The organism is Pseudonocardia adelaidensis, assembly GCF_039543345.1.
Classification (GTDB): domain Bacteria; phylum Actinomycetota; class Actinomycetes; order Mycobacteriales; family Pseudonocardiaceae; genus Pseudonocardia; species Pseudonocardia adelaidensis.
Window position 1 is genome coordinate 1 of the sequence record NZ_BAABJO010000024.1, and the last position, 111,170, is coordinate 111,170.

Annotated in this window: 115 protein-coding genes, 1 tRNA gene and 1 pseudogene (1 of these 117 running past the window's edge); 62 read left to right on the forward strand and 55 right to left on the reverse strand. The window is 73.1% G+C overall.

The features are described 5' to 3' along the window. Nucleotides 1-224: 224 nt before the first annotated feature. Nucleotides 225-989 (forward strand): maleylpyruvate isomerase N-terminal domain-containing protein, encoded by a 765-nt coding sequence (locus tag ABEA81_RS27370; RefSeq protein ID WP_345608554.1) that lies wholly within the window; start codon nt 225-227, stop codon nt 987-989. A gap of 19 nt (nt 990-1,008) precedes the next feature. On the opposite strand, the gene ABEA81_RS27375 is transcribed toward ABEA81_RS27370, so the two are convergent. After that, nucleotides 1,009-1,401 (reverse strand): hypothetical protein, encoded by a 393-nt coding sequence (locus ABEA81_RS27375; protein WP_345608840.1) that lies wholly within the window; start codon nt 1,399-1,401, stop codon nt 1,009-1,011. A gap of 35 nt (nt 1,402-1,436) precedes the next feature. Continuing rightward, nucleotides 1,437-2,258 (reverse strand): alpha/beta fold hydrolase, encoded by an 822-nt coding sequence (locus ABEA81_RS27380; RefSeq protein WP_345608556.1) that lies wholly within the window; start codon nt 2,256-2,258, stop codon nt 1,437-1,439. A gap of 58 nt (nt 2,259-2,316) precedes the next feature. On the opposite strand from ABEA81_RS27380, the gene ABEA81_RS27385 reads away from it, so the two are divergent. The 4 genes from ABEA81_RS27385 to ABEA81_RS27400 are packed head-to-tail and all read left to right on the forward strand — an operon-like array spanning nt 2,317 to nt 5,087. After that, nucleotides 2,317-2,916, forward strand: a complete 600-nt coding sequence (locus tag ABEA81_RS27385; RefSeq protein ID WP_345608558.1) for a TetR/AcrR family transcriptional regulator — start codon at nt 2,317-2,319, stop codon at nt 2,914-2,916. 58 nt (nt 2,917-2,974) lie between these two features. Further along, entirely contained in the window at nt 2,975-3,577 is a 603-nt protein-coding gene (locus ABEA81_RS27390; protein WP_345608560.1) for a dihydrofolate reductase family protein, read from the forward strand. Between the two features lie 38 nt (nt 3,578-3,615). Beyond that, on the forward strand, nt 3,616-4,842 hold the full coding sequence (locus ABEA81_RS27395; protein ID WP_345608562.1) for a PP2C family protein-serine/threonine phosphatase: 1,227 nt from the start codon (nt 3,616-3,618) through the stop codon (nt 4,840-4,842). An 8-nt stretch (nt 4,843-4,850) separates the two neighbouring features. Further along, complete coding sequence (locus ABEA81_RS27400; RefSeq protein WP_345608564.1) at nt 4,851-5,087, forward strand: hypothetical protein; 237 nt, start codon at nt 4,851-4,853, stop codon at nt 5,085-5,087. A gap of 91 nt (nt 5,088-5,178) precedes the next feature. Here the strand turns inward: ABEA81_RS27400 and proS are convergent, their stop codons facing one another. Together proS and ABEA81_RS27410 are read right to left on the reverse strand one after the other, a co-directional pair. After that, nucleotides 5,179-6,591 (reverse strand): proline--tRNA ligase, encoded by a 1,413-nt coding sequence (proS, locus tag ABEA81_RS27405; RefSeq protein ID WP_345608566.1) that lies wholly within the window; start codon nt 6,589-6,591, stop codon nt 5,179-5,181. Nucleotides 6,592-6,626: 35 nt separating this feature from the next. Beyond that, the gene (locus ABEA81_RS27410) at nt 6,627-7,610 is read right to left on the reverse strand and encodes a hypothetical protein (protein ID WP_345608568.1); all 984 of its coding nucleotides are present in this window, start codon (nt 7,608-7,610) and stop codon (nt 6,627-6,629) included. Nucleotides 7,611-7,796: 186 nt separating this feature from the next. Between ABEA81_RS27410 and ABEA81_RS27415 the strand changes: the two genes are divergently transcribed. The 5 genes from ABEA81_RS27415 to ABEA81_RS27435 all read left to right on the forward strand — a co-directional run bounded on the left by ABEA81_RS27415 (nt 7,797) and on the right by ABEA81_RS27435 (nt 12,588). Next, a complete protein-coding gene (locus tag ABEA81_RS27415; RefSeq protein WP_345608570.1) occupies nt 7,797-8,969 on the forward strand; it encodes a sensor histidine kinase in 1,173 nt (390 codons plus the stop codon). Then, a complete protein-coding gene (locus ABEA81_RS27420; protein WP_345608572.1) occupies nt 8,966-9,703 on the forward strand; it encodes a response regulator transcription factor in 738 nt (245 codons plus the stop codon). The genes ABEA81_RS27415 and ABEA81_RS27420 overlap by 4 nt, the downstream gene beginning before the upstream one ends. Nucleotides 9,704-9,959: 256 nt before the next feature. Beyond that, nucleotides 9,960-10,751: an ABC transporter ATP-binding protein gene (locus tag ABEA81_RS27425; RefSeq protein ID WP_345608574.1), complete on the forward strand. Its 792-nt coding sequence runs from the start codon at nt 9,960-9,962 to the stop codon at nt 10,749-10,751. After that, entirely contained in the window at nt 10,748-11,584 is an 837-nt protein-coding gene (locus ABEA81_RS27430) for an ABC transporter permease (RefSeq protein ID WP_345608576.1), read from the forward strand. Before ABEA81_RS27425 ends, ABEA81_RS27430 begins: the two co-directional genes overlap by 4 nt. Continuing rightward, nucleotides 11,581-12,588 (forward strand): ABC transporter substrate-binding protein, encoded by a 1,008-nt coding sequence (locus tag ABEA81_RS27435; RefSeq protein ID WP_345608578.1) that lies wholly within the window; start codon nt 11,581-11,583, stop codon nt 12,586-12,588. The genes ABEA81_RS27430 and ABEA81_RS27435 overlap by 4 nt, the downstream gene beginning before the upstream one ends. Here the strand turns inward: ABEA81_RS27435 and ABEA81_RS27440 are convergent, their stop codons facing one another. Genes ABEA81_RS27440 through ABEA81_RS27450 form a run of 3 tightly spaced genes read right to left on the reverse strand, consistent with a single transcriptional unit; the run spans nt 12,589 to nt 16,688 of the window. Beyond that, nucleotides 12,589-13,833 carry a kynureninase gene (locus ABEA81_RS27440; RefSeq protein WP_345608580.1) on the reverse strand — a complete coding sequence of 415 codons (1,245 nt, stop codon included), beginning with the start codon at nt 13,831-13,833 and terminating at the stop codon, nt 12,589-12,591. Beyond that, nucleotides 13,830-14,702: a tryptophan 2,3-dioxygenase gene (locus ABEA81_RS27445; protein WP_345608582.1), complete on the reverse strand. Its 873-nt coding sequence runs from the start codon at nt 14,700-14,702 to the stop codon at nt 13,830-13,832. The genes ABEA81_RS27440 and ABEA81_RS27445 overlap by 4 nt, the downstream gene beginning before the upstream one ends. Before the next feature lie 18 nt (nt 14,703-14,720). Continuing rightward, on the reverse strand, nt 14,721-16,688 hold the full coding sequence (locus ABEA81_RS27450) for an MFS transporter (RefSeq protein ID WP_345608585.1): 1,968 nt from the start codon (nt 16,686-16,688) through the stop codon (nt 14,721-14,723). Nucleotides 16,689-16,902: 214 nt separating this feature from the next. On the opposite strand from ABEA81_RS27450, the gene ABEA81_RS27455 reads away from it, so the two are divergent. Further along, nucleotides 16,903-17,073: a hypothetical protein gene (locus ABEA81_RS27455; protein ID WP_345608587.1), complete on the forward strand. Its 171-nt coding sequence runs from the start codon at nt 16,903-16,905 to the stop codon at nt 17,071-17,073. A gap of 45 nt (nt 17,074-17,118) precedes the next feature. Further along, a complete protein-coding gene (locus tag ABEA81_RS27460) occupies nt 17,119-18,093 on the forward strand; it encodes a prenyltransferase/squalene oxidase repeat-containing protein (RefSeq protein ID WP_345608589.1) in 975 nt (324 codons plus the stop codon). On the opposite strand, the gene ABEA81_RS27465 is transcribed toward ABEA81_RS27460, so the two are convergent. Both ABEA81_RS27465 and ABEA81_RS27470 read right to left on the reverse strand, forming a co-directional pair. Further along, complete coding sequence (locus ABEA81_RS27465; protein WP_345608591.1) at nt 18,075-18,320, reverse strand: hypothetical protein; 246 nt, start codon at nt 18,318-18,320, stop codon at nt 18,075-18,077. The two genes, ABEA81_RS27460 and ABEA81_RS27465, sit on opposite strands and share 19 nt — an antisense overlap. 14 nt (nt 18,321-18,334) lie before the next feature. Beyond that, nucleotides 18,335-19,465 (reverse strand): inorganic phosphate transporter, encoded by a 1,131-nt coding sequence (locus ABEA81_RS27470; RefSeq protein ID WP_345608593.1) that lies wholly within the window; start codon nt 19,463-19,465, stop codon nt 18,335-18,337. Between the two features lie 290 nt (nt 19,466-19,755). Here ABEA81_RS27470 and ABEA81_RS27475 point away from each other — a divergent pair, with 290 nt between their 5' ends. After that, nucleotides 19,756-20,427, forward strand: a complete 672-nt coding sequence (locus ABEA81_RS27475) for a TetR/AcrR family transcriptional regulator (protein WP_345608595.1) — start codon at nt 19,756-19,758, stop codon at nt 20,425-20,427. 18 nt (nt 20,428-20,445) lie between these two features. Here the strand turns inward: ABEA81_RS27475 and ABEA81_RS27480 are convergent, their stop codons facing one another. From ABEA81_RS27480 to ABEA81_RS27490, 3 genes are all read right to left on the reverse strand, one after another. Beyond that, the gene (locus ABEA81_RS27480; RefSeq protein WP_345608597.1) at nt 20,446-21,984 is read right to left on the reverse strand and encodes a hypothetical protein; all 1,539 of its coding nucleotides are present in this window, start codon (nt 21,982-21,984) and stop codon (nt 20,446-20,448) included. Nucleotides 21,985-22,077: 93 nt separating this feature from the next. Further along, the gene (locus ABEA81_RS27485; RefSeq protein ID WP_345608599.1) at nt 22,078-22,962 is read right to left on the reverse strand and encodes a GlxA family transcriptional regulator; all 885 of its coding nucleotides are present in this window, start codon (nt 22,960-22,962) and stop codon (nt 22,078-22,080) included. Nucleotides 22,963-23,010: 48 nt separating this feature from the next. After that, entirely contained in the window at nt 23,011-25,503 is a 2,493-nt protein-coding gene (locus ABEA81_RS27490) for an ATP-binding protein (protein WP_345608601.1), read from the reverse strand. 352 nt (nt 25,504-25,855) lie between these two features. Here ABEA81_RS27490 and ABEA81_RS27495 point away from each other — a divergent pair, with 352 nt between their 5' ends. Beyond that, entirely contained in the window at nt 25,856-26,353 is a 498-nt protein-coding gene (locus ABEA81_RS27495; RefSeq protein ID WP_345608603.1) for a hypothetical protein, read from the forward strand. Between the two features lie 18 nt (nt 26,354-26,371). Here the strand turns inward: ABEA81_RS27495 and ABEA81_RS27500 are convergent, their stop codons facing one another. Then, nucleotides 26,372-28,051 carry a choline dehydrogenase gene (locus ABEA81_RS27500; protein WP_345608606.1) on the reverse strand — a complete coding sequence of 560 codons (1,680 nt, stop codon included), beginning with the start codon at nt 28,049-28,051 and terminating at the stop codon, nt 26,372-26,374. A gap of 229 nt (nt 28,052-28,280) precedes the next feature. Here ABEA81_RS27500 and ABEA81_RS27505 point away from each other — a divergent pair, with 229 nt between their 5' ends. The 3 genes from ABEA81_RS27505 to lexA all read left to right on the forward strand — a co-directional run bounded on the left by ABEA81_RS27505 (nt 28,281) and on the right by lexA (nt 31,031). Further along, a complete protein-coding gene (locus ABEA81_RS27505; RefSeq protein ID WP_345608608.1) occupies nt 28,281-29,609 on the forward strand; it encodes a lipopolysaccharide biosynthesis protein in 1,329 nt (442 codons plus the stop codon). Between the two features lie 113 nt (nt 29,610-29,722). Continuing rightward, entirely contained in the window at nt 29,723-30,322 is a 600-nt protein-coding gene (locus tag ABEA81_RS27510; protein ID WP_345608610.1) for a nitroreductase family protein, read from the forward strand. Between the two features lie 64 nt (nt 30,323-30,386). Continuing rightward, nucleotides 30,387-31,031, forward strand: coding sequence for a transcriptional repressor LexA (gene lexA, locus ABEA81_RS27515; RefSeq protein WP_425570687.1), 645 nt, complete (start codon nt 30,387-30,389; stop codon nt 31,029-31,031). A gap of 18 nt (nt 31,032-31,049) precedes the next feature. Here lexA and ABEA81_RS27520 read toward each other — a convergent pair whose 3' ends face one another. The 6 genes from ABEA81_RS27520 to ABEA81_RS27545 form a co-directional block, all read right to left on the reverse strand. Then, entirely contained in the window at nt 31,050-31,850 is an 801-nt protein-coding gene (locus ABEA81_RS27520) for a transporter substrate-binding domain-containing protein (protein ID WP_345608614.1), read from the reverse strand. Then, nucleotides 31,847-32,689 carry a class I SAM-dependent methyltransferase gene (locus ABEA81_RS27525; RefSeq protein ID WP_345608616.1) on the reverse strand — a complete coding sequence of 281 codons (843 nt, stop codon included), beginning with the start codon at nt 32,687-32,689 and terminating at the stop codon, nt 31,847-31,849. The genes ABEA81_RS27520 and ABEA81_RS27525 overlap by 4 nt, the downstream gene beginning before the upstream one ends. Beyond that, complete coding sequence (locus tag ABEA81_RS27530) at nt 32,686-34,095, reverse strand: APC family permease (protein ID WP_345608618.1); 1,410 nt, start codon at nt 34,093-34,095, stop codon at nt 32,686-32,688. The genes ABEA81_RS27525 and ABEA81_RS27530 overlap by 4 nt, the downstream gene beginning before the upstream one ends. 73 nt (nt 34,096-34,168) lie before the next feature. Further along, the gene (locus ABEA81_RS27535) at nt 34,169-35,314 is read right to left on the reverse strand and encodes an RNA polymerase sigma factor (RefSeq protein WP_345608620.1); all 1,146 of its coding nucleotides are present in this window, start codon (nt 35,312-35,314) and stop codon (nt 34,169-34,171) included. Further along, nucleotides 35,311-35,655, reverse strand: a complete 345-nt coding sequence (locus ABEA81_RS27540; RefSeq protein ID WP_345608622.1) for a YciI family protein — start codon at nt 35,653-35,655, stop codon at nt 35,311-35,313. Before ABEA81_RS27540 ends, ABEA81_RS27535 begins: the two co-directional genes overlap by 4 nt. After that, a complete protein-coding gene (locus ABEA81_RS27545; RefSeq protein ID WP_345608624.1) occupies nt 35,655-36,230 on the reverse strand; it encodes a dihydrofolate reductase family protein in 576 nt (191 codons plus the stop codon). Before ABEA81_RS27545 ends, ABEA81_RS27540 begins: the two co-directional genes overlap by 1 nt. A gap of 212 nt (nt 36,231-36,442) precedes the next feature. On the opposite strand from ABEA81_RS27545, the gene ABEA81_RS27550 reads away from it, so the two are divergent. Together ABEA81_RS27550 and ABEA81_RS27555 are read left to right on the forward strand one after the other, a co-directional pair. After that, nucleotides 36,443-38,125: a choline dehydrogenase gene (locus ABEA81_RS27550; protein WP_345608626.1), complete on the forward strand. Its 1,683-nt coding sequence runs from the start codon at nt 36,443-36,445 to the stop codon at nt 38,123-38,125. Further along, on the forward strand, nt 38,118-39,425 hold the full coding sequence (locus ABEA81_RS27555; RefSeq protein ID WP_345608628.1) for a lipopolysaccharide biosynthesis protein: 1,308 nt from the start codon (nt 38,118-38,120) through the stop codon (nt 39,423-39,425). The genes ABEA81_RS27550 and ABEA81_RS27555 overlap by 8 nt, the downstream gene beginning before the upstream one ends. On the opposite strand, the gene ABEA81_RS27560 is transcribed toward ABEA81_RS27555, so the two are convergent. Beyond that, nucleotides 39,409-40,089 carry a class I SAM-dependent methyltransferase gene (locus tag ABEA81_RS27560; protein ID WP_345608630.1) on the reverse strand — a complete coding sequence of 227 codons (681 nt, stop codon included), beginning with the start codon at nt 40,087-40,089 and terminating at the stop codon, nt 39,409-39,411. The genes ABEA81_RS27555 and ABEA81_RS27560 overlap by 17 nt on opposite strands. A 126-nt stretch (nt 40,090-40,215) precedes the next feature. Between ABEA81_RS27560 and ABEA81_RS27565 the strand changes: the two genes are divergently transcribed. Both ABEA81_RS27565 and ABEA81_RS27570 read left to right on the forward strand, forming a co-directional pair. Next, nucleotides 40,216-41,427 carry a glycoside hydrolase family 10 protein gene (locus ABEA81_RS27565; protein WP_345608632.1) on the forward strand — a complete coding sequence of 404 codons (1,212 nt, stop codon included), beginning with the start codon at nt 40,216-40,218 and terminating at the stop codon, nt 41,425-41,427. Nucleotides 41,428-41,505: 78 nt separating this feature from the next. Then, nucleotides 41,506-41,940, forward strand: coding sequence for a hypothetical protein (locus ABEA81_RS27570; RefSeq protein ID WP_345608634.1), 435 nt, complete (start codon nt 41,506-41,508; stop codon nt 41,938-41,940). Nucleotides 41,941-42,129: 189 nt separating this feature from the next. On the opposite strand, the gene ABEA81_RS27575 is transcribed toward ABEA81_RS27570, so the two are convergent. Further along, nucleotides 42,130-43,329 carry a sensor histidine kinase gene (locus ABEA81_RS27575; RefSeq protein ID WP_345608636.1) on the reverse strand — a complete coding sequence of 400 codons (1,200 nt, stop codon included), beginning with the start codon at nt 43,327-43,329 and terminating at the stop codon, nt 42,130-42,132. Between the two features lie 125 nt (nt 43,330-43,454). On the opposite strand from ABEA81_RS27575, the gene ABEA81_RS27580 reads away from it, so the two are divergent. Beyond that, nucleotides 43,455-43,976: a hypothetical protein gene (locus ABEA81_RS27580; protein WP_345608638.1), complete on the forward strand. Its 522-nt coding sequence runs from the start codon at nt 43,455-43,457 to the stop codon at nt 43,974-43,976. Here the strand turns inward: ABEA81_RS27580 and ABEA81_RS27585 are convergent. The 4 genes from ABEA81_RS27585 to ABEA81_RS27600 form a co-directional block, all read right to left on the reverse strand. Next, nucleotides 43,966-44,802: an MOSC domain-containing protein gene (locus ABEA81_RS27585; protein ID WP_345608640.1), complete on the reverse strand. Its 837-nt coding sequence runs from the start codon at nt 44,800-44,802 to the stop codon at nt 43,966-43,968. The two genes, ABEA81_RS27580 and ABEA81_RS27585, sit on opposite strands and share 11 nt — an antisense overlap. Next, the gene (locus ABEA81_RS27590; RefSeq protein ID WP_345608642.1) at nt 44,799-45,395 is read right to left on the reverse strand and encodes a class I SAM-dependent methyltransferase; all 597 of its coding nucleotides are present in this window, start codon (nt 45,393-45,395) and stop codon (nt 44,799-44,801) included. Before ABEA81_RS27590 ends, ABEA81_RS27585 begins: the two co-directional genes overlap by 4 nt. A gap of 145 nt (nt 45,396-45,540) precedes the next feature. Then, nucleotides 45,541-47,340 (reverse strand): HNH endonuclease signature motif containing protein, encoded by a 1,800-nt coding sequence (locus ABEA81_RS27595; protein WP_345608644.1) that lies wholly within the window; start codon nt 47,338-47,340, stop codon nt 45,541-45,543. 10 nt (nt 47,341-47,350) lie between these two features. Further along, entirely contained in the window at nt 47,351-47,551 is a 201-nt protein-coding gene (locus ABEA81_RS27600; protein ID WP_345608646.1) for a hypothetical protein, read from the reverse strand. A gap of 162 nt (nt 47,552-47,713) precedes the next feature. On the opposite strand from ABEA81_RS27600, the gene ABEA81_RS27605 reads away from it, so the two are divergent. From ABEA81_RS27605 to ABEA81_RS27615, 3 genes are all read left to right on the forward strand, one after another. Next, nucleotides 47,714-47,932 carry a hypothetical protein gene (locus tag ABEA81_RS27605; protein ID WP_345608648.1) on the forward strand — a complete coding sequence of 73 codons (219 nt, stop codon included), beginning with the start codon at nt 47,714-47,716 and terminating at the stop codon, nt 47,930-47,932. Nucleotides 47,933-48,210: 278 nt separating this feature from the next. Continuing rightward, complete coding sequence (locus ABEA81_RS27610) at nt 48,211-48,507, forward strand: hypothetical protein (protein WP_345608650.1); 297 nt, start codon at nt 48,211-48,213, stop codon at nt 48,505-48,507. Nucleotides 48,508-48,522: 15 nt separating this feature from the next. Continuing rightward, nucleotides 48,523-49,146: a DUF1707 SHOCT-like domain-containing protein gene (locus ABEA81_RS27615; protein ID WP_345608652.1), complete on the forward strand. Its 624-nt coding sequence runs from the start codon at nt 48,523-48,525 to the stop codon at nt 49,144-49,146. A 6-nt stretch (nt 49,147-49,152) separates the two neighbouring features. Here the strand turns inward: ABEA81_RS27615 and ABEA81_RS27620 are convergent, their stop codons facing one another. Beyond that, nucleotides 49,153-50,001: a helix-turn-helix transcriptional regulator gene (locus tag ABEA81_RS27620; RefSeq protein ID WP_345608653.1), complete on the reverse strand. Its 849-nt coding sequence runs from the start codon at nt 49,999-50,001 to the stop codon at nt 49,153-49,155. A gap of 91 nt (nt 50,002-50,092) precedes the next feature. Between ABEA81_RS27620 and ABEA81_RS27625 the strand changes: the two genes are divergently transcribed. Beyond that, complete coding sequence (locus tag ABEA81_RS27625) at nt 50,093-51,142, forward strand: D-2-hydroxyacid dehydrogenase (protein WP_345608654.1); 1,050 nt, start codon at nt 50,093-50,095, stop codon at nt 51,140-51,142. A 404-nt stretch (nt 51,143-51,546) separates the two neighbouring features. Here the strand turns inward: ABEA81_RS27625 and ABEA81_RS27630 are convergent, their stop codons facing one another. Beyond that, nucleotides 51,547-52,590, reverse strand: a complete 1,044-nt coding sequence (locus tag ABEA81_RS27630) for an SDR family NAD(P)-dependent oxidoreductase (RefSeq protein ID WP_345608655.1) — start codon at nt 52,588-52,590, stop codon at nt 51,547-51,549. A gap of 73 nt (nt 52,591-52,663) precedes the next feature. Between ABEA81_RS27630 and ABEA81_RS27635 the strand changes: the two genes are divergently transcribed. Next, the gene (locus ABEA81_RS27635) at nt 52,664-53,596 is read left to right on the forward strand and encodes an AraC family transcriptional regulator (protein ID WP_345608657.1); all 933 of its coding nucleotides are present in this window, start codon (nt 52,664-52,666) and stop codon (nt 53,594-53,596) included. On the opposite strand, the gene boxB is transcribed toward ABEA81_RS27635, so the two are convergent. From boxB to ABEA81_RS27650, 3 genes are all read right to left on the reverse strand, one after another. Further along, the gene (gene boxB / locus ABEA81_RS27640; RefSeq protein ID WP_425570680.1) at nt 53,572-54,984 is read right to left on the reverse strand and encodes a benzoyl-CoA 2,3-epoxidase subunit BoxB; all 1,413 of its coding nucleotides are present in this window, start codon (nt 54,982-54,984) and stop codon (nt 53,572-53,574) included. The two genes, ABEA81_RS27635 and boxB, sit on opposite strands and share 25 nt — an antisense overlap. A 2-nt stretch (nt 54,985-54,986) precedes the next feature. Beyond that, nucleotides 54,987-56,678 (reverse strand): 2,3-epoxybenzoyl-CoA dihydrolase, encoded by a 1,692-nt coding sequence (gene boxC, locus ABEA81_RS27645; protein ID WP_345608661.1) that lies wholly within the window; start codon nt 56,676-56,678, stop codon nt 54,987-54,989. Nucleotides 56,679-56,776: 98 nt separating this feature from the next. Further along, nucleotides 56,777-58,372: a benzoate-CoA ligase family protein gene (locus ABEA81_RS27650; protein ID WP_345608663.1), complete on the reverse strand. Its 1,596-nt coding sequence runs from the start codon at nt 58,370-58,372 to the stop codon at nt 56,777-56,779. 153 nt (nt 58,373-58,525) lie between these two features. Here ABEA81_RS27650 and ABEA81_RS27655 point away from each other — a divergent pair, with 153 nt between their 5' ends. Beyond that, nucleotides 58,526-59,647 (forward strand): NDMA-dependent alcohol dehydrogenase, encoded by a 1,122-nt coding sequence (locus ABEA81_RS27655; protein ID WP_345608667.1) that lies wholly within the window; start codon nt 58,526-58,528, stop codon nt 59,645-59,647. Then, nucleotides 59,628-61,517: an AAA family ATPase gene (locus tag ABEA81_RS27660; protein WP_345608669.1), complete on the forward strand. Its 1,890-nt coding sequence runs from the start codon at nt 59,628-59,630 to the stop codon at nt 61,515-61,517. The genes ABEA81_RS27655 and ABEA81_RS27660 overlap by 20 nt, the downstream gene beginning before the upstream one ends. 8 nt (nt 61,518-61,525) lie before the next feature. On the opposite strand, the gene ABEA81_RS27665 is transcribed toward ABEA81_RS27660, so the two are convergent. Continuing rightward, nucleotides 61,526-62,407 carry an LLM class flavin-dependent oxidoreductase gene (locus ABEA81_RS27665; protein WP_345608671.1) on the reverse strand — a complete coding sequence of 294 codons (882 nt, stop codon included), beginning with the start codon at nt 62,405-62,407 and terminating at the stop codon, nt 61,526-61,528. A gap of 106 nt (nt 62,408-62,513) precedes the next feature. On the opposite strand from ABEA81_RS27665, the gene ABEA81_RS27670 reads away from it, so the two are divergent. Beyond that, entirely contained in the window at nt 62,514-63,086 is a 573-nt protein-coding gene (locus tag ABEA81_RS27670) for a TetR/AcrR family transcriptional regulator (RefSeq protein ID WP_345608673.1), read from the forward strand. On the opposite strand, the gene ehuB is transcribed toward ABEA81_RS27670, so the two are convergent. Both ehuB and ABEA81_RS27680 read right to left on the reverse strand, forming a co-directional pair. Then, entirely contained in the window at nt 63,083-63,952 is an 870-nt protein-coding gene (ehuB, locus tag ABEA81_RS27675) for an ectoine/hydroxyectoine ABC transporter substrate-binding protein EhuB (RefSeq protein WP_345608675.1), read from the reverse strand. The genes ABEA81_RS27670 and ehuB overlap by 4 nt on opposite strands. Beyond that, nucleotides 63,949-65,163: a hypothetical protein gene (locus ABEA81_RS27680; RefSeq protein ID WP_345608678.1), complete on the reverse strand. Its 1,215-nt coding sequence runs from the start codon at nt 65,161-65,163 to the stop codon at nt 63,949-63,951. The genes ehuB and ABEA81_RS27680 overlap by 4 nt, the downstream gene beginning before the upstream one ends. A 97-nt stretch (nt 65,164-65,260) precedes the next feature. Here ABEA81_RS27680 and ABEA81_RS27685 point away from each other — a divergent pair, with 97 nt between their 5' ends. Beyond that, a complete protein-coding gene (locus tag ABEA81_RS27685; RefSeq protein WP_345608680.1) occupies nt 65,261-67,117 on the forward strand; it encodes a serine/threonine-protein kinase in 1,857 nt (618 codons plus the stop codon). A gap of 76 nt (nt 67,118-67,193) precedes the next feature. Here the strand turns inward: ABEA81_RS27685 and ABEA81_RS27690 are convergent, their stop codons facing one another. Then, nucleotides 67,194-67,541 (reverse strand): MerR family transcriptional regulator, encoded by a 348-nt coding sequence (locus tag ABEA81_RS27690; protein ID WP_345608682.1) that lies wholly within the window; start codon nt 67,539-67,541, stop codon nt 67,194-67,196. A 59-nt stretch (nt 67,542-67,600) separates the two neighbouring features. Here ABEA81_RS27690 and ABEA81_RS27695 point away from each other — a divergent pair, with 59 nt between their 5' ends. The 3 genes from ABEA81_RS27695 to ABEA81_RS27705 are packed head-to-tail and all read left to right on the forward strand — an operon-like array spanning nt 67,601 to nt 70,055. Further along, complete coding sequence (locus ABEA81_RS27695) at nt 67,601-68,374, forward strand: alpha/beta fold hydrolase (RefSeq protein ID WP_345608684.1); 774 nt, start codon at nt 67,601-67,603, stop codon at nt 68,372-68,374. 4 nt (nt 68,375-68,378) lie between these two features. Further along, on the forward strand, nt 68,379-69,191 hold the full coding sequence (locus ABEA81_RS27700; protein ID WP_345608686.1) for a TIGR03619 family F420-dependent LLM class oxidoreductase: 813 nt from the start codon (nt 68,379-68,381) through the stop codon (nt 69,189-69,191). 54 nt (nt 69,192-69,245) lie between these two features. Further along, nucleotides 69,246-70,055, forward strand: a complete 810-nt coding sequence (locus ABEA81_RS27705; RefSeq protein WP_345608688.1) for a PIG-L family deacetylase — start codon at nt 69,246-69,248, stop codon at nt 70,053-70,055. On the opposite strand, the gene ABEA81_RS27710 is transcribed toward ABEA81_RS27705, so the two are convergent. Next, nucleotides 70,039-70,797 carry an ABC transporter permease gene (locus tag ABEA81_RS27710; RefSeq protein ID WP_345608690.1) on the reverse strand — a complete coding sequence of 253 codons (759 nt, stop codon included), beginning with the start codon at nt 70,795-70,797 and terminating at the stop codon, nt 70,039-70,041. The genes ABEA81_RS27705 and ABEA81_RS27710 overlap by 17 nt on opposite strands. A 162-nt stretch (nt 70,798-70,959) precedes the next feature. On the opposite strand from ABEA81_RS27710, the gene ctaD reads away from it, so the two are divergent. From ctaD to ABEA81_RS27730, 4 genes are read left to right on the forward strand one after another with little or no spacing between them, the layout of a single operon-like run. Continuing rightward, nucleotides 70,960-72,708 (forward strand): aa3-type cytochrome oxidase subunit I, encoded by a 1,749-nt coding sequence (gene ctaD / locus ABEA81_RS27715; protein WP_345608692.1) that lies wholly within the window; start codon nt 70,960-70,962, stop codon nt 72,706-72,708. Between the two features lie 40 nt (nt 72,709-72,748). Next, nucleotides 72,749-73,987 carry a phosphoserine phosphatase SerB gene (gene serB / locus ABEA81_RS27720; RefSeq protein WP_345608694.1) on the forward strand — a complete coding sequence of 413 codons (1,239 nt, stop codon included), beginning with the start codon at nt 72,749-72,751 and terminating at the stop codon, nt 73,985-73,987. Nucleotides 73,988-74,023: 36 nt separating this feature from the next. After that, nucleotides 74,024-74,737, forward strand: coding sequence for an aminoacyl-tRNA hydrolase (locus ABEA81_RS27725; protein WP_425570681.1), 714 nt, complete (start codon nt 74,024-74,026; stop codon nt 74,735-74,737). A gap of 38 nt (nt 74,738-74,775) precedes the next feature. Continuing rightward, a complete protein-coding gene (locus ABEA81_RS27730; protein WP_345608696.1) occupies nt 74,776-75,735 on the forward strand; it encodes an ABC transporter substrate-binding protein in 960 nt (319 codons plus the stop codon). Between the two features lie 146 nt (nt 75,736-75,881). Here the strand turns inward: ABEA81_RS27730 and ABEA81_RS27735 are convergent, their stop codons facing one another. Then, nucleotides 75,882-77,900, reverse strand: coding sequence for an ATP-dependent DNA helicase (locus ABEA81_RS27735; RefSeq protein WP_345608698.1), 2,019 nt, complete (start codon nt 77,898-77,900; stop codon nt 75,882-75,884). Nucleotides 77,901-78,027: 127 nt separating this feature from the next. Between ABEA81_RS27735 and ABEA81_RS27740 the strand changes: the two genes are divergently transcribed. Next, nucleotides 78,028-78,900, forward strand: a complete 873-nt coding sequence (locus ABEA81_RS27740; protein WP_345608700.1) for a thioesterase family protein — start codon at nt 78,028-78,030, stop codon at nt 78,898-78,900. A 144-nt stretch (nt 78,901-79,044) separates the two neighbouring features. On the opposite strand, the pseudogene ABEA81_RS42765 reads toward ABEA81_RS27740, so the two are convergent. From ABEA81_RS42765 to ABEA81_RS27755, 4 genes and pseudogenes are all read right to left on the reverse strand, one after another. Next, nucleotides 79,045-79,344, reverse strand: a pseudogene (locus tag ABEA81_RS42765) (PIN domain-containing protein); the annotation flags it as partial. Further along, complete coding sequence (locus tag ABEA81_RS27745; protein WP_345608702.1) at nt 79,245-79,586, reverse strand: type II toxin-antitoxin system Phd/YefM family antitoxin; 342 nt, start codon at nt 79,584-79,586, stop codon at nt 79,245-79,247. The gene ABEA81_RS27745 and the pseudogene ABEA81_RS42765, both read right to left, overlap by 100 nt. Before the next feature lie 21 nt (nt 79,587-79,607). Continuing rightward, entirely contained in the window at nt 79,608-80,156 is a 549-nt protein-coding gene (locus ABEA81_RS27750) for an isochorismatase family protein (RefSeq protein WP_345608704.1), read from the reverse strand. Between the two features lies 1 nt (nt 80,157). Continuing rightward, entirely contained in the window at nt 80,158-81,459 is a 1,302-nt protein-coding gene (locus ABEA81_RS27755; RefSeq protein ID WP_345608706.1) for a nicotinate phosphoribosyltransferase, read from the reverse strand. Nucleotides 81,460-81,516: 57 nt separating this feature from the next. On the opposite strand from ABEA81_RS27755, the gene clpS reads away from it, so the two are divergent. Together clpS and ABEA81_RS27765 are read left to right on the forward strand one after the other, a co-directional pair. After that, entirely contained in the window at nt 81,517-81,813 is a 297-nt protein-coding gene (gene clpS / locus ABEA81_RS27760) for an ATP-dependent Clp protease adapter ClpS (RefSeq protein ID WP_345608844.1), read from the forward strand. Continuing rightward, nucleotides 81,810-82,361, forward strand: coding sequence for a DUF2017 domain-containing protein (locus tag ABEA81_RS27765; protein WP_345608708.1), 552 nt, complete (start codon nt 81,810-81,812; stop codon nt 82,359-82,361). The genes clpS and ABEA81_RS27765 overlap by 4 nt, the downstream gene beginning before the upstream one ends. On the opposite strand, the gene ABEA81_RS27770 is transcribed toward ABEA81_RS27765, so the two are convergent. Further along, the gene (locus ABEA81_RS27770) at nt 82,358-82,645 is read right to left on the reverse strand and encodes an Rdx family protein (protein ID WP_345608710.1); all 288 of its coding nucleotides are present in this window, start codon (nt 82,643-82,645) and stop codon (nt 82,358-82,360) included. The genes ABEA81_RS27765 and ABEA81_RS27770 overlap by 4 nt on opposite strands. A 77-nt stretch (nt 82,646-82,722) precedes the next feature. Here ABEA81_RS27770 and ABEA81_RS27775 point away from each other — a divergent pair, with 77 nt between their 5' ends. Genes ABEA81_RS27775 through ABEA81_RS27785 form a run of 3 tightly spaced genes read left to right on the forward strand, consistent with a single transcriptional unit; the run spans nt 82,723 to nt 84,645 of the window. Next, entirely contained in the window at nt 82,723-83,301 is a 579-nt protein-coding gene (locus ABEA81_RS27775; RefSeq protein ID WP_345608712.1) for a M67 family metallopeptidase, read from the forward strand. Nucleotides 83,302-83,346: 45 nt separating this feature from the next. Next, nucleotides 83,347-83,640, forward strand: a complete 294-nt coding sequence (locus tag ABEA81_RS27780; RefSeq protein ID WP_345608714.1) for a MoaD/ThiS family protein — start codon at nt 83,347-83,349, stop codon at nt 83,638-83,640. A gap of 54 nt (nt 83,641-83,694) precedes the next feature. Next, nucleotides 83,695-84,645 (forward strand): PLP-dependent cysteine synthase family protein, encoded by a 951-nt coding sequence (locus ABEA81_RS27785; protein ID WP_345608716.1) that lies wholly within the window; start codon nt 83,695-83,697, stop codon nt 84,643-84,645. 10 nt (nt 84,646-84,655) lie between these two features. On the opposite strand, the gene ABEA81_RS27790 is transcribed toward ABEA81_RS27785, so the two are convergent. After that, nucleotides 84,656-85,324, reverse strand: a complete 669-nt coding sequence (locus ABEA81_RS27790; protein ID WP_345608718.1) for a hypothetical protein — start codon at nt 85,322-85,324, stop codon at nt 84,656-84,658. Nucleotides 85,325-85,462: 138 nt separating this feature from the next. Between ABEA81_RS27790 and ABEA81_RS27795 the strand changes: the two genes are divergently transcribed. Genes ABEA81_RS27795 through ABEA81_RS27815 form a run of 5 tightly spaced genes read left to right on the forward strand, consistent with a single transcriptional unit; the run spans nt 85,463 to nt 88,507 of the window. Then, nucleotides 85,463-86,083: a rhomboid family intramembrane serine protease gene (locus ABEA81_RS27795; RefSeq protein WP_345608720.1), complete on the forward strand. Its 621-nt coding sequence runs from the start codon at nt 85,463-85,465 to the stop codon at nt 86,081-86,083. 9 nt (nt 86,084-86,092) lie between these two features. After that, entirely contained in the window at nt 86,093-86,914 is an 822-nt protein-coding gene (murI, locus tag ABEA81_RS27800) for a glutamate racemase (protein WP_345608722.1), read from the forward strand. A gap of 41 nt (nt 86,915-86,955) precedes the next feature. After that, nucleotides 86,956-87,318, forward strand: coding sequence for a hypothetical protein (locus ABEA81_RS27805; RefSeq protein ID WP_345608724.1), 363 nt, complete (start codon nt 86,956-86,958; stop codon nt 87,316-87,318). Next, a complete protein-coding gene (locus ABEA81_RS27810; RefSeq protein WP_345608726.1) occupies nt 87,311-87,712 on the forward strand; it encodes a hypothetical protein in 402 nt (133 codons plus the stop codon). The genes ABEA81_RS27805 and ABEA81_RS27810 overlap by 8 nt, the downstream gene beginning before the upstream one ends. Before the next feature lie 9 nt (nt 87,713-87,721). After that, nucleotides 87,722-88,507, forward strand: a complete 786-nt coding sequence (locus ABEA81_RS27815) for an MBL fold metallo-hydrolase (RefSeq protein WP_345608728.1) — start codon at nt 87,722-87,724, stop codon at nt 88,505-88,507. Here the strand turns inward: ABEA81_RS27815 and ABEA81_RS27820 are convergent, their stop codons facing one another. Further along, complete coding sequence (locus ABEA81_RS27820; RefSeq protein WP_345608730.1) at nt 88,508-89,038, reverse strand: DUF2231 domain-containing protein; 531 nt, start codon at nt 89,036-89,038, stop codon at nt 88,508-88,510. Nucleotides 89,039-89,059: 21 nt separating this feature from the next. Here ABEA81_RS27820 and rph point away from each other — a divergent pair, with 21 nt between their 5' ends. Both rph and rdgB read left to right on the forward strand, forming a co-directional pair. Then, nucleotides 89,060-89,812, forward strand: coding sequence for a ribonuclease PH (rph, locus tag ABEA81_RS27825; RefSeq protein ID WP_345608732.1), 753 nt, complete (start codon nt 89,060-89,062; stop codon nt 89,810-89,812). Beyond that, nucleotides 89,809-90,399, forward strand: coding sequence for an RdgB/HAM1 family non-canonical purine NTP pyrophosphatase (gene rdgB / locus ABEA81_RS27830; RefSeq protein WP_345608734.1), 591 nt, complete (start codon nt 89,809-89,811; stop codon nt 90,397-90,399). Before rph ends, rdgB begins: the two co-directional genes overlap by 4 nt. Nucleotides 90,400-90,562: 163 nt before the next feature. On the opposite strand, the gene pcaC is transcribed toward rdgB, so the two are convergent. Continuing rightward, nucleotides 90,563-90,961: a 4-carboxymuconolactone decarboxylase gene (gene pcaC / locus ABEA81_RS27835; protein ID WP_345608736.1), complete on the reverse strand. Its 399-nt coding sequence runs from the start codon at nt 90,959-90,961 to the stop codon at nt 90,563-90,565. Between the two features lie 36 nt (nt 90,962-90,997). Between pcaC and ABEA81_RS27840 the strand changes: the two genes are divergently transcribed. Next, on the forward strand, nt 90,998-91,711 hold the full coding sequence (locus ABEA81_RS27840) for a TVP38/TMEM64 family protein (RefSeq protein WP_345608738.1): 714 nt from the start codon (nt 90,998-91,000) through the stop codon (nt 91,709-91,711). Between the two features lie 7 nt (nt 91,712-91,718). Here the strand turns inward: ABEA81_RS27840 and ABEA81_RS27845 are convergent. The 6 genes from ABEA81_RS27845 to ABEA81_RS27870 form a co-directional block, all read right to left on the reverse strand. Further along, nucleotides 91,719-91,792, reverse strand: a tRNA-Leu gene (locus tag ABEA81_RS27845). A gap of 712 nt (nt 91,793-92,504) precedes the next feature. Next, on the reverse strand, nt 92,505-92,876 hold the full coding sequence (locus tag ABEA81_RS27850) for an MmcQ/YjbR family DNA-binding protein (protein ID WP_345608740.1): 372 nt from the start codon (nt 92,874-92,876) through the stop codon (nt 92,505-92,507). Nucleotides 92,877-92,890: 14 nt separating this feature from the next. Then, complete coding sequence (locus tag ABEA81_RS27855; protein ID WP_345608742.1) at nt 92,891-93,691, reverse strand: carbohydrate ABC transporter permease; 801 nt, start codon at nt 93,689-93,691, stop codon at nt 92,891-92,893. Continuing rightward, nucleotides 93,688-94,575 (reverse strand): carbohydrate ABC transporter permease, encoded by an 888-nt coding sequence (locus ABEA81_RS27860; protein WP_345608744.1) that lies wholly within the window; start codon nt 94,573-94,575, stop codon nt 93,688-93,690. Before ABEA81_RS27860 ends, ABEA81_RS27855 begins: the two co-directional genes overlap by 4 nt. Further along, complete coding sequence (locus tag ABEA81_RS27865; RefSeq protein WP_345608747.1) at nt 94,568-95,932, reverse strand: extracellular solute-binding protein; 1,365 nt, start codon at nt 95,930-95,932, stop codon at nt 94,568-94,570. Before ABEA81_RS27865 ends, ABEA81_RS27860 begins: the two co-directional genes overlap by 8 nt. Nucleotides 95,933-95,941: 9 nt before the next feature. Further along, nucleotides 95,942-96,988: a carbohydrate kinase family protein gene (locus ABEA81_RS27870; RefSeq protein ID WP_345608846.1), complete on the reverse strand. Its 1,047-nt coding sequence runs from the start codon at nt 96,986-96,988 to the stop codon at nt 95,942-95,944. A 249-nt stretch (nt 96,989-97,237) separates the two neighbouring features. On the opposite strand from ABEA81_RS27870, the gene ABEA81_RS27875 reads away from it, so the two are divergent. Together ABEA81_RS27875 and ABEA81_RS27880 are read left to right on the forward strand one after the other, a co-directional pair. Then, entirely contained in the window at nt 97,238-98,002 is a 765-nt protein-coding gene (locus ABEA81_RS27875) for a DeoR/GlpR family DNA-binding transcription regulator (protein WP_345608749.1), read from the forward strand. After that, nucleotides 97,999-99,336, forward strand: coding sequence for a 6-phospho-beta-glucosidase (locus ABEA81_RS27880; RefSeq protein ID WP_345608751.1), 1,338 nt, complete (start codon nt 97,999-98,001; stop codon nt 99,334-99,336). The genes ABEA81_RS27875 and ABEA81_RS27880 overlap by 4 nt, the downstream gene beginning before the upstream one ends. Nucleotides 99,337-99,377: 41 nt before the next feature. Here ABEA81_RS27880 and bcp read toward each other — a convergent pair whose 3' ends face one another. Then, entirely contained in the window at nt 99,378-99,845 is a 468-nt protein-coding gene (gene bcp / locus ABEA81_RS27885; protein WP_345608753.1) for a thioredoxin-dependent thiol peroxidase, read from the reverse strand. A gap of 81 nt (nt 99,846-99,926) precedes the next feature. Between bcp and ABEA81_RS27890 the strand changes: the two genes are divergently transcribed. Continuing rightward, complete coding sequence (locus ABEA81_RS27890; RefSeq protein ID WP_345608755.1) at nt 99,927-100,148, forward strand: DUF3618 domain-containing protein; 222 nt, start codon at nt 99,927-99,929, stop codon at nt 100,146-100,148. A 72-nt stretch (nt 100,149-100,220) separates the two neighbouring features. On the opposite strand, the gene ABEA81_RS27895 is transcribed toward ABEA81_RS27890, so the two are convergent. The 4 genes from ABEA81_RS27895 to ABEA81_RS27910 form a co-directional block, all read right to left on the reverse strand. Beyond that, nucleotides 100,221-101,456 carry an NAD(P)/FAD-dependent oxidoreductase gene (locus ABEA81_RS27895; protein ID WP_345608757.1) on the reverse strand — a complete coding sequence of 412 codons (1,236 nt, stop codon included), beginning with the start codon at nt 101,454-101,456 and terminating at the stop codon, nt 100,221-100,223. 36 nt (nt 101,457-101,492) lie between these two features. Continuing rightward, on the reverse strand, nt 101,493-102,272 hold the full coding sequence (locus tag ABEA81_RS27900) for a SigB/SigF/SigG family RNA polymerase sigma factor (RefSeq protein ID WP_345608761.1): 780 nt from the start codon (nt 102,270-102,272) through the stop codon (nt 101,493-101,495). After that, complete coding sequence (locus ABEA81_RS27905; RefSeq protein WP_345608763.1) at nt 102,269-102,709, reverse strand: ATP-binding protein; 441 nt, start codon at nt 102,707-102,709, stop codon at nt 102,269-102,271. Before ABEA81_RS27905 ends, ABEA81_RS27900 begins: the two co-directional genes overlap by 4 nt. Before the next feature lie 81 nt (nt 102,710-102,790). Continuing rightward, on the reverse strand, nt 102,791-103,162 hold the full coding sequence (locus ABEA81_RS27910; RefSeq protein ID WP_345608765.1) for an STAS domain-containing protein: 372 nt from the start codon (nt 103,160-103,162) through the stop codon (nt 102,791-102,793). A gap of 80 nt (nt 103,163-103,242) precedes the next feature. Between ABEA81_RS27910 and larE the strand changes: the two genes are divergently transcribed. The 7 genes from larE to ABEA81_RS27945 form a co-directional block, all read left to right on the forward strand. Next, on the forward strand, nt 103,243-104,070 hold the full coding sequence (gene larE, locus ABEA81_RS27915) for an ATP-dependent sacrificial sulfur transferase LarE (protein WP_345608768.1): 828 nt from the start codon (nt 103,243-103,245) through the stop codon (nt 104,068-104,070). Further along, nucleotides 104,067-104,861, forward strand: coding sequence for a nickel pincer cofactor biosynthesis protein LarB (larB, locus tag ABEA81_RS27920; protein WP_345608770.1), 795 nt, complete (start codon nt 104,067-104,069; stop codon nt 104,859-104,861). Before larE ends, larB begins: the two co-directional genes overlap by 4 nt. Next, nucleotides 104,858-105,976 carry a nickel pincer cofactor biosynthesis protein LarC gene (gene larC, locus ABEA81_RS27925; protein WP_345608772.1) on the forward strand — a complete coding sequence of 373 codons (1,119 nt, stop codon included), beginning with the start codon at nt 104,858-104,860 and terminating at the stop codon, nt 105,974-105,976. Before larB ends, larC begins: the two co-directional genes overlap by 4 nt. Before the next feature lie 101 nt (nt 105,977-106,077). Next, nucleotides 106,078-107,385 (forward strand): nickel pincer cofactor-dependent isomerase, group 22, encoded by a 1,308-nt coding sequence (locus ABEA81_RS27930; protein WP_345608774.1) that lies wholly within the window; start codon nt 106,078-106,080, stop codon nt 107,383-107,385. Beyond that, a complete protein-coding gene (locus tag ABEA81_RS27935; RefSeq protein WP_345608776.1) occupies nt 107,376-108,923 on the forward strand; it encodes a UxaA family hydrolase in 1,548 nt (515 codons plus the stop codon). The genes ABEA81_RS27930 and ABEA81_RS27935 overlap by 10 nt, the downstream gene beginning before the upstream one ends. Continuing rightward, nucleotides 108,923-109,696: an SDR family NAD(P)-dependent oxidoreductase gene (locus ABEA81_RS27940; protein WP_345608779.1), complete on the forward strand. Its 774-nt coding sequence runs from the start codon at nt 108,923-108,925 to the stop codon at nt 109,694-109,696. Before ABEA81_RS27935 ends, ABEA81_RS27940 begins: the two co-directional genes overlap by 1 nt. Further along, nucleotides 109,693-111,170: the 5' portion of an IlvD/Edd family dehydratase gene (locus ABEA81_RS27945; protein WP_345608781.1), read on the forward strand. 316 nt of this gene lie beyond the right edge of the window; 1,478 of the gene's 1,794 nt are visible here — the first part of the coding sequence; its start codon is at nt 109,693-109,695; its stop codon lies off the right edge, out of view. Before ABEA81_RS27940 ends, ABEA81_RS27945 begins: the two co-directional genes overlap by 4 nt.

The following is a 111,170-nucleotide window of genomic DNA, read 5'->3' on the forward strand; positions in this document are numbered from 1 at the left end:
CAGCCGACAGACCGACCGGGAACACCTTCGGGCGAGGCATCGAGCACCCATCCTCTCAGCAGCAGAACTGAGCTGCCGAGCACCGATACACCGCATAGCACCCGATTTAGCGGCGACACGCTACTAGGACAATGTCCGATGAACGCCAGCGCGGGAAACGTCGTGGTCGGCAGCATCGGAATCCTCATCCCGCGAGTTCGGCGGTCACGATGGAGGACAGGGGCATGCGGCAGGTACCGGACCGGAACGGGGGTATCACCGACCCGGCCATGGCGGCACTGATCGGGTCGCTGTCCCGGCTCGAACCGACTGCTCCCACGTGGTGCGCGGGATGGAGCGCCCACAGCATCGCCGCGCACATCACCGGCGCGGCGCAGGAACGAGCCGACCTGATCGAGGAGCACCTGGCCGGCCTGCCGGGCCGTGCCACCCGCTCCTGGGAGGAACGCGAGGCGCCGCTCAGGGAGCTCGACGGTCAGGTGCTGCGCGATCGACTGCTGATCGAGGCGACGCGGTTCGAGAGGAACGTGGCCGCGATGGATCCCGAGGACGCGCTCGAGTACACCGGCTGGACCATGACGGCAGGCCGCATGCGGGCTCACAGCCACAGCGAAGCGGCCCTGCACCGCTGGGACCTCGTCGGCGACGACGCCCTCAGCCGCATGTTCATGAGCGAGCCCCGCCTCACCGATCACGCGTTGGCCGCCTTCGCCGCCATCCCCGCGCTGAACGAGGCGCAGCGCTGGAGCACGGCGGCGTTCTCCGTCGGTTCCTTCCGACTGCGCAGCGCGGGTCTCGACGACGTCCTGATCCGGCGTGGATCGGCTCCCCTGCTGGTTCCGCAGGCGACGGCCGCTCCGGCCGATCCCGTCGTCGAGCTCGACGTCGCCGACCGGCTCCTGGTCCTCTGGGGGCGCGTGCCGCCGGAGCTGAGGCCTGCCGGGGGACCCGTCGACGTGGATCAGCTGGTGGAGCACCTGCTGCCGTGACCAGCCTCGATCAGCCGTCTCAAGCGATGGTGGCGAGCGCGGTGGCGCCGAGGGCGCCGAGCAGGACGACCTTCACGATCTCCAGCGCGATGTAGACCAGGTGGTGGCGGGAGCGGGGCGCCTCCACGTCGGCGTCGCTGCCGGCGAGCACGCGGTCCGACCGACGGTTCAGCGCCGGGCGCACCAGCCCGAGCTGCACCCCCAGCACCACGGCCACGGCCACGGCCATCCCGATCAGCACGGGCGTACGCGGACCGACGGCGAGCGCGATGGCGACCACGACGAGCAGGGCGACCTCGACCCGGTTGAGCGCGGCGAACACGACCCGTCCGATGCCCAGCCCCAGGCGCAGCGTGACGCCGGGGGCGCGGAACTTGAGCGGCGCCTCGAGGAACGAGATGGCCAGCACCATGCCGAGCCAGGTGAAGACCGCAGCGGGCAGCACGATCACAGTGTGGCGTCCGGGTCCCGGATCAGCTCGGCCAGCCGGGCGGGCGCGTCGAGCGGCACGAACGTCTTGGCCCCCTCGATCCACACCAACCGCGCGCCGGGAATGTCCGTCGCGAGTCGTTCGGGGTGGCTGGCGGCGAAGAACGGGTCGTCCCGGCCCCAGGCCAGCAGCGTCGGGCGGTCGAACCCGCGCAGTACCGCGATCGCGCGCATGGTGTCGCGGGCGGTGATGCGGCGCAGCACCTTGCCGACGTCGTGCCGCACGCCGGGGTCCCGGCGCGCAGGCCCCACCCAGCCGTCGACGAGGGCGGGCGGGATCGGGGTGGCCGCCAGGAGCCCGAACACCCACCTGCTCACGGGCAGTGCCATGGCCCGCGCCGCCAGCCACATGCCCCCGGGGATGCGCGGGAGCAGCTGCAGCGGGCGGAACGCGGGCGGGAGGAAGTTCTCGTAGGCATCGCAGTTGGTGAGCGCGAGCCGGGCGAGGCGCTCGGGGTGGTCGGCGGCGACGAGCTGGCAGATCGCCCCGCCGGTGTCGTTGCCGACGAGGGTGACGTCGGCCAGGTCGAGCGCGTCCATGAAGTCGGCGATGAGGCGGGCGACCCCGGCGGGCGACAGGTCGGCGTCGGGGTGCATCGCCTCGGGATGCGAGCCCAGCGGCAGGTCGGGGACCACGACCCGGAAGTCCTCGGCCAGCAGCGGCACCACCCGCTCCCACAGCGAGCCGTTCACGAGCAGCCCGTGCACGAGGAGGACGACGGGGCCCGAGCCGCTGTCGCCGTAGTGGATCGTGCCCTGGGGCAGCTGCACCTGCGGCATGGCGGGCTCCATTCACATACAACCTGTATCTGAGTCTCGACGTTAACATGCAGCCGGTATGTCAACAAGGGACGAGCGTGCCGACGAGACGCGGCGCGAGCTGCTGCGCGTGGCCCGCGAGCTGTTCGCCGACCGCGGATACGCGGCCGTGGGCACCGAGGAGATCGTGGCGCGCGCCGGGCTCACCCGCGGCGCGCTCTACCACCACTTCCAGGGCAAACGCGACCTGTTCCGGGCCGTGCACGAGCAGCTGGAGGAGGAGCTCGTCGCCGAGATCGCCTCCGGGCTCGCCGGCGTCGCGGACCCCGAGGTGCTGCTCGACGCCGGTGTGCGCGCGTTCCTCGACTCGTGCACCGACCCGAGACTGGCCCGGGTCACGCTCGTCGACGCGCCCACCGTGCTGGGCTGGTCGCAGTGGCGCGAGATCGACGAGCGCCACGGGCTCGGGTTGGTGACCGCAGCGTTGAGCGGCGCCATGGACGCGGGCGTGATCGCCCGCCAGGACGTGCGGCCGCTGGCGCACCTCGTCATCGGGGCGCTCGGCGAGGCCGCGCTGCTGATCGCCAACGCCGAGGACCCCGCCGCCATGCGTCGCCAGGTGGAGCCCGCCGTGCTCGCGCTCGTCGGCGGGTTGCGCGTCCACCCGCCGGACCGATGAGCTTCCGGTAGCGCGTCGGTCTACCCACCGACAGCACCCGATGCGAAGGGACACCACGATGGCGAAGGTCATCTCCACCCAGTTCACCACGGCCGACGGCGTCGCCGAGATCGACCCGGACTGGCACTTCCCGTACTTCGACGAGAACATGGGCCGCGCCGTCACCGAGGACTACGCGACCTCCGACGTGCTGCTCATCGGCCGCGAGACCTACGACAGCTTCGCGGGGGCGTGGCCCGGCCGCGAGGAGGCGGGCGAGGAGGACGCACCCCTCGCCAAGCAGCTCGGCGACATGCGCAAGGTCGTCGTCTCGCGCCAGCCGCTCGAGTTCTCGTGGCGCAACTCCGAGCTGATCGCGGGCGACCTCGTCGAATCCGTCGCCGCGCTCAAGGCCGAGGCGGGCATCAAGGGCATCCTCGTCCCCGGCTCGATCTCCGTCGTGCAGCAGCTGCTCGCCGCGGGACTCGTCGACGAGCTCCGCCTGCTCGTGCACCCGGTGGCGGCGCGCAAGGGCCGCAGGCTGTTCGACGACGGCGACACGCCCTACCACATGGCGGTGACGGCGACGGAGACCTTCCCGACCGGCGTGATCCGGGTGATCTACGCGCCGACCGAGGCCCCGGGGAAGGTCGGCTACGACGAGGTCAAGGGCAACGTCTGATCCGCCATCGGAGACGCCGTTCGGGATAGTCTCCGTCCATGGCGACGGAAGCCCACATTCCGCGCGAGCGGCTCCGTCGCATCGAGGCGGTCACGGACACCGCGCTCGGGCAGCTCGGCGTCGACGAGATGCTCGTCGAGCTGCTCGACCGGGTGCGTGACCTCCTGCGGGTCGACACCGCCGCCGTCCTCCTGCTCGACGAGTCCGAGCAGTACCTCGTGGCGACGGCGGCCCGCGGCATCGAGGAGGAGGTGCGCCAGGGCGTCCGGATCCCGCTCGGCAAGGGGTTCGCCGGCCGGATCGCCGCGGACAAGGAGCCGGTGATCATCGAGAAGGTCGACCACTCGAACGTCCTCAACCCCATCCTGCGGGAGAAGGGGATCCACTCCCTCCTCGGCGTCCCGCTGCTGTCGGGCGGTGAGGTGATCGGCGTCCTGCACGTCGGGAGCCTGTCGTCCCGCCGGTTCACGCGGGAGGACGCGGTGCTCCTCCAGCTCGCGGGCGACCGCGTGGCCCTCGCCATCCAGTCAGGGCAGATCCAGGTGTCGCGGGCGGCCGCAGCCACGCTGCAGCGCAGCCTCCTGCCCGCGAAGCTCCCGGTCGTTCCGGGCCTTGAGTTCGCCACGCGGTACGCGCCCGGCGGCGGCGGGGAGGTGGGGGGCGACTGGTACGACGTCTTCGACGTGCCGTCCGGGTACGTCTACGTCGTCGTCGGCGACGTGGCGGGTCGCGGCCTGGCGGCGGCCGCCGCCATGGGCCGGATCCGCACGGCGCTGCGTGCGTACGCGCTGCAGACCAAGGACCCGGCCGACCTGCTCACCCACCTCGACGAACACGTGCGGCACTTCGAGAGGGGGGTGATGGCCACCGCCCTGTGCGCGGTCATGCCCCCGTCCCACGACCACCTGCTCGCGTCGTGCGCCGGTCATCCGCCGCCCATCTCGGTCTCACCGGACGGTGCCGCGGAGGTGGTGGACCTGCCACCCGACCTGCCGCTCGGCGTCGACCCCACGCGCAGGCGGCGCACCACGCAGATCCCACTGGCGCCCGCACACGGCCTCTTCCTCTACACCGACGGCCTCGTCGAACGGCGAGGTCTCTCCCCGGACGTCGGGATAGAACGGGTGTGCATGGCGCTCTGCCCGGGTCCGGCGGACGCGGTCTGCGGGAAGGTGATGTTCGAGCTGCTCGGCAGCGACCAGGCCGACGACGACGTCGCCGTCCTCATGCTGTCGCGGTTGCCGGCGGATCCGCTGATCGGATGAGCGGCGCCGTGACCGTTGACGAGCTGGTCGTCGAGTTCGCCCTGGTCCGCCTCGACCACCCCGGCCTCGACCTCGAGGAGATCGCCGCGATGGTCGTCCGCCGGTTCGGCCCCGAGCAGGCCCTCGAGTTCGCGTCGCGGAACCTCGCCGCCCGGGACGAGCTGCGGGGTGGCGCGTTCGAGACGGCCGTCGAGTACGTGCTGCGGACCGTGCTGACGCTCCGCGACGACCCGGGCGATTTGTGACTGTTGAAATGCTTTGCGTAGCGGTGCCGGTAGCGGTGCCGGCGGCGTGCTCCCACAAAGCGGCTCCGCCGCTCATCCGCCGCAGCGCCGATCAGTAGGCCCGGCCGATCAGCACGGTGTGCGCGGCGGGCAGGCCGCTGATCAGGCAGGTGGGCGCGGGCGGCGCGGCGTCGACGATGCAGCGGATCGTGGCGCCGGTGCGCTCGCCGAGCTGCCGCTCCGACTCCTCCGTGCCCGACCAGGCGGCGAGGAAGAGCCCTCCGTCGCCGACGCGCCGCGCGAACTCGTCGAGGTCGGTGACGGGGTGGGTGTGCTGCTCGCGGAACGTCCGGGACTGCGCGAGCAGCGCGTCCTGGACCTCCTCGAGCAGATGGGTGGCGGCGCGCGCGGCGCCGTCCAGTGGCACCGTGCTCTTGCTGCGGTCGTCCCGGCGCACCAGGGTGGCCTCGCCCGTGGCCAGCTCGCGCGCGCCGAGCTCGATCCGGACGGGCACGCCCTTCAGCTCCCAGTCCACGGAGCGGCGCCCGAAGGAGGTGTGGGTGCGGGCGTCGACGTGCGCGCGGACGCCCGCACCCCGCAGCTCGGCCTCGACACGCCGGGCCGCCCCGGCGCTGTCGCCGTCCAGCTGCACGACCACCACCTGGTGCGGTGCGATCGCCGGGGGCAGGCACAACCCGTGGTCGTCGCCGTGGACCATGATCGTTCCGCCGATCATCCTGGTGGACGTGCCCCACGAGGTGGTGGCGGCGTGGCGGCGCTCGCCGCCTGCGTCCAGGTACCGGATGTCGAAGGCACGCGCGAAGTTGTGGCCCAGGTTGTGGCTGGTGCCCATCTGCAGCGCCTTGCCGTCGCGCATCAGCGCTTCGCACGTGAAGGTGTGGTCGGCGCCCGCGAAGCGCTCGCCCGGCGACTTCTCGCCCACCACGACGGAGATGGCGAGGGTCTCCTCCATGAACCGCCGGTAGACCTCCAGCATGCGGTGGGTCTCCTCGACCGCGTCCTCGTAGGTGGAGTGGGCGGTGTGCCCCTCCTGCCAGAGGAACTCGGTGGTGCGCAGGAACACCCGCGGCCGCATCTCCCAGCGGACCACGCTGTTCCACAGATTGATCATCAGCGGCAGGTCCCGGTGGGACTGCACCCACTTGGCGAAGTAGTGGTTGATGACGGTCTCGGAGGTGGGGCGCACCACCAGCGGTTCGGCGAGCTCCTCCCCGCCGCCGTGGGTGACCACGGCGAGCTCCGGGGAGAAGCCCTCGACGTGCTGCTTCTCCTTCTCCAGGAAGCTCATGGGGATGAACATCGGGAACGCGGCGTTCTGGGCACCGGTCGCCTTGATCCGCCGGTCCATGTCGGCCTGCATGAGCTCCCAGATGGCGTAGCCCCACGGTCGGATGACCATGGTCCCGCGCGCCGGACCGTTGTCGGCCAGTTCGGCGCGCGCAACGACGTCCTGGTACCAGGCGGGGAAGTTCTCCGCCTGCGGGGTGAGTACGGCCTTTGCCACGATCGGACCGTAGCTCCGGCGGCAACCGCTTATCGCTAGCTCGGCACGGCGAAGATGTGGGTCATCGCGGACTCGTGGTTCTTTTGCGGGGCCGGGCAGCCGTTGGGGCCGGTCGTGTCGCAGAGCCCGCTCGCCGGGCCGCCGATGGTGCCGGGGTTGCCCGCCAGGTGGGTCGTGGTCACCTTGGCCTGGAAGTCGGTGCAGCCGGGCTTCAGCGGGACGATGGTGTAGAGCGGGACCGCGACGTGGTTGATGCCCCTTTGCAGGGTGCGTTCGATCTGGGCGACCGGAGCGGAGGCGCAGTTCGCGCCGCCCGAGGTCGTCACGGTCAGCGCGAAGCGGACCCGCTCCGTGCACTCGTTGCCGCAGCGGTGGAACTCGACGTCCGCGATGACGGCCAACTGCTTCGGGCCCGCCGGGAGCTTGCCGCTGAGGACGGGGGTCGCGACCGAGGTCGTCACGGGCGGGGTGCCCTCTTTCAGGGATCGCTGGAGCGCCACGCCGTTCACGTCGCCCACGACGTCCTCGGAGGCGAACCTCACCTCGCTCCTCACGGTCTCCCGCGAGACGTTCGGCGATGTCGAGGCCGTGCGCAGGTACTGGGTGCACGTGAGCGTCCCGGACCTCCGCGCCGTCACCAGGAAGCGCGTGACAACCGTGATCTTGCGCAGCGGGGAGGTGCTGCCCGGGAACACGTTCTCGCCCATGACGACGCTCGCCGTGCTGGCCCCCGAGCATCGGACCTCGTTGTCGATGAGGTTGACGTCGGCGGCGTCCGAGGCGTCGATCGTGGAGTAGACGTAGGCGGTCTTGCCCTCCTGGAGCTCGGTGCTGATCGTCCCGATCGGGACGACCTTCTGCATCGGTTTCTCGCCCTTCGTCGTGTCCGGCGCCTTCGGGACATCGGTGATGACGGTCGGGCCGAACGACGCGGACTTGGCGGGGGCGGCCTGGGCCTCGAACGCGGTGCCCCCGGCCACGACCGTGACCGCCGCGAGCACGGCGGCACATCGATGCATGAACCTCACGGGCAAGTACTTCACGGGTCCCCCACGTCTGCTGTACTCGATCGAGCCGGGTGCGTCGATCAGGACGGCGCGCAGGATCTAATGATCAACGCGGCAGCGCGTCCACCCGTGGACGGATCCGGGGCGTCCTACCGGGGGCGGACGACCGGGACGGTTCCGGTGCGAAATGATGCGCTCATGACGTCCGCCCAGGGCTGGGTCCGTTGGCGTGACCTGCTCGTCGTTGCGGGCGGATGCGCGCTCGACCTGGTCGGGTTCTCCAAGGTCCTCTCCGGCCCCGGGGAGTTCCCCGCCTGGGTCGCCGGGTACGCGGTGGCCGGTTTCGCCGCGTTGTTCTGGCGCCGCCGGGCACCGCTCGTGGTGTTCGCCGTGCTGTGGGTGCACGCCGTGATCGCGGCGGTCGCGATCCCCTCGTACGGCCCGGTGGTCGGGCTGGTGATCGCCCTGTTCACCGTGGCGAACCAGGCGTCGCGCGCGACCGGGGTCTGGGCGCTGGCCATCAGCCTCGTGCCGACGGTGATCCTGGCCGCGGGCGAGGTGGCCGGGGCGCCGCCGGAGCTGGTGTTCTCCGTGCTGGCCGCGTCGTTGACGCTGCTGTCGCTGGTGAACGCCGGCGCGTGGAGCCTCGGTCGCTGGGCCCGGGCCCACCACGAACAGCTCGACCTCCTCGAGCAGCAGCGGCTCCGCGCGGCGCAGGAGGCCCTCACGGCCGAGCGCACCCGGATCGCCCGTGACCTGCACGACATCGTCTCCCACTCGGTCGGCGTGATGACCCTGCAGGCAGCGGGTGCTCGCCGCGTGCTCGCCGCGGGCAAGCAGGACCGTGCCGCGCAGGCCCTCGCCGACATCGAGGGCGCCGGCACCCAGGCCCTGGTCGAGCTGCGCCGGATGCTCGGGGTCCTGCGCGTCGACGGGCAGCAGGCGGACGACGCCGAGACGCAGCCCCGGGACGGGCTGGACGAGCTCGACGCCCTCGTCCAGCGCGTGCTCGCCGCCGGGGTGCCGGTCCGCGTCGTCCGGCACGGCCTGCCGCGGGCGCTCGACCTGGGCGCGGACCTGTCCGCGTACCGCACCGTGCAGGAAGCCCTCACCAACGTCGTGAAGCACGCCGGCACGGGTGTGCCCACGGTCATCGAGCTGCGGTGGGCCGACGACGAGCTGCAGCTCTCGATCACGAACGACGCCCCGTCACGACCGCTGGAGATCCGCCCGCACGCATCCGGCTACGGACTGATGGGCCTCAACGAGCGCGTGGCGGCCGTCGGCGGCCGCTTCACCGCGGGCCCGCTGCCCGACGGCGGGTTCCGCGTCGCCGTCACGCTGCCGGTCGGTGCCCCGGTGGCCGCATGATCCGGGTGATCGTCGCGGACGACCAGCCGCTCGTGCGCAGCGGGCTGGCGATGCTGCTCGACGCCGAGCCGGACGTCGAGATCGTCGGAGAGGCCGGCGACGGCGGCGAGGCCGTCGAGCAGGCCCGGCTCCTGCAGCCCGACGTCGTGATCATGGACGTCCGGATGCCGGTGATGGACGGGGTCGAGGCCACCCGGCGCATCACGGCGGACACCTTCGCGGGCGACGCCGACCGGCCGGTGAAGGTCCTGATCCTCACCACCTACCACGTCGACCGCACCGTGCACGAGGCGCTGCGCGCCGGGGCGTCCGGGTTCCTGCTCAAGGACTCGGCGCCCGCCGACCTCCTCGCCGCCACCCGCGCCGTCGCCGCGGGCGATGCCTGGCTCCAACCGGCCGTCGCCCGTGACCTGCTCGCCGAGTTCGCCGCGCGGCCCGAGCAGCGCTCGGCGGCGTCGGAGCTGCCGGCCCGGCTCACCCCGCGCGAGACGGAGGTGCTCGTCCACATCGCACGCGGCCTGACCAACCCCGAGATCGCGGAGCACCTCCACGTCAGCGAGGTGACGGTGAAGACCCACGTCGGGCGGATCTTCATGAAGCTGGACCTGCGCGACCGCGTGCACGCGGTCATCACGGCCTACGAGAGCGGCCTCGTCACTCCGCGCAGGCCCGGGTGTACCAGCACGTACCCACCGGGTCGCTCGGATCCGTGTCGGCTGCCGACACCGCCGTGACCGGACGCGGCTGCGCCGCATCGGCGAGGTGCGCCGAACCGACGACGGCAGCCACGCTCCCGACGAGCAGGGCCACCCCGACGATCGCCCTGCGTGTGCGGCTCCGCACGATGTGGTTCATGACATCCCCCCACCGGAGTAGGCCGGAGCCTGCCTCCGACCGCGCGTGACCCTACTGCAATGCTGAACCGGTCGTGGCAACGTTCCACCCCCGGTTGCCGCACGCCCCATAGGCCGATCGCCACAGGACCGCCGCATGACATCAGCGCCGACGCACGAGGACGCCTTCGTCGTCACCGGTGTCTCGAAGATCTTCGTCGGCAGGACCCCGGTGCAGGCGCTGGCCGAGATCACGCTGAGCCTGACCACGGGGTCGTTCACCTGCATCGTCGGCCCGTCCGGGTGCGGGAAGTCGACGCTCCTGCGCATCCTCGGAGAGCTCGAGACCCCGACCGTCGGCGAGGTGCGCAACCACCTCCCGGAGGGGCGGGTGCCGCGCTCCGCGTTCGTCTTCCAGGAGCACGGGGTGTTCCCGTGGTTCACGGTCCTGCAGAACGTCGCGTTCGGCGAGCAGATGGCGTCGGTCGGGAGGCGGGAGCGCGAGGAGCATGCCCGCCGCTGGATCGCCGAGGTCGGCCTCACGGGCTTCGAGGACGCCTACCCCCACCAGCTGTCGGGCGGCATGCGACAGCGCATCGCGATCGCGCGGGCCTTCTCGACGGGGTCGCCGTCGCTGCTGATGGACGAGCCGCTCGGCGCCCTCGACGCGCAGACCCGCACCCTCATGCAGGAGCAGCTCGTCGGGCTGTGGGAGGCCGAGCGCAAGACCGTGGTGCTGGTGACCCACTCGATCGAGGAGGCGCTGCTGCTCGGGGACCGGGTCGTCGTCATGTCGGCCCGTCCGGGCCGGATCAAGGACGTCCTGGAGGTCCCGTTCGGGAGGCCGCGCAGCATCGAGGTCGAGTCCGCGCCGGAGTTCGCGCGGATGCGGCAGGAGATCTGGGAGTCGCTGCGCGACGAGGTGCAGGCCTCGTTGAGGTTGTCATGACACCGGCGCTGGACGAGGCGGTCGACCGGGAGTACCGGCGGCACCGGTGGCTGCAGCTGCGCGACCTGGGACTGGCGGTCCTCACGCCCGCGGTGCTGCTGGTGGCGTGGGAGGTCGCGGCGCTGACCGGGGCGCTCGACCGCAGGCTGTTCACCCCGCCGTCGCGCATCCTCGCCCGCGGGTGGGAGATGGTGGTCGGCGGCGAGCTGTGGATCCACGTCGGCGCCACGGCGGCGCGGCTCGTCGTGGGGCTCCTGCTGGGAGCGGTCGCCGGGATCCTCGTCGGGTTGCTGATGGGCGTGTGGCGCCCGGTCCGCGCGGCGCTCGGCCCGACGTTCACGGCGCTGTACGCGCTGCCGAAGATCGCGATCCTCCCGCTGCTGTTGCTGATCTTCGGGCTCACCGAGACCCCGAAGGTGCTGTCCGTGGCGATCTCGGTCTTCTTCGTCGTCCAGATCAACACCCTCGCCGGCATCGTGCAGATCGACGCCCGGATCCTCGAGGCCGCCCGCGCCTACCGGGCGTCCGGCTGGCGGCTCTTCCGGTACGTGCTCCTGCCGGGGGCGACGCCGTCGATCCTGACCGGCCTGCGGGTCTCGGCCGGGATGGCCGTGATCGTCGTGACGGCCGTGGAGTTCGTCGCGTCGAACAACGGTCTCGGCTACCTCATCTGGAACTCGTGGCAGCTGTTCCAGCCGCAGACGATGTTCGTCGGGCTCATCACCGTGTCGGTCATCGGCGCCCTGGTCACCGGGCTCGTCATCGCGTGCGAGCGGGTGCTGCTCCCGTGGCGGCACGCGGGCGGTCCACGCAGGAAGGGGAGGAACACATGAGGAGACGGGCAGTTCTGGCGGTGGCGCTGGTGCTCGGCATGGCCCTGGCGGGGTGCGGCGGCGGCTCGACCGGTACCGACAACGGCGCCGGGGACACCACGGTCGACGTCGGCGTGGTGCAGCTGCCGATCTTCGCGCCGCTCTACGTCGCGGACGCGAAGGGCTACTTCCGCGACGCGGGCCTCACCGTCAACATCCAGAACGTCAAGTCGGGGCAGGACGCGATCCCCCTCGCCGCCAGCGGCAAGCTGGACGCCGTCCTCGCCGGGTTCTCCGCCGGCATGTTCAGCGCCATCCAGTCCGGTCTCGACGTCCGGGTCGTGGGCTCGATGGGGGTGGCCGACGCCGACACCGAGAACCCGGCCTCCGCGCTGATCGTGGCCAAGCCGCTCGTCGACGACGGGACGATCCGCTCGGTCGCCGACCTGAAGGGGCACAAGATCGGCGCCCTGGGCGGGGCGGGTGCGACGAGCGCCTTCTACGTCGGCATGGCGCTGGAGGAGGCCGGCCTCACGATCAAGGACGTGCAGTTCGTGCAGCTCAACAGCCCGGACATCCCGACCGGCCTGAAGACCGGCGGCATCGACGCCGCGTTCGTCTCGGCCCCGTTCTGGAGCCAGGCGGTGGCCGACGGCATCGCGACGAAGATCTGGACCACCCCGGAAGGCACGTCCGGCACGGGCATCCTGTACGGCGGCGAGTTCGCGAAGACGCCGGTCGCCCAGAAGTTCTTCGACGCGCTGGCCCGCGGCGCCCGCGACCTGCAGGGCGACGCCCGCTACTCCGACGAGAACCTGAAGATCATCGGGGACGCGACCGGCCAGACGCCCGAGCAGGTCAAGTCGGTGCCGCTCTACGCGTGGCTGCCGAACCTGGCGCCGCTGCCCGACCAGCTCGCGGCGATGGAACGGATGTGGATGCAGGTGGGGGCGCTCGAGTACGACACCCCGATCCCGCAGCAGCAGTACGTCGACACGACCTTCGCCGATCACGTCGCGCGCTGATCAGAGCAGGTCGCGCAGCACGGCGAGCCCGTCGTGCACCTCGGTGAACGAGGTGGACAGCGGCGCGGGCCCGATCCGGATGGCGTCGGGCTCGCGGTAGTCGGGGAGCACACCGCGGGCCCAGAGCCGGTCGACGACGTCGCGGAACCCGGGCCGGCGGATCGTGACGTGCCCACCGCGCCGCCGCGGGTCGCGGGGCGAGATCACCTGGACGCCGCGCGGGGTGAGCCACTCGTCGACCAGTTCCAGCGCGAACCCGGTGAGGGCCGCCGATTTGGCGCGGACCGCCGCGATCCCGGCTGCCTCCAGCAGGTCGAGGGAGGCGAGCAGCGGGACGGCGGCGAGGATCGGTGGGGTGCCGGAGACGAGGTGCCGGATCCCGGCGGCGGGGACGTAGCCCGGGCCCATGGTGAACGGGTCGAGCCTGCCCATCCACCCCTGGATCGGCTGGTGCAGCCGCTCGTGCAGGTCCCGCCGGAGGTAGCCGAACGCGGGGGAACCGGGCCCGCCGTTCAGGAACTTGTAGGTGCAGCCCACGGCGAGGTCGACGCCCCAGGCGTCCAGCGCCAGCTCGACGGCCCCGACGGAGTGGCACAGGTCGAGCAGGACGTAGGCGCCCGCGTCGTGGGCGGCAGCGGTGATCGCGGGAGCGTCGGCGATCCACCCGGAGCGGTAGGCGATGTGCGACAGCAGCACCAGTGCCGTGTCCGGGCCGGCGGCCGCGGCGACCTGGTCGGGGGTGACGCCCTCGGCGATGTCCGCCCGCAGCCAGCGCACGCTCCCGCCGCGTTCGGCGGCGATGCCCTCGACGACGTAGCGGTCGGTGGGGAAGTCGTCCTCGAACGCGACGATGACCCGCCGGGCCGGGTCGGCGGCCGCGGCGGCGTCGACGGCGGCTCGGGCGAGCTTGTAGAGCAGCACCGTGGTGGAGTCGGCGAGCACGGTCTGGTCGGGTGCAGCGCCGAGCGCGAGGCCGCCGATGCGGTCCCCGACCCGCTGCGGCCAGTCCATCCACGGGCCGTCCGGCCCGTCCTCGGTCCAGCCGCGGATCAGGCGTTGCCCCCACGCGTGGTGCACGAACTCGCCCAGCCGGTTCGCGGCGTCGGCCACCGGGCGGCCGAGCGAGTTGCCGTCGAGGTAGGCGACGACGCCGGGCGCGGGCAGGAAGCGGGCGCGCAGCGGGGCGAGCGGGTCGGCGGCGTCGAGCTCGGCGGCCCGTTCGGCCGTGGTCCGGGTCGTGGTCACGCCTGGATCTCCGTCCGGACGGCGAACAGCTCGGGAAAGAAGGTGAGCTCCAGCGCGGCGCGCAGGAACGCGACCCCGCTGGAACCGCCGGTGCCGCGCACCGTGCCGATCGTGCGCTCCACGGTCTTGAGGTGGCGGAACCGCCACAGCTGGAAGTTCTCCTCCAGGTCGACCAGCTCCTCGCACGCCTCGTAGGCCTCCCAGAACTCCCGGGAGTGCTCGTAGATGCGGCGGAACACCGGCACCAGCTCGGGGGTGAACGCGTAGGGCTGCGTCACGTCGCGGTGCAGCAGCTGCTCGGGGATGTCGTGCCCGTGCCGGTGCAGGTGGTGCAGGAACTCGTCGTAGACGGTGGGCTCGCCCAGCAACGACTCCAGCAGCTCGCGCGCCGAGCGGTCGTGCTCGAACAACTTGATCATCGCCGGGTTCTTGTTGCCGAGGACGAACTCCACGGCCCGGTACTGGTAGGACTGGAACCCCGACGACGTGCCGAGGAAGCGGCGGAACTCGGCGTACTCCGACGGCGTCAGCGTGGCCAGCACGTCCCACTGCTCGGTCAGCTGGCGCTGGATGTGCTTGACCCGCGCCAGGCCCTTGAGCGCGGGCCGCAGCTCGTCGGCCCGCAGCCGGTCGCGCACCGCCCGCAGCTCGTGCAGCACCAGCTTGAGCCACAGCTCGGAGGTCTGGTGCTGCACGATGAACAGCAGCTCGTCGTGGTGCACCGGCCTGCTCACCGGGTGCTGTGCCGACAGCAGCTCGTCCAGGTGCAGGTAGGCCCCGTAGGAGAGGTTCACCTTCTCGCCGGTGCCGCCGAACTCCCGGACCACCCCTTCCTCGAGTGGCCGCAGGTTCCCACCGTTCGCCGTCACCCCATCACGGTTCCAGAATCAGCGGTCCGGTGCGAGGAGGAGCTCGTCGGGATAGCACCACGCCCAGTCCTCATCCGGTTCGAAGGACTGGACGAGCGGGTGCGACGTGGCGTGCCAGTGCCCGCTCGCGTGGCGTCCGGGGGAGTTGTCGCAGCACCCGATGTGGCCGCAGCGCAGGCACTTGCGGAGGTGGACCCATGTGCCGCCGTCGCGCAGGCAGTCCTCGCAGCCCAGGTCGGTGCTCGCGGGCACATCGGGGGAGACCTGGTCGAGGTGCGTGCAGGTCGCCTCCGTGGCCCGCCCGTCCGCGTCGCCGACCACGGCGAACGCACCGGCACGGGCGGGTGCGGCGATCGGGCGGATCAGGACGACGGCCACCAGTGCGCCGAGCGCGACGATCCCGATCCCCACGAGGAACACGACCGACAGCGCCTGGGTGAAGGACGCCGTGTACGCGGGCTCGAGTGCGGCCGCGGCCCGGCCGAGCGAACGAGCCGCGCCGTCGGTGTCACCCGACGCCGCCAGGTCCGCCGCCGCGGTGGCCTGCGAACCGGGCACTCCACCTGCCGCGAGCCGATCGCCCGTCCCGGCGGCGAGCCGGGCCTCGAACACGGCCCCGAGCCCGGCGATCCCGGCCGCGATTCCGAGCTGACGGGCCGTGTTGTTGATGCCGGACGCCATCCCGCTGTGCGCGGCGTCCACCGTGCTGAGCGCCGCGACCGTCATCGTCGGGTTGACCACCCCGGCGCCGATGCCGAAGATCAGCAGCGCCGGGAGCAGCCGCAGCCCACCGGACCCGGGGCCCAGATCGAGCATGAGCGCGAGGGCCACCCCGCACAGCGCGAGCCCGCCGACCAGGGAGATCCGCACCCCGAGCCGCGCCACCACCCGGGCCGCCAGCAACGACACCACCAGCGACGCCACCGCGAACGGCGCGACCTCCAGGCCCGCGAGCGTGGGGCTCGACCCGTGGACGCGCAGCAGGAACAGCGTGAGGTACACCAGCGGGGCGAACCCGGCGGCGGCGAACACGACGGCCACGAGCGTGGCGCCGAGGAACGTGGGGTTGCGCATCAGGGCCGGCGCGATCAGCGGCGCCGTGCTGCGGTACTCGACCAGCACGAACAGGCCGAGCAGCACCAGCGCCCCGCCCGCCATGCCGAGCGTGACCGGGGAGAGCCAGCCGACCGCGTTCCCCCGCTGGATCAACACGATCAGCAGGACCATCGCGCCGGTGAGCAGCCCGGCGCCCGCCCAGTCCAGCCTCGTCGAGGAGCCGTCCCGGCTCTCCCGCAGGTGCCGGATCCCCACCGCGGCGGTCGGGACCACCAGGACCACGGCCAGCGCGAACTGGGCGCGCCACCCGACGGTCTGCACGAGGACCCCGCCCACCAGCGGGCCCAGCGCGATCGCGCCGGACACGCTGGCACCCCAGACCCCGATCGCGCGGGCCCGCGCCGGCCCGTCGAACTCCGCAGCGATCAGCGCGAGCCCGGACGGGAAGAGCGCCGCCGCCCCCGCACCCTGGACCAGCCGCCCGACGATCAGCATCCCCGCATCCGGCGCCAGCGTGCAGACCAGCGACCCGGCGCCGAACCCTGCGAGTCCGAGCAGGAACAGCAGGCGCCGCCCGTAGCGGTCGCCCAGCGCCCCACCGACCAGCAGCAACGACGCCAGGACCAGCGCGTACGCCGACAGCACCCACTGCTGCGCGGCGAACCCGGCCGACAGGTCGGCCGCGATCGCGGGCAGTGCCACGTTCGGCGCGGTCACGTTGAACAGCAGCAGCGCCGACGCCAGGCACACCACGGCCAACGTCCAGCGCCGGCACCGCCGGGCGCCCTCGGCGGTCTCGCCCGCCGGCCGCGGTGCAGCCGGCACGTCCGGGTGGGCCGGGCACGCGCCGAACCCCGCCGCCGGGATCAGCCGCGCCACACCGTGCCGCCGTGCCTCGAGGTCCCCCGTCACCTGGCCTGACGCAGCCATAGCGCCTCGCCCCCTCCCGTGCCCAGCCGCGAATTACACTCTTACCGAGCTTCGGGGACAACAGTTCGAACCCATCCGCACGCTCGACATCGACGTGACAGCTCGCCGGGAAAGATCGAAAAGCGGTGGTGTCGACGTCGAGCGCGTGGACAACGCCGACCGGGGTCGGCCTCCGGCCGATCTTCCTCGCGTGTGAGGACCCGGTCACGTCGGCGTGGACCTCGATGGGCTCCGGCGTGCCGAGCACTCGTTCGCGTCGGTCTCGCTCGCCGGAATCGCGGCCCGGGCGTCGTCCTGGGGGCACGCCCGATCTCGACGATGGTCGTCCTGGCGGGCCGGGATGAGCCTCGTGCTGCTGCCCCGCCGGGTCGAGACCGCGGCCTGACAGCGGCGTTCCGCGGAACGCCACGAGCGCCAATAGGGTTGCCCCGTGGTGAGCGACGCCCTGATCACCTGGCTTCGCGACTCCGATCCCGCCTTGCGGTGGCAGGTCGAGCGCGACCTCGTGCATGAACCGCCGGAGGTCTGGGAGGCGACGCGGGCCCGGATCGCGACCGAGGGCTTCGGTGCGCGCCTGCTCGCGCTCCAGGACCCGGACGGGCAGTGGGCGGGTGGCGCGTTCTTCCCCGCGGACTTCGGCCCCGACACGGGGGAGGTCGGGCAGCCGTGGACGGCGACGACGTGGACGCTCGTCACGCTCCGGGAGTGGGGACTCGACCCCGCCGTGCTGCGCGAGCGCCGCACGGCCGAGCTGCTCGCCGAGAACAGCCGCTGGGAGTACCAGAACCTGCCGTACTGGGGCGGCGAGGTCGACTGCTGCATCAACGCCTGGACCGTTGCCAACGGCATCTGGCTCGGGGCCGACGTCACCGGGATCGTCGACTGGTTCCTCGAGCACCGGCTACCGGACGGCGGCTGGAACTGCGAGTGGGTGGAGGGGTCGGCGCGCTCATCGGTCCACTCGACGCTCAACTCGCTCAAGGGGCTGCTCGCCCACGACGTCGCGACCGGAGGCACGGAGGCGACGCGCGCCGCCCGGCGCTCCGGCGAGGAGTACCTCCTGCAACGGGGGCTCTTCCGCCGCCTGTCGACGGGCGAGCCCGTGGCACCGTGGGTCGACCGCTTCGCCTACCCGTTCCGCTGGTTCTACAGCGTGCTCAACGCGGCCGAGTACTTCCGCCAGGCGTCGCTCGTTGACGGCACGGCCCCGGACCCGCGGATGGGCGACGCGATCGAGCTCGTCCGCGCCGCCAGGCAGCCGGACGGCACGTGGCTCCAGGCCCGCCGGCACCCGGGCCGGGTGTGGTTCGAGGTGGACGTGCCGGCGGGGGAGCCGTCGAAGTGGCTGACGCTGTTCGGCAGCCGGGTGCTCGCCTGGTGGGACGCTCAGGCGACGATCAGGTAGAGGCCGTAGCCGACGATCGCCGCGACCGCCAGGAGGCAGATCGCCGCGATCGTGGTGCCGGCCGCGGGGCTCACCGGCGGGCGTGCGCCGTCACCCGGCCCACCGACGGGTTGTGCTGCCCGTGCGGAGAGGCCGACGAGCGCGAACGCCACGAGCGCGACGACCGCGACCCCGACCGCGAGCGACACCACGCACACCACGAGCAGTGATCCCCACGCGATGCTCATCAGGAGATCCCCTTTCAGGCTGCTGCGCCGGCGGGCGCATTCGGGGCCGGGACGTCGTTGACGTTCTCGGCGGTGATCGGGCGGCGCCGCGACGCGGCGTAGATGCCACCGGCGAGCGCGATGGCGACCAGCGCGACGATGATCGTCCCGACGGTGCCGGTGGAGGCGAGCCAGGCCGAGGCGGCGCCGACCGCGGCCGCGGCGGGCAGGGTGAGGATCCAGGCGACCGCCATCTGGCCGGCCACGCCCCACTGCACGGCGGCGAGCCTGCGCCCGGCGCCCGCGCCGAAGATGGCGCCAGTCGCGACCTGCGTCGTGGAGAGCGCGAAGCCCAGGTGCGACGAGGTGAGGATGACCGCCGTCGCACTCGTCTCGGCGGCGAAGCCCTGCGGGGTCTGGATCTCGCTGACCCGCTTGCCGAGCGTCTGGATGATCCGCCAGCCGCCGATGTAGGTGCCGAGCGCGATCGCGAGTCCGGCGGAGAGGATCACCCAGAACGGCGGGCCCGAGTCCGGCGTGAGGAACCCGGCCGTGATCAGGGTCAGGGTGATCACGCCCATGGTCTTCTGCGCGTCGTTCGTGCCGTGGGCGAGCGCGACCATCGATGCCGAGACGATCTGGCCGAGCTTGAAACCGCGGGTCACGGTGCCGTCGTCGGCGCGCCTCGTGATCCGGTAGGCGAGGTAGGTGGCGATGAGGGCCACGACGCCCGCGAGCACCGGGGAGATCAGGGCCGGGATGACGACCTTCGTCAGGACCGCCCCGAAGTTCACCGCGTTCACCCCCGCGGCCACCAGCGTCGCGCCGATGAGCCCGCCGAAGAGGGCGTGCGACGAGCTGGACGGGAGGCCGAGCAGCCAGGTCAGCAGGTTCCACAGGATGGCGCCGACGAGCCCGGCGAAGATCACGATCGGGCCGATCCTGGCCTCGTCGACCAATCCGCTGGAGATCGTCTTCGCGACCTCGACCGAGAGGAACGCGCCGACGAGGTTCAGCGCGCCGGCGATCGTCACCGCCACCTTCGGTGAGAGCGCGCGGGTGGCGATCGAGGTCGCCATCGCGTTCGCCGTGTCGTGGAACCCGTTGGTGAAGTCGAAGACGAGGGCCGTGGCCACGACCACGACCACGATCAAGGTGACGTCCATGCGCGCCTTCCCGAGCTCGGACCGGACGACTCAGCGTCACGCCCGGGCGCGGGATCGCGCACCAACACGGCTTGAACGGTCGATGAAAAAGGAACCCGGCTATTCCCGGAGGAAAAGGACAGGTCGGGTCATAACGATTGTCGCAGATGCGGTACCCGTCACGGAGTGCCGCCGCGCGACTCCCTCGCGTACGCCGTCGAGGACCGGACCGGGCCGCACGGCGGCCTCCTGTACCGTCACCGCGAAATCGAGGCGGCGCAGGCAGGCTGTGCCCCCGGGAACGGTGGGGTGTGGACGAGCCGGCCGATCCGCGAGCCCGCGCGGCCCGGACCAAGCGGATCCGCACGCGCGCGGCGCTGATCGCAGCGGCCGACTCGGCATTCAGCCGTCGCGGGTGGGCCGCGACGCGCATCGAGGACATCGCCGACGCCGCGGGCGTGAGCCCCGCCACGGCGTACAACCACTTCCCGACCAAGCACGCCCTGCTCGGAGCCGTGTACGAGCCCTACGTGCGCGGTCACATCCACCAGGCCGAGCAGGACATCGCCGCCCGGCGTCCGGTGGTCGAGGCGCTCATCGACCAGGTCAAGGCGCTGGCGCGCCTCAGCTGGTACCACCGCGGGCTGACGGCCGCGTTCACCGCAGCGATGCTCGACTACACGATCAAGGTCGGGAAGGCGCCGGACCCGGACGACCAGGGTGACCCGCGGATCCTCGCCCCCGTCAACGTGGCGCTGCTGCTGCTCATCGACCACGGCCAGGCCACCGGTGAGCTGCGCTCCCACCCGCCCGCGGGCGAGATCAGCGGCATGCTGGTCAACCTGCTGCTGGTGCGGAGCATCAACCGCAAGGACGAGCCCCCGTCCGACACCGCCGACCTGCTGCTCACGGTGCTGTTCGGCGCGCTCCGCCCAGACCTGCTCGTCGGGCGCGACGGGGCCGGCCCGTTTTGGCGCGCCTGACGACCGGCGGGCAGGCCCTCACCGGCTCCGGGAGACCAGGCGGGCGAGGAACGGTGTCGCGATGTCGAACGCCGTGGTCATCAGGGCCGGCGGGTCCTGGTTGAGCGTGTCCTCCCGCCGCAGCGCGGCGAAGTCGACGTGCTTGGCGGCCACGCCCGCGGCGGCGAGGACCGCGACGAGCTCGTCCGCGACGATCCCGTACCCGGAGGTCGTCGGGTGGACGCCGTCGAGCCCGAAGAGACCTCCCTGCAGCCTGCCGGTGCGGTCGGAGAGGAAGAACCGGGTGTCGAGGTCCGCGATCGGCTCCGGGAGCGCACGGGCCGACCAGCTGTGGCGCGCGGTGGCCTCGGCGTCGGCGATGAACCGCCGGTACGCCAGCCCGTCGAGCACCCCGCACAGGTCGAAGACGTACCAGTCCCGGCCACGTTGCCGGGCGCCGCGGACGGCATCGGCGATGGAGGCGTTGTACTGGTCGATCGCCGAGTCGACGGCGCGGGCCTGCTGGTGGGTGAGGTGCCGGTGCTTGGCGGGGTCGAAGCCCGCCTCGTCGATCCACGGGTCGACGTAGAAGGGGAAGTACCGCGAACCGGGGCGCCACTTCTGGCCGGGCGCCTGCGGGTTGACCCCCTTGGCGATCGGCGCGATCGTCACGTGGGGCACGGTGGCGAGGACGACCCGCCGCGCGCTGATCGCCTCGACCGCCCCCACGAGCTCGGCGAACTCGGCGGCGAAGTGGGTCGGCCGCCACACGTTGTAGCTGCCCTTGCGGTCCAGGTCCGCGTAGCCGTCGCCGCTCCAGAGGATCTTCTTGTCGACGACGGTGCGGAGCGCGTTGTTCCCGCCGAGGACGATGACGAGCGTGTCGATGCCGCCGTCCCGCCCGTGCCACGCGGCGGACCCGATCTGGGTCGCGGCGACCCCGAACGGCGCGAGCACGGACCACGCGGCGATGTCGTTGTCGTTGGACGGGATCGCACCGAGCAGGTCGTCGTGCGCCGGGTTGGCGGCGATCCGAGCGGTCGCGCGGCCGCCCGTGTACGACAGGCTGTCGCGGACGTCCCAGCCGTAGATCCCGAGGTTGTCGTAGCGCACGTCGGTGCGCGGCGGCCTGCTCCCGTCCCCGCGCTCCCAGTAGTCCTCGTTCTGGTCGGCGAGCTGCTGCAGGGCGACCGGCAGCGCCAGCACCTCGAGGGCGTTCAGGCGGTCGCCGAACCGCTCCTGCAGCTTCCGCAGCAGGCCCTCGATGTTGAACGGCAGGCCCCCGAGCGGGCCGCCGTACGTGGGGGCCTGGAACGGGACGTCGAGGCACCGGGCGAGGAGGGCGGGCCAGGAGAGGTCCGTGCGCGACACGGCCCCGCTGGTCAGGCCGTGGGTGAGGGAGTCGCCGACCGTCACGAGCCGGTGGGCGGGGTCCGTGGGTGGAGCCGGGATGTCCGGGTCGCGCTGACCGAGCCCGACCCCGAGCGTCGGGTCGTCGATGCGCGGCGGAAGCACATCGGTCACCACGACGTCGGGTGGGGTGTTGGGATCCAGGTACTCCGGTGGCAGCGCGGCCATGGCCCCTCCTCGCGTTCGCTCGCCGGGGTCCATGGTCGTCCGGCGGACGAAGAGGCGCGAGCGCCGACGGATGATACGCGCGCGGGAGCCCGGCTACCCGGCGCTGCGCGCGCCGAGGTCGTCCCGCTCGCGCGCGGCGCGCCGGTGGGCCTGCGGGGACACCCCGGTCGCGCGCGTGAACTGCAGGCGGAAGTTGCTCGTGCTGCCGAAGCCGGTCATCCGGGCGATCCGCTCGACGGGTTCGCAGGTGGTGTCGAGGAGGTGCAGGGCGCGCCGGATGCGCTGCGCGAGCAGCCACTGCATCGGGGAGGTGCCGAACGCGGCCTCGAAGCGCCGCGCGAGGGTCCGCGAGCTCACGTGCGCGGCTCGGGCGAGGTCGGCGAGGCTGAGGGGCTGCGCGAGGCGTGCCGTGGCCCACTCGATCACGTCGGCGAGGTCGTCGGCGGTGGGCCGGTCGTCGTGCCGCTCGAGCTCCCGGCACATCTCGCCCGTCGTCGGGCCGCCCGCGCACGTGCGGATGCCGCCGTCGACGACGGTGGGTGCGGAGATGTCGACGACGACCCGCGGGAACCGGCGCCGCATGTCGTCGGCGAGGTCGTGGCGGGTGGTCGCCCGGCGACCCGTGAGCAGGCCCGCCGCGGCCAGGACGAAGGCGCCCGAGCCGCTCGCGGCGATCCGGGCGCCGTGGGCGGCCGCGGTGCGCAGCGCGTGGCTCGTCGCCGGCGGCGGGTCGAGCGGCCGGCCTGGCCCTCCCGGGACGATCACGGTGTGGGCGGCGGCCAGTACGTCGAGGCCGTGGACCGCCTCGACCGAGAACCCGGACGCGAGCGGGACGACGCCCGGCTCGACCGCGCAGTACCGCACCGCGTACCGGTGGTGGGTGAGTACGTCGGCGGGCGTTCCCAGCTCGACGATCGACGCGGCGGGCGTCGCCAGCACCGCCACGACGTGCTCCGCAACGTGTCGTTCTCCCGGCACGGGGCGACTCTCCGCGACGCGGCGGAGCGGGGCCAGGCCATTCGCCGGTCAGCTACCGGCCAAGCGGTCCGCTCCGAGGTTGGCCCGGATGCCCGCCGTGGTGACCTCGCCGTCCGTGGTGTTCTCGGCGCCGAGCTCGGTGAGCATGGCCAAGGCCTGCCGCCAGTGCCGCCGTGCGTCCTCGCGCCGGCCGAGGACCGCGAAGGCGTGTGCGAGCCCGTCGTGCGCGTTCGCCTGGTCGGCGGCCTGCTGCAGTCCGGTCGCGACCTCGAGCGCGTCCCGGTGGCAGTCGAGGGCCTGGTCGGGACGACCGGCGGCGAGGTGGAGGCGGCCCATCCCCTGCAGTGCTTCGAACTCCAGGTTCCGGTTGCCGATCTCGCGGGCGAGCGCCAGCGCGGCGCGGTAGGTCTCGCCGGCCTGATCGTGCAGACCGAGCACCCGCTGTGCCGCGGCGAGGCCGATCATCGCGTTGAGCTCCCCGTGGCGGCTGCCGATCCCGTGGGCGATCCGGTGGGCCCGTTCGAAGCAGGCGATGGCGTCCCCGGGCCGGTCCTGCTGCCGGTACTGCCAGCCGAGCCCGGCCAGAGCGTCGGCCTCGCTGCTGCTGTTGCCGGTGTCGTGGGCGAGCTTCCGCGCCTGCCCGAAGGCCTCGAAGGCCTGTTCGTAGTCGCCGAGCTGGCGGTGCAGCCAGCCGAGCGCGATCAGGGCGTTGAGCTCGGTGATGTGGTGGCCGGTGTCGTGGGCGAGCCGCCGGGCGTGCGAGAGGTGCTCGGCGGCCTGGGCGCCGCGGCCCCGGAGCAGGTGGAACTGGCCGAGGCCGAGGAGCGCGTCCATCTCGACGGCGACGTGGCCGGTGTCCCGGGCGAGCGCGAGCGCGAGCGAGTAGCGGTCGGCGGCCTCCTCGTTGCGGCCCTGTTTGAGGTGCGTGCGCCCGAGGTCGGCCAGCGCGCGCTGCTCGGCGGCGCGGTCGCCGGTGGCGCGGGCGACCGCCAGCGCCTGTTCGTGGAGGGCCTCCGCGGTGGCGTACCGGCCCCGGCCGACGACGTGGACGTGCAGGATCGCCGCGAGGTGGTGGACGTGGCCGGGACTGCCGTGGTCGGCGGCCTGCCGGACCACCGCGAGCACGGTCGGGAGCTCGCTGTCGAGCCACGCGGCGGCAGCGGCCGGGTCGGTGGGCACGGGCGCGGGCTCGCCGGACGGGGGCACGTCGGGCCTGCGCGCACGCTCGTACGGGTACGCGGTGTCCATCGCGACGGCGGCGCTGTGGCGGTAGTGGTCGAACAACCGGGTGAGCGCGGCCCGCCGGTCCGGCTCGGGCTCGTCGGCGTCCGCCCTGGCGGTGCTGTGGGTGCGGACCAGGTCGTGGAACCGGAAGCGGCCGGGGGCCGGTTCCTGCAGGAGGTGGGTGTCGAGCAGTTGATCGATCAGCCGCTCGGCCTGCAGCCGGCTCGTGCCGAGCAGCGCGGCGGCCGCGTGCGCGGTCAGATCGGCGCCCGGGTGGAGTCCGAGCAGCCGGTAGGCGCGCTGCTGCTCGGCGGAGAGCTGCCGGTAGGACAGGTCGATGGCGGCCGTGACGCTGCGCTCGCCCGCCTCGAGCTCGGAGCGGCGCAGGCGGTCGATGAGGCGGGCGACCGGCCAGGACGGGCGTGCCGTCAGCCGTGCGGCGGCGATACGCACGGCGAGGGGGAGCCGTCCGCACAGCTCGACGAGCTCGGCCAGCCGCGCGGGCGGTTCGGTGCGCACCCGCTCCTCTCCCGCCGCCAGGGTGAAGAGGGTGACGGCGTCGGGCAGCGGGAGCAGGTCCAGGGAGAGGGCGTGGGTGTGGTCCAGGCCGGTGAGCAGGCGCCTGCTCGTGACGAGCACGAGGCTTCCGGCCGTCCCCGGGAGCAACGGCGTCACCTGTTCCTCGGTGGCCGCGTTGTCGAGCAGGATCAGGGCCCGGTGACCGGCGAGCCTGCTGCGGTACAGCGCCGCGCGGTCGTCGGGCTCGGCCGGGATCTGCTCCGGGGGCACGCCGAGGGAGCGCAGCACGCGGTCGAGCGCATCACCCGGTTCCACCGGGCGACCGGCCCGGTCGTAGCCGTGCAGGTCGAGGTAGATCTGCTCGTCCGGGTAACGCGACGCCACCCGGTGGGCTGCCTGCACCGCCAGTGCGGTCTTGCCGACACCGGGCATGCCGGCGATCGTGGCGATCACGAGCCGGGACGGGTCGGCCGCCCGGTCGAGGTCGGCGAGCTCCGGCTCCCGGCCGGTGAACAGCGGGGACGGGCCCGGGAGCTGGCGCAACCGGTCCGGAACGGGCTCGCGGTTCGCCGCCACGAGGATCGCGCGCTCGTCGGGGCTCAGCCCGAGGGCCTCGGCGAGCAGCCGGATCGAGGTGCTCTGGGCCGCGCCCCCGCGCTCGAACCGGCGGATCGAGCGCACGGACAGGCCCGCCCGCGCGGCGAGCTGCTCCTGGGTCAGCAGCGCGCGCTCCCGCCACTTCCGCAGCAGCTGCCCGGTGTCCTGGGAGCCGACGTCGCTCGTCCGGTGGTCCGCCACGGTCCTCCTCGTCGCGCGGCCGGGGGAACCCCATCCTGTCGTAACCCGATCGGCACCCGGTCGCCGCCGTCACAGGAAGTGGACAGGAAGCGCACAGGGAGGCCCCTGAGGAGGTCGTCGACCAGGGCCTCGCGTTCGACATCACGACCCTGATGAGCCGCAGGCGGGCGCGTCGAGCACCGGGCTCTACCCGGTGTCCCTCACGGCCGCCGTCGACACCACCACCAGGCCGGCCGCCGGCAGCGCACCAGCGGGCGGTCCGGGTGGGCCGCCTCCCTCCCGCTGACCGCTCCCGGCGACTCCTCAGAGTTCTCCCTGGGTCCGAGCTGGGACTCTCGGTAGAGTCGCCGCCGTGGCCGGGCGTCGCAGATCCCTCAGCGTGCTCCTGAACGGCACGTTCGACCGTGCCCTCGAAGTGGCAGCCGAGCTCGAGGACTGCCTCCTGCTCGCCCAGGACCAGGCCGACGCCACCCTGTTCCGGGTGCGGGTACTCGCCCGCGACCTCGAGGGCGCCTTCATGGACGCGTTGACGATCCGCGCCCCGCTCGTCGGCGACTACGACGGTGCGCTCGGCTCCGCGCGGGAGCTGGTCACCGTGCTGCGCCGCATCTACCCGCTCGCGTTCGAGCTCGACGACGCCCGCTACGCAGGCGTCAAGAGCAACGTCGACCACGCCTTCGCGTGCGCCCAGGTGTTCGTCACCGTGCTGGAGATGGCCGAGGAGCGCGGGCCGGGGGAGCCGGACCTCGCCGTGGTGCCGCCGGACGGCGCGGGCGACGCGGGCGAGGTGGAGGAGCAGGTGCGGGAGCAGTGGGCCCGCATCCTGCCCTTCGAGGGTGAACGGGACTGAGGTCCCGGTTCGGCCGTCTCAGTCCGGCGTGGCCACCCGCAGCTCGGTGGTCCGGGACTGGTCGCGCCGGAAGTACTCGGTGTGGTCGGGCGGCAGCGGCGGGCGGTCGAGGATGATGTCGGCGGCCTTCTCCGCGATCACCATGACCGGCGCGTAGGTGTTGGCGTTGGTGACGACCGGCATCACCGACGCGTCCACCACGCGCACGCCGTCCAGCCCGCGCACCTTCATCGTGTCCGGGTCGACCACGGCCTGGTCGTCGGTGCCCATCTTGCAGGTCCCGGAGTAGTGCATGGCGGACTTGGCGTTCGTGACCACCCAGTCCCAGATCTGGTCGTCGGTCTGGGCGTCCGGGCCGGGTGCGGCCTCGCCGCCGTCGTACCGGGCGAGCGCCGACTGCGCCATGATCTCCCGGGTGACCCGCACCGCGTCGATCCAGTCCCGCCGGTCCTTCTCGGCCGTCAGGTAGTTGAACTGGATCGCCGGGGGCGTGCGCCAGCTCGCCGAGGTGGGCGTGATGCTGCCGCGCGAGTCGGAGTTCATCACCCCGACGTGCACCTGGTAGCCGTGCGGCCCGGTGGGCGAGGTCGGGTACGACTTCGACGCCAACGGGAGGAACTGGTACATCAGGTTCGGGAAGGCCAGCTTGTCGTTGCTGCGGGCGAAGCCGCCGGCCTCCCAGTGGTTGGTCGCGCCCGGGCCGCTGCGCAGGAACAACCACTGCGCCCCGATCCACGGCGCGTTCTTCAGGTTCGCGGTGGGCTGCAACGACACCGGCTTGGTGCAGGAGTGCTGGATCTGGATCGCGAGGTGGTCCTGCAGGTTCGCCCCCACCCCGGGGAGGTGGTGCACGACGGGGATCCCCACCGACTCCAGCGCCGCGGCGTCCCCCACCCCGGAGAGCTGGAGGATGTGCGGGCTCTTGATCGCACCGGCGCACAGGATGGTGTCGCGGCTGAGCACGTGGTGCACGTGCCCGCTCCGGTCCACGAACTCGACCCCGACCGCCCGGGTGCCGTCGAACATGATCTTCGAGACGGTCGTGCCGGTGCGGACCGTCAGGTTGTGCCGGTCCATCGCCGGACGCAGGTACGCGCGGGTGGCCGACCAGCGCCGGGACTTGCGGATGTTGTGGTCGAGGGTCCCGAAGCCCTCCTGCCGGTACCCGTTGACGTCCGGGGTGGCGTAGTGCCCGGCCTCCTGCGCGGCCAGCAGGAACGCCTGGGAGAGGACGTTGCCCGGGCGCCCCTTCTGCACCGTCAGCGGGCCGCCGCGACCCCGCAGGGGCCCGCCGACCTCGGCGTCCTCCATGCGCTTGAAGTACGGCAGGACGTGCGCGTAGCCCCAGTTCTGCATGCCGGGCAGCGCGGCCCAGCCCTCGTAGTCCAGCGGGTTGCCGCGCTGGTAGAGCATCCCGTACAGGTTGCTCGTGCCGCCCAGCATGTGGCCCGCGGGCAGGTTCATCCGCCTGCCCCGCAGCCCCGGCTCGGGCTCGCTGCGGTAACGCCAGTCGTAGAAGCTCACGCCGCGGGTGAACGCGATGCCCGCGGGCATCCGCATCAGCACGTCCCACGAGTAGTCGGGCCGGCCGCTCTCGAGCACGAGCACGCGCCGCGCCGGATCCGCCGAGAGCCGGTTCGCCAATGCCGAACCCGCCGAACCCCCACCGACGATGACGTGATCGAACGAGTCGGTCACTGCGCCCCCCTCATGGCAACGTGCCGGCCACGGCGCCCGGTGTCACTCGTTCGGGTGTGCAGTGGCTCTTGACGGCGCAGGACGGTACACGGGGCCACGGCGCGGCGGACAGCCGACCCGGCGGGCTAACGACCCGGCCGCCGGTCCCGATAGACGCCACGTTGGCGCTGTTCGGGGGAGGCACGACCTGCATGCGGTCACGTCGGGGGACGTCCGGATGATGGGTCGCGTGCCGCCACCCCCTGAGCTCGACGCCCCCACCGTGGAGTTCGACGCCGTGACCGCACCCCTGTCGCTCAGCGGCGCGGCCAAGGACGGCTGGCGTGCCCCGCAGCACCGCGACGGGATGGCGCTCGTGCTCAGCTCGGCCGCGTCGTCCGGCATCGGGATGCTGTTCTGGGTGCTCGCCGCCCGCCTGTTCGACCCCACCACCGTCGGGCTGAACTCCACGGCGATCTCGGCGATGACGCTCCTCGGCTCGGCCGCCCACCTGAACCTCGGCAACGCGATCCTGCGCTTCGTCCCGGTGGCCGAGCGGCGCGGCCGGATCGTCGCGGGGTGCTTCGCCGTCGGCATCGGGGTGGCGGCGGTGCTCGGCCTCGCGTTCGCGCTCGGCGCGGGCGTGTGGGCGCCCGAGCTCGTGGCGGCCGTCGGGTACCCGGCCCTGATCGGCTTCTTCGTGATCAGCACGCCGCTGTACACGGTGTTCGTCCTCCAGGACGCCGCCCTCACCGCGATCAAGCGCGCCGACCTCGTGCTGTGGGAGAACCTCGTGTTCTCCCTGCTCAAGGTCGTGCTGCTGGCGGTCGGCGCCTGGCTCGCCATGCGGAGCGGGATCGCGGTCGGGTGGGTGGTGGCCACCCTGCTCGTCGTGCTCGTGGTCACCAGCTGGCTGGTCCGCGCGGTGCGCACGGCAGCGCCCCCGACCGTCGTCCACCCGGTCACGGTGCGGGACCTCGGCGAGTTCGTGGGCGCCGACTACGCGGGGAACATCTTCTGGCAGGCCGCCGTCTTCGGCCTCCCGCTCGTCGTGATCAACCTGGCCGGACCCGACGGCGCGGCCGTGTACGGGGTGGTCTGGCAGATCGCGTTCGCGTTCTACCTGGTGGCGATCGGCATGGGGAAGTCGATGGTGGCCCACAACGCCGCCGCCGACCGCGCCGGAGCCGACCGCGCCCGCCGCGGGATGGAGCGCAAGGCGCTCACGCTCATCGTGCCCGGCGCCGCCGTCACCGCCCTCGCGTCCTACCCGATCCTGTGGGTGTTCGGCGGCACCTACGCGCAGACCGGAACGCTGCTGCTGGCGCTGCTGGTGCTGTCGGCGATCCCCAACGTCGTCACGAACTCCACGGTCTGGGAGGCGCGCGTGAGCCGCCGCCGCTCGGTGCTGGTCGGACAGCCCGCCGCCCTCTGCGCGCTCGTGATGATCGGCACCGCCGTCCTGGTGCCGATGATGGGGATCACCGGCGCCGGGTGGGCGTGGCTCGGCGCCCAGTGCGTGGTGGCCGCCGCGGTCCTGCTGCGCAGGCGGATGGCGAGATCGCCCGAAACGGCGTGACGCCGATGTTGCCGAGTCCCCGCGGTGCCGGTTTCGGTCACCGCCGGCGGGCATGCCGCCGGGTCGGGGGACGGCCGCCACCGCAACCCCAGCGGGTGCGGCAGGGTACCCCCGTGGAGTTCGCCGATGTCGTTCGCCGCCGCCGCATGGTTCGGGACTACGACCCCGACCGACCCGTCCCGCCCGAGGTGCGGGAGCGGTTGCTGGAGCACGCGATCCGGGCGCCGTCCGCGGGGTTCAGCCAGGGCTGGGCGTTCCTGGTGCTGGAGTCGCCGCAGGAGCGGGAGCGGTTCTGGGCCGCAACCACCGGCGGCGGCGCGCCCGACCGCTGGCTCACCCGGATGCGCCGCGCCCCGCTGCTGGTCGTGCCGCTGTCGCACAAGGCCGCGTACCTGGACCGGTACGCCGAACCGGACAAGGGCTGGACCGACCGCGACGAGCGCCGCTGGCCGGTGCCCTACTGGGACATCGACGCCGGCATGGCCGCGCTGCTCATGCTGCTCACCGCGGTGGACGAGGGGCTGGGCGCCTGTTTCTTCGGCATCCCGCCCGATCGGACGACGACGTTCCGGGACGCATTCGGGGTGCCGGAGGAGTACCGCCCGATCGGATGCATATCGGTGGGCTACCGGGGAGAGGAAGACGTGCGCTCCCCATCCCTGAGAAGGGGCCGCAGGAAGGTGGACGAAGTGGTCCACCGAGGCAGCTGGTAGCACTGTGGATCCGTACTGCTGATTTCCGGCCCGCTGAACAGCACTACGGATCCACGGTGCGATCATCCTCTGCGTGTTCGATCTCCTGGATGCTTCCTCGCTGCCCTTGCGGCAGCAGCGGATCCTGCTCACCATCCGGGACTTCGTCGTGCGGCACGGGTATCCGCCTAGCACCCGGGAGATCGGCGATGCCGTCGGGTTGCGGTCGGCCTCGTCGGTGTCGAAGCACCTCGCGAGCCTCGAGGAGAAGGGGTTCCTGCGGCGCGGCACGGCGGTCGCCCGGCCGATCGACGTGCGCGCCTTCCTGCAGGAGCCGCAGGCCGCGGATGCGGGCGACTCCGTCCCCGTGCCCGTGGTGGGCGACATCGCGGCGGGCACGCCCATCCTGGCCGAGGAGCACGTCGACGACGTCCTGACGCTGCCCCGCGAGCTCGCCGGGCGCGGCAACGTCTTCGCGCTGAGGGTCCGCGGCGACTCCATGATCGACGCCGCGATCTGCGACGGCGACACCGTGGTGGTGCGCCAGCAGTCCGAGGCGTACTCGGGCCAGATCGTGGCCGCGATGATCGACGGCGAGGCCACGGTGAAGGTGTACCGCCGCCGGAACGGCCACGTCTTCCTCGAGCCGCGCAACCCGGCCTACGACGTGATGGACGGCGACGAGGCGGTGGTGCTGGGCATCATCGTCTCGGTGCTGCGCAGCGTGTGAGTGCGAGCGGTCTGAGCCTCAGCCGAGCCGCGGCTGCGCGAAGCGCGTGTACGTGCCGTCGTTCAGCGCGATGTGCAGCCAGCCGTCCACCCACTCCTTCAGGACGACGTCGCCCCGGGGCAGCAGGTAGGCCTTCTCGGAGAACGTGAACGGCGCATCGGGGTGCACGGCGCACAGCTCGGGGTGCTGGTGCTGCTGCCACCGGGTCTCCGTGGCGTCGGTGATCATCAGGTCCGCCCGGCCGGCCAGGATCTCCTCGAAGATCGTGTTGTTGTCGGGGTGCGGCACGATGGTGGCCTGCGTCAGGTTGGTCTTGGCGAACTGCTCGTTCGTGCCCCCGGGGTTCACGACGGCCCGCACCCCGGGCTGGTTGATCTGCTCCACCGTCTGGAACCGGGCCACGTTCTCGCAGCGGGTGATCGGCGTCTTGCCGTCGACGAGGTAGGGGTCGCTGTAGAACGCCCGCTCGGCGCGGTCGGTGGTGACGGAGATGCCGCCCATGGCGATGTCGCAGGTCCGGCCGAGGTCGTCCACGAGCGTGCCCCACGTGGTCTTCACGAGCGTGAGCCGCACGCCGAGCTTCGCGGCGAGGTCGCCCGCCATGTCGACGTCGATGCCCTCCCACTGCCCGGTGCCCGCGTCGAGGTAGGTGAACGGGCGGTAGTCGCCGGTGCTGCAGACCTTGACCTCACCGTTCGCGAGCACCGCGTCCAGCACGCTCTGCGCCGGGGCTGGGTCGGGGGCGGTCGCGGGCTCGGCCGAGCATCCGGCGAGGAGGGCCACCGCGGCGAGGGCGCCCCCGACTATCCGGGCGATCATGCCTCCGGCCTGCGGGCCGTAATGATCCACATCGCCGCAGGGTACGTCACTCCCTCGGGTCCGAGGTGTTCTTCCAGGTCGGCGCGCAGCGCGGCCGTGGCCTCGGCGCGTCCGGCGTCGTCGAGCTCGGTGATCAGTCCACCGACCAGCTCCGACACGTACCGATGGGCCGTCGCGACGTCCCGGCCGTAGTACGTGGGCTCGCGGACTCCCCGCAGCTCCGGTTCGGCGAAACCGGCGGCGGTCAGCAGGCTACGCACCCGGTCCGGATCGCCGAGGGCGAACGGGCCGGGACCGTCCGGCGGGGGCAGCTGGAGGTCCCGGCCGACGGCGACCGCCCGGCGGAACGCGGTGAACCACGCGTTGTCGGCCATGGTCTGCCAGACCAGCAGCACCATCCGGCCGTCCGGCTTCAGCGCGCGGGCGAGGTTGGCGAACGCCGCGACCGGGTCGCCGAAGAACATCACGCCGTTGCGGCTGATCACGCGGTCGTAGCGGGCCTCGCCGAGGTCGGCGACCTGCACGTCGGCCTGCGTGAATGTGACGTTGGTCAGGCCCTCGGCCGCGGCGCGCCTGCGCGCGATGTCGAGCATCCGGGCGGACAGGTCCACTCCCGTCACGGCCGCGGCCCGCCGGGCCGCCTCGCGCGTGGTGAGCCCGTTGCCACAGCCGACGTCGAGCACGTGGGAGGTGGGCTCGATCTCCATTGCGTCCAGGAACGGCGGCATGTAGCGGGCGACGCCGGAGTCGAACATGTCGGCGTTGTCGGCCCAGAAGTCGCCGGTGGGCCCGTCCCACGCGGTGGCGGCGTCGGCGTTCGAGGGATGGATGCCGGTCATCGTCGCGCTGTCGCCTCCATGAGTCGCTCCTCCGCCTGCGGTCCGGCGCCGACCCGCGGCAGTCGCAGCACGAACCACAGGCCGACGATCCACCAGATCCCGACGATCGTCCACTCGGCCGGCCAGGCGAGCGCGGCCGGCATCCCGGGCAGGTACAGGACCGCGAGCCCGAGGCTCAGCACCACGGCCGCCCACCCCACCACGGGCCCTGCCGGCACCCGGAACGGGCGCGGCATGTCCGGCTCGCGCCTGCGCAGCACGAGGAACGACAGGGAGACGAGGAGGAACGCGACCACGATGTTGATCCCGCCCGCGTCGACGAGCCACACCAGCATCTGCCGCCCGAACAGCGGCGCGATCACCGACAGCCCGCCGATCACGAGGATCGCGTGGGTGGGTGTGCGGTAGCGCGGGTGCACGTAGGCGAACCAGCGCGGGAGCATCCCGGACTCGGCCATCGCGTAGATGATCCGGCTCGCGCCGATGAGGAACCCGTTCCAGCTGGTGAGGATGCCGGCGATGCCGCCGAGGATGAGCAGGGTGCCCATCACGGGGGTGTCCCACAGCGCGGTCATGCCGTCGGCCGCGGCGAGCTCGGCCGCGGCGAGCTCGCCGTGTGGCAGCGCCGAGCTGACGCTGAGGACCACCACGACGTAGAAGGCCGTGGCCATCAGCACCGAGACGACGAGCAGCTTGCCCACCTGCCGGTGCGGCAGGTCGATCTCCTCGGCCGACTGCGGGATCACGTCGAAGCCGACGAACAGGAACGGGGTGGCGACGAGCACCGAGACGAACCCGGCCAGCCCGCCGGCGAACCACGGTTCGAAGTGGTGGGCCTCCCCGCCGACGAACATGCCCGTGAGCAGGACGAGCCCGACGAAGAGCAGGAACGCGACCGCGATCGTCTGCGCGACGCTCGCCGGGCGGATCCCGATGTAGTTGATCGCGGTGATCAGCACGGCGCCCACGACCCCGACCAGCGCCCAGGTCGCGTACACGTCGTACCCGGCCACCGACCACAGCCGTCCGGCCAGCATGTCCGGGGCGAGGTAGAGCACGGTCTGCGGCAGCGCGACGGCCTCGAACGCGACCACGGAGACGTAGCCCAGCACGATCGCCCACGACGTCACGAACGCCGGCCGCGAGCCCATGGCGCGCAGCGCGTAGTTGTGCTCGCCGCCTGCCCGCGGCATCGCGGCGACGAGCTCGGCGTACGCCAGTCCGACCAGCGTCATGACCAGGCCACCCGCGACGAAGGCCAGCGCAGCGCCGAGCGTGCCGGCATCCTCCAGCCAGCCGCCCACCAGTACGACCCAGCCGAAGCCGATCATCGCGCCGAACCCGACCGCGATGGTGTCCCAGCGCCCGAGAGCCTTGATGAATGCGGTTCCTTCGCGATCCGACACGGGCGGCTCCTCTGCCTCTTCCGGGGGAGCCGATGATCACATCTCTCCGGCCTGCGGACCAGACCTCCGGTGCTCAGAGTTCCGCGAGGCGGCGTTCGAGGAACCGTCGCTCGGGGTCCGTGGTGGTGAGGTCGAGCGCTCGGCGGTAGGCGGTGCGGGCCGCGGCCGGGTCACCGAGGCGACGCAGCAGCTCGGCGCGGGTGGAGTGCAGGTATCGGTAGCCGTCGAGATCGGGGGCGACGGCGTCGACGACGGCCAGCGCGGCGCCCGGGCCGGAGGTCTCGGCCACCGCGACGGCGCGGTTGAGCTCGACGACCGCGGAACCGGTGAGCTCCCCGAGCCTGGCGTACAGGTCGGCGACGGCCGCCCAGTCGATCGGGTCCTCGGTCTGCAGCGCGGCGATCGCGGCCTGCACGGCGTACGGACCGTCGGTGCCGCGCACCAGCGCGCGTCCCTCCGCGATCTGCGCGGCGTTCCAGCGGGAGCGGTCCTGGTCGGCCAGCAGGACGAGCTCGCCGTCGCGGGTGCGCGCGTCGCGGCGGGCGTCGTGCAGCAGCATCAGGGCCAGCAGGCCGCTCGCCTCCGGCTCGCCGGGCAGGAGCCGCACCAGCATGCGGCCCAGGTCGATCGCCTCGGCGGCCAGGTCGACGCGCTGGTCGCCGTACCCCTGGTTGAAGATCAGGTAGAGCACGGCGAGGACGGTGCCGAGGCGGGCCGGGAGCAGGTCCTCCCCGGGCACCGCGAACGGGACCCCCGCGGCCTTGATCTTCGTGCGGGCCCGGGTGAGCCTGCGCTTCATCGTCTCCTCGGAGACCAGGAAGGCCCGCGCGATCTCCGCGGTGTCCAGCCCGCCCAGCGCACGCAGCGTCAGTGCGACCCGCGCTTCGGGCGCCAGCGCGGGGTGGCAGCAGAGGAAGATCAGCTCGAGTCGCTCGTCGGGGATCGCGGTGGCGGGCATCGGTGTCTCCGCAGGTGGCGGCAGGAGTTGAACCTTCTCGGCGTGCCGGCGCTCGCGCCGGAGCCGGTCGATCGCCTTGTTGCGCCCGACGGTCACGAGCCACGCCCGCGGCTCGTCGGGCAGCCCGTCGCGTGCCCAGCGCTGCGAGGCCAGGGCGAACGCCTCCTGGGCGGCCTCCTCCGCGACGTCGACGTCGCGGCAGAAGCCGACCAGGGAGGCGACGACCCGGCCCCACTCGGCCCGGAAGATCTCGTCGATCACCGGCCGTACTCGACGAGGGGCCTCACCTCGACCGACCCGCCGAACCGCAGCGCCGGAACCCTCCCGGCCAGCTCGAGCGCGCTGTCCAGGTCGGGCGCGTCCACCAGGAAGAATCCGCCGAAGATCTCCTTGGTGTCGGCGAACGGGCCGTCGGTCAGCAGCACCTCCTCCCCGGCGACCCGGACGGTGGTGGCGGTCTCCGCAGGCTGGAGCCGCTCCCCACCGGTCACGCGCGGGTCGTCGTGGAACGCCATGTATTCGGCGGTGACGGCGGCGCGCTCGTGCTCGTCGTGCGAGTCGGTGGCGCCCGGACGTTCGTTGATCAGCAGTGCGTACCGCATCAGCTCTCCTTGATGTTGTGCCGGTCGTACACCAGGCGCAGCGCCGGGCCAAGGGCCTCGGTGCCGGTGAGTTCCAGGTCCACGGGCGCGGTGCCGTCGGCGAAGAGCCTGCGGCCCTGGCCGAGCACGAGGGGGAAGACCAGCAGGCGGTACTGGTCGACCAGGTCGCGCGCGGCCAGGTGGTCGACCACGCTCGCGCTTCCCGGGACCACCACGTCCCGGTCCTCCGTGAGCCGCGCCACCTCGACGTCGAGCCCACCCTGCAGCACCGTCGAGCCCTGCCAGCCGTCGGCGCGCTCGAGGCTGCGCGACGCCACGATCTTGGGAATGGCGTTCATCTTCTGCGAGAACGGGTCGGTGCGGGGCCCGAAGATGCGGGAGAAGAGCTGCCACGTCGTGCGGCCCAGCACCATCACGCCCGTGTCGAGCACTGGGCCCAGCCCGAACTTGTCGCCCGCCGTCGCCTCCGGTCCGTACCGGAACGCCCAGCCGCCCTGCGGCGTGCCGCCGGAGCCGTCGGGGTCCTCCACGACGCCGTCCAGCGTGACGAACGAGATCACGATCACCTTGCCCATACCGTCCTCCTCGGTCGGTGTTGTCGTGAGGGCGACGAACGGATCCGGAGGAGGGGACAGCCTGGTTCTGTGGCGCCGGTCACATGCAGCCGGGCGCAACGCGCTCGTCGGCGGGCGTTCGCGGGGCGGCCACTCACAGTCTGCTTTCAGGCTCCACGGCTAGCCTGACGGCCGTCCGATCGAGACCGTGAACCGAGGTGCGAAGCCCCACCATGCCCGAGCAGACGTACGACTTCGTGATCGTGGGTGGTGGCGCCGCAGGCTGCGTGCTCGCCAACCGGCTGAGCGCGGACCCGAACACCCGGGTCCTGCTCCTCGAGGCGGGCCGGCCGGACTACTGGTGGGACCTCGCGGTCCACCTGCCGCTCGCCATGGGCATGCCGGTGGGGAGCGCCGCACACGACTGGCGCTACGTGAGCGAGCCCGAGCCGCAGCTGTCCGGCAGGCGGATCGAGCACCCGCGCGGGAAGGTGCTCGGCGGCTCCACCAGCATCAACGGGATGCTCTACACCCGGGGCAACCGGGCGGACTACGACCGGTGGGCACAGGAGACCGGCACCGACGAGTGGGACTACGCCCACTGCCTGCCCTACTTCCGCAGGCTCGAGCGGCGGGTCGGCGAGGCCGAGGACGACTTCCGCGGGCGCAGCGGCCCGCACACCATCGCGCCGAGCCCGACCGACGGGCCGATCTTCGACGCGTTCTTCGAGGCGGTCCGCCAGGCCGGGCACAAGGTCCTGAACGACACCAACGGCTCCGAGCAGGAGGGCTTCGCGCCGCTCGACCAGGGCGTGCGCGGCGGGCGGCGGGAGTCCGCCTCGCGGGCCTACCTGTGGCCGGTGCGCGGGCGCAGCAACCTCGAGGTCCGCACGCGCGTGCTGGTCGGGAAGGTCGAGATCGAGGGCGGGCGCGCGGTCGGCGTGCGGTACCGCCACGACGGCACCGAGACGCTCGCGCGGGCGCGGGAGGTCGTGCTGGCCGCGGGGGCGATCGGCTCGCCGCAGATCCTGCAGCTGTCCGGGATCGGGGACCGGGCCCACCTGGAGGAGCTCGGCGTGCCCGTGGTGCAGCACCTGCCGGGCGTCGGGCGCTCGCTGCAGGACCACTACGCCGTGCACATCCAGCACATGTGCCTGCAGCCGGTGTCGATGGCGGCGGTCCGCCGCAAGTCGAACTGGCCGAAGATCGTCGGCGAGGCGCTGCTCTTCGGTCGGGGCCCGGGCGCGTGGAACCCGATGCGCGTCGGCGGGTTCGTCCGCACCTCGCCCAAGCAGGGCTACCCCGACCTGTTCTTCGTGCTCGCCCCGCTGGCGATGCAGAGCGAGGAGCGGTCGATGCCGGTCGACCAGCACGGCTACCAGATGCACGTCGAGGTGATGCGCTCCGAGGCGCGGGGGTCCGTCCGGATCACCTCCACCGACCCCGGTACGCACCCGGCGGTGCAGCTCAACTTCCTCTCCGGCGCCGAGGACCGCACGCGGTGGCTCGCCGCCGTCCGGATCGCCCGTGAGCTGCTCGGACAGCCCGCGATGAAGCACCTCGACGGCGGCGAGTGGCTGCCCGGCACCGATGTCCGCACCGACGACGAGGTCATGGACTGGGTGACCCGCACCGGACAGCCCGGCCTGCACCTGTCGTGCTCGGCGCGGATGGGGGCCGACGAGGACGCGGTGCTCGACCCGGCCACGATGCGGGTGCGCGGGGTCGAGGGTCTGCGCGTCGTCGACGCGGCCGCGTTCCCGTCGATCATCAATGCCAACACGTACGCGCCCACGCTGATGCTCGCGGAGAAGGCGGCCGACATCGTCATGGGCAACAGCCCGCTCGCGCCGGAGCGCCCCGCCGTGCCCGCGAGTGCGAGCGACACCGCGGGGGCCGACGCCGGCGATGCCTGACGCGGCGGCGCCGGGCCTGGCGGGCCGCCTGCGGGGCGTCCTCGCCGGCTGGAGCGCCCCGCAGCACCGCGACGGGCTCGCGCTCGTGCTCAGCTCGGGGCTGACCTCGGTCATCGGGCTGCTCTACTGGGTGGTGGCCGCCCGGCTGTTCCCCCCGGAGGTCGTCGGGATCAACAACACGCTGATCTCCACGATGACCCTGATCGCGGTGGGCGCGCAGCTGAACCTCGGCAACGCGCTGCTGCGGTTCGTGCCCGTCGCCGGGCGGTCGGCCCGGCGGCTCGTGTTCACCTGCTACGCGGTCGGCGTCGTGGTCGCAGCCGTCGCGGGCGGGATCTTCGCGCTCGGGGCCGGGTGGTGGGCGCCGGAGCTGCAGCACGGGGTCGGCGGCGGTCCGCTGACGGCGTTCTTCGTGCTGTCCACGCCGGTCTGGACGGTGTTCGTCATCCAGGACTACGTCCTCACCGCGGTCAAGCGGGCCACGCTCGTGCCGCTGGAGAACCTGGTGTTCTCCCTGCTGAAGATCGCGCTGCTCGGGGTGGGGGCACTGGTCGCGTTCGGTGGGGCGATCGCCGTGTCGTGGATGGTGGCCACCGCGCTGATCGTGCTCGGCATCACCGGGTACCTGCTGCGCGTCCTGCCGGCGCCCGCACCAGGGGAGCCGCCCACCGGATCGCCGGTGCGGCCCCGCGCCGTCGCCCGGTTCGTGTCCGCCGACTGGACCGGCGGGCTGTTCACCAACGCCGTCGAGTTCGGGCTGCCGCTGCTCGTCCTCGTGACGCTCGGTGCAGAGCAGGCCGCGACGTTCGGCGTCGCGTGGGCGATCGCGTACGGCCTGTACCTCGTGTCGCACGGGATGGGGCAGTCGCTCGTGGCCCACGTGGCGGCCGACCCGGAGGCGCTGGACGCCGCGCGCCGCAGCACGGTGACGAGGTCGCTCGCCCTGATCCTGCCCGCCGCGCTCGTCATCGTCCCGGGCGCCGGGCTGATCCTCTCGATCTTCGGCGCGCACTACGCCGCGACCGGGACGGCGTTGCTCGCGCTGAGCTCCCTCTCCGCGATCCCGAACGTCATCGTCACCGCAGCGCTCTTCGGCGCCAGGGTGCGGCAGCAGCGGGCCGTGTTGCTCGGCGTGCCCGCGGCGGTCGCGGTGCTGGTCATCCCGCTCGCGCTGGTGCTCATGCCGGCGCAGGGGCTCACCGGGGTGGGCGTCGCGCTGGTCGCGGGGCAGTCGGTGGTGGCCGCCGCGATCCTGATCCGCTACTGGGCGACGCGGCGGCGGGTCACCCGGTCCGCGTGAGGCGGTGGATCCAGACCTTCGGCAACCGGGTCGGGGAGGTCCGCACCGACGCCCACCGCGCCCGCGCGGCGTCGAGGAACTCCCCGCTCAGCGGGCGCTCCGGGTCGGCGATCCACACCTGCCCTCCGTCGCCGACCAGCCGGGGGAGCAGGGTGTGCATCTGGTCCACGTTGCGCTGGCCGTACAGGACGTCGGAGGCGAGCACGAGCCCGAACGGGCCGCGGCCGACGAGCTCCTCCGGCTCGTCCCACGAGCACCGCGCGGTCTCGATGCTCGTGCCGTTCTGCTCGGCGTTCACCGCGGCGAACGCGAGCGCGTCGGCGGACCGGTCGGTGGCGAGGACCCGCGCTCCCGCGAGCGCGGCGGCCACGGCCGGCAGGCCCAGCCCGCAGCCCAGCTCCACGGCGTACGTGCCCGTCCAGTCGCGCTCCGACACGGCGTGGGCCAGCTCGATCCCGCTCGGCCACAGCTCCGCCCAGTACGGCGGGTAGGCCTGGTCGGCGGCGACGTCGTCCTCGTACAGCAGGGCGGCCGGGTCGCGCGGGTGCACGAACCGGATCCGGCCGAGGTGCAGGTCGATGGAGCCGGCGAGCAGGTCGAGGCGCGGGTCGGCGGCTTCCGGCCGCCGGGCGATCTCGGTCGGGGTCGGCGGACGCTGCTCCATCCGGACAGTGTGCCCTCGTCCGGCCCCCGGCCTCGCACGACCAGGTGGCCCCCTCGCGGGCGAAGATCCCGACTTCCGGGTGTCCGTTGCGCGGGACCGACCCGGGACACCCGATACTGACCGATCATGCGGGCTCGGGTGGTGGAGTGGGGTGTGACCGCCCTCGTGCTCGCTCTCGGGCTGTGGGGTGCCGGGCCGGTCGAGCGGCCCGCCGGCTGCGACGACGGCGAGACACGGGCGGTGTGGATCGCCACCGTCGGGAACATCGACTGGCCGAGCAGGCCGGGCCTGTCCGTCGCCGACCAGCAGCGGGAGTACCGCACGATGCTCGACGACGTGCAGCGGCAGGGGCTGAACACCGTGATCGTGCAGGTGCGTCCCACCGCCGACTCGCTGTGGCCGTCGCCGTACGAGCCGTGGTCGCAGTGGCTCACCGGTGAACAGGGGAAGGACCCCGGCTACGACCCGCTCGCCTTCCTCGTCGAGGAGGCGCACGCCCGCGGGCTGAAGTTCCACGCCTGGTTCAACCCGTTCCGCGTGAGCAAGCAGGCCGACCCGGCACAGCTGGTACCCGATCACCCGGCCCGGCAGCACCCGGACTGGGTGTTCGCCTACGGCGGCGAGCTCTACTACGACCCCGGGCAGCCCGCGGTCCGGCGGCTCGTGACCGATGTCGTGCTCGACGTGGCGCAGCGCTACGCGATCGACGGCGTGCACTTCGACGACTACTTCTACCCCTACCCGGTCGACGGCGAGCAGATCCCCGACGGCAAGACGTTCGCCGCGTACGGCGGGGGCTCCTCCGACGTCGGCGACTGGCGGCGGCACAACGTCGACGAGCTGGTCGAGGGCGTGTCCGAGCGGCTCTCCGCACTGCACCCGGACATCGCGTTCGGGATCAGCCCGTTCGGCGTCTGGCGCAACCGGTCCGCGGACCCGCGCGGGTCGGCGACCACTGCCGCCGTCCAGTCCTACGACACGACCTACGCCGACAGCTACCGCTGGGTGCGCGAGGGCTGGGTGGACTACATCGCCCCGCAGGTCTACTGGGAGATCGGCCACCCGACGGCGGACTACGCCGTGCTCGTGCCGTGGTGGGCCGATGCCGTGGCCGGCACCTCGGTGCAGCTCTACATCGGCCAGGCGGCGTACAAGGTCGGCAGCGGACCGGCGTGGGACGACGGCGAGCTCTCCGCCCACCTGGACCTCGATCGGGAGCACCCGGAGGTGCGCGGCGAGGTCTACTTCAGCGCGCGGTCGCTGTCCACGAACGCGGCCGCGGCGATGCAGCGGGTGACCGCGACCCACTACTCCTGCCCGCCCACCGGTACCGGCTGATTCCGGCTAGCACTACTCGTCCGGCCCGTGCCTCGCCACTAGGCTTTTCGTGATCCAGACCACTGTGGGGGGAACGCGATGGCGAGCCAGGACCGGCCCGAACGCGTCCTCGCCGACCTGCTCGCCCTCCTCGCCATCGCCGACCAGGCCATCCTCCTGCAGGAGCGGGCCGAGGCGGTGCTGCAGGCGTGCGCGGAGCCTGCGGAGTCGGCGCAGTTCGTCGCCCGGGAGGGCACCCGGGTCGCGGGGGAGTACCAGCGGCTGTGGACCTGGTCCCTGGACTTCGCGCCGTCCGCGGGCGACGGGTCCGTCGAACGGAGGCTGTCCGACCTCGTCCTGCTCCACTTCCAGATGCTGCACGTCGCCGTGCGGCTCGCGTTCCCGCGGCAGGCCACCCCGGGCGCGTACCGCAGGGTGCGCGCGGTGGAGGACCTCGCCCCCTGGGTCGCGGAGCTGCGCTCGGTGCGCGACGAGCTCAACCTGTGGATCACGGCGCTCACCCCGGCCGGTTGAGCCGACGGATCCAGGGACGCCTCGGCCAGAGCTACCGGGTTCTCGGGTGTTCGTGCGGATCGTCGGAACCAAGTACATTCGGCGGCTCGAGCCGATACTCGGCCTGCCGGCCGACCACACGTCGCTCTGGTGTACGCGGTCACCGGCCGGCGCCGACGGTGGCGTACTGATTCAGCGTCATGACCCGGTTCAGACGCGCCGCGGCGAGATGCTGGGCTCCCCGTGCTCGAGGGCAGGACTCGCCGCGGGGGTGGGGAGCCGAGCCTCGACGCGGAAGCCGCCGCCTGCTTGCGGACCCGCCGTGAGGGTGCCGCCGAGGGCGCCGGCGCGTTCCCGCATCCCGGGCAGCCCGCTGCCGCCGGACGACTCGGCTGGGGCGGCGGTGCCGCGGCCGTCGTCGTCGACCCGCACGGTGAGCCCGTCGTCGGCGTAGCACAGGCGGACGTGGGCGCCGGCCGGCCCGGCGTGCTTGCGCGCGTTGGTCAGCGACTCCTGCACGATCCGGTAGGCAGCCTGGTCGACGCTGGGCGGCAGCTCGCGCCGCGCACCCACGACCTCGAGCTCCACCGGCAGGCCCGCCGACCGGTTCTCCGCGAGCAGGTCGTCGAGGCGGGCGATCCCGGCCACCGGGGCGCGCGGCGGGCCCTCGTCGACCCCGCGCAGGACGCCGAGCGTGGCACGCATCTCGCGCAGCAGCTCACCGCTGGACTTCTTGATCGCGGCGAGGGCCGAGCGCGCCTGCTCGGGGTCGTCGTCCATGAGGTGCAACGCCACCCCGGCCTGCACGTTGATCAGGCTGACGTGGTGGCCGAGCGAGTCGTGCAGGTCGCGGGCGATCCGCAGCCGCTCCTCGCTGCCGCGCCTGCGCTCGGCCTCCTCCTGCGCCAGCCGCTCCTGCGCGAGCCGCTCCCTCCGGGCGCGCCACCACTCGCACACCGCGACGACGATCGCCAGCGACGACAGCCAGCCACCGGCCCCGAAGAGCGGCAACGGCTGGTCGGGGAAGCGGACGAGGTGCAGGACGAGCAGACCGGCGAACGCGACGCCCGTGACGGCGTAGGCGCTGCGCCGGTGCCCGGAGACGACCGCGCTGCACATCGCCACCAGCCCGGCCAGGAACACCGGGCCGTACGGGTAATCGAGTGCGAGGTAGACCCAGGCCGCGCAGGCGGCGACGCCGAGCACCACGGCGGGGTAGCGGCGGCGCAGCACGAGTGCCGCCGCGCCGACGAGGAGCAGCGCGACGGCGGGGGCGTCCAGCGGCCGCGCGAAGGGTTGGATCTGGGCCGCGCGGAACGTCCCGGCCACCGTGAAGACCGCCACGGCCAGCGGCAGGACGACGGTGCGGAGCGGGCCGGCCCACCAGCCGTTCCGAACCGCTGCGCGCATGCGGTCACCGTAAGCCAGGTACGCCGGGCGGGGTACCGGCGACGGCGCCGCTACCGCGGCGGTCGCACGCCCACCGCCGCCCCGGCCCGGACGCGGGGCGCGCCCGAACCCGCCACGATGGGTTCATGGCGAGGATGCTGGTCGAGGGACGGCCCCGGTGGCGGATGCGGCCCCGCACCCGCAAGGGCGTGCTGGTCGCCCACATCGTCGCCGTCGGCGCCTGGATCGGGCTCGACGTCATGCTCGGCGTGCTCGTCTTCACCCCGCCGCTCACGTCCGACACCGCCGCGGCCGCGCTCTGCTACCAGGCGATGCCGCTGCTGTTCTGGCCGATCCTGGTGAGCGGCCTCGCCGGCCTGGTGACCGGCCTCGTCCTCGGCGCCGGCACCCACCACGGCCTGGTGCGTCACTGGTGGGTGCTGGTGAAGCTGCTGCTGAACATCGTGCTGACGTCGCTGGTGGTCGTGCTGCTCGGGCCCGCGATGGACGACGCCGCCGAGGCCGGCAGGCGCCTGGCGGCCGGCGTGCCCGTCGACATCGACCTGTCGAGCTTGGTGTTCCCCCCGCTCGTCTCCGGCACGTCGTTGGTGATCGCCACCGTGCTGTCGGTCTACAAGCCGTGGGGCCGCGTTCTCATCAGGCGCTGACCGACTCGCCCGCCCACCGGCGCACCACGAGCTCGTCCCCGACGGCCAGCCACCCGGTCCGGACCACCGAGAACTTGGTGCCGAACGCAACGCCCTTCGTGGCGACGCGGCGGTAGTCGGCCAGTGTGCGCAACGGCTCCGGCCCGACCCGCGCTCCGGTGCGCTGGTCGACCAGGGTCACCGCGCACCGGATCGCGAGCTTGGCAAAGGCCAGCTCCGCCCCGCCGACCGACATCTCGCGCACCCGGTCCTCGACGTGCGGCTCCGTCCACCCGTCCACCACGACGTTGGGCCGGAACCGCTCCATGGCCACCGCATCCCCACCCCGTTCGCCGATCCGGCGGTCCAGCTCGGCCCCGGACGCGCGGCTCGTGACCAGCAGGGCGCCGCTGTCGGCGAAGCCCGCACGGCCGGGCGTCTCGCCGTCGGTGAGGCGGTCGTGCTCGGGGGGCACCCGCACGAGGCGGCTCGGCTCGCCGAGCACGCGCCCGAGCCAGCCCGCGACCGCATCGCCCTGGTCGATGGCGTGGTAGGGCACGCCGAACATCTCGACGGGGCCCCGGGGGCCGTCGAGGTCCACTGCCACCCGCACGGCGTCGGTGCCCGGGGCGTGCAGCACCAGCTCGCGGCCGTCGTCGACGACCTGCGGGCGGATCGTCGCGAGCAGCGGGTCCCTGCGTTGGCTGCGGAACACGCCCCGCTCGTTCACGACCATGAACGCCCGGTCGTGGTCGAGTCCGGCGGGGGTGAGGAAACCGCTGGTCACGGCGATTCCTGCGCAGCCCTTGACCGGGTAGGTGTACAGCTCGACGACGCGGGCAGTCATCGCGGCACGTCCCCGAACACCAGGAACGACCGGCGCGGGGGTGCGGTGGTCGTCACCCGCACGGACGCGAACCCCACCGCACGGGCGATGCGGGCGGCGCCCGCCTCGTCGGCCGGTACGGCGAGGTCGGCGGGCAGCGCCGCCGCGAACGCGGGGGAGGGGTGGAAGTCGGCGGCCACCGGGACGCTGAACGCCGCCTGCCCACCCGGCCGCAGCACGCGCCGCCACTCCGGCGGTGCGTCCGCGCCGATGAGGTGCAGCGCGGACGCGCAGAGCACGACGTCGGCCGCTCCGTCCGGCAGGTCGAGCGGCACAGCGGGCGCGACCCGCCACTCGACCCGGCCGTCGGACGGCGTCTTCGCCGCGCCCTTCTCGATCATCCGGGGCGAGACGTCGATCGCCAGGACGCGCCGCGGGGCGAGGGCCTCGAGCGCGGCGAGTGCGGCGAACCCGGTGCCGGTGGCGACATCGACGACCAGTCGCGGCTCCGGCACCGGCCGCAGGCCGGCCACCAGCTGCCGCGCGATCGCGAGGTGGTGCGGGTCGTCGTCGTAGGTGTCGGCGGCCGCATCGAACAGCGGGGGAACGGGCACCCCGGCCATCTTAGGAACACCCTGCGCTTTCGGTGCGGGTTCGAGACGCCCGCCCGATCGACGTCGAGGGCGCCGGCGGGGTTCGAGCCCGAAGCGCCCGCCGCAGCAGTTCGGCGACCGGCCCCATCGGGAGTGGCGCGCCGACTCAGAAGGGCGGGGGCTCGCCTTCGTCGTCGTCGGGGATGGTCCTGCCGTCCCAGAGGGCGGTGGTGCGGCGGCCGCGTTGGATGCGTTCCAGCCGTGCGGCGAGGTCTTTCGGCAGGCTGTTGCGGGTGCCGGCCTTGTCGGGTGGCAGTTCGTCGTCGGTGCGGTAGTCGTGGGGGTGGCTGTGGTAGCGGTGCCCGGTGGGAGTGATCCATTGGATGCGCCCGTCGGGTAGCGCGCGCACGGCCCAGCCGGGGGCGTGTTTCATGCGGTGTTCGTGTCCGCAGCAGCCGTGCAGGTTCTTGTCGTTGGTCGGGCCGTGCGGAAAAGGGGTGATGTGGTCGAGGTGCCCGTCCAGGGCGCGGCGGCGGCAGATCGGGCCCCGGCAGTACACATCCCGGGCGCGCACGTGGTCGGCGAGTCCGGCCGGGGGCCGGTAGGTGCTGCGGCCGTAGTCCAGCACTGTGCCGGAGAGTGGGTCGTAGACCAGGCGTTTGAGGGTGGCGTCGCCGGCGATCTCGCGGGCCAGGTCGGCGGGGATGGGGCCGTGGCCGACCAGTTCGCAGGGGTGGTCGTCGGCGCCGAGCAGGGTGGTGAAGGGGATCAGGACCTGGACGAGGGGTTTGCCGGGGGTCACCGGCCGGGGTGCGGCACAGTGGTCGCCCGCGCCGTGATCGCCGGCGCCGTGATCGCCGGCGCCGTGGTCGCTCGCACTGTTGTCGCTCGCAGTGTTGCCGGGACCGTTGGCTTCGCCGGCTGCTGATGCCTGCGCGTCACACGGCGCCCCGACCCCAGCCCCGCCGTGATCGCCGGCGTCCGCGGCGTCTCCGGCGTCGGTGCCGGCGTCGGTGGCCTCGTCCCTCTCGGAGCCGGCACCGGTGTCGCTGCCGGTGTCGGGATCGGCATCGCTGTCGCTGTCGGTGTCGCTGTCGGGGGCGGCGTTGGTGAGCCGGCCGGACAGCAGGGCGGCGGCGAGGTCGGCGCGGCGGGCGTCCATGCCCCGCGGATCGTCCTTGCCGCAACCCAGGGCCAGGCGGGTGAGCCACTGGTAGCCGGCCTGGGCGTCGGCGGCCGACATCAGCGCCCACAGCGAGGCCATCCCGTCCTGTTCTTCGCTGATGGAGACCCGGCGGTCGCGGCGGGCGGCCTTGTGCCGTTCGGCGGCACCTTCGGGGTCGGCGGCGATCACGGCCCGTTTCAGGGCGGCCTTGAGTTGGCCGAGGGTCTGTTCCGGGGCGCGGTCGAGCACCCGCTGCTGCACCGCGCGGGCGGTCTCGGCGCTCAGGTGGTGGGTGGCGTCGCAGATCGCGCTGACCCGGCGTTCATCGAGCCGACCCCGCTCCCACAGGGCGAGGGTCTCGGACAGCACCTGCTCCAGTTGCACCGACCGCCCGAGCCGGGCCTTCGCGGTGAGCCGGGCCTGGGTCAGCGCCAGCCCGACCTCGTCGGGGGCGAACCTGCTCACGGTGCACGGCTTGTCGGTGGCCACCAGGGTGGAGTCGTCGCCGGGGCGGCGGCGGGCGAACTCGGCCAGCAACCGCGCCTGCCGGGCCTGCGCCCATGCGGCGACCCGGTCGAACCCGACGATCGCATCGATCAGCTGGGCGTCCGACAGCCCGGCCTCGCACTCGGTGTCGGCGTCGATCTCCAGCGCGAACAACCCGGACGGCGCGGTGTTGCCCCAGGTGCGCTCCTCGTCGCCGCAGCGCAGCTCGCGTTCGATGGCCACCCAGTCGAAGGCATCCTCGAGTTCGGGGTCGACGGGATCGCCGACCCCCTCCTCGCAGACACTATCGAACATATGTTCGATACTACGGGATTGGGGTCGGGCTCGCAACGTCGATCACGCCTGTTGGTGTGCCGTGTCCCGGGATCTCGAGCGCGGTGTTCGCATGCCAATGGATGCCCGCTTCACGCGGGATCGTCTCGGTGGACACCGGCAGGCGGCGATGCTCGGCCAGTTGCTGCGCCCAGGGCCTGACCGCCCGGGCGATCGAGATCCGGTCGTGCACGCGGGCGTCTCTCTGCTACGTCCGGACCGGCGCGACGAAGGGGTCCGTCACGGGCCTCGGCCCTGCAACGCGGCCGCTCGACCGCCGCTCGCGACAACGCGTCCCCGGGTGCTCCCGGAATGTCCGACCCCCGTGGTGGACTCGGGTCCGGAGGTGATGGGCGTGTCGTTCGTGCACGGGCATCCTCGGCGCACCGGATGGGTGGTGGCCCACGTCCGCCGACCCACCCGCGCTGCCGCGGGTCAGCTGCCGCTGCTGCTCGTGGTGCCCCTTCCGCGGGAGCCGTCCGACAGCGGCGGCACCACCGACGGGCCGGCGTCCGCGCCGGTCAGCTCCGCGAGGAAGTCGGCGATCACGCCCACGGTGTACGAGGCCCACTAGGGCACGGCCGACGACGTGGGCGCGTTCCTCACGGTGCAGGTCAACGGCATCGACGCGCTGGGCGCGCTGGACCTCGGCCACGTCGTCCGAGACATCGCTTCGCCACGCCGCGCATGCGCTTCCGCAGGTGCACCGGGAAGCCGCTGGGCGAGTGAGCACCGGCGCGGCCCTTCCCGACGGCACGGTCGGCGTCACGCTGCGCCGCAGCGACCTCTACCGCGCGCTGAGCGACGGACGCCGCCCACGCGACGTCGCCCGCGTCCGGGCAGGGCGCGTCGATGGCGAGCGAGGACGCGGTGGAGCTCGGCCGGTGCCTGCGCGACCTGCCCGACCCCGGTGCCGCCTTCGCCGCGTACGAGCGGCTGCGTCGCGCGCGGGTGGAGCGGCGGGTGGTGGCGGCCGGGGTGCGGTCGAGCACCGCGAAGGCCGCCGGGCCGCTCGCTCGGGTGCTGCGCGACGCGCTGCTGCCGATCTTCCTGCGCAGGCAGGGGGCGGAAGCCGCCGAGCGGCTGCACGGGCACCACATCGACTGGGACACCCCGGTCGCGACCACCGCGGGCGCCGCCCGCCGGTAACGGCACTATGGGCACGTGGACGAACCGCCCCGGCCCGAGCTGCGCATCGGCGACCGCGAACGCCGCGCCGTCGACGCGCACCTGCAACAGGCGCACGCCGACGGCGTGCTCACCCTCTCCGAGTACGACGAGCGCGCCGCGCAGTGCTGGGCCGCCCGCACCCAGAGCGACCTGGACGAGCTGGTCCGCGACCTGCCGCCGTACCGGCCCGGTCCCGACGAGGAACCGACCGTCGCCGTGGCGGCTCCGGAGAGCGCCCCCGCTCCGACCGAGAAGAGCCTCGGGCAGCGGATCGGCGGGAGCCTGGTCGGCGTGGCGGCCATCGGTGCGCTGATCTTCGTCGGCTCGCACGTCGTCACGGCCGACGACGGCGCGGCGATCTTCGGCAACCGGCAGATCACCGTCGCGCCCGGCCAGGAGCGGGTCGAGGTGGGCATGCTCTTCGGCAGCGTCGACGTCGTGGTCCCGGACGGCGTCCGCGCGCGGCCCACGGGAGCGGTGATCTTCGGCAGCACCGACTGCGCCCTGGCCTGCACCGGCCAGGGCACGGAGGTGGTGGTCGACGCCACGGGCGCGTTCGGCAGCGTGGACATCCTGCGCCCGGGCGAGCCGGAGCCCGACGACGATGACGACGACTGATCGCCACTACCCGGCCGGGGTCGTGACCTCCTGGAGCCCCAGCACGCCGAGCAGCGCGAGCGCCTCGGCCTCCCGGCTCCCCGGAGCCGCCGAGTAGACCAGCAGCACCTGGTCGTCGCCCTGGACGTGCAGCACGTTGCAGTCCAGCTCGAGCACGCCCAGCTCGGGGTGGCGCATCCGCTTGGTGTCGCCGTGGCGCTCGTCGAGCTCGCGCAGCGTCCAGAGGCGTTCGAACCGATCGCTCCCGGCGCGCAGCTCCGCGACCAGCCTGCCGAGGCCCGGGTCGTCGGGGTAGCGGGCTGCCGTGCGGCGCAGGTCGGACACGATCGCGCGGTCGAGGCGCCCGCGTTCCTCGCCGTCGGCCACCACCCGGCTCGCCTCGCCGAGGAACGCCTGCCACGCGAGGTTGCGCCGCGCCGGTGGCACCGCCGACAGGTCGCCGAGCAGCCCGGCCGCGAGCGGGTTCCAGGCCAGCACGTCGCACTTGGCGTCGAGCAGGAGGGCCGGGAGGTCGGTGAAGCGGTCCAGCAACCGCTGCACGCTGGGCCGTACCGCGCTGCGGATGCGGCCCGGAGGGGGCGCCGCCACCCCAGCGAGGCCGAACAGGTGGTCGCGCTCGGCGTCGCTGAGGCGCAGGGCCCTGGCGAGGCCGCCGAGCACGGCCTCCGACGGACGCGGGCCGCGGCCCTGCTCCACGCGGGTGAGGTAGTCGACCGACATCCCGGCGAGGCCGGCGACCTCCTCACGCCGGAGGCCGGGGGTGCGCCGCCGCACGCCCGCCGGCAGTCCGACGTCCGCGGGGCGCAGCCGCTCCCGCCATGTGCGCAGCGCGATCCCGAGCTCGGTGCGGTCCATGGATCTCAGGATGCCGAAGGCGCCGGGGCCGTGCGTGGACTCAGCCTGGTACGGATCGTCCCCCGGTCCGGCACCTTGAGATGCTGGGCCCGTGGATGATCGCCTGCACGTCGCCGTGGTGACGCCCCTGACCGAGGAGCTGGCGGCGCTCGTCCCGCGGCTCGAGCCGCGGGTGGAGCTCGTCTGCGAGCAGGAGCTGCTGCCGCCCCCGCGCTACCCCGCCGACCACCACGGCGATCCCTCGTTCCGCCGCACACCCGCCCAGGAGCGGCGGTTCGCCGAGATCATCGCCGACGCCGACGCGCTCTACGGCGTGCCTGGCGAGGACCCGGCGGCACTGCGGCGCGCCGTGCAGACCAACCCCCGGCTGCGGTGGGTGCACACGATGGCGGCCGGCGGCGGCGCGCTGGTGAAGCGCGCAGGCCTGTCCGCCGCGCAGCTCGAGCGCGTCACGTTCACGACGTCGGCCGGGGTGCACGCCGGCCCACTGGCCGAGTACGCCCTGTTCGGGCTGCTCGCCGGCGCCAAGAACCTGCCGCGGCTGCGGGCCGACGCCGAGCGGCACGAGTGGCCGCACCGCTGGTTGATGGGGCAGCTGCGGGAGCAGACCGTGCTGGTCGTCGGCCTCGGCGGGATCGGCCGCGAGGTGGCCCGGCTGCTCGCCGCGTTCGGCACGCGGGTGATCGGCACCAGCAGGCGCGGCGACCCGGTCGATGGCGTCGCCGAGCTGGTGCACCCCTCCGAGCTGGCCGCCGTGGTGGGGCGGGTGGACGGCATCGTCGTCGCGCTGCCCGCCACCGCGGCCACCGAACGCCTGGTGAGCGCCGACGTGCTCGCCGCGGTCCGGCCCGGCGCCACGCTCGTCAACGTCGGGCGCGGCGCCGTGATCGACGAGGGCGCGCTGGTGGAGGCCCTGCGCGACGGGCGCGTCGGATTCGCCGCGCTCGACGTCTTCACCGCGGAACCCCTCGACCCGGCGAGCCCGCTGTGGGACATGCCGAACGTGCTGATCAGCCCGCACAACGCCACGCTCACCCCCGCGGAGGGGCGGCGGATCGCCGAGCTCTTCGCGGAGAACGCCGGCCGCCTGCTGGACGGTCGCCCGCTGCGCAACGTGGTGAACACGGTCGAGTTCTACTAGCGGTCATCACACCGACGTGGGTTGCCCGCCACGTCCACCACCCGCAGGCCGGGGGCCGCGGCGCGCAGCTCGTGCCGCTCGGCGACGGGCACGGCGTCGGCGCCATAGTCATGCGCCGGCGAGCTGCGCCATGACCGCGGCACCGTCGAGCCGCACGTTCTCGCGGCTGATCTTGCCGTCGCGGAACTCGCAGACGTGCAGCATGGGGACGTTGACGGGCCGGTTCCGGCCGGGACACCCATGAGGTCGGCGACGACGCCGGCGCTGAGCACGGAGTGGACGCGTTGATCGTCACCCGCGACGCGTGCGGGCTGGCACCGGACGCCGCCACCGACGTGATGAGCTGGGCCGCGCAGTCACTGATCCGGGCCGCCCTCGCCGAGGCCGATGCCGGCCCCGGGACCTCAGCCGGAGGGGTGGGCCGTCACGGACACGCTCTGGCTGCGCCTCTCGAGCAGCCGCTCGCTCAGCTCCCAGAGCCGCCGGGCCGACTCGGGGTCGAGGGCGTGCGGCACGACGTCGGACGGGATGTCCTGCTCGGCACCGAAGTCGATGGGGCGCGGGGTGTCCAGCGGTGAGATGTCGTTGTCCTTCAGGTAGACGCCGCCGATGCCGGTGAGCAGCGGGCTGGCCGCGGCGAACACGCTGGTGCCGGCGCCCTGCTGCGGTGTCTTCAGCTCGCGGTCGGGGTCGATGACCGGCCGTCCGGAGTCGTCGATCAGGCCCATGGCCCGCTGGGCGCCCTCGGACACCGCGGGCCCGTCCTCGGCCCGCGACGGTCCTAGTCCGGTGGTGACGACGATGCCCGGGTGCACGGCGTAGCCCCGGATCCCGTCCGCTGCCCATCGGCGGTCCAGTTCGACGGCGAACAGCACATTGGCGGTCTTGGACTGGCCGTAGGCGAGCATGGGGTCGTAGCCGGTGGCGAAGTGCGGGTCGTCCCAGCGGATGTCGGAGAGCCGATGGCCACCGGACGTCACGTTGACCACCCGGGCGCCGTGGGCGGCGCGCAGCGCGGGCAGCAGGGCCAGGGTCAGCTGGAAGTGGCCGAGGTGGTTGGTCGCGAACTGCGACTCGTATCCGCGGGCGTCCCGGAACAGCGGGCCGGCCATGATCCCGGCGTTGTTGACCAGGATGTGGAGCGGGCGGCCGGAGCCGAGGTAGCGGGCGGCGAAGGCGTCGATCGAGGTCGGGTCGAGGAGGTCCAGCCGGTCGACCTCGACGCGCTCGATCCCGGCCAGCGCGGGGGCCGCGCGGTCCGGGTTGCGCGAACCCACGGTGATGGACGCGCCGACCTTGCTGAGCGCACGGGTGGTCTCGAGCCCGAGCCCGGTGTGCCCGCCGGTGACGATCACGTTCTTGCCCGAGAGGTCGATGCCCTCGAGGACGTCGTCGGCCGTGGACGCCGCGGTGAACCCGGTTCCGAGCGGGTGCTGCTTCTGACTCATGTCACCACTGTGCGCGCCTCAGCCCGTACGCTGAATCATCGGCGGTCCGATTTTCTTGCGCGGGAGTACGAACGTGGTCGATGACCAACTGTCCGAGGTGTTCGACCTCGTCCAGGTCCGCGGGCTGGTGTCGGGCGGCTTCGCGGTGCGGGGCCCGTGGGTGGCCCGCGCCCCGGTCCGGGACCCGCTGAAGCTCATCGCGCTGGTGCACGGCCGGGTTCGGCTGGCCGCCGACGGCGTCGCCGATCCGATCGACATCGAGGCGGGCGACGTCGCCATCCTGAACGACCGGTCGTGGCTGTCGCTCGAGGGCGGCACGGGCGACGGACTCCGCCGCGAGGTCGTGCCCGAGGAGAGCTTCACCCACCTCGCCGGGGCCGACCCGGGAAACGACGACGTCGTCATCGGTGCCGCGGTCGACATCAACCCCGCCGCCAGGGCGCTGCTGCTGCAGGCGCTCCCGCCGCTGGGCCACGTCCGGTCGTCGGACGGGGCGACGGGCCTGCGCGCCACGCTCGACCGGCTGCTCGACGAGGTCACCGGCAACCGGGCGGGCTCGGCGTTCGCGATCCGGCAGTACGGCCAGCTCCTCCTGCTCGAGGTGCTGCGCGCCTACGTCCACCAGGCCGAGCTCCCCGCGGGATGGCTCCGGGCGCTGACCGACGAGCGGCTGCGCCCGGCGATCGGCCTCATGCACGCCGAGCCCGGGCGGCCGTGGCGGCTGGAGGAGTTGGCGCGCGCCGCGGCGATGTCGCGGACGTCGTTCGCCGAACGCTTCCGGACCGTCGCCGGGGTACCTCCGCTGACCTACCTCTCCCGGTGGCGGATGCTGCTGGCGCAGCGCGCCCTCCGGGACGGTGACGCCCGGATCGGCTCGCTGGCGGCCGAGCTGGGTTACGCGTCGGAGAGCGCGTTCAGCACCGCGTTCAAGCGGGAGGTCGGCGAGTCACCGCTGCGCTTCCGTCAGGCGCTGCGCTTCCGTCAGGGGAAGTGCACGTACTCGTAGTCGACCGGCTTGTCGTTGATGCCCTTCGACGGCGGCGCGATCCAGCCGGCGATCTTGCCGGGCTCGTACACGGGTCGCATCAGCGACCGGACGTGGGTCTTGTCGGCCTCGCTCGGGAGCCACTTGTCCCGGTTGGCCTCCCACACGTCCTCGCCGACGAGGTCGCCCTTCGGCGTGACGTGGTGGCCGCCGAACACGCCGACGTGGCGGTTGAACCCGACGTGCGGCAGGTACAGGCGCCGGTCGACGCCGCCCTTCTCGAGCACCCGGTTCCAGCGCTTGAGGCCGGTCTCGCAGTCGGCGATGTACTCGCGGCGCAGGTCGTGGTTGAGCGCGACGAGCGCCGACACCTCGTCGGTGGTGATCTCGCCGTCCCGCACGACGTCGATGTGGGCAGCGTCCTCGGTGAGGACGTGGTCGTCCTTGCGCCGCTCCTCCTGCCAGCGGCCCTTGAGGCCGGCCGTGAAGTAGTTGGCGGCATTGGTGGAGCGCTCGGAGCCGAACAGGTCGAGCGACACCGAGTAGTGGAAGTTGATGTACTTCTGGATCACGTCCAGGGGGATCCCGCCGTGCGGCGCGACGTCGTCGGTGTCGTGCTCGCGCATCAGCTCGGCGGTGCGCGCCACCACGCGGTCGATGCCCGTGGTGCCGACGAACATGTGGTGCGCCTCTTCCTTGAGCATGAACTCGCAGGTCCTGCTCAAGGGGTCGAACGCCGACTCCTTCAGGGTTCCGAGCTGGTACTTCCCGTCCCGGTCGGTGAAGTAGGTGAACATGTAGAACGACAGCCAGTCCGGCGTCTCCTCGTTGAACGCGCCGAGGATGCGCGGCGAGTCGATGTCACCGGAGTTGCGCTGCAGCAGCGCCTCGGCCTCCTCGCGACCGGCGCGGCCGAAGTAGGCGTGCAGCAGGTACACCATCGCCCACAGGTGGCGGCCCTCCTCCACGTTGACCTGGAACAGGTTGCGCAGGTCGTAGAGCGAGGGCGCGCTCTCGCCGAGGCGGCGCTGCTGCTCCACCGACGCGGGTTCGGTGTCGCCCTGGATCACGATGAGCCGCTGCAGGTCGGCGCGGTACTCGCCGGGCACCTGCTGCCACACCGGCTCGCCCTTCCGCTCGCCGAACGCGATCCGGCGGTCGGTGTTGCGCTCGGCGAGGAAGACGCCCCAGCGGTACTCGTCCATCGGGACGTGGTCGAAGTGGGCCCAGCCCTCGCGCCCGACCGCGACGGCCGTGCGCAGGTACACGTCCTCGGTGGGCACCGCGGGGCCCATCGTCTTCCACCAGTTGAGGAAGTTGGGCTGCCACGACTCGAGCGCCCGCCGCAGCTTGCGGTCACCCGCCAGGTCGACGTTGTTCGGGATCTTCTCGGAGTAGTCGATCGACATGTTCACACCCGCCTGCGGTCGAAGTCGGCCCTGCGGCCCGTGCCGTACCGGCGCAGCGCGCCGTCGGGGCCCGCTGCGTTCGGTCGTACGAAGATCCAGTTCTGCCACGCGGTGAGTCGCCCGAAGATCCGGGACTCCATCGTCTCCGGCCCGACGAACCGGTGGTTGGCCTCCATGCCGGTCAGCGCGTCAGGGGACAGGGACGCCCGCTCCTCCAGCATGATCCGGACCTCGTCGTCCCAGTCGATGTCGTCGGGGGCGTCCGTGACGAGGCCCAGCTCGAGCGCCTCGGCCGCGTCGATCCTGCGGCCGGCCTCCTGGCGCAGCTTCGCCACGTGGTCGTCGTCGCCGTAGAAGCGGCTCGCGAGGCGGGACAGGCCGTTGCCCATGGGGAAGGTGCCGAAGTTGCTGTCCGACAGCACGATCTGGGCCGGCTCACCCTCCTGCGAGTCCTCCTCCAGGAAGCCGTCGAGCATGTACTGCCGGTCGCAGGCCAGCGCCAGCTCCAGCAGCGCGCCCGCGAAGCACGAGCCCGGCTCGATCAGCGCCACCAGCGACCGGGACGTGACGTCGAGCCGCTTGAGCACCCGCTTGAAGTAGTGCCGGATCTCGTTGACCAGCCAGTCCTCGCCGGAGTACCGCGCGATCACCCGCTCGAACGCCAGCGCGTCCTCGACATCGCCGCGCGTGCGGATCACCCACGTACCGAGCTCCCGCTCGTTGGCGCGCAGCCGCAGGATCAGGTCGTCCAGCTCGCGGGTCATGGCGAGCGGCCAGAACCGGGCGCCCAGCTCGTGCACGCGTTCGACGGTGTCGGGCACGTCGCCCTCTGGCCCGTGCACGGTGATCTCGACGATCCCTCCCGCCCGGTCGTAGCGCGCCTCGACGTGCTGGTAGCGCAGCCCGTCGGCGGTCTCCTCGCGCTGCAGCGGGGGCAGCTCGACGCCATGCGCGTCGGCCGGCCGGGTGGAACGGGCGGCGGCCTCGGCGGCGCGCTCGGCCACCGTCTCGTCCCACTTCCGCTTCGGGATCACCTCGTCGACCAGCCGCCACTCGACGGCCTGCCGCCCCCGGATGCCCTCGGCGCGGGTGGCGAACACGTCGGCGCGGTCCTTGCGCACCTTCCGCTTGTCGGTGACGCGGGTGAGCCCGCCGGTGCCGGGCAGGACCCCGAGCAGCGGCACCTCCGGCAGCGCGACCGCGGAGGAGTTGTCGTCGACCAGCAGGATCTGCTCGCAGGCGAGCGCCAGCTCGTAGCCGCCGCCCGCCGCGGTGCCGTTCACGGCGGCGATCCAGGTCTGCCCCGAGTGGGCGGTGGCGTCCTCGATCTCGTTGCGCGTCTCGTTGGTGAACTTGCAGAAGTTCACCTTCCACGGGTGGCTGCTCCGGGCGAGCATCCGGATGTTCGCGCCCGCGCAGAAGTTGCGGTCCTTCGCGCTGGTGAGCACCACTGCCCGCACCTGCGGGTGCGAGAAGCGCAACCGCTGGACGGCGTCGTGCAGCTCGATGTCGACGCCGAGGTCGTAGCTGTTCATCTTCAGCTCGTAGCCGGGCACCAGCCCGCCGTCCTCGGTGACGTCGAGCCGCAGGTACGCGACCTCGCCCTGCACGTCGAGCTTCCAGTGCCGGTAGCTCGAGGGGGCGGCGTCGAAACTGATCTGCGGTTCGGGGGCCGGCTCGGCGGTGCTGGTCATCGCTGACGCTCCTCCTGCGGCGGCGGCGCGGTGGACACGCATCAGTCTACAGCTGGTTGTCAGAACGGCAAGTAGATGTAGAACGTCAGCCGGGCGCTTCAGGCCTTCGCCTCGGCCACCTCGTCGGCAGTCGTGGGAGCCGGGGTCATCGTGGCTGCCGCCCGTTCACGGAGGCGGTAGCGCTGGATCTTGCCCGTCGCCGTGCGGGGCAGCCCGTCGACCTGCACGACGAGGCGGGGGCGCTTGAACGCCGCCAGGCCCGCGCGGCAGAACGCCACCACCTCGTCGGGGTCGACCGTGGCACCGGGGCGGGCGACGACGTAGGCGACCGGCTTGTCCAGGCCGTCCGCGTCGGGCACGCCGATGACGACGGCCTCGGCGAGCGCCGGGTGCTCCAGCAGCCGGGCCTCGACCTCGGACGGGCTGACCCAGATCCCGCCCACCTTGAGCACGTCGTCGGCGCGGCCGAGGCAGGTCCAGCTGCCGTCGGGGTTGCGGACGTACTGGTCGCCGGTGCGCATCCACTCCCCGTGGAACACCGCCCGGTTGACGCTCGTGCGGCACCAGTAGCCGGTGCACAGCGACTCGCCCGCGACGTAGAGCATCCCGGGCTCGCCCGCACCGTCGATGACGCTGCCGTCCGGCCGGCGCAGCTGCACCTCGTAGCCGGGCACCGGGAAGCCGGAGCTGCCCGGCACCACCTTGCCCGCGACGTTGGAGATGAAGATGTGCAGTGCCTCGGTGGAGCCGATGCCGTCGAGGATCTCGAAGCCGTACATGTCGCGGACGCCGTGGAACATCCGGGGCGGTAGCGCCTCGCCCGCCGAGACCCCGTTGCGGACGGTCGCGAACGTCTCCCGCGGCAGGCCGGCGGCCATCAGCGGGCCCCAGAAGCTCGGGCCGCCGAAGAACAGCGTGACCCCGTGCTCGGCCACCCGCCGCGCGTACAGGGCGGGGTCGGGTCGCGACGGCTCGAGCACGCTGCTCGCTCCCACCGAGAGGGGGAAGAAGAGCGAGTTGCCGATGCCGTAGGCGAAGAACAGCTTCGCCACCGACAGGCACACGTCGTTCGGCCCGATGCCGAGCACCTGGGCGGCGTAGGTCTCGCAGACGTAGCGGATGTCGGTGTGGCGGTGCATCGCGCCCTTGGGCCTGCCCGTGGTGCCGGACGTGTAGAGCCACAGGGCGGGCGACTCGTCCCAGGTCCGGTACGGGGCCGCGAGCGGTTCGACGCCCCGCAGGTCGTCCCAGGTGAGCCCGATCGCGCCCGGGACCTCCGGCGCGGTGTCGCCGGTCAGCACGACGTGGCGCAGGTCCGGCGCGTCGGCGGCGGCAGCGGTGACGGTGTCGGCGAACTGCGGGCTGCCGACGAGCACCCTGGCCCGTGAGTCGACGACGAGCGTGGCCAGCTCGCGAGCGGTGAGCATGGTGGACGCGGGTACCGCCACGGCGCCCGCGTACATCGCGGCGAGGATGCCGGTGGCCAGCTCGACGTCGTCGGCCATGCACAGCAGCACGCGCTCCTCGGGGCGCACTCCGATGTCGACCAGGCCGGCGGCGACGCGGCGCACCTCCTCCGTGAGCTCGGCGTAGGTGTGGGTGCCCCGGGGGTGGCGTAGCGCGATCCGCTCGCCGTCACCCGCGTCGACGCGGCGCTCGGTGAGGTGGGCGGCGGCGTTGAACAGTTCCGTCATGGGAGCGGCTCCGGTCCGAACGGGTGGGTCCGAACTCTACTGGTCGATCACGTTGCGTCAACGTTTCGTAGAAGATCCCCGTCCGCAGCGCTTTCGCATCCATGCGCACGCTGCTATGAACGAGGTCCCGCCGCTCATCGAAGGAGATCAGCGATGCAGACCCGTGGCGCCATCATCCGGCAGGCACCGGGCAAGTACGAGGTCGTGGACCTCGAGGTCGACGACCCGCGTGAGAACGAGGTCCAGGTCCAGATGGTGGCGTCGGGCCTGTGCCACTCCGACGACCACATGGCCACCGGGGACATGAAGCCGGGCATCTACCCGTTCGCGGGTGGTCACGAGGGCGCCGGCATCATCACGAAGGCGGCGGTCAACAGCAAGGGCCTCAAGGAGGGCGACCACGTCGTCTTCTCGTTCCTGCCGTCCTGCGGGCACTGCCGCTGGTGTGCGTCGGGCATGCAGAACCTCTGCGACCTCGGTGCCACCCTGCTGTCCGGGGCGCGCTGGGGCGACCCCACCGACTTCCGGCTCAAGCTCGCCGACGGCGGCCAGCCCGTGGGCCAGATGTGCGGCATCTCGACGTTCCTGCAGACCACCACGGTGTCCGCGGACTCCGCGGTGAAGGTCCCCGACGACATCCCCCTGGACAAGGCGTGCCTGGTGGGATGCGGCGTCGGCACCGGGTGGGGCTCCGCGGTCAACGCCGCGCAGGTGGAGCCCGGTCACACCGTGATCGTCATGGGCATCGGCGGGATCGGCATCAACGCCGTGCAGGGCGCGGCCCACGCCGGGGCGTCCAACATCATCGCGGTCGACCCCGTGGCGTTCAAGCGCGAGAAGGCGCAGGAGCTGGGCGCCACGCAAGCGGTGGAGTCCATGGACGAGGCCACCGAGCTCGCCAGGCAGTTCACCAACGGGCAGGGGGCCGACTCCGCGATCGTCACCGTCGGCGTCACCAAGCCGGAGCACGTCGCGCAGGCCTTCGGGGCTATCCGGAAGGCGGGGACCGCCGTGGTGACCGGGTTGGGCGACATGACCGAGGCGAACCTCCCGATCGCGATCTCCGAGCTGACCCTGTTCCAGAAGCGGCTGCAGGGGGCCATGTTCGGCATGTCCAACCCGAACTGGGACATCCTGCGCCAGCTGCAGCTCTACCGCGAGGGCGTGCTCAAGCTCGACGAGCTGATCACCAAGACCTACTCGCTCGACGAGATCGCGCAGGGCTACCAGGACATGCACGACGGCAAGAACATCCGTGGCGTCATCGTCTATTGAGCGCAGCGCCGGCGGAGCGAACATCAGCACTGAGGTCGCACCGGTCGGGCTGCGTCGCGAGCGCGAGGTCCTCACCGTCGCGCTCGCGACCGGCCGGCACGTGGTCATCGAGGGGCCGCCCGGCACCGGCAAGTCGACGCTGCTGCGGTCGATCGCCCGGAAGAACGGGCGGGCCGTCGTGTTCGTCGAGGGCAATGCCGAGCTGACGCCGGCCCGGCTCGTCGGGCAGTTCGACCCGGCGCAGGTGCTCGCCGAGGGCTACCACCCGGCGAGCTTCGTCGACGGGCCGCTGCTCACCGCCATGCGCGGCAGCGCTGATGCGCGCTCCGGCCAGCCTCCGCGCGGTGGACTGCTCTACCTGGAGGAGCTCAACCGCGTCCCGGAGGAGACGCTGAACGTCCTGATCACCGTGCTCGCCGAGGGTGAGATCGCGGTGCCGAGGCTGGGCGCCGTGCGGGCCGGCCCCGAGTTCCGGCTGATCGCGGCGATGAACCCGTTCGACGCGATCGGCACGGCGCGGGTGAGCCAGGCGATCGCGGACCGGATGTGCCGGGTGGTCCTCGGCTACCAGGACGAGCAGGCCGAGCGGGCGATCACGAACGCGGTGACGGGCCTGAACGGCCAGGTCGTCGAGCTGGCCGTCGGGATGGCCCGGGCCACCCGCACCCATCGCGACGTGCGGATGGGTTCCTCGGTGCGCGGCGCGATCGACATGGCGCTCGTGCTCACGGGCCTCGCCGAGCTGCGCGGCGAGGCCGAGCCGGAGCGCGAGACCGGTCGCGACGCCGCGTACGCCGCGCTGTCGGGCCGGATCCGGGTCGCCGACGGCGTGGACCGCACGCCGGAGTCCGTGATCGACGAGCTCCTCGACGTGCTGTGGCCCACCGACGCCGACGAACCGCCGGACGGCCGGGGAAAAGCTGAGGGCCCGCCGGCCGCGCCGGCGGGCTTCCGGCCGCGGTCGCGCGCCGGGCGCGACCGCGCGGGCCGCACCCAGGGCCGGGCCCAGCTCGCGGCGCAGCACGCGGCGTTCGCCGACGTCTCGCCGGAGGTGGGCGCGCTCGACGCCGTCGCGGTCGACGCGCTGCTCGCCCGCGACCCCGAGTCCGCGGCGGCCATGCTCGCCGACCTCGCCGTCGCCACCGACGAGGGGCTGCGCGCCGCCGCCCGGCAGCTCGCGGGACGTGTGTTCCTGCGCCTGGGCCGCGTCGGTCCGGCTCGCGCCCGCGGCACGCGCCGGCTCGCCCCGGTTCCCCGCGGCGACGGCGACCTCGACCTGGACCGCACCCTCGACGCCTGGGAACCCGGTCCCACGCGCCGGCCCCGCGCGGAGGACGTCGTCACCCGCGGCTGGACGGCGTCGCGACGGGCGGTGGCGCTCGCTGTCGACGTGTCCGGCTCGATGCAGGGGCAGGCGGTGGCACTGGCCGCCGTGGCGGCGGCGGGTGTCGTGCTGGCCGCGGGGGACGGGCTCGTCCCCGCCGTGGTCGCCTTCGGCTCGGGCGTGCGGGTGCTGCAGGCCCACGGCGTGCGGCGCCCGCCGGAGGACCTGCTGTCCGACCTCGTCGCGCTGCGCGGCCACGGCACCACCGACCTCGCGGCCGGGCTGCGCGACGCCGCGGCGCAGCTCGCGGGCGCACCGGTCGACCACCGGCTGGTCGTCCTGCTCTCGGACTGCATCCACACCGCGGGCGACGACCCGGCCGCCGCGCTGGGCGGCATCGACCGGCTGCAGGTGCTCGTCCCGCTCGGAGGGGCGGATGCCGAGGCGGCCGCGGCCGCGCTCGCGGCCCGCCGGGGCGGGCGGGCCCAGACGGTGCGCCGGCTGGCCGAGGTCGGCCCGGCCCTGACACGCGTGCTCGCCCAGTAGGACGTGCGTCAGTAGTACGTGCTGATGAGCTTGTCGGCGACCCAGTGTGCGACGTCGGCCGGGTAGGGCGCCGGCAGGACCAGGACGATGTGCCGGAAGCCCGCGTCGATCGCCCGGCCGACCGCGTCCTGCGTGCTGCCGGGCTGGTCGTAGGAGACCGACAGGGGGATGGAACGGGTGATCGAGGCGGGGTCGCGGCCGATCTCGGCGCAGTAGCGGTCCAGCAGCGTGCTGCGGCGGGCGGCGTCGTCGATCTCGGTGCCGTGCATCGGGAAGTTCCACAGGTCGGCGTGCTCGGCCACCACGCGCAGCGTCCGGGAAGCACGCCCGCCGATCATGATCGGCGGATGCGGCCGCTGGACGGGCTTGGGGTTGCCGAACGCGCCGGTCAGCCGGACGTGGTCGCCGTGGAAGTCGAACGGTTCGTCTTCGGTCCACAGCCGCCGGATCACGGTGCACGCCTCGGCGAGGGCCTCCACCGCCTGGGCGGCGTCGTGGTAGGGCAGGCCGTGCCCGTCGTACTCGCGCCGGGCGAGCGGGTGGCTGGGCAGGGAACCGGCGCCGATGCCGAACTCCAGCCGCCCACCGGAGACGACGTCGACGGTCGCGGCGATCTTGGCCAGCATCGCGGGCGGCCGGAACCGGTTGCTGGTGACGAGGAGGCCGAGGCGCAGCCGCCGGGTCTGCGCGGCGAGGGCGGAGAGCAGGGTCCAGCCCTCGTGGATCGGGCCGTCCGGGTCGCCCGCGATCGGCATGAGGTGGTCGAACAGCCATGCGTGCTCGATCTCCGGGATCGTGTCGGCCTCGCGCCAGACGCGCAGGATGTCCTGGTAGTCGACCTGCATGGGCGCGGTCATGATCCCGAACCGGGGTGGGGCGGTGTTCGGCATGGGTCGTTGCTCCTTCGTCGGGTCCGCCCTGGCACCATGGGAAGCGGAACAGTGCTCCGCTAACGATACGGAGCAATGTTCCGGTTAGCAAGGAGGGAGCTGCTGCGTGGGGAACGACAGCGGCGCGGTGCGGCCCAAGCGGGCCGACGCGCGGCGCAACGAGAAGGCCCTGCTCGACGCCGCCGCCGCGGTCTTCGTCGCCAAAGGGGTGGACGCGCCGGTGCGTGACATCGCGGCCGAGGCGGGCGTCGGGATGGGCACGATCTACCGCCACTTCCCGACGCGGGCGGATCTGATCATCGCCGTCTTCCGGCACCAGGTCGAGGCGTGTGCCGAGGCCGGACCGGCGCTGCTGGCGAGCAGTGCGACCCCTTACGCCGCACTGGCGAGCTGGATCAGCATCTTCGTCGACTTCCTGGTCACCAAGCACGGGCTCGCCGCGGTGCTGCAGCCGGACAACGCCGGGTTCGACCGGCTGCACACCTATTTCCTGGACCGCCTCGTGCCCGTGTGCACCCGGCTGCTCGACGCGGCGGTCGCGTCCGGCGAGATCCGGTCCGACCTCACCGCCCTGGAGCTGATGCGCGGCGTCGGGAACCTCTGCATCGGCGCGGGCAGCGATCCCCGCTACGACCCGCGACGGCTGGTCGATCTCCTCGTTGCGGGGCTGCGGACCTAGGAGCCGCAGAGACCGTCGGTGGTGACGTCCGGGCCGGGGATGTTGTCCGGACCGAACCCGAAGGGCTGGGCGATGCGCAGCCACTCCCCGGACCCCTGCATCGCGCGCAGCTGCGTGTTCACGGCGTCGAGCAGGTCGTCGTCGCCGGGGCGGGCCGCGAACGCCCCCGCCGAGACGACCGTGCGCCCGCCGACCACCGGGAAGGAGCCGGGCGTGACCTCGACGGGGGAGCCCGGCGCGCCGGCCAGGGCGTTCTTGAGGGAGATGTTCGTGAGGGCGGCGCAGTCGGCGCGCCCGTCCGCGACGGCCAGCAGCAGCGCCTGCTGGTCCGCGAGCTGCTGGATCTGCGGGTCGGGGATGCCGCTGTCCAGCGCGTAGCGGTACTCCACCGCCCCGCCGAGCACCGCGAGGCGGAGGGCGCGGTCGCGGACGTCGTCGAAGGTCCCGACGCCCTGCGGGTTGCCCGCCGGCACGAGGAACGCGGTCGGGGCCGTGTAGTCCGGCACCGAGAAGGCGACGCTCGCGCAGCGCTCCGGCGTGACGAACATCCCGGCCGCGATCAGGTCGAACTGCCGGGCCAGGGTGAGACCGGGGACGAGCTCGCCGAAGTCGACGGTGACCGGCCGGATCTCGGGGATGTCGAACGCGGCGAACACGGCACGGGCCACCTCGACCGCCTCGCCGGTGACGCGGCCGTCCGGGCCGGTGAAGCCGTAGGGCGCCTCGTTGGCGATGCCGAGGGTGATGATCCCGGCCTCGCGGGCGAGGTCGAGCGTCGAGCCCCCCGGCGTGGCGCAGCCGGCGACGAGCGCGCCGCCGCCCAGTGCGACGCCTCGACGCAGGAAGTCGCGACGGGACCACGTCATCGGTACTCCTTGATGCGCCTGCCGATCCCGAAGGCCGCGGACGCCGCGGCCAGCACCGCGAGCACGGCCGGCGTGCCCGCCGTTCCGCCGAGCGCGGCGTCGGCGCCGCGGACGTCGCCTGCGAGGGCGGTGCGCTCGGTGCCGATCACGTCCGCCAGCGCCGCACCGAGCCGGTCGAACGCGCTCCGGGACGCCTCCGGATCCGCCTGGGACACCGCGAGCCGCCAGTCGGTGGCGGCGGCCCTGATCCCGGCGATGCCTGCCGTCGTGGTCTCGCCCGTGGCCTGCCCGGCAGCCGTGTCGAGCAGCCCGCCGGGACCGGACACCGACTCCCACCGCGCGACGAACTCCCTGCTGTCACCGCTGCTCTCGGAGGCGCGGGCCTGCAGTGCGGTGATGCGGGCCTCGTCCAGGGCCGTGGCCACGGCGTTGTGCCCGCTCGCCGCGTCGAGCCGGTCGCTCGCGAGGGCCGTGGCGATCGACCACCACCCGAGCACGCCGACCAGCAGCAGGCCGGCGACGGCGAGCCCGGGGTTGACGACCCGGTTCGTGCGGCGCAGCTCGCGGAAACCGGCGTAGCCGACGCCGAGCAGCGTGGCCGCCCCGACGAGCAGGACGGCGGCCGGGAACTCGCCCGCCCGTCGGTAGTTGTCGGTGAGCGCCCCGTCCTGGGCGCGCCGCAGCGCGTCGGCCGCGGGCAGGATCGTGGTGCGCATGAGGTCCGACGCGTCGGTGAGGATCTCCCGCGCCCGGGAGTCCCGCACCGGCGAGCCCTCGGACCGCAGCGTGGTCGCCTCCTGCACCTGGGCCGTGTAGCGGGGGAGCAGGCTCGCCATCCGCTCGATCAGCGCGGCGTCCCGTCCGCCCGGGGGCAGCAGGCTCGAGGCGTGGGTCAGGCGCTGCGTGGCCCGGGCGATGTGGTCGTCGTAGCGGGCCACGACGCCGGCAGGCGGTGGCTGCGCACCGGTGAACCCGCTGATCGCCATGGCCTCGGCCTCGTTCAGCGAACGGTAGAGCTGGCCGGCGTCGGTGTCGGCCGCAGCCACCTGCGTGCCCCCCGTGCCCACCGCGTCGGCTCGCGCCCAGCCCGCCAGCGCGCTGACGACCGCCGTGGCGAGGCAGGCGACGACGAGCGCGGCGCGCAGCCGTTCGAGCCGCTGTGGCGTGGCGCTGCCCAACAGCACGCGCCGCCACCCGAATGTGGCCCCCACGTCTCACCCCCGGACTGCGGAGAGTAGCGAAGATCGACCCGACAGGCCGCCCGGGCGGCTGCTCTATCCTCCGTTCGATCTCATCTGGGGGGAGCCGATGACCGGGATACCGGACGGTGCTCCGGTCGCCGTCGTGGCCGGCCGCTACCGGCTGCGCGAGCTCGTCGGCCGCGGTGGAATGGGCGCCGTCTGGCGCGCGGGCGACGAGCTGCTCGGCCGCGAGGTGGCGCTGAAGCAGGTGCGGCTCGCCGATCAGCCCGCCGCCGACATCGCGCTCGCCCGCGAGCGGACGATGCGCGAGGCACGCATCGCGGCCGCCCTGCACCACCCCCACATCGTCTCGATCTTCGACGTCGTGCTGGAGCACGACGAGCCGTGGCTGGTGCTGGAGTTCCTGCCGTCGCGCAGCCTGGGCAGCGTGCTCGCCGAACGCGGCACGCTGCCGCCCCTCGAGGTCGCCGCGATCGGGGCCGACGTGGCCGGCGCGCTGGCCGCCGCGCACGCCGCCGGGATCGTGCACCGCGACGTCAAGCCGGACAACGTGCTGCTGTCCCGGCCCTCGGCCGCGGGACCCGTCGTCAAGCTCACCGACTTCGGCATCGCCCACACCGCGGCGGCGCCCGCGCTCACCGCGACGCACGTGGTCACCGGAACTCCGGCGTACTTCGCACCGGAGACCGCCCGCGGCGAGGGCACCGACCCCCGCAGCGACGTCTACTCGCTCGGCGCCACGCTGTACGCCGCCGTGGAGGGGCACCCGCCGTTCGGCGTGGGCTCGAGCAACGTCCTCGCGTTGCTGGCGCGGATCGGGCGTGGCGGAGCGCCCGTGCCCCAGCGCGCCGGGCCGCTCACCGAGGTGCTGCGCCACCTCACGGCCGACGACCCAGCGGCCCGCCCCACGGCGGCGCAGGCTCACGACGCGCTCCGCGCGATCGCCGACGGCCGCGCTCCCGACGGGTTCGCCGCCGTGCCCACCGCAACGCCGCCGGCGGCACGGTCCCTGCGCGGGTTGCGCGCCGGGGCAGCCGTGGCCGCCGCCCTCGCCGTGGCGGCCGGCGTGGTCGTCGCCGTCGTCGTCGCCGGGCCCGGTGCGACCCCGCAGAGCACGCCGACGACCGCGACCATCGCGGATCCCGCCACCGCGGACCCGTGCTCGCTGCTGGACATCGAGTCGGTGAAGCGCTTCGGCACCACCACCCTCGACCCGGACAACGTCTCGTTCGTCGGCTGCCGCGCCGACATCGTGCGGCCCGACGGAGGCGCGGTCGGGTTCACCGTTGCGTTCGAGAACCAGACCGAGGCCGCGTTGATCGGCGGCGGCACCCCGTCCGAGGAGTCCGGCTACACCGTCGTGCGTTTCCCGCTCGCCGAGGACACGTGCGAGCACCGCATCCGGCTGTCCGACGGCAACACCGTGCTGGTGTCCGCCGTGAGCTACGACGACCCGCCCCGCGCGGCGGACCTCTGCGCGATCGCCGAGGCCGGGCAGGCCGCCACGCTCTCGCGGCTGGTGAACCGGGGCATCGGCAGGCGGCAACCGCTCGGCGCCACCAGCCCGCTCGCCGGCATCCCGGCGTGCGGCCTGCTGACCGGGCCGGAGATCGCCTCCGCCATGGCCGACGCCACGCCGCCGCGGTCGCGCTTCGGTGACTGGGGCTGCAACTGGAACTCCTTCACCAGCAACGAGAGCGTGGTGGTGACGTACTACCGCGGCTACCCCCTCGGCGAGGCCGACGGCGCGCCCGCCGACTTCGCCGGCCACCCCGGCACCGTGCTCGCGCGGCCGGGGAACTGCTGGGTGCAGTTCGTGCAGCGCTCGTACACCGCAGGCGGCAGCAACCGGATCGAGTCGGTCTGGGTGACGTACTGGGGCTCCGGCAGCGGCGAGGAGCTCTGCCGGACCGCGACAACCCTCGCCACGGCGGCGGCAGGCCGCCTGCCCCCGCCGAGCTAGAGCCTGACGTTGATCGTGGGCGGCTCGCGGCGATCGGGCACCAGCCTCGGCTCGCGGGACACCGGCCCCGGGGCCACTAGCCGGGCAGGAAGCCGGCCAGCGCGCTGCGGCTGCACTGCAGCTCTCCGATCCGGGCGTCCAGCGTCGCGAGCTCGCGCCGGATCGTGCGCACGAGGTCGGGGCAGAGGTCCAGCTCGATCGGGTCGCCGCCGCCGGCGACGCACGGCAGGACGTCGCGGATCACGTCGGTCGACAGGCCCGCTGCGAGCAGGGCCCGGATCCGGGCCACCGTGCGTACGGACTCGGGACCGTAGCGCCGGTAGCCGTGCACGTCGCGGTCGGCGCACAGCAGCCCCTGCTGCTCGTAGTAGCGCAGCGACCGCTGGCTCACTCCCGTGCGCTGCGCGAGCTCCCCGATCAGCACGTGATCTCCCCCACGAGTGGTTGGCCCTGACACCGGTGTCAAACGGCAACGTCGAGCACATGGCCGAACATTTCGCGCATCTCGTCAGGGGCTCCGGCCCCGGGATCCTGCTGGCCCACGGTGCCGGCGGCAGCGTGGCGGGCAACTACGGCCCGATCCTCGACGACCTCGCGACCACCCACACCGTCGTCGGTCCCGACTACCCGGGATCGGGTGACACGCCGCGCAGCCGCGTGCCGCTCGTCCTCGACGACGTGGCCGACTCGCTCGTCCGCACGGCCGTCGACGCCGGCGTCGACCGGTTCGCGGTGCTGGGCTACTCGCTCGGCACCGCGGTGGCGGTGCGGATCGCGGCCCGGCACCCGGAGCGGGTGACCGGGCTGGTGCTCACGGCGGGCTTCGCGTTCCCCGACAACCGGATCCGGCTCGCGGTGCGGGTCTGGCGGGACCTGCTCGCGGCGGGTGACCGCGTGCTGCTCGCGCGGTTCCTGACCCTCGTCGGTACGGGCGCCACCCGCCTGAACGGGCTGGCCCCCGCCGACGTCGAGACGGCTGTCGCCGCGCTCGCCGACTTCGTCCCCGCGGGCACCCCGGAGCACGTCGACCTCGTTGCCGGCGCCGACATCCGGGCCGACCTGCCGCGGATCCACGTGCCCACGCTCGTGGTCGCGACCGCCGAGGACGGCCTCGTCGCCCCGGAGCACTCCCGGCAGCTCGCCGCCGGGATCCCGGGCGCCGAGCTGGTCGAGGTCCCCGCCGGGCACGACGTCGCCGCGGAGGCCCGCGACGAGTGGCTGGCCGCGATCCGCTCGCTCCTGACCCGGGTCGGGTGACCCCGTGGATCTCGAGGTGGTGCTTCCCGACGAGTCGCCCGACATGGCGCCCGGCGCGCTCGCGGAGCTCGCGGCGACGGCCGAGCGGCTCGGTTATCGCACCCTCTACCTGCCCGACCACCTGCTCCCGCCCGCGCCCTACGGCACCACGTACGGCGGCGTGTACGAGCCGCTCGTGACGCTCGCGCACATCGCGGCCCGTACGTCGGCCATCCGGCTCGGCACGTCCGTGCTGGTGCTGCCGTTGCGCAGCCCGTTCGTCGTCGCGAAGCAGGTGGCCACGCTGGACCGGCTCTCCGGCGGCCGGGCGGTGCTCGGGGTCGGGGTGGGCTGGGACCGCGCGGAGTTCGCCGCCGTGGGCGCCGACTTCGGCACCCGCGGCGCCCGCACCGACGAGGACATCGCGCTCCTGCGCCACCTGTTCCGCGACGGGGGCGCGTTCCGCGGCCGGTTCCACCGCGTGGAGCAGGGTGTGTTCGCGCCGGTGCCCACCGGGCCGGTACCGATCATGGTCGGTGGGACGAGTGCGGCGGCGCTGCGCCGGGCCGCGGCGCTGGCCGACGAGTGGCAGGGGGTCAACATCGACGCGGGTGGGTTCGCGCGGTGCGCCGTGCGGCTGCGCGAGCTGTCCGAGCGCCTGCCGCGGCTCGGCACCCGGCTGGCCTGGACCGGCGGTGCCGACGAGCTGAAGCGCACCGTCGACGAGGCCGGTGCCCTCGCCGAGGCGGGCGCCGACGCCGTGGCCGTCTGGTTCGGCGGAGCCGACGGTGCCGCGGACCGGATGGCGGAGTTCGCGGCGGCTGCGGCCGGTCCGTGATGGCCGGTCGTGGTGCGGGGGGACCTTCCACGACGGCTGCGTAGGGTTCCTGGCGTGGGAACCATCGTCTCCTTCCATGCGCACCCCGACGACGAGTCGATCGGCACCGCGGGCACCCTCGCCAGGGCGGCCGCCGCCGGCCACCGGGTCGTCCTGGTCTTCGCCACCCGCGGGGAGCTCGGCGAGCCCGTTCCCGGCGTGCTGGAGCCGGGTGAGCAGCTGCCCGTGCGCCGGTCCGCCGAGTGCTACGCCTCGGCGGCGGCGATCGGGGCGAAGCGCGTGGAGTTCCTCGGCTACACCGACTCCGGGATGATGGGCGAGCCGAGCAACGCGGCCCCGTACTGCTTCTGGCAGGCCGACGTCGAGCACGCCGCGCGCCGCCTCGCGCTCATCCTCGACGAGGAGGAGCCGGACATCCTCACCGTGTACGACGACAACGGCGGCTACGGCCACCCCGACCACATCCAGGTGCACCGGGTTGGCACGCGAGCCGCCGAGCTGGCGGCCGTCCCGGTGGTGGCCCAGCACACGATCAACCGCGACTGGATGATCCGCGGGATGCGCGGCATGGCCGAGTCCGGCGAGATGCCGGAGGGCTGGCAGCCCCCGAGCTTCGACGAGCCGACGTTCGGCAAGCCGGAGGCGGAGATCACCCACCGCGTCGACGCCGTCGACTTCGTGGACCAGAAGCGGGCGTCCATGCGGGCGCACGCGAGCCAGATGTCGCCCGAGCACTTCCTGCTCGCGATGCCCGACCCGGTGTTCGCGCTGGGGATGGGCACGGAGTTCTACATCATCGACCCGGTGCCCAGCCCGGCGGCGGCGCCGGAGCTGTTCGAGGAGCTGTTCACACCACTGCGGTAGCGGAGCGGCGCACCAGCCCGCGGCACGCCAGCTCGAGCATCAGCGCCACCGCCACCGTCTCGACGGCCAGCAGGAGCACCAGCACGAGCACCTGCACGGCGCCGGCCTGCACCGGCGTGGCGCCGCCCAGCAGCATGCCGACGAACGCGCCGGGCAGCGTGACGAGCCCGACCGTGCGGGTCTGGTCGATCGCCGGCATCAGCGCCTGGCCCACGCTCGGCCGGGCGATCTCCAGCGCGGCGTCGCGGGGCAGGAACCCGAGCGACAGCGCGGCCTCCACCTCGCCGCGGCGGGTCTCCAGCTCGTCGAGGACGCGGCGGCCCGCCAGCGACGTGGCGGTCATCGTGCCCCCGATGAGGATGCCCGCCATCGGGATCACCGCGACCCCGACGGGAGGCACGACGCCCGCGAGCACGAGAACGGCCGTGACCGGCAGCGGGGCCACTGCGATCGGCAGCACGGCCCACCATCCGCTGCGGTGCGGCGTGATCCGGCGCGCTGCCGTCCACGCCGCCACGGCCACCATCACCAGCACGAACCCCGCGCTGAACAGCACCGAGCCGACGATCGCGCCGATCAGCAGCGACACCGCGCCGAGCTGCAGCACCGCACGCGCACCGGCGATGAGTGTGGAGCGGCTGGTCCCCAGGTGCGTCACCGCCGCGAGTGCGGCGGCGAGCCCCACCGCGAGCACGCCCGCGACGGCGAGCGCGGGCCCGAGTACGACCGTGGTGGAGCCCATGCCGGAATCATCGCGGCTGCGCCGTCCCCGTGTCGGGCCGTGCACCGCGTGTCGCGGGGACGTGGGGCCCGCCACCCGGGCGGCGCCTTCGACGACGGGTAGAGCTAACATCCCCAGCTGGGCCATCCGGCCCGCGCGCAGCCGGCAGTTCCAGGAGGACCAGTGACCGCCGTCGCCCCCAAGCCGATCGCGCCGGAGTACCCGGCACGACAGTCGCCCAAGGGCTCGACCTTCTTGAAGATGCTGCGGACGACGGACCCCAAGGACATCGCGATCCTGTACCTGGTCACGTCGTTCGGGTTCTTCCTGGCCGGCGGTGCGATGGCGCTGCTGATCCGGGGCGAGCTGGCCGTGCCGGGACTGCAGTTCCTGTCCACCGAGCAGTACAACCAGCTGTTCACCATGCACGGCACGATCATGCTGCTGCTGTACGCCACGCCGATCCTGTTCGGCTTCGCGAACTACATCGTGCCGCTGCAGATCGGCGCTCCGGACGTCGCCTTCCCCCGGTTGAACGCCTTCTCGTACTGGCTGTTCCTGTTCGGCGGGCTCACGGTGCTGTCCGGGTTCCTGACGCCCGGCGGGGCCGCCGACTTCGGCTGGTTCGCCTACACCCCGCTGTCGGACGCGATCCGCTCGCCCGGTGCCGGCGCGGACCTGTGGATCGTCGGCCTGGTCCTCGGTGGTCTCGGCACGATCCTCGGGGGCGTCAACTTCATCACCACGATCGTCTGCATGCGCGCCCCCGGCATGACGATGTTCCGGATGCCGATCTTCACGTGGAACATCCTCGTGACGGCGATCCTGGTCCTCATCGCGTTCCCGGTGCTGACCGCCGCGCTGCTGGGCCTGCTGGCCGACCGCCACTTCGGTGCGCACGTGTTCGACCCCGCCAACGGCGGCGTGATCCTCTGGCAGCACCTGTTCTGGTTCTTCGGCCACCCCGAGGTCTACATCGTGGCGCTGCCGTTCTTCGGCATCGTCAGCGAGATCTTCCCGGTGTTCAGCCGCAAGCCGGTGTTCGGCTACAAGACGCTGATCTACGCGACGATCGCGATCGCGGCGCTGTCGGTCGCCGTGTGGGCCCACCACATGTACGCCACCGGCGCGGTGCTGCTGGCGTTCTTCTCCTTCACGACCTTCCTGATCGCGATCCCCACCGGCGTCAAGTTCGTGAACTGGATCGGCACCATGTGGAAGGGCAGGCTGACGTTCGAGACCCCGATGCTGTTCAGCGTCGGCTTCCTCGCCACGTTCCTGTTCGGCGGCCTCACCGGCATCCTGCTGGCCTCGCCGCCGCTGGACTTCCACGTGTCCGACACGTACTTCGTGGTGGCGCACTTCCACTACGTGCTGTTCGGGACGATCGTGTTCGCCACCTACGCCGGCATCTACTTCTGGTTCCCGAAGATGACCGGCCGGATGCTGGACGAGACCCTCGGCAAGGTCCACTTCTGGCTCACGTTCGTCGGGTTCCACACGACGTTCCTGGTGCAGCACTGGCTGGGCAACGAGGGCATGCCCCGCCGCTACGCCGACTACCTGCCCATCGACGGCTTCAACGTGCTGAACGCGATCTCGTCGATCGGCGCGTTCGTGCTGGGTGCGTCCACGCTGCCGTTCCTGTGGAACTGCTTCCGCAGCTACCGCTACGGCCGCCTGGTCACGGTGGACGACCCGTGGGGCTTCGGCAACTCCCTGGAGTGGGCCACGTCCTGCCCGCCGCCGCGGCACAACTTCACCGAGCTGCCCCGGATCCGGTCCGAGCGCCCGGCGTTCGAGCTGCACTACCCGCACCTGGTGGAGCGGTTCCGCGCCGAGGCGCACATCGGACACGCCGACCCGGGCGAGCTGGCCACCTCGGCCGTCGCAGGCGAGACCCTGCCGAGCGACGATCCGAAGTCACGCTGAAAAGATCGTCACGCCGAAAAGAACAAGGACGGCAGGTCCTATGACCGGCTCGGGCACCAGCGTCCTCATCACGGTCACGGGCCCGGACCGGCCGGGCGTGAGCTCCGTGCTGTTCGCGGCGCTCACCCGGCACGGGGTCGACCTGGTCGACGTCGAGCAGGTCGTGATCCGCGGCCGGCTCACCCTCGGCGTCGTGGTGGAGGCCCACCGCGACCCCGAGGGCCTGCAGGAGGCCGTCGAGCAGGCGATGGCGAGCATCGCGATGCAGGTGCACACCACGCTCGAGGTGCGCGACGACCCGGCCGTCCGGCGGCACCCCACGCACGTCGTCGTGCTGATCGGCCGGCCGATCACCGCGCGGGCGTTCGGCTCGGTCGCCGCTGCGCTCGCCGACGTCGGCGCCAACATCGACTCGATCCGCCGGGTCGCCGACTACCCGGTCACCGGCCTGGAGCTGATGGTCTCCCCCGAGCCCGGCGGCGGGAGCGAGAACTACCCGCCCGGCACGCTGCGCGCGCGGCTCGTCGAGGTGGCCCGCACCGCCGGGGTGGACGTCGCCGTCGAGCGGGCGGGGCTCGCCCGGCGCAGCAAGCGCCTGATCGTGTTCGACGTCGACTCGACGCTCGTGCAGGGCGAGGTCATCGAGATGCTCGCCGCCCACGTGGGCGCCGAGGCGGAGGTCCGCGCCGTCACCGAGGCTGCGATGCGCGGCGAGCTGGACTTCGCCGAGTCGCTGCGCCGCCGCGTCGCCGTGCTGGCCGGCCTGCCCGAGACCGTGCTCGACGAGGTGGCCGCCCAGCTGGAGCTCACCCCGGGCGCCCGCACCACGATCCGCACGCTGAAGCGGCTCGGGTTCCGGTGCGGGGTCGTCTCCGGTGGGTTCACGCGCGTGATCAGGGGCCTCGTGGACGAGCTGGGGCTGGACTTCTGCGCCGCCAACGAGCTGGAGATCGTCGAGGGCAGGCTCACCGGGCGGGTCGTGGGCGAGATCGTGGACCGGCCGGGCAAGGCGGTGGCCCTGCGCCGCTTCGCCGAGAGCTTCGGCGTGCCGCTGGAGCAGTGCGTGGCGGTCGGCGACGGCGCCAACGACATCGACATGCTGTCCACCGCCGGGCTCGGGGTCGCCTTCAACGCCAAGCCCGCGCTGCGCGAGGTGGCCGACACCGCGCTCTCGCACCCCTACCTCGACGTCGTCCTGTTCGTCCTCGGCATCACCCGCGACGAGGTCGAGCGGGCCGACGCGGCCGAGGGCGTGCTGCGGCGCGTGCCGATCCCATGAGGAAGTACCGCAGGGTTCGACGCGTTGGGGACGGGCGTGAACGCTGATCAATCGCTCGCCGGCGCGTCGGTACTGGCGCCCCTCGGCACCCGGTACCTCCGCGGCGCGGAGCCGGTGTCGGACGGGGTCGTGCGCGCGATGCCCGTCGTCCTGCGGCTGGAACGGCCGCCGGCGGCCCGCACGCCGGTGCTGGAGGCCGCGGCCGCCGCGGCACTGGCCCTGTGCCTCGACCCGCGCGCCGAGCCCGGCGGTGAGTGGCACGACGCCGTCTCGATCTGGGTTTCCACGCAGATCCGCAAGATCGCGCGGCGCGCCCGTGGTGCCCACTGGGCCGCCGTGCAGGAGCTGCCCGGGGTGACCTGGGAGGTCGACGGCGCCGAGGCGCGCGCCCTGCTGCCCGGGCCCGTGGACGAGGTGCCGCGGGTCGTGTCGCGGCTGCAGATCGGCGGCACCGAGCTCGAGTCCGACGAGCCCGCACCTCCCTCGCCCGGTCAGCCGGTGATCTGGGTGAACGCCGCGCTGGACCTGACCGTCGGCAAGGCGGCCGCCCAGGTCGGGCACGCCTCCATGCTCTACGCCGCGGCCCACGGGCTGACGTCCGTTCCGCACTTCGCGGTGCGCGACGCCGACGGGGAGCGGTGGGCGGCGCTGTGTGCCGCCGTCGGCCGCGGCGACGCGGTCGCGGTCCGGGACGCGGGCTTCACCGAGGTGGCCCCCGGCACGATCACCTGCATCGCCGCGTCGTCCTGAGGCTAGGCTAACCGCACTCGACGTGCGGAGGGGGCGACGTGAGGTTGAGGGCGTCCGGGATCGTGGCGGCGTTGCTGGTGGTGGCGGGTTGCGCGGCGCCTTCCATGGAGGAGCCGTCCGCCGCGGCGCCGACCCCGGGCTTCCCGGTGACGATCGAGCACGCCCTCGGCACCACCACGATCCCCGCGCCGCCCACCCGGATCGTCGCGCTCTCGTACGAGGAGGACGTCCTCAGCCAGGTGGGCGTGGTCACGGTCGGACGCACCGAGAACTTCTACGACCCCGGCTCCCTGCACCCCTGGCAGGAGGGCGCGGTCGACCCACGGATCGTCCCGCTGGGCGGCCCGGACGGGCTCGACCTGGAGGAGGTGGCCGCGCTGGAGCCGGATCTCGTCCTCGCCACCAACTACTACGGGCTCGAGCACGTGTACCAGGGGCTGAGCGCGATCGCCCCGACCGTCGGGTACCGGACGGGCTGGGGCGAGGCCACCTGGCAGGACACCGCGCGCGTGATCGGGCGCGCGGTCGGCGAGGAGGCCGAGGTCGAGCAGCGGATCCGCAAGGTCGACGGGATGGTGGCCGGGCTGGCGGCCGAGCTGCCCGGCCTCGCCGGGAAGACGTTCAGCTCGGTCTTCTACCACGATCCCGGCCAGTTCACGGTCGACACCAACCCGGACGGGCACACCGCCGAGCTGCTCGGCCAGCTCGGCATGGTGATGTCCCCGCGGGTCGTCGCCGAGGTCGTGAACCGATCCGTCGGCGCCGAGCGGATGGGCGTGATCGACGCCGACCTCGTGCGGCTCGGCTACGCGTCCGACGACCTGCGCGCGCAGCTCACCGCGAGCCCGCTGTTCCAGGCCATGCCCGCGGTGCGCGACGGCCGCGTCTTCGAGTCCGACGTGCTCGGCGCGACCGCAGGCAACAACCCGACGCTGCTGAACGTGCCCTGGCAGCTGGAGCAGCAGCGAGCGGTGCTGGAGCGGGTGGCCGCCTCCTGAACGGCTGCAGTCCCGCAGGTACATCGTCGTTCAGATCGCGTGGCTTGCGAGCGACATGCGGCAGGTCAGTGCGTCCTGGGGCTTCGGGTTCTCGGTAGGAGACCGATGATCACGCCCGCAACCGCCGTAGGGTGCCGCGGCGCCGGTCAGGTGGCCCCCCGCAGCCGGCGCAGGGCGCCGTGCACCTTCTCCCGGTCGTCGGTGGCCCAGAACGGCGGCAGGCTGGCGCGCAGGAAGCCGCCGTAGCGGGCGGTGGCGAGGCGGGAGTCGAGGATCGCGACGACGCCGCGGTCGTCCATCCCGCGCAGGAGCCTGCCCGCGCCCTGGGCGAGGAGAAGCGCCGCGTGGGTGGCGGAGACGGACAGGAAGCCGTTGCCGCCGCGGGCGTCGGTGGCGCGCTGGCGGGCCGCGACGAGTGGGTCGTCGGGGCGCGGGAACGGGATCCGGTCGATGATCACGCAGGACAGCGACGGGCCGGGCACGTCGACGCCCTGCCACAGCGAGAGCGTGCCGAACAGCGAGGTGGACTCGTCGGCGGCGAACTTCTCGACGAGCTGCATCGTGGAGTCCTCGCCCTGGCACAGCAGCGGGGTGTCGAGTCGGCCGCGCAGCGCCTCGGTGGCCTGCTTGGCCGCCCGCATCGAGGAGAACAGCCCGAGCGTGCGGCCCCCGGCTGCCTCGACCAACCCCGCGATCTCGTCGAGGTACGAGGGCGGCAGGCCGTCGCGGCCCGGCGGGGGCAGCCGCTTGGCCACGTAGAGGATGCCGCTCTTGGCGTGGGCGAACGGGGAGCCGACGTCGAGGCCGGACCACCTCGGGGCGTCCGGGTCGGGCACGGGGTCGTCGGACTTCTCCGCCGCTTTCTCCGGCGGCAGCCCCCACTGCCGGGCGAGGGCGTCGAAGTTGCCGCCCAGCGCGAGCGTGGCCGAGGTGAGCACGACGGTGGAGCGGCCGAAGAGCCGCTCGCGCAGGAGCCCGCCCACCCAGAGCGGTGCGGCGTGCAGCGACTTGTGCCGGGCACCGTCGGGCCCCTGCTCGGCCAGCCAGACGACGTCGTGCCGCTTGGCCGGGTCGGCCTCGTCGAACGCCCCGAGCAGCCGCACCGCGGTGTCGGCCACGTCGTCCAAGGATGCCTGGGCGATCTTGCGGCCGGTGGCGGCCTCCGGGTCTTCCCGGCGATCGGAGCCCAGCGCCTGCTTGCAGGTGCCCGCCGCGTCGCGGACGGCGGACAGGGCACCCGCCGCGGCTCGGGGCAGCGACTCCCACCGTCCCGGTGGGAGGTCGTCCAGCACGAGCCCGAGGCCCTCGCCCGCCTCGGCGAGCCGGTCGGCGACGGCCTGGTCGACGAGCTTGCCGAGCCGGCGCGCGGTGGCGGCGATCATCCCGGCCGTGAGCTCGGCCGTGGCCACGCCGGTGACGCGGTCGACCAGCTCGTGCGCCTCGTCGACGACCACGACGTCGTGCTCGGGCAGCACGGGCCGCCCCTCGAGCGCGTCGATAGCGAGCAGGGCGTGGTTGGTGACGACGATGTCGGCCTGGCCGGCGACGGCGCGGGCCTTCTCCGCGAAGCAGTCGTCGCCGACGGGGCACTTGGCCGCACCGAGGCACTCGCGCGCGGTGACCGACACCTGGCGCCACACGGAGTCGGGCACGCCGGGCACGAGCTCGTCGCGGTCGCCGGTGCCGGTGGTGTCGGCCCACTCGTGGATCCGCTTGACCTGACGGCCCATCGCCGAGATCGCGAACGGGTCGAACAGCTCGTCGGCGGGGTCGGTGTCGTCACCGCCGTGCAGCTTGTTGAGGCACAGGTAGTTGCGGCGGCCCTTGAGGATCGCGAACGTGGGCGCGCGGCCCATCAGCGGCTTGAGCGCCTTGGCCAGGCGCGGGAGGTCGCGGTCGACCAGCTGGCGCTGCAGCGCGATCGTGGCCGTGGAGATGACGACCGTGGTGCCCTTCGCGGCCGCGTGGTGGATGGCGGGCACCAGGTAGGCGAGCGACTTGCCGGTGCCCGTGCCGGCCTGCACCGCGACGTGCTCGCCCGTGGTGAGGGCCCTGCGGACGGCCTGCGCCATCGCGTCCTGCCCCTCGCGGCGGGTGCCCCCGACCGCGGCGACCGCCGCTTCGAGCAACTCCGCAACGCCGGGCAGCTCGGTCGCGGTGGGCACGCGGCGAGGCTACCCGGAGCCCCCGACGCCGTGGGCGGAACACCCGAACCGGAGCGTTGCGCGGTTCACACGTGATGAACAACTACGCGTAACCCGCGCTCGGCGTCCCGGCGCCATCATGGGCTGGGTGACGTCCACGCAAGTTCTGCTCCCCCTCACGTCCTACCCCGTGCTGCTCGAGCACGACGCCCGCTACGGCGACCTGGACCCGAGCCGTCGGATCGGCCGGGACGCGCTCGTGCGGTGGTTCGAGGACGCCCGTGTCGCCGTGGAGCGCACCCGTTTCGGCGCCGAGCTCACCGGCCGCATGCGGCTGCTGCTCGCCTCGGTGCGCGTCGAGGTGCTGGCCCCGCTCCGCGTCACCGGCCGGTACCGCATCGGCCTCGGGGTGACGCGCATCGGCACCTCGTCCTTCGCGTACTCCTACGGCGTCTTCGCCGACGACGAGTGCGTCGCCGCGGGTGAGTCGGTCAGCGTGCACGCGTCCGACGGCCGGCCGGCTCCGCTCCCCGCGCCGGTCCGCGCCGCGCTGGAGGAGCTGCGGATCGACGGCCCGGCGGCCGGGCGTCCCCGGCTCGACCCGGCCCGCCGGGTGCGCGAGGCCTACCCCTTCCGGCTCGACGTGCGCACCCGCTTCGGCGACCTCGACACGAACCGCCACGTGAACAACGTCAAGCTCGCCGGCTGGTACCTCGACGGCCTCGCCGAGCTGCACCTCGACGTGCTCGGCTACCCCACCGGCGGCCCGCTCGACGGTCTGTCCCCGAGCACGCTCGAGGTCCAGTACCTCGACGAGGTGCACTACCCGGGCATCTACCAGCTGCGGGTCGGCGTGGTCGACCTCGACGAGACCACCGCCCGCTACGCGTGCGGCCTGTTCGACGGCCCCCGCTGCATCGGGCTGGCCGACGCCGTGGGCTCCCACCGGGTGCTCGACGAGAACGGCGTGGTCGGCGACCTGGGCGCCCTCCTGGAGCCCTTCCGCATGCGCGAGGTCTGACCAACCCCTCGTGAGTGGATAGGAGTGCTCCAGCACGCGTATCCACTCACGACTTCGGGACCACAGGGCGACGACGGTCAGCCCCGGGATTGCGTCGTGGTCACGGTCCTGGGTGACGAGTGGAAGGTCGTGCGCGATCGCGGTGGCGGCGATCCACGAGCCGTTCGCGGTGAGCGTCCGGCCGGTACCACGCATCGCCACCCGCAGCTGCGCCCACGCATCGGCCACGCGGTCGTCGACCGGGAACGGATCGAGAGCCATCGCACTCTGCAGGGTGCGGAGTCGGGCGGCTCGCTGATCGAGGTCGGTGGCGGCGAGAACGCCGAGGAGCAGCTCGCCGATCGTCACCATCGACAGCCCGAGGGAGCGCTGCGACGCGCGGATACGGCCCAGCTCGACCCCGATGAAGAGGGAGGTATCGGCCAGCCCTCGTAGCGTTCCCATGGATCCTTCATGTCGTCGGTGGTCTCGTCGCCCAGCATCTCGCGCAGGTCGTCGAGCAACCCGGGGTCGGCCTGGTTCGCCAGTGCGACCTCCGCAGGCGGGAAGCGGGGGCGCCGTGGGAGCGGGACCAGCCGGGCGACGGCGCGCCCGTTCACCGGCACGTCGATCTCCTCGCCGTCCTCGACGCGCCACAGCACCTCGCTGGTGTTGTTCCGCAGCTCGCGGAGCGCGATCTCGGTCACGCGCCGACTGTGGCCGATGTGCTACGCGACGGATACTCCGGCGGAACGCAGCTGCTCGAGTGCTCGCTCCGTCGTCTCCGGCGCCACGCCCGCGCACAGGTCGAGCAGCACCCTGGTCGCGAAGCCTGCCCGGACGGCGTCGAGCGCGGTGGCGCGGACGCAGTGGTCGGTGGCGATGCCGGCGATCTCCACCGTGTCGACGCCGCGGGTGCGCAGCCAGTCGGCGAGGGCGGTGCCCCCCGGTTCGGTGCCCTCGAACCCGGAGTAGGCGGCCGCGTACTCGCCCTTGCTGAACACGGCCTCGATCGGCGCCACGTCCAGCTCCGGGTGGAACGACGCCCCGGGCGTGCCGGTGCGGCAGTGCGGGGGCCAGCTGTCTACGAAGTCGGGGGTGGCCGAGAAGTGGGCGCCGGGGTCGACGTGGTGGTCGCGGGTGGCGACCACGTGGTCGTACGCCGCGGTGCGCAGGTGGCCGGAGATCGCGGCGGCGACCGCGGCCCCGCCCTCGACGGCCAGCGAGCCGCCCTCGCAGAAGTCGTTCTGCACGTCGACGACGACCAGCGCACGCATCTCAGACCCCCTCGAAGACCGTGGGAAGGGCGGGCTCACCGCGGGAGAGCTTGAGGCCCTCCCACGGCACGGACACGAGCGCGGAGCGCAGGTGCTCGCGGGACTGCTCCAGGTTCGGCAGCCCGGCCACCTGCTCGCCGTCCCGCACCAACGGGATCGGGACGACGCGGTCGTGCGGCCCGAGCTCGGGTGGGGCGCTGAACGGGTGCACGACCTCCTCGATCGCGGTTCCCGTCGGCTTGTAGCGGCGCACCGCCGACTTGCGCCCGCCGCGCGACTCCTTCGACTCGCTGCGCTTGGCGACCGGGCGCCCGTCGACCTCCACCAGCTTGTAGACCATCCCGGCGGTCGGCGCGCCGGAGCCGGTGACGACCGAGGTGCCGACGCCGTACGAGTCGACGGGCTCGGCGCGCAACGAGGCGATCGCGTACTCGTCGAGGTCGCCGGACAGCACGATCTTGGTGCCGGTGGCGCCCAGCGCGTCGAGCTGCTCGCGGGCCTGGCGGGCGAGCTCGCCGAGGTCGCCGGAGTCGATCCGGATGGCGCCGAGCCCGGTGCCGGCCGCCTCGACGGCCCGCTCGACGCCGCGGCGGATGTCGTAGGTGTCGACGAGCAGGGTGGTGTCCGACCCGAGCGCCTTGACCTGGCTCGTGAACGCCGACAGCTCGTCGTCGTGCAGCAGCACCCAGGCGTGCGCGGCCGTGCCGGCGGTGGGGATGCCGTGCCGGCGCTGTGCCTCGAGGTTGGACGTGGTGCTGAAGCCCGCCAGGTAGGTGGCGCGGGCCGAGGCCACGGCGGCGGCCTCGTGCGTGCGCCGCGACCCCATCTCGATGATCGGGCGGCCCGCGGCGGCCGTGACCATCCGGGCCGCGGCCGAGGCCACCGCGCTGTCGTGGTTGAGGATCGACAGCGCCAGCGTCTCGAGCAGCACCGCGTCGGCGAACGTGCCGCTCACGGTCAGGATCGGGGAGCCGGGGAAGTACAGCTCGCCCTCCGGGTAGCCGTCGATGTCGCCGGAGAAGCGGTACTCGGCGAGCCAGCCCAGCGTGTCGTCGTCGACGACGCCGTCGAGCATCGCGAGCTCCTGCTCGCCGAACCGGAACCGCTCGATCGACTCCAGCAGCCGGGCGGTGCCGGCCACCACGCCGTAGCGGCGCCCCTCGGGCAGCCGGCGCGCGAAGACCTCGAAAACACACGCCCGCTGCGCGGTGCCGTCGGCGAGCGCGGCGGCCGCCATGGTCAGCTCGTACCGGTCGGTGAACAGGGCGGTGGACACCCCGGCCGACGACGGACTGCCAGTCATGGATCGAGAGCCTATGTGCCGTGCAGTCCGAATGGGGGAGGTGTCACCATGGAGACCATGGCCGCGCCGCTACCCGCACCCACGCGCCAGGTGGAGCAGGAGTTCGCCGAGGACTCGATCGCGGACGTCCCCTGGCAGGCGATCGTGTGGAACGACCCCGTCAACCTGATGTCGTACGTCACGTACGTGCTGCAGAAGCTGTTCGGCTATCCGGAGCCCAAGGCCACCGCGTTGATGCTCGACGTGCACCACAAGGGCAGGGCCGCGGTCTCGTCCGGCGACAAGGACAAGATCGAGGGCGACGTCGCGAAGCTGCACGCCGCGGGGCTCTGGGCCACGATGCAGAAGGCATGAACGGCTGGAAGAAGGCCGGTCGCGGCGGGAAGGCGCGGCTCGCCGGCACCTTCGACCCCCAGGAGGCCGCGGTCCTGCGCGGCCTGGTGGCGGAGGTCCGGCAGATGCTCGCTGGGCGCTCCGCCGAGAACCCCGCCGACGAGCTGGCGGTGCTCACCGGGATGCGCACCGGCCCGTCCACCCGCCCCGACGACCGGGTGCTCGCCCGGCTGCTCCCCGACTTCTCCACCGACGACCCCGAGCTCTCCGCCGGGATGCGCTCGCTGCACGAGCCCGAGCTGATCGAGGCCAAGGACGAAGCCGCGGTGCTGGTGCTCGACACGCTCCCCGAGGCGGGCGGCCGCGTCGAGCTCACGCCCGAGCAGGCCGACACCTGGCTCGCCGCCCTCAACGACGTGCGGCTCGCGCTGGGCACCGCGCTCGACGTGAGCGAGGAGATGCCCGAGGAGCTCCCCGTCGATGACCCGCGGGCCGCCCACCTCGGCGTCTACCACTGGCTCACGTTCGTGCAGGACTCGCTGGTGATGGCGCGGATGGGGATCCGCTAGCTCGGTCGCCGCCGGTCCGAGTGGCCGAGGCCCCGCTCCGGGGCCACCCGGTCGCGCACGAGCTGCTTGAGCCGGGAGAGCTCCGGGAAGCCGCCCTCGGCGGCACGGTCCCACAGCATCTCGTCGTCGAGGCGCACCTGGAACACGCCGCCGGTGCCGGGCACGAGCGCCACCTCGCCGAGATCGCCCGGGAACGTCGTGAGCAGCTCCTGCGCCGTCCAGCCGGCGCGGAGCAGCCATCGGCACTGCGTGCAGTAGGTGATCTCCAGGCGGGGAACCGGCACGCGGCGAGTGTGGCAGAGATTGTGAGCCGCACCCGTGGATGTGCGTTCGCGCGGATGCGGAACGTACGCTGGACGTCGTGTTGGTGATCCGGGCCGACCTCGTCGAGCACATCATGGCTCACGCTCGCGAGGAGCATCCCCACGAGGCGTGCGGGATGATCGCGGGCGCGGAGGGTGACGAGCGGCCGGAGCGGCTCATCCGGATGCTCAACGCCGCGAAGCCGTCCGGCGACGAGTCGGCCGACGAGCAGGAACGCGCGATGAGGTCGGTGCTGCTGGGCGACGCCCATGCCGAGTACCAGGGTGAGCAGCGCTCGTCGACGACGTACTACACGTTCGACACGAAGCAGCGGCTGCGGGTGCAGCGCGAGATGGACGCGCGCGACGAGTGGCCCGTCGTGATCTACCACTCCCACACGCGCAGCCCCGCGTACCCCTCGCAGGTGGACATCGACCTCGCGTCCGGGCCCGCCAGCGACCCCCGGATCCACTACGTGATCGTGTCCACCCGGGACGAGGCCTCGCCGACGGTCGGGGGGTACGAGTTCCGGTCGTTCCGCATCGTGAACGGCGTGGTGACCGAGGAAGACGTCGAGGTCGTCGAGAGTTACATGTTCTCGCACACGGGCGCGGACGACGTCCCGGACCGAGCTTGAGCCCTCGCCCGCGTCCCACCACGACCGAACCACTGGAGCATCCGCATGGCCGTGACCGTTTCCATCCCGACCATCCTGCGCAGCCACACCGGCGGCGAGAAGGCCGTCGAGGCCAAGGGCAGCACCGTCGCCGAGGTGATCGACGACCTCGAGTCGCGGCACGGCGGGATCGCCGCCCGGCTCGTCAAGGACGGCAACCTCCACCGCTTCGTCAACATCTACGTCGACGACGAGGACGTGCGTTTCGCGGGTGGCCTCGAGGCGCCCGTCGGGGAGAACTCGACCGTCACGATCCTGCCGGCGGTCGCCGGTGGGGCCGTCGCGGCTGGCATGCGCTGAGTCCGGCGCGGGCCGGGGTGCCCCGGCCCGCCCGGACGTTTCCCAGGAGGCGTCATGGCCCGGTACGAGTCCCTGCTCCACGCGGTCGGTGACACGCCGTTGGTGGGGCTGCCGTCGCTCTCGCCCGCCCCGCACGTGCGGCTGTGGGCCAAGCTGGAGGACCGCAACCCCACCGGCTCCATCAAGGACCGCCCGGCCCTCGCGATGATCGAGAAGGCCGAGGCGGACGGGTTGCTGCAGCCCGGCTGCACGGTGCTGGAGCCGACGTCCGGCAACACCGGCATCTCGCTCGCGATGGCCTGCAAGCTCAAGGGCTACCGGCTGGTGTGCGTGATGCCGGAGAACACGTCCCTCGAGCGGCGCCAGCTGCTGGAGATGTACGGCGCGCAGATCATCTCCTCGCCCGCGGCGGGCGGCTCCAACCAGGCGGTCGCGATGGCCAAGGGGCTGGCCGCGGAGCACCCGGACTGGGTCATGCTCTACCAGTACGGCAACCCCGCGAACGCCGACGCGCACTACCGCACCACCGGCCCCGAGATCCTGCGCGACCTGCCGACGGTCACCCACTTCGTGGCCGGGCTCGGCACCACCGGCACGCTCGTGGGCACCGGCCGCTACCTGCGGGAGCACAAGCCGGACGTCCAGATCGTGGCGGCCGAGCCCCGCTACGGCGAGCTGGTCTACGGCCTGCGCAACCTCGACGAGGGCTTCGTCCCCGAGCTGTACGACCCGGACGTGCTCACCGCCCGCTACTCCGTCGGCAGCCGCGACGCCCTGCGCCGCACCCGCCAGCTCGTGGAGCAGGAGGGCATCTTCGCGGGCATCTCCAGCGGCGGCATCCTGCACGCGGCGCTCGCCGTGGCGGAGAAGGCCGCGGGGGCGGGGGAGACCGCCGACATCGTGATCATCATTGCGGACGCGGGCTGGAAGTACCTCTCGACCGGCGCCTACGCGGGCGAGCTCGACGAGGCGGCCGAGGGCATCGACGGGCACCTCTGGGCGTGAGCCGCCCCCGTCAGCTCACGGCCGCGCAGGTCGCCGGGTCGGCCTGCGCCCGCGGGTCGTCGCGCGTCACGTCCTCCAGGCGGCCGGTCCCCGCAGGATGCGCCACCCCGCCGGCCACGACGTAGGTCACCACCTCGCCGTCGTAGCGGGGCGTGCCGTCGCGGGACGCGGCGTCGTCCATGACGGCCTGCACGGTGCGCAGCTGGCGCCCCGGCGTCCCCGGGACGCACCCGTACTCGCCGACTGCGGACATGCCGCCGCCCTCGTAGAGGCGCCACGGCGCGCCGTCCTCGGTGGTGAGGGCGTGCAGGCGATCGTCGTCGAAGCCCCACACCTCGAACGTCGTGGTGTTGACGCCGAGGGCGAGGCTGAGGACCAGCTCGTCGCGCCCGTCACCGTTGACGTCCACCACGGACGGCACGATCAGCGGCAGTTCCACGCCGTCGAGGCCGGGTACCTGGTCCTCGACGTACCCGCTCGGCAGCTCGATGCGCAGCAGCTGCGTGCCGGGCGAGAGCTGCCGGAGCGTCACCGGCTCCGCCAGGCCGTCCCCGTCGACGTCGGCGTCGGTGCTCACCACAGCGGCCTGCTCGTGGGCGGCGGCGACGCCGGGAACGAGCAGGAGCGCCGCGGCGGCCACCGCCGAGGCCGCGAGCGCACGCATCGTGTACTGGGTCATGAGACGTCCCCCGGTCGGCCGATTCGGGCCGCATCCGGCGGCCCCGATCGGATGACGGCGGCGATGATCTTCCGGTTGCATGCTGTGATGTGGGTCATAGCATCGTCCGGCGGCCTCCGCCTGCGTAACCTCGATGCCATGGCCGCCCCTGCGCCCGCCCCCCGCCGGACCGCCCGTGTGCTGCCGCGCAACCCGGTCACCTCGGCCCTGTTCATGCTCGTGTTCACCGCCGGGCTGTACGTGATCGAGGCTTTCGACGTCGTCGGCGGTGGTGCGCTCGACCGGAACTACGGCATCGAACCGCTCGAGGTCGACGGGCTCGACGGGGTGCTGTTCGCACCCCTCCTGCACGCCGGCTGGGCCCACCTGATCGCCAATACCGTGCCGTTCCTCGTGCTCGGGTTCCTGGCGATGGCCGGGGGGTTCCGCCAGTTCCTGGTGGTCACCGCCACGATCTGGATCCTCGGCGGCATCGGGGTGTGGCTCACCGGCGGTTACGGTTCCGGGTACCACATCGGGGCCTCCGGGGTGATCTTCGGCTGGCTGGTCTTCCTGCTCACCCGGGGCTTCTTCGCCCGTAGCGCCCTGCAGATCCTCATGGCGGTGGGGCTCTTCCTCGTCTGGGGCGGGATCCTGTTCGGCGTCCTGCCCGGCCAGCCGGGCATCTCGTGGCAGTCGCACCTGTTCGGGGCGCTGGCCGGGCTGCTCGCGGCCCGGCTCGCCGCCCGCGCCGACCGCCGGTCGCCGCGGTCCACCTAGACTCGGCCCGTGCGCCCCGACGCCCCGATCGGCATCTTCGACTCCGGTGTCGGGGGCCTCACCGTGGCCAGGGCGGTGATCGACCAGCTGCCCGCGGAGCAGGTCGTCTACGTGGGCGACACCGCCAACGGGCCGTACGGGCCGCTGCGGGTCGCCGACGTGCGCCGGCACGCGCTCGCCGTCGGCGACGCGTTGATGGAGCAGGGGGTCAAGGCGCTCGTCGTCGCGTGCAACACCGCCACCGCGGCCTGCTTGCCCGACATCCGGGAGCGCTACCCGGTGCCGGTCGTGGAGGTGCTGCGCCCCGCGGTGCGCCGGGCCGTGGCCACCACCCGCAGCGGGCGGGTCGGGGTGATCGGCACCAGCGCGACGATCGCCTCCGGCGCCTACCAGGACGCCTTCGCCGCCGCGCCCGGCGTGGAGGTCACCGCTGTCGCGTGCCCGCGATTCGTCGACTTCGTCGAGCGGGGCATGACCAGCGGACGGCAGGTGCTCGGGCTCGCGCAGAGCTACCTGGAACCGCTGCAGCGGGCGCGGGTCGACACCCTCGTGCTCGGCTGCACCCACTACCCGCTCCTCGCCGGCGTGCTGCAGATCGTGGCCGGGCCGGACGTCACGCTCGTCTCCAGCGCCGACGAGACGGCCAAGGACGTCGTGCGCGTGCTCATGGAGCACGACCTGGCCCGCGACCCGGCCGGCCCGCCGCCCGCGGCCCACCGCTTCCTCGCGACCGGCGATCCCGGGCCGTTCCGCCGACTGGGCCGCCGGTTCCTCGGCCCGGAGATCGGTGTCGTCGCCGGCCTGCCGGCCCCGGAGGCGGCCCCGGCGTGAGCGGCGGGCCGGCGTTCGGGACGCTGGGGTAGCGTCGCGGCGTGATCGGCGCTCTCGTCGTCGTGGTCCAGGTGGCGCTCGTGGCGCTCGCGGTCTACGGCGTGGTCCTCACCGTGCTGAACCGGCCCCCGGACGCGTGGACCAAGCGGGCGGTGGGGGTCGCCGTGGCGCTGCTCGCGGTGCAGGCCGTGATCGCCGCGGTGCAGGTGTTCTCCGGCACCACGCTCCCCGAGACCACGACGTTCCTCATCTACCTCGTCGTGTCGGTGTGCGTGCTCCCGATCGCGCTGCAGTTCGCGACGGCGGAGCCCACCCGGTGGGGCGGCGCCGTCGTCGCGGTGGGGGCGATCGCCACGGCCGTCGCGGTGTGGCGGCTGCAGGGGCTCTGGGTGCCCGGTGCCTGAGCCCGCCCGCGCCACGTCCTCCGGCCCGGGGCGGGTGCTGATCGCCGTGTACGGGGTGTTCGCGCTGTCGGCCACGGCGCGTGCGGGCGTGCAGATCGCCACCCGGTTCGGTGAGGCGCCGGTGGCCTACCTGCTGTCGGCGTTGGCAGGCGTGGTCTACATCCTCGCCACCGTGGGGCTCGCCGGTCACGGGCCCGGCGCCCGCAGGCTCGCGTGGGGCGCCGTGGTGTTCGAGCTGGTCGGCGTGCTCACCGTCGGCACGGTCACCGTGTTCGACACCGGCGACTTCCCCGACGACACGGTCTGGTCGGTGTACGGGCGCGGCTACGGGTTCGTGCCGCTCGTGCTCCCGCTGATCGGCCTGTGGTGGCTGCGCCACACGCGGGCACGTTAACGTCCGCGCATGCGGCTGATCGTGCTCGGGTGCTCGGGCAGCGGCCCCGGTCCGGACTCACCGGCATCCGGGTACCTCGTCGAGGCCGGGGACACCCGGATCGTGCTCGACCTGGGAAACGGCGCGTTCGGCGCGCTGCAGCGCCACGCCGACCCGTGGGAGCTCGACGCCGTGGCGTTCTCCCACCTGCACCCGGACCACTGCGCCGACTTCGGGTCCCTCGTCGTGCACCGCCGCTACCACCCGCGCCCGCCGTACGACCCCACCTCCCGCCCGCTGCCGGTGCACGCCCCGGCCGAGGCCCCCGACCGGTTCGCCGCGGCGTACGCGCCCTCGGCCGCCGAGCGGGCCGAGACCGACCTCACCGACGTCTTCACCTTCCACGCGCTCGCCGACGGCGCCGGCTCCGCGGTCGGGCCGGTCACGCTCACGACGCGGCGCGTCGACCACCTCTGCGAGGCCTACGCCCTGCGCGTCGATGCGGGTGGGCGGAGCCTCGTCTACAGCGGTGACACCGGCCCGTGCACCGCGCTCGTGGAGCTGGCGCACGGCGCCGACGTGCTCCTGTGCGAGGCCACGTGGCCGCACGTGTCGGACGAGTGGGAAGAGCCCCCACCGGGCGTGCACCTGTCCGGGCGTCAGGCGGGCGAGCACGCCACGGCGGCCGGGGTGGGCCGGCTGCTGATCACCCACGTGCCGGCGTGGTTCTCCGGGGAGGAGCTGCTGGCCGAGGCCGGGGCGGCGTTCGACGGGCCGGCGGAGCTGGTGGCTCCCGACGCGGCCTACGAGATCTGACTACTGCACGATCCCCTGCCACGCGGCCGTCGACCCGGCGTGCCCGACCAGCACCACGACGACGACGACCGCGATGCCCGTGAGCGCCGCCAGCGCCGAGAGGCCGGTGGCGACGTGGTAGCGGGTGGCGGTGGCCGCGCGTGCGGCGTGCGCCCCGACCTCGGCGCGAACGATCGCCAGCTCGGTGAGCACGGCACCGCCCAGGAGCACGAGGAACGCGAGCGCGACCGGCAGCACCCATGCGGCGCGCTGCATGTGGATGTCGATCAGGGGGTTCTGACCACCGAGCGCCGCGTACAGCTGGCTGCCGGTGGTGGTGGCCATCGGGACCGCCGCGACACCGGCCAGCGCCACGAGCAGGACCGGGATGCCGAGCGAGCGTCGCCACGAACGCCGCACCGCGATCACGACGGCTCCCACCGCCGCGAGGGGCAGGAGTACCACCACCGCGTGCACGACGAGGGGGTGCAGCGGGATGCCGTCGATGACCCACATGTCCTGTGCAACGGGCGGGCGCGGCGTCCGGTTCATCCGAGGTCATAGGGTGGCCGCGTGACACGCGCAGACGGCAGGACCGACGACGAGCTCCGCCCGGTGACGATCACCCGGGGCTTCCAGAAGCACCCGGCGGGCTCGGTGCTCGTCGAGTTCGGGGACACGAAGGTGCTGTGTGCGGCCAGCGTCGCGGAGGGAGTTCCGCGCTGGCGCAAGGGATCGGGTCTGGGCTGGGTCACCGCGGAGTACGCGATGCTGCCGTCCGCCACGAACACCCGCAGCGACCGCGAGTCGGTGAAGGGCCGCATCGGCGGCCGGACGCACGAGATCAGCAGGCTGATCGGCCGCTCGCTGCGCGCGTGCATCGACCTCGCGGCGCTCGGCGAGAACACCATCGCGCTCGACTGCGACGTCATCCAGGCCGACGGCGGCACCCGCACCGCGGCGATCACCGGCGCGTACGTGGCGCTGGCCGACGCGACCACCTGGCTGGGCGCGCAGGGCGCGCTCGCCGACCCCAAGCCGCTGTCCTGCCAGGTCGCGGCCGTCAGCGTCGGGGTGGTCGACGGGCGCGTGCGGCTCGACCTGCCGTACGAGGAGGACTCCCGCGCCGAGGTCGACGCGAACGTCGTCGCCACCGACACCGGCACGCTCATCGAGGTGCAGAGCACCGGCGAGGGCGCCACCTTCACCCGCAGCACCCTCGACTCGATGCTCGACATCGCGCTCGCCGGCATCCGCCGGCTGTCGGACCTGCAGGCCGAGGTGCTGACGCAGCCGTACCCACGCGAGCTGCCGGGGCGCTCGTGAAGGTCCTGCTCGCGACCCGCAACCCCGGCAAGCTCGCCGAGCTGCGCCGGATGCTCGCCGACGCCCGCGTCGAGGTGCTCGGCCTCGCCGACGTCCCGGAGTACCCGGAGGCCCCGGAGACCGGCGCCACCTTCGCGGACAACGCGCTCGCCAAGGCGCGGGACGCGGCGGCCGCCACCGGCCTGCCCTCCGTGGCGGACGACTCGGGGCTCGCGGTCGACGCGTTGAACGGGATGCCCGGTGTGCTGTCGGCGCGCTGGAGCGGCCGCCACGGCGACGACGTCGCCAACCTCGAGCTGCTGCTGGGCCAGCTCGGCGACGTGCCCGACGAGCGGCGCGGGGCGGCGTTCGTCTGCGCGGCGGCGCTGGTGGTCCCGGACGGGCCGGAGATCGTGGTGCACGGCGAGTGGCCCGGCCGGATCGTGCGGGCGCCCCGCGGCACCGGCGGCTTCGGCTACGACCCGATCTTCGTGCCGGACGGCGAGGAGCGCACCTCCGCGGAGCTCAGCCCGCAGGAGAAGGACGCCGCGTCCCACCGCGGCCGCGCCATGCGCGCGCTCCTGCCCCACCTGCACGCCCTGACCTGACGGCGCGGAACGCGGGACTCGCCCGCCAGAACGCGAGACTCGCCCGCTCGGACGCGGGACTCGCCCGTCAGAACGCGAGTCTCGCGTTTTGCGCGCCGAGTCCCGCGTTCCGGCCGGGCGAGTCTCGCGTCTCGGCGGCCGAGTTCGCGGCTTGCGCGAGGGGTCAGTCGGCCGGGTCGGGCTCGGCCAGCACGCGGCGGGCCACGGCGAAGGCGGAGTTCGCGGCGGGAACACCGCAGTAGATCGCGCTCTGCAGGAGCACCTCCACGATCTCCTCGCGGGTGAGGCCGTTGCGCAGGGCCGCGCGCAGGTGCATCTCCAGCTCGCTGTAGTGCCCGTGCGCCACGAGCGCGGTGAGGGTGATGGCGCTGCGCATGCGCCGGTCCAGGCCGGGGCGGGTCCAGATGCCGCCCCACGCGTACCGGGTGATCAGTTCCTGGAAGTCGGCGGTGACGGCGTCGGCGCGGGAGAGCGCGGCGTCGACGTGCTGGGCCCCGAGCACCTCGCGGCGCACCGCGAGGCCGTCCGGGTCGAGGTCGAGGGCGGGCTGTTCCGTGGTCACGCCACGCACCGTAGCTGCCACGGAGGTGAACGGACGGTGTCGAGCACCACCCTTCCCGACCCCCCGCTCCCGGACATCGGTACCTTCGGTGGAGTGAGCTGGGGACGGATCGCCGCGGCGGGCACGGCTGTGCTCGTGGTCGCCGTGGTCGCCTTCCTGCTGTACCGCACCGGCACCGACCTGCTGGACGTCCGCACGGCCGTGCGCGCAGCGGGGCTGTGGGCGCCGCTCCTGTTCGTCCTGCTGCAGGGCATGGTCACGGTCACACCCGTGCCGCGCACCGTGTTCACGGTGGCGGCAGGGGTGCTGTTCGGCGGCATCGGCGGGGTCGTACTCGCGGTGGCGGGCACCTCGCTGGCGGCCGCCGTCGCATTCTGGCTGGTCAAACTGTTGGGCGGGCGGTTCACCCGCCGGCACACCGACCACCGCGTCATGACGTGGGTACGCGCCCGCCTGGATCGCAGCGGCCTGCTCGCGATGGTGTCGCTGCGCCTGATCCCGGCCGTGCCGTTCTCGGCGATGAACTACGCCTCGGCGCTCGCGGGCGTGCGCTTCGCTCCCTACCTGCTCGGCACCGTGCTGGGGGTCCTGCCCGGCACGATCGGGATCGTGATCCTCGGCGACGCCGCGGTGGGCGGCAACCCGCACCCGGCGATGCTGCTGATCTCGGTCTGCTCGGGCCTGGTGGGCCTCACCGGCGCACTCATCGCGGCGAGGCGCCCGGCGATCTCGCCGGTGGGCGAGGAGTAGGAGATCGTGCCGGCGGCGGGATTCGAACCCGCACTGTCGGCGTTCTAAGCGCCGCCTCTCTGCCGATTGGAGTACGCCGGCGTTCTGTTCCGCCCGCACCACGTATCGGTGATGGGCGTGGCAGTTCGGGCACAGGATACGGAGGTTCTCGAGTCGGTTGTCGGTGTGGTCGCCGTTGATGTGGTCGAGACAGAGCGGGAGTCGTTCGCCGCGCCACTCTGAGAGCCCGCACTCCTCGCAGTGGGCGGGCTTGATGCCTGCGGCGATGAGTCGCTTCCGAAGGTGCCCCGAGGTCGCCGTGGAACCCTTGACCAGCAGTTGTTCGAGTGGCGTGACCCTCGTGGACGGCCGACGGACTCCGCGGGCCCAGCTCTGCCCCAGGAAGTGCGACGTGTCGAGGTCGAGCCGCCGGATGTGAGCCACGATGTACCGGAACATGCCGCCGCTCGGGTTGTAGCCCAACCGCCGCATCACACCGTGAACGGTTCGCTCGCTCCTGACTGCCTCGACGAGCTGGGCGTCCGTCCACCGCCGGGACACTCTGCGTGAACCCAACGCCGACCCAGGGATGTGCGACGCGTCCAGTCCCAGGCGAACGATGTGTTTCCGGAGCACGTCGTACTTCCCCGGCCGGATCCCGAGCCGGACGTGGACCTCCCGGAGACTGCGACTCGCCGCTACGGCGGCCACCAGCTGCTCATCGGTCCAACTCCGAGCACGGGGCATGATCCCGACGATATTCGAACGTGCGTTCGAAAGCGTGTCGAAGATCGCGAGTTGTCCACAAGCGATGCTAGGCCTCGGCTTCGGCCTCCGCAGCCAGCTCCGCCGGGGCGCGCATCCGCCAGGCGTCGAGGACCAGCTCCGCCAGCCGTTCCGGATCCACCTTCTCGAGCCGGACCATCACCAGCGGCAGGCCGTCGTAGGTGGGGTGGGTGAAGAACAGCTCGGGCTCGCCGAGCAGCAGGGCCTGCTTCTCGGCCTCGTCGCCGACGTAGAGCACGGCGACGTCGGTGCGGATCTCCCGCCGCCTGCCGGGCACGCGCTCGGGGTAGGACCAGACGAACCCCTTGTTGCCGACGCGGAAGTCGAAGCCCTCGCTCGGGATCTCCTCGACCCCCGGCAGCGCGAGCGCGATCCGGCGCACGTCGTCGTCGGTCGCCACGAAACCCCCTCGACTCACTCCCGCACGGCGCCCTCCAGCATGCCCCGGATGAAGTGGCGCTGGAGGAAGAGGTACACCACCACGACGGGGGCGGCGACGATCACGGCGCCGGTGGCGAGCAGCGTGCGGCCGGACGTGTGCTGGCCCTGGAAGAACGCGAGGCCGAGCGGGGCGGTGCGCAGGCCCTCGTCGGTGGCCATGACCAGGGGGATGAGGAACTCGTTCCAGGTCCACATGAACGTGAGCACCACCATCGTGACGATCGCGGGCCGCCCCGGCGGCACGAGGATCTGCCAGAGGATGCGCCACGAGCTCGCGCCGTCGAGCCGGCCCGCCTCGATCAGGGACTGCGGGCGGGACCGGAAGTAGGCCCGCATCCAGAACGTGCCGAACGCCACCGACTGCGCCACCTGCGGTAGCGCGATGCCCCAGAACGTGTTGGTCAGCCCGAACGTGCGCAGGTCGAAGTACAGCGGGACGACGATGACCTCGGTGGGCACCATCAGGCCGAGCAGGAACACCGGGAAGAGCACCGCGGCGCCGGGAACGCGCATGGTGCCGAAGGCGTAGCCCGCGAGCACCGACAGCACGCCCGCCACGACCACGACGAAGCCGGACACGGCGATGCTCGTGAGCATCGAGCGGCCGAACCGCCCCTCCTCCCACGCGGCCGGGAAGTTGGCGAGGCCGCCCGCGCCTCCGGCGTCGTCGGGGCCGAGCGCGCTGCCCAGGATCGCGAGGATCGGCCACAGCGCGAACACCGCGAAGACCAGGAGGATCACGTAGTTCGCCGAGCGCTCGGTACGGGAGATCATCGGCGCTCGCCGATCCGGACCACCGCGAGGTTCACGGCGAAGATGATGACGGTCAGCGTGACGCCCACGGCCGCGGCCGAGCCCACCTCGCCGAGCCGGAACGCCCGGTTGTAGACCTCGAACGACGGGACCGAGGTCCGGTTGCCCGGTCCGCCGCCGGTGGTGATGTAGATCAGGTCGAACGTCTTGAGCGCGGCGATCACGGTGAGCGTCAGCGCGACGGCGATCTCCGCGCGCACCGACGGCAGCGTGATCGCGAAGAACTCCCGCACCGGTCCGGCGCCGTCCAGCCGGGCGGCCTCGTACAGCTGGTCGGGGATCCGGCTGATCCCGGCCATCAGCAGCACGGTGACGAGCCCGGTCTGCACCCAGGTGCCGACGACGCCGACGGCGGGCAGCGCGAACACGGGGTCGCCGAGCCATGCCCTGGCGACCCCGCCGAGGCCGACCAGCGTCAGCAGGTCGTTGACCGAGCCGTCGGGGGCGTAGAGCTGCCGCCAGGCGACGCCGACCACGACCATGGCCACCACCTGCGGCAGGAACACGACCGTGCGGAAGAACGGCAGGCCGCGCATCCGCGCCCGCGTGAGCAGTGTGGCGAGCACGAGCCCGATCCCGGTGGGCAGCAGCGCGAAGAACACGATCAGGACGAGCGCGTGGCCGAACGCCGCGCGCAGGTCCCCGTCCGTGACGACCTCGACGTAGTTGCCCAGCCCCACGAACGTCGCGAGCGTGAGCCCGTCCCAGTCGAAGAGCGACAGGTGCACGGCGCGGCCGAGCGGGTACAGCACGAACGCCGCGTAGACGACCAGCGCGGGCGCGACGTAGGCCAGCGCGTGCCACGGAGAGGGACCCAGGCGGCTTCTGCGGGGCGGGTCAGCCATTCTTCTCGACGAAGGCGGCGTAGTCGGCCTGCACGGTGGAGAGGGCCGCGTCGGGCGGCTGCGAGCCGCCGAGCAGGTCCTGCAGCGCCGCGCCCATCGTGTCGCCCATGGTCGGCGTGGCGTAGTCGAGGTAGGGCAGCAGCTGCCCGTTGTCGGCGACCGTGGCGAACGCGGCGAAGACGTCCTGCGAGAGCCCGGCGGGCGGCGTCTGCGCGGCGGTGTCGACGACGGGCAAGTTGCCGGTCTCGGTGAGCACCTTCATGGCGTCGGGGCTGGTGATGAAGTCGAGGTAGGCCGCCGCGGCGTCGGGGGCGTCGCTGGCGCTGGTGATGGCGAACGGCAACCCGGTGCCTCCGGTGGCCGAGACCGGGCGACCCGCGGGCGGCGGGGGTGGCATGAACCGCACGTTCTGGCCCATCGCCGCCTCCAGGTCGGCGGCGTACCAGGTGCCGCCGATGAAGAACACCGACTCACCGCGGGAGAACGCCTGCCACGCCTGGTTGTCGTCGAGGCCGTTGACGCCCTCGTTGAAGTAACCCGCGCGCGCCCAGTCGGCGACCTTCTGCGCGGCCTGGGTGTTCTCCGGGGTGGTCCAGGACGCGCCCTTGCGGCCGAACGCGAGGTCGGTGATCTGCTCGGCGGGCACGAGCTGGTCCTGCACCGTGCCGAAGACGTGCAGGGCGGGCCAGCCCTCGACGTTCCCCAGTTGCAGCGGCGTGGCACCCGCGGCCTTGACGGCGGCGAGCGCGGCCTCGAAGTCCTCCCACGTGGCGGGGACGGCGATGCCGAGCCGCTGCAGCTCCGCCGGGTTGTAGTAGACGCCGACGACCTCGCCGACCTGCGGCAGCCCGTACACCTCGCCCTCGCCGAACACCTTGCCGTCGGGGGTGTAGCTGACGTACTGGCGGACGGAGTCGGGATAGCGCTGGTCCCAGCCGTAGGCCTTCGCCCACGGCGCGAGCGGCAGCAGCTCGCCCGCGGTGACGAACGCGCCCATGTCGGCGCGGCCGTTGTTGGCCTGCACCACGTCGGGCGCGTCGTCGCCGGACAGGGCGAGGCGCAGGGTGGTGGCCAGGTCGTCGAACGAGCGCGAGTCGCGCTTGATCGTGATGTTCGGGTACCGCTCGTGGAACGCGGCGTTGAGCCGCTCCATCTGCTCGTTCTGCCCGCCGCGGACCTCCTGGTCCCACACCGTGAGCGTGACCGGCCCGAGCGCGGCGACGTCGGTCCGGATCGCGCGGTCGGCGGGTGGTGGGGCGGCCGCGTTCTCCGACCCGGGGGTGCAGGCAGCGAGGAGCCCCAGCGCCCCGACGAGCGCGGCGACGGCGGCGCGACGGGTCCGGGCGGGGCGTGTCATGGGGGCTCCTCAGGGGCGGGTGACGTCGGAGTGGCGGGCGATGGTGGCCGCCGCCCGCCGCACCCCGCAGACGTGGGTGCGTGGCACAAGATCCTCGAGGAAGCCGTAGCGACGGGCAAGCTCGACGGAAGCGGGATTGCCCTCGGCGGCGCAGGCGCGGGTGCGGCGCCACCAGTCACCGATGTCGCCCCAGCCGGGTGCGGCGAGCGACCCCCCGAACTCGTGGACGGCGAGCGCGGCCGACACCCCGGCGAACCGCAGCCGGTGTTCGAGGGGCCAGCCGGCGATGGTGCCGAGCACGAGCGCCGCGCCGAAGACGTCGCCCGCTCCGGTGGGATCCAGCGCGTCCACGGGGAGCGCGGGCACCTCCGCCACCTCGCCGGTGACGCCGTCGATCGCGATGGCGCCCTCCCCGCCCAGCGTGACGACCGCGAACGGCACGTGCTCGGCGAGCGCGCGCAGCGCCGCCCGCGGCGTGTCGGTGCGGGTGTAGTGCATGGCCTCGACGGCGTTGGGCATGAACGCGTCGCACCCGGCGAGCGTGCGCAGCAGCGCGGGGTCCCAGGTGCCGGTGGGGTCCCAGCCCGCGTCGGCGAACACGAGCGCGCCGTCCTGCCGCGACCGCGCCACCCAGGACGGGAGGACGGGCGCGGCGGCGCCCTCGCCGATGCTGGTGATCACCGCCCGGCAGCGCGGGGGGATGCCGATCAGCTCGTCGGCCCCGATCGGCAGCTCGTGCCCGTGGGTGACCATGCTGCGGTCGCGCTGCACGGCCATGGACACGGTGACGGGGGAGTGCCAGCCGGCGAACCGGCGGGACCGGGAGAGGTCGACGCGCTCCTGGTCGGCGAGGGTCTGCCAGAGGAAGTCGGCGTAGACGTCGTCGCCGAAACCTGCGGCGAGGCTCGTGCGCAGGCCCAGCCGGGCGGCGGCCACCGCGAGGTTGGCGATGCCGCCGGGGCAGGAGGCCATACCGGACGCCCACACCTCGGTGCCCGCAGCCGGTGAGGCGGGCAGCCCGGTGAACACGATGTCGAGGAACACGGTGCCGGACATGAACACGTCGACGGCGGGTGAGCCGGCGTCGCGCAGGTCTGCGAGCGGGTCCCACCACACGGGCTCGTGCGGGGTGTCGACGATCGCGCTGGCCAACTGCGTGCACCACCTGTCCATAAGGTTGGTCTGCCCGGATAGTGCCGGTGGGGTGCGCGGATGGCAACCGCATGTGCGCAACTTTGCGCAGTGTTGACGAATGTTGCTCGCTACTGCCTGTTCGCCTGCGCGTCACTGGGCTACGGTGTGCGCGTGCTGCCGGCGAGCCGTCACGGGGAGATCCTCCGCCTGGTGCGGTCCTCCGGCGTGGTCTCGGTGGAGGCGCTGGCCGAGAACCTCGGCGTGAGCCGGTCCACGATCCGGCGCGACCTGCAGTCGCTCGACGCCGATGGCGCGCTGCGCCGCGTGCGGGGCGGGGCCGGGTGCGTCCTCGCCGCCGACGACCCGGTGCCGTTCGCCCAGGTCGCCACGGTGGCTGCCGGCGACAAGGAGGCGGTCGCCCGCGTCGCGGCCGAGCTCGTCGGCGACGGAGAGGTGGTGCTGCTCGACATCGGCACCACCACCGCGCGGCTCGCGAGGGCGCTGCGGGGCCGACGGATCACCGTGATCACGAGCAGCCTCGCCGTGGTCGACGAGCTGCGCTCCGACCCCGTGGTGGAGCTGCTCGTGCTCGGTGGCATCCTGCGGCGCAACTACCACTCGCTCGTCGGCCTGCTCACCGAGCAGGCCCTGCGCGAGGTGCGTGCGCACCGGCTGTTCCTCGGCACGAGCGGCATCGCCCGCGACGGCGAGGTGCGCGACTCCACGCTCGTCGAGGTGCCGGTCAAGCGGGCGATGATCGAGGCGGCCGAGCAGACCGTGGTGGTGGCCGACCGCGGCAAGTTCCCGGGCACCGGGCTGCTCACCGTGTGCGGGCCGGAGGAGGTCGATGTGATCGTCACCAACGAGGGAGCCGACGCGGGCACGCTCGCCGCGTGCGCCGCTGCCGGCACCGAGATCCGGCTCGTACCCCGGTGAAGCTCACCGTCCTCGGCGGTGGCGGGTTCCGGGTGCCGCTGGTCTACCGCGCGCTCGGGAATGCCTCCCCGATCAGCGAGGTGGTCCTGCACGACGTGGCGCCCGAGCGGCTCACCGCGATCCGGGCCGTGCTGGAGCAGATCGGTGCGGGCCCGGCGGTGCGCGCCACCACCGACCTTGACGAGGCGCTCCGCGGCGCGCGCTTCGTGTTCTCCGCGATCCGGGTGGACGGGCTCGCCGGGCGCACCGTGGACGAGCGGGTGGCGCTGTCCTGCGGCGTGCTGGGCCAGGAGACCACCGGTCCGGGCGGGATCGCCTTCGGCCTGCGGACGGTTCCGGTCGCGCTGCGCGTCGCCGAGCGGGTGGCCGCGGTGGCGCCGGGCGCGTGGGTCATCAACTTCACCAACCCGGCCGGGATGATCACCGAGGCCATGCAGCGGGTGCTGGGCGATCGGGTGGTGGGCATCTGCGACTCGCCGATCGGGCTGGCCACGCGCGCCGCGCGGGCACTCGGGATCGACGCGGGCGGCGAGCAGGTGGTCGAGTACGTGGGGCTCAACCACCTGGGCTGGCTGCGCGGACTGCGGGTGGACGGGGTCGACCGGCTGCCCGACCTGCTGGCCGACGACGCCGCGCTCGACTCCATCGAGGAGGTGCGGCTCGTGGGCGCCGACTGGGTGCGGGCCATCGGGGCGCTGCCCAACGAGTACCTCTACTACTTCTACCGCACCCGCGAGGCGGTGGCGGCCATCCGCGGGGCGGCGAGCACGCGCGGGGAGTACCTGCTCGCCCAGCAGGAGCGGTTCTACGCCGACACCGCGGCCGACCCGGCCGGCGCGCTGGAGCGCTGGACGCGCGTGCGCGCCGAGCGCGACGCCAGCTACATGGCCGAGAGCCGCGAGGCGAGCGGCGCGGGCGAGCGCGCCGCCGAGGACGTCGCGGGCGGCGGGTACCAGCAGGTGGCGCTGGAGCTGATGGCGGCGCTGTCGGGCGGGCAACCCCATACGATGATCCTGAACGTCCGCAACGGCGCGGCGGTACCCGGTCTACCCGCGGACGCCGTCGTCGAGGTGCCCTGCCTGGTCGGCGCGCACGGCGTCACGCCCCTTGCCACGGCCCCGCTGCCCGGCGCGATGCTGGGCCTGCTCCAGCAGGTCAAGGCGGTGGAACAGGACACGATCGAGGCCGCCGTCGCCGGGTCGGAGAGGCTGGCACTCCGCGCCTTCGCGCAGCACCCGCTCGTCGACTCGGTGGGGGTGGCGCGGGAGCTGCTGCACGGCTACCGCGAGCGGCTGCCGGGGATTGCGGCGGTGTTCGGCGACTCCTCGCGGTGAGCTCCCCGGCGTCGACGTCCGTGTCGTCAGCCGGTGAAGCCTCAGACCGCGAGGTCCTTCCGCAGCTTCGCCACGTGGCCGGTGGCGCGCACGTTGTAGAACGCCTGCTCGATCTTCCCGTCCGGGCCGACGACGAACGTCGACCGGATGACGCCGGTGACCGTCTTGCCGTACATCTTCTTCTCGCCGAAGGCGCCCCACGCGGTGAGCACCTCCTTGTCGACGTCGGAGAGCAGCGGGAACGTCAGGCCCTCTGCGTCGCGGAACTTGACGAGCTTGGCCTGCTTGTCGGGTGAGATCCCGATGACGTCGAGCCCGGCATCGCCCAGCTCGGCGAGGTTGTCCCGGAAGTCGCAGGCCTGCTTCGTGCAGCCGGGCGTGCTGGCGGCGGGGTAGAAGTAGACGATCACGCGCCGGCCGCGGTAGTCCGACAGGGACACGGGCTTGCCGTCCGCGTCGGGAAGAGTGAAGCCGGGAGCCGTGTCGCCGGGGGCCAGACGGGTCGTCATGCCGCGATACTGGCATCCGTGCCGCTGATCTACGGTGGCACCCTCCCGCAAGACCTTCGACCCGCACCACCAGGAGGCGTCGTGCCCCGCGACCCGGACACCATCCAGCGCGAGATCGAGCAGGCCAGGGACGCGCTCGCCGACAGCCTCGACGAGCTCTCGGAGCGGGCCCACCCGAAGCACCTGGTGGCGGCCGGCAAGGAGGGCGTGCAGAACCGGCTGGCCGACCCGCGGATCCGCTACGGCCTGATCGCGATCGGCGCGCTGCTGGCCTTCGCGCTGCTCCGCAAGCTCTTCCGCTGAGGTCCCCCGACGCCAGCATGGTGGCCATGCTGCCGTGTTGCGCCAGTATGGCCACCATGCTGGCATTCGGCCTCAGCTGAGCGACGCCGCCGTCTCCCGCGCCTCCGACAGCCGGGCGCCCGAGGCGACCAGGGGGCGGTAGCGGGCCACCAGGCGGGCGGCGCCGAAGCCGGCCACCGCGACCACCCGGTCGCCCGCGACGTACGCGGCCACCGTGCCGCGCACCGGACCCCCGTCGAGGCCCGCGCCGTGCAGCGGGACGACCTCGTCGCCGAGCTCCGGCCGGCCGAGGATCTGGATCTTGAGGCCGAACTGGTCGGACCAGCAGTAGGGCACGGTGGGCGGCGGGGGTGCGGCGGCCAGCACGTCCCGGGCCACCACCGCGGCCTGGTCGCCCGCGCTGGTCCAGTGCTCGTGCCGGTGCCGGCCGCCCGTCACCGGGTCGTCCCACGACGCGACGTCGCCGACGGCCCACACCCCGTCCAGGCCGTGCACCCGCCCCGTCGGGCCGCAGGGGAGGCCGCGCGAGGTGTCGAGGCCGAGGCCGGCCAGCCAGCCCAGGTCCGGCACACCTCCGATGCCGACGACGGCGGCCTCCGCGGCGACCTGCCGGCCGTCGGCGAGTTCGACGGTGACACGGCCGGGGGCTCCGTCGGAGCCGTCCGTGAACCGGGTGATCGTGGCGCCGGTGTGCAGCTCGGCGCCGCCCTCGGTGAGCAGCCGCCCCGCCACGGCTCCCACCTGCGGCCCGAGCGCGTGGACCGCAGGCACGTCGAGCGCCTCGACGACCGTGACGGCGGCGCCACGGGTGCGGGCGGAGCTCGCCACCTCGGCCCCGATGAACCCGGCGCCGACGACGAGCAGCGAGCTCGCGGTCTCCAGCGTGGCCCGCAGCGCGAGCGCGTCGTCGAGGGTGCGCAGCGTGTGCACCGGCGCGGGTTGGCCCGGCAGCTCCCGGGCCACCAGCCCGGTGGCGATCACGACGGCGTCTCCGTGCAGCGTCGCCCCGTCGGCCAGCTCCAGCTCGTGGCCCCGGTCACCGGGGCGCAGGGCGACGGCGGGGTTGCCGAGGTGCGCGCGTACGCCGAGCTCGTCGAACGTCTCGGGCCCGGCCAGCGCGGTGCGCGCCGGTTCCCACTCGCCGGTGAGCACCTGCTTGGACAGCGGTGGCCGGTCGTAGGGCAGCCGTGACTCGGCACCGACGAGGCTGATGCGGCCCTGCAACCCGGCCGAGCGCAGCTGCTGTGCCGTGCGCAGCCCGCCCAACCCGGCACCGACGATCACCACGTGCTCCGGCTGACCGGTCATGACGTTCTCCCCCCGCCGGCGATTCTGGCCCAGCGCTCAGCCGACGCGGGTCTCGGGGTCCAGCCGGGTGCGCAGCCGGTCGAGGGTCTGGGCCAGCAGCCGCGACACGTGCATCTGGGATATGCCCACGCGGTCGGCGATCTGGGTCTGGGTCATGTTGCCGAAGAACCGGAGCAGCACGATCGTGCGCTCCCGTTCGGCGAGCTCGGCGAGCACCGGGCGCAACGCCTGCCGGAAGTCGACGCGGTCGAGCTCGGCGTCGGCCTCGCCCACCAGCTCACCGACGGTGGCGCTGCCCTGCTCGGAGGAGAGCATCTCGTCCAGCGAGGAGCTCCGGTAGGCCTCGGCGGCCTCCAGACCTTCCAGCACCTCCGAGACGGGCACCCCGAGGCGCTCGGCGATCTCGGTGGGCTTCGGCGCGCGGCCGAGGCTCTGCGACAGCTCCGAGACGGCGCTGTTGATCGAGACGTGCAGGTCCTTGAGCCGCCGTGGCACCCGCATCGACCAGCCGAGGTCGCGGAAGTGCCGCCGGACCTCGCCGCTGATGGTGGGCACGGCGAACGAGAAGAAGTCGGAGCCGCGGTCCGGTGCGTAGCGGTCGATCGCGTTGATCAGCCCCACGGTGGCGACCTGCACGAGGTCGTCGAGGGGCTCGCCGCGGTTGGAGAAGCGGCGAGCGATGTGCTGGGCCACCGGGAGGAACCCCCGCACGAGCTCTTCACGCAGCTTCTCCCGGTCGGGATGGTCGACCGGGAGCGCGGCGTAGCGTTCGAGAAGGGGCGAGAGGTGTCCGTACTCGGGGTCTGCTCGGGTCACCGCATCACGTCGCCGGAGCGCTTGTCCAACCGGATGCCCACGGTGGGCCCGGCGCTGTCGACACCGGGATCGTGGTGCACGGTGACCTCGTCGGCGAGGGTCTGCAGCACCCGCCAGCCGAAGGTGTCGGTGGAGACCACCGCCTCGGCGTGCTTGGTCTGCACCTGTGCGTGCACCTCGATGCGCTCCGGACGTACCAGGAACGTGCAGCGCAACCACGATGTGGGCGCGGCGACGTCGACGAGCGTGGCGCAGGCCTCGTCCACGGCCATCCGCAGGTCGGAGATGGCGTCGAGGTCGAAGTCGGCCCGCGCGGCCAGGTCGGAGGCGACCGCGCGGATGGTGGGGATCAGCGCGGCGCTCGCCGACGTCCGGACCTCCACGGTCGATGCCCCGTCGAGTGCGTCGGCGGGCGAGGGGGAGTCCAGGTCGGACACGCTGCCGGGTCTCCTTCCGGTCTCCTCAGGTGCGGTCACCGCACCGGGGGGTTGTTATCTTGCTACCTGGTCTTTGCGGGTTCAATCGCGGCCCCCGTACGCGGAGTCCGGGTCGGAGTGCAGTTCGAACAGGGCTGCGGTGCCGGTGACCTCCAGCGGGCGGCGCACCGCTCGACTGGTGATGACCAGCCTCAACCGGATCCCGCGGTCCTCGGCCCGGTGGGCCGCGGAGATCATCGCAGCCAGGCCGCTGGACGAGAGGAACCGGACTTCGGTGAGGTCCATCACGAGAACCTCGCCCGAAGAGGTGAGCAGCTCCTCGATGGCGGCCGTGAACGCGGGCGTGGTGAGCGTGTCGATCTCGCCGCGGACCGCGAGGACCACCGTGTCCGGATGCGGCCGGGTGACCGCGGCGTCGAGGACCTCGGGGCTGGGCCGGCCCGAATCGCCCATGTGTCACCTCCGCCTCGCCGCGCGAACCCTACCCCGCGCTCCCGGTGTCGAGGTGCGCATCACCCGCTTAGGCTGCGGTCGTGTCCGAGACGTCTGATGAGGTGAAGCTGGCCGCGCTGCGCGAACGCGTGCGCGCCGAGCCGCGGCTGCTGGTCGCCTACTCCGGCGGGGTGGACTCGGCGCTCGTGGCGGCCGTCGCCGCGCAGGAGCTCGGGGAACGGGCGGTGGCCGTCACGGCGGTGTCGGCGAGCCTGCCGCGCAGCGAGCGGGCGGCCGCGCGGGCGTTCGCCACCGCCCATGGCATCGCGCACGTGGAGGTCGCCACCGACGAGCTCGACCGGCCCGAGTACGTCGCCAACGGCGGGGACCGCTGCTACCACTGCAAGTCCGCGCTCTTCGACGCGCTCGCCCCGCTGGCCGCGCTCTCCGGCGCGCGGATCGCGCTGGGCACCAACACGGACGACCTCGGCGACCACCGGCCGGGCCAGGCCGCTGCGGCCGCGCGCGGGGCGATCGCGCCGCTGCTCGACGCCGGATTCGGCAAGTCCGACGTGCGCCGCGTCAGCGCGGCACTCGGCCTCGCCACCGCGGAGAAGCCCGCCGCAGCCTGCCTAGCCTCGCGTGTGGCGTACGGCGACCCGGTCACCCCGGAGGTGCTGCACCGCGTCGAGCGGGCCGAGGAGGCGGTGCGGTCGCTGGGCTTCCCGGTGTGCCGGGTCCGGGCCCACGGTGGCGGCGCGGTGGCGCGGGTCGAGGTACCGGCCGACGACGTGTCGCGGGCCGCCGGCCTGCGGTCCGAGCTGGACCGGGCCGTCCGTGGCGCGGGCTTCGAGTTCTGCGCGCTCGACATGCAGGGGTTCGCCAGCGGGCGGATGAACGTGCTGCTGGGGATGCCGGGCGCGCGATGAGCGAGCCCGGGGGATGGAAGCCGGCGGAGCTTGCGGAGCCGGCGGGGTGGGTGGGTACAGCGAGGGAATCAACGTCACAGAGCCCGCGCGAAGCGCCCGGCCGAGCGCAGCGAGGCCGAGCGAATCGCGGATTCGAGGACCTCGGGTACGCGCGGCCCGACACCGACCGGGAGGCACGGCTCGGCCTCCCGGAGGTGGTGTACGGGCCGGGGAAGACGGTCGACCAGGTCGTCGGCGTGGTGCGGTCGCTGCTCGCGGGCAACGACGGCCCGGTGCTGGTCTCGCGCATCAGCGCCGAGGACGCCGCCGAGGTGGGCGCCGCCGTCGAGGGCGGGACGTACGACCCGGTCGCCCGCCTGCTGGTGTGGCGGCCCGCGCCCGCCCGGCCGTTCCGCGTGGTGGTGGCGTCCGCCGGCACATCGGACTGGCCGGTGGCGGCCGAGGCCGCGGCCGTCGCCACGGCGATCGGACTGCAGGTGCTCCAGCTGCGGGACGTCGGGGTGGCCGGGGTGCACCGCCTGCTCGCCGAGAAGGAGACGCTCGCCGCGGCCGACGCGGTGATCGTGGTGGCCGGGATGGAGGGCGCGCTGCCCAGCGTCGTCGGTGGGCTGGTGGGCTGCCCGGTCATCGCCGTGCCGACCTCCGTCGGGTACGGGGCGGTGTTCGAGGGCGTCACGCCCCTGCTGGCGATGCTCAGCTCCTGCGCGGCGGGCGTGGTGGTCGTGAACATCGACTCCGGTTTCGGGGCGGCGATCGCGGCCCACCGCATGGCGCTCCGGGTCGCTCGGTGATCCTCTGGCTCAACCCGTTCAGCGGGATCTCCGGCGACATGCTGCTGGGCGCGCTGCTCGACCTCGGCGCCCCGCTCGACGGGGTGCGGGCGGCGGTGGCGGGCACCGGGCTGGACGGCTGGGAGCTCACGGCCGAGCGCGTCACGCGCGGCGGGATCGGGGCCACCCGGGCCGTCGTCGAGGTCACCGACACCGCCACCGAGCGGCATGCCGACGAGCTGCTCGCCCGGGTTGCCGACGTGCCGGTCGCGGCGCGGGCCGTCCGGGAGATCGCCGAGGTGGAGGCCGGGATCCACGGCATCGATCCGGCCCGGGTGCACCTGCACGAGATCGGCGGGCTCGACACGGTCGTCGACACGGTCGGCGTGGCCGCCGCCCTCGACCTCCTCGGGGTCACCGAGGTGCACTGCGGGCCGCTCGCGCTGGGCTCGGGCACCGTCGCGACGCGGCACGGGGTGCTGCCGGTGCCCGCGCCCGCCACGGCGGCGCTGCTCGCGCGGGCCGGCGCTCCGGTCGTCGGCGCGGGCGACGGCGAGACGGTGACCCCCACCGGGGCCGCGTTGCTCGTCGCGGCGGGGGCGCGGTTCGGCGCGCTGCCCGCGATGGCGCTGCAGGGTGTCGGTTACGGCGCGGGTGGGCGCGACCCGGCCGGCCGGGCGAACGTGCTCCAGGCGCTGCTCGGTGACGCGAGCGGGCGCGGCGAGTCGATGGTGCTGCTGGAGACCAACGTCGACGACGTCACCGGCGAGGTGCTCGGCCACCTCGTCGGGCGGCTGCTCGACGCCGGCGCCGCGGACGCGTGGCTCTCGCCGATCGTGATGAAGAAGGGCAGGCCCGCCCACACCGTGCACGTGCTGGTGGCCCCCCAGCACGCGGCGGGCTGCGAGCGGCTCGTGCTCGCCGAGACCGGCAGCCTGGGCCTGCGCCGCACGGCCGTGGACCGCGCCGCCCTGCCCCGGTACACCACCACCGTGGACGTCGAGGGCCACCCGGTACGGCTCAAGCACGGGCCGTGGGGCGTGAAGCCCGAGCACGACGACGTGGCCGCCGCGGCCGCGGCCCTGGACCTCCCGCTCCGCGAGGTGTCCCGTCGGGCATCGGAAGCGCAGTCCTAGACATCGGACGTCTGGCTGCTCACACATCAGAGGAGTTGCGTTGACCGGGTGAGGCGCCGCACATAGCCTCGGTGGGCAGGCCGCGCACAAGGGGGTACGTCGTGAGCACGCATCTCGGTCCGTTCGAGGCCGTCCGGAACCTGACCTACGACGTGCCGTTCCCGCGGCTGCTGCCGGTGCGGCAGCGGTTCGACCCGGCGCAGGTCGCCGACGTCGCCGCGGCCACGGCGCAGGCGCTCGAGCCGTTGCGGGCGCGGATCCGCGCCGGCATGACCGTGGCCATCACGGCCGGTAGCCGCGGCATCCACGACAAGCCCGCGGTGGTGCGCGCGGCCGGGGAGTGGTTGCGCGCGGCGGGCGCCGAGCCGTTCGTGGTGCCGGCGATGGGCTCGCACGGCGGCGCCACCGCGGAGGGCCAGGTGGAGCTGCTCGCCGACCTCGGGATCACCGAGGAGAGCGTCGGCATGCCGATCCGCGCCACGATGGAGACCGTCGAGATCGACCGCCTCCCCGACGGCCCCGCCGTGCACCTCGACGCCAACGCCGCGAAGGCCGACGGCATCCTCGCGATCAACCGCGTCAAGGCCCACACCGACTTCCAGGGCGACATCGAGAGCGGCATCACCAAGATCATCGCAATCGGGCTGGGCAAGCAGCGCGGTGCCGAGGGCATCCACCGGTTCGGCCCGGCCAACCTGGCGGTCTGGCTCCCGCCGGTGGCCCGCCGCATCGTCGACACCGGCAAGGTGCTCGGCGGCATCGCGATCGTCGAGAACGCCTACGACCGGGCCGCCCGGATCGAGCTGCTCGACGCCCCGGACATCGCCGGGCCCGCCGAGGCCGCGTTGCTCGTCGACTCCAAGCGCCGCATGGCCCGGCTCCCGTTCGACGACATCGACGTCGCGGTGATCGACGAGATGGGCAAGAACTACTCCGGTGCCGGGATGGACACCAACGTCATCGGCCGGATGATGATCCGCGGGAGCGCCGAGTTCGAGCGCCCGCGCATCCGCAACATCGCCGTGCTCGACGTCAGCGACGCCTCGCACGGCAACGCCGTCGGGCTCGGCCTCGCCGACTTCGTGCCGTTCCGGCTGCTCGAGCGGATCGACCTGCGCAGCGTCTACATCAACGCGATGACCTCGGGCCTCGGCGGCCCCCAGCGCGCGCAGATCCCGATGGCGTTCGCCACCGACCGCGACACGATCGCGGCCGCCGTCGCCACCTGCGGGCGGGCGGACGTCAGCGCGCTCACGCTCGTGCGCATGCGCAACACGCTCGACCTCGAACACCTCCTGGTGTCCGAGTCGTTGCGGCCGGCCGTGGACGCCCACCGCGACCTGGAGATCACCGGTGACGCCGTGCCGATGGCGTTCGACGAGGAGGGACGGCTGCAGCCGTGGCAGTGACACCGATCAGCATCCAGCGGCGCGGGGAGCCGAGCGTACGGCTGCACCCGGCCGACAACGTGGTCGTGGCCGCGCTGGCCCTGCCCGAAGGCACCGTCGTGGACGGGGTGACGCTGCGCAGGGACGTGCCGCGCGGGCACAAGGTCGCCGTCGCCGGGATCGCCGTGGGTGAACCGGTCCGCAAGTACAACCAGATCATCGGCTTCGCCACCGAGGCGATCGCGCCCGGCGACCACGTGCACACCCACAACGTCGAGTTCCGCGCGTTCGAGCGCGACTACGCCGTGGGCGCCGACGTCACGGAGACGCGGTTCGTCCCGGAGGCCGAGCGGGCCACCTTCCAGGGCATCGTCCGGGCCGACGGCAAGGTCGCCACCCGCAACTACCTGGGCATCCTCACCTCGGTCAACTGCTCGGCCACCGCGGCCAAGATGATCGCCGACCAGTTCCGGCGGCCCGGCGTGCTCGACGACTTCCCGAACGTCGACGGCGTCGTCGCGCTCACCCACGGCACCGGCTGCGGCATGGCCGACGACGGCGAGGGCATCGCGGTGCTGCGCCGCACGCTCGCCGGCTACGCCGAGCACCCCAACTTCGCCGGGTTCCTGATGCTCGGCCTGGGCTGCGAGGTCAACCAGATCCGCGGGGTCTCGGAGGGCTGGCGGCTCGACCCGTCCCGGCCCGTCGCCACGATGACGATCCAGGAGCAGGGCGGCACCCTCGCCACGGTGCGGGCGGGCGTCGAGGCCCTGCAGGCGATGCTGCCGCAGGCCAACGAGGTCACCCGCCAGACCGTCCCGGCCAGCGAGCTGGTGCTCGGCCTCAACTGCGGTGGCTCCGACGCCTACTCGGGCATCACCGCCAACCCCGCGCTCGGCGCGGCCGTCGACATCCTCGTGCGCCACGGGGGCACCGCCGTGCTCGGCGAGACCCCGGAGATCTACGGCGCCGAGCACCTGCTCACGCGGCGCGCGGTGAGCCCGGAGATCGCCGAGAAGCTGATCGACCGGATCCACTGGTGGGAGGAGTACACCGCCAAGAACAACGGGTCGATGGACAACAACCCGTCGCCGGGCAACAAGGCGGGCGGGCTCACCACGATCCTGGAGAAGTCGCTGGGCGCCGTCGCGAAGGGCGGCACCACGAACCTCACCGGCGTCTACGGCTACGCGGAGAAGGTCACCGCCAAGGGCTTCACGTTCATGGACACGCCCGGCTACGACCCGGTGTCGGTCACCGGCATCATCGCGGGCGGCGCCACCGTCATGTGCTTCACCACCGGGCGCGGTTCGGTGCTGGGCACCAAGCCGACGCCCAGCATCAAGCTCGCCACCAACACCGAGATGTACGAGCGCATGTCCGGCGACATGGACGTCAACTGCGGCGTGATCCTCTCCGACGGCGAGTCCGTCGAGGCGGTGGGGGAGCGGCTGTTCCGGTTCATCCTCGACACCGCATCCGGGCGCAAGACGTTCAGCGAGGAGCTGGGCTTCGGGCAGGAGGAGTTCGTGCCGTGGCAGCTGGGTGCGGTGATGTGATGGGCGATGTGATGCTCGACTTCACGGAGAAGGTCGTCCTGGTCACCGGCGCGGGCAGCGGGATCGGCGCCGCGGTCGCGCGGGGCTTCGCCCGCCACGGTGCGCACGTCGTGGTCCACTACGGGCACAACCGCGAGGGCGCCGAGAAGACCGCGAACGCGATCCAGGAGGCGGGAGGCGCCGCGTCCGTCGTCTCCGCGGACCTGTCCTCGGCGGCCGGGGCCACACGCCTCGTCGACGAGGTCGCCGCCGCGCACGGGCGGCTGGACGTGCTGGTCAACAACGCGGGCGACCTGCTCGGGCGCATGCCGATCGCGGAGATGACCGACGAGCACTTCGCCCGTGTCATGGACCTCAACATGACGTCCCTGTTCGCCGCATGCCGGCAGGTCATCCCGGTGATGAAGGGGCAGGGCGGCGGCGCGATCGTCAACCTCACCTCGATCGCGGCCCGCACCGGCGGCGCGGGCGGCTCGGTGGCGTACGCGACGAGCAAGGGCGCGGTCAGCACGTTCACCCGTGGCCTCGCCAAGGAGCTGGCCCGGGACGGGATCCGCGTCAACGCGGTGGCGCCCGGTGTGATCACCACGCCGTTCCACGAGCGGCACACCCCGGCGCAGCAGATGGACGCGATGGTCGCCGGCATCCCGATGGGGCGCCCGGGTACTCCGGAGGAGTGCGTCGGCACCGTGCTGTTCCTGGCCTCGGCGGCCATGAGCGGCTACGTCACCGGCCAGGTGATCGAGGTCAACGGAGGGCAGCTCACGCCATGACGGATCAGAACGGTCGCCGCCTGCGCAGCCAGGCGTGGTTCGACAACCCCGCGAACCCCGGCATGACCGCCCTCTACATCGAGCGGTACATGAACTGGGGCCTCACACGCGAGGAGCTGCAGTCCGGAAAGCCGATCATCGGTATCGCGCAGACCGGCTCCGACCTCGCCCCGTGCAACCGCCACCACCTCGTCCTCGCCGACCGGGTGCGCGAGGGGATCCGGGAGATGGGCGCGATCGCGTTCGAGTTCCCGGTGCACCCGATCCAGGAGACCGGCAAACGGCCCACCGCGGCGATCGACCGCAACCTCGCCTACCTGGGGCTGGTCGAGGTGCTGCACGGCTACCCGCTCGACGGCGTCGTGCTCACCACCGGCTGTGACAAGACCACCCCGGCGTGCCTGATGGCCGCGGCCACCGTGGACATCCCCGCGATCGTGCTGTCCGGCGGGCCGATGCTCAACGGCTGGTACCAGGGGCAGCGCACCGGCTCGGGCACGATCGTGTGGAAGGCCCGCGAGATGCTGGCCGCCGAGGAGATCGACCAGGCCGAGTTCGTGGAGATGGTGGCCTCGTCGGCGCCGTCGCCGGGGCACTGCAACACGATGGGCACCGCGTCCACGATGAACGCACTCGCCGAGTCGCTCGGTATGAGCCTGCCCGGCTCGTCGGCGATCCCGGCGCCGCACCGCGACCGCGCCCGCAACGCCTACCTCACCGGGCGGCGGATCGTGGAGATGGTGCACGAGGACCTCAAGCCGTCCGACGTCATGACGCGCGAGGCCTTCGAGAACACGATCGTCGTCAACTCCGCGATCGGCGGCTCCACCAACGCCCCGATCCACATCACGGCCGTGGCCCGGCACGTGGGCGTCGACCTGCCGATGGACGACTGGCAGCGGCTCGGCCTGGAGATCCCGCTGATCGTCGACCTGCAGCCGGCGGGCAAGTACCTCGGCGAGGAGTTCTACCGGGCCGGCGGCGTGCCCGCCGTCGTGAACGAGCTGATGGCGCACGGCCTCATCCGCGAGGGCGCCCGCACCGTCAACGGGAAGACCATCGGTGAGAACTGCCGCGACACGGTGGCCACCGACCGCGACGTGATCCGCACGTTCGACAACGCCCTGCAGGCCGACGCCGGGTTCCTGGTGCTGAAGGGCAACCTGTTCGACTGCGCGATCATGAAGACGAGTGTGATCTCGCCGGAGTTCCGGGAGCGCTACCTGTCCGACCCGGACCACCCGAACGTCCTCGAGGGCCGGGCGGTCGTCTTCGACGGACCCGAGGACTACCACCACCGCATCGAGGACCCCGAGCTCAAGATCGACGAGGACTGCCTCCTGTTCATGCGGGGAGCAGGTCCGCTCGGCTACCCGGGAGCGGCCGAGGTCGTGAACATGCAGCCGCCCGCCGAGCTGATCAAGCGGGGTGTGCACGCGCTGCCGTGCATCGGCGACGGGCGCCAGTCCGGCAC

Coding starts and splice junctions, on each gene's coding strand:
- ABEA81_RS27870 (WP_345608846.1), bottom strand. CDS start 96,988: ATGTCCGGCACCGTGTTCCTCGACATCGTGTTCACCGGGCTGCCCGCC.
- bcp (WP_345608753.1), bottom strand. CDS start 99,845: ATGACGACCCGTCTGGCCCCCGGCGACACGGCTCCCGGCTTCACTCTT.
- ABEA81_RS27655 (WP_345608667.1), top strand. CDS start 58,526: ATGCAGACCCGTGGCGCCATCATCCGGCAGGCACCGGGCAAGTACGAG.
- ABEA81_RS27540 (WP_345608622.1), bottom strand. CDS start 35,655: ATGCGGTACGCACTGCTGATCAACGAACGTCCGGGCGCCACCGACTCG.
- ABEA81_RS27785 (WP_345608716.1), top strand. CDS start 83,695: ATGGCCCGGTACGAGTCCCTGCTCCACGCGGTCGGTGACACGCCGTTG.
- ehuB (WP_345608675.1), bottom strand. CDS start 63,952: ATGACGTGGTCCCGTCGCGACTTCCTGCGTCGAGGCGTCGCACTGGGC.
- ABEA81_RS27650 (WP_345608663.1), bottom strand. CDS start 58,372: ATGACGGAACTGTTCAACGCCGCCGCCCACCTCACCGAGCGCCGCGTC.
- ABEA81_RS27465 (WP_345608591.1), bottom strand. CDS start 18,320: ATGAGCATCGCGTGGGGATCACTGCTCGTGGTGTGCGTGGTGTCGCTC.
- ABEA81_RS27710 (WP_345608690.1), bottom strand. CDS start 70,797: ATGGGCTCCACCACGGTCGTACTCGGGCCCGCGCTCGCCGTCGCGGGC.
- ABEA81_RS27610 (WP_345608650.1), top strand. CDS start 48,211: ATGGCGAGCGAGGACGCGGTGGAGCTCGGCCGGTGCCTGCGCGACCTG.
- ABEA81_RS27585 (WP_345608640.1), bottom strand. CDS start 44,802: ATGACTGCCCGCGTCGTCGAGCTGTACACCTACCCGGTCAAGGGCTGC.
- clpS (WP_345608844.1), top strand. CDS start 81,517: ATGGCCGCGCCGCTACCCGCACCCACGCGCCAGGTGGAGCAGGAGTTC.
- ABEA81_RS27565 (WP_345608632.1), top strand. CDS start 40,216: ATGCGGGCTCGGGTGGTGGAGTGGGGTGTGACCGCCCTCGTGCTCGCT.
- ABEA81_RS27545 (WP_345608624.1), bottom strand. CDS start 36,230: ATGGGCAAGGTGATCGTGATCTCGTTCGTCACGCTGGACGGCGTCGTG.
- serB (WP_345608694.1), top strand. CDS start 72,749: ATGACCGGCTCGGGCACCAGCGTCCTCATCACGGTCACGGGCCCGGAC.
- ABEA81_RS27620 (WP_345608653.1), bottom strand. CDS start 50,001: ATGGACCGCACCGAGCTCGGGATCGCGCTGCGCACATGGCGGGAGCGG.
- boxC (WP_345608661.1), bottom strand. CDS start 56,678: ATGACCAGCACCGCCGAGCCGGCCCCCGAACCGCAGATCAGTTTCGAC.
- ABEA81_RS27910 (WP_345608765.1), bottom strand. CDS start 103,162: ATGGGCGATTCGGGCCGGCCCAGCCCCGAGGTCCTCGACGCCGCGGTC.
- ABEA81_RS27750 (WP_345608704.1), bottom strand. CDS start 80,156: ATGCGTGCGCTGGTCGTCGTCGACGTGCAGAACGACTTCTGCGAGGGC.
- ABEA81_RS27425 (WP_345608574.1), top strand. CDS start 9,960: ATGACATCAGCGCCGACGCACGAGGACGCCTTCGTCGTCACCGGTGTC.
- ABEA81_RS27410 (WP_345608568.1), bottom strand. CDS start 7,610: ATGCATCGATGTGCCGCCGTGCTCGCGGCGGTCACGGTCGTGGCCGGG.
- ABEA81_RS27480 (WP_345608597.1), bottom strand. CDS start 21,984: ATGGCCGCGCTGCCACCGGAGTACCTGGATCCCAACACCCCACCCGAC.
- ABEA81_RS27450 (WP_345608585.1), bottom strand. CDS start 16,688: ATGGCTGCGTCAGGCCAGGTGACGGGGGACCTCGAGGCACGGCGGCAC.
- ABEA81_RS27555 (WP_345608628.1), top strand. CDS start 38,118: ATGCCTGACGCGGCGGCGCCGGGCCTGGCGGGCCGCCTGCGGGGCGTC.
- ABEA81_RS27430 (WP_345608576.1), top strand. CDS start 10,748: ATGACACCGGCGCTGGACGAGGCGGTCGACCGGGAGTACCGGCGGCAC.
- ABEA81_RS27435 (WP_345608578.1), top strand. CDS start 11,581: ATGAGGAGACGGGCAGTTCTGGCGGTGGCGCTGGTGCTCGGCATGGCC.
- ABEA81_RS27755 (WP_345608706.1), bottom strand. CDS start 81,459: ATGACTGGCAGTCCGTCGTCGGCCGGGGTGTCCACCGCCCTGTTCACC.
- ABEA81_RS27520 (WP_345608614.1), bottom strand. CDS start 31,850: ATGATCGCCCGGATAGTCGGGGGCGCCCTCGCCGCGGTGGCCCTCCTC.
- ABEA81_RS27790 (WP_345608718.1), bottom strand. CDS start 85,324: ATGACCCAGTACACGATGCGTGCGCTCGCGGCCTCGGCGGTGGCCGCC.
- ABEA81_RS27575 (WP_345608636.1), bottom strand. CDS start 43,329: ATGCGCGCAGCGGTTCGGAACGGCTGGTGGGCCGGCCCGCTCCGCACC.
- ABEA81_RS27370 (WP_345608554.1), top strand. CDS start 225: ATGCGGCAGGTACCGGACCGGAACGGGGGTATCACCGACCCGGCCATG.
- larB (WP_345608770.1), top strand. CDS start 104,067: ATGAGCGAGCCCGGGGGATGGAAGCCGGCGGAGCTTGCGGAGCCGGCG.
- ABEA81_RS27815 (WP_345608728.1), top strand. CDS start 87,722: ATGCGGCTGATCGTGCTCGGGTGCTCGGGCAGCGGCCCCGGTCCGGAC.
- ABEA81_RS27560 (WP_345608630.1), bottom strand. CDS start 40,089: ATGGAGCAGCGTCCGCCGACCCCGACCGAGATCGCCCGGCGGCCGGAA.
- ABEA81_RS27695 (WP_345608684.1), top strand. CDS start 67,601: ATGGCCGAACATTTCGCGCATCTCGTCAGGGGCTCCGGCCCCGGGATC.
- ABEA81_RS27395 (WP_345608562.1), top strand. CDS start 3,616: ATGGCGACGGAAGCCCACATTCCGCGCGAGCGGCTCCGTCGCATCGAG.
- ABEA81_RS27595 (WP_345608644.1), bottom strand. CDS start 47,340: ATGTTCGATAGTGTCTGCGAGGAGGGGGTCGGCGATCCCGTCGACCCC.
- ABEA81_RS27550 (WP_345608626.1), top strand. CDS start 36,443: ATGCCCGAGCAGACGTACGACTTCGTGATCGTGGGTGGTGGCGCCGCA.
- ABEA81_RS27580 (WP_345608638.1), top strand. CDS start 43,455: ATGGCGAGGATGCTGGTCGAGGGACGGCCCCGGTGGCGGATGCGGCCC.
- boxB (WP_425570680.1), bottom strand. CDS start 54,984: ATGTCGATCGACTACTCCGAGAAGATCCCGAACAACGTCGACCTGGCG.
- ABEA81_RS27860 (WP_345608744.1), bottom strand. CDS start 94,575: ATGGCTGACCCGCCCCGCAGAAGCCGCCTGGGTCCCTCTCCGTGGCAC.
- ABEA81_RS27420 (WP_345608572.1), top strand. CDS start 8,966: ATGATCCGGGTGATCGTCGCGGACGACCAGCCGCTCGTGCGCAGCGGG.
- ABEA81_RS27795 (WP_345608720.1), top strand. CDS start 85,463: ATGGCCGCCCCTGCGCCCGCCCCCCGCCGGACCGCCCGTGTGCTGCCG.
- ABEA81_RS27380 (WP_345608556.1), bottom strand. CDS start 2,258: ATGCCGCAGGTGCAGCTGCCCCAGGGCACGATCCACTACGGCGACAGC.
- ABEA81_RS27855 (WP_345608742.1), bottom strand. CDS start 93,691: ATGATCTCCCGTACCGAGCGCTCGGCGAACTACGTGATCCTCCTGGTC.
- ABEA81_RS27685 (WP_345608680.1), top strand. CDS start 65,261: ATGACCGGGATACCGGACGGTGCTCCGGTCGCCGTCGTGGCCGGCCGC.
- ABEA81_RS27865 (WP_345608747.1), bottom strand. CDS start 95,932: ATGACACGCCCCGCCCGGACCCGTCGCGCCGCCGTCGCCGCGCTCGTC.
- ABEA81_RS27765 (WP_345608708.1), top strand. CDS start 81,810: ATGAACGGCTGGAAGAAGGCCGGTCGCGGCGGGAAGGCGCGGCTCGCC.
- ABEA81_RS27665 (WP_345608671.1), bottom strand. CDS start 62,407: ATGCCGAACACCGCCCCACCCCGGTTCGGGATCATGACCGCGCCCATG.
- ABEA81_RS27415 (WP_345608570.1), top strand. CDS start 7,797: ATGACGTCCGCCCAGGGCTGGGTCCGTTGGCGTGACCTGCTCGTCGTT.
- ABEA81_RS27375 (WP_345608840.1), bottom strand. CDS start 1,401: ATGGTGCTGGCCATCTCGTTCCTCGAGGCGCCGCTCAAGTTCCGCGCC.
- ABEA81_RS27630 (WP_345608655.1), bottom strand. CDS start 52,590: ATGAGTCAGAAGCAGCACCCGCTCGGAACCGGGTTCACCGCGGCGTCC.
- ABEA81_RS27780 (WP_345608714.1), top strand. CDS start 83,347: ATGGCCGTGACCGTTTCCATCCCGACCATCCTGCGCAGCCACACCGGC.
- ABEA81_RS27525 (WP_345608616.1), bottom strand. CDS start 32,689: ATGACCGGCATCCATCCCTCGAACGCCGACGCCGCCACCGCGTGGGAC.
- ABEA81_RS27895 (WP_345608757.1), bottom strand. CDS start 101,456: ATGACCGGTCAGCCGGAGCACGTGGTGATCGTCGGTGCCGGGTTGGGC.
- ABEA81_RS27820 (WP_345608730.1), bottom strand. CDS start 89,038: ATGAACCGGACGCCGCGCCCGCCCGTTGCACAGGACATGTGGGTCATC.
- ABEA81_RS27470 (WP_345608593.1), bottom strand. CDS start 19,465: ATGGACGTCACCTTGATCGTGGTCGTGGTCGTGGCCACGGCCCTCGTC.
- ABEA81_RS27940 (WP_345608779.1), top strand. CDS start 108,923: ATGGGCGATGTGATGCTCGACTTCACGGAGAAGGTCGTCCTGGTCACC.
- ABEA81_RS27570 (WP_345608634.1), top strand. CDS start 41,506: ATGGCGAGCCAGGACCGGCCCGAACGCGTCCTCGCCGACCTGCTCGCC.
- ABEA81_RS27385 (WP_345608558.1), top strand. CDS start 2,317: ATGTCAACAAGGGACGAGCGTGCCGACGAGACGCGGCGCGAGCTGCTG.
- ABEA81_RS27390 (WP_345608560.1), top strand. CDS start 2,975: ATGGCGAAGGTCATCTCCACCCAGTTCACCACGGCCGACGGCGTCGCC.